Origin of the sequence: Agrobacterium sp. FDAARGOS_525, from assembly GCF_003938925.1 — a bacterium.
Taxonomy (GTDB): Bacteria; Pseudomonadota; Alphaproteobacteria; order Rhizobiales; family Rhizobiaceae; genus Agrobacterium; species Agrobacterium pusense.
This window is the reverse complement of sequence record NZ_RKIU01000004.1, coordinates 692,501-805,631: the sequence shown is the minus strand read 5'-3', so window position 1 is coordinate 805,631 and position 113,131 is coordinate 692,501. Positions and strand designations below refer to the sequence as shown.

General features: G+C 59.4%; 104 protein-coding genes and 1 tRNA gene (1 of these 105 only partly in view). 57 read left to right on the top strand and 48 right to left on the bottom strand.

The window, feature by feature from the left end; genetic code table 11:
- Positions 1–38 precede the first annotated feature (38 nt).
- Positions 39–809, bottom strand: coding sequence for a class II glutamine amidotransferase (locus EGT36_RS20085; RefSeq protein WP_125270898.1), 771 nt, complete (start codon positions 807–809; stop codon positions 39–41).
- Complete coding sequence (locus tag EGT36_RS20080) at positions 810–1,523, bottom strand: aspartate/glutamate racemase family protein (RefSeq protein ID WP_006698095.1); 714 nt, start codon at positions 1,521–1,523, stop codon at positions 810–812.
- Positions 1,524–1,689: 166 nt separating this feature from the next.
- On the opposite strand from EGT36_RS20080, the gene EGT36_RS20075 reads away from it, so the two are divergent.
- A complete protein-coding gene (locus EGT36_RS20075; RefSeq protein ID WP_003508584.1) occupies positions 1,690–2,151 on the top strand; it encodes an Lrp/AsnC family transcriptional regulator in 462 nt (153 codons plus the stop codon).
- Positions 2,152–2,168: 17 nt separating this feature from the next.
- On the opposite strand, the gene EGT36_RS20070 is transcribed toward EGT36_RS20075, so the two are convergent.
- The 3 genes from EGT36_RS20070 to EGT36_RS20060 form a co-directional block, all read right to left on the bottom strand.
- Positions 2,169–3,152, bottom strand: a complete 984-nt coding sequence (locus EGT36_RS20070; protein WP_111814156.1) for an aldose 1-epimerase — start codon at positions 3,150–3,152, stop codon at positions 2,169–2,171.
- A gap of 149 nt (positions 3,153–3,301) precedes the next feature.
- The gene (locus EGT36_RS20065; RefSeq protein WP_113730546.1) at positions 3,302–4,195 is read right to left on the bottom strand and encodes an NAD(P)-dependent oxidoreductase; all 894 of its coding nucleotides are present in this window, start codon (positions 4,193–4,195) and stop codon (positions 3,302–3,304) included.
- 85 nt (positions 4,196–4,280) lie between these two features.
- Complete coding sequence (locus EGT36_RS20060; protein WP_112637378.1) at positions 4,281–5,036, bottom strand: SDR family oxidoreductase; 756 nt, start codon at positions 5,034–5,036, stop codon at positions 4,281–4,283.
- A gap of 214 nt (positions 5,037–5,250) precedes the next feature.
- Here EGT36_RS20060 and EGT36_RS20055 point away from each other — a divergent pair, with 214 nt between their 5' ends.
- From EGT36_RS20055 to cydX, 7 genes are all read left to right on the top strand, one after another.
- Entirely contained in the window at positions 5,251–6,282 is a 1,032-nt protein-coding gene (locus tag EGT36_RS20055) for an L-idonate 5-dehydrogenase (RefSeq protein ID WP_022563448.1), read from the top strand.
- A gap of 376 nt (positions 6,283–6,658) precedes the next feature.
- Positions 6,659–7,237, top strand: a complete 579-nt coding sequence (locus EGT36_RS20050) for a GbsR/MarR family transcriptional regulator (RefSeq protein ID WP_022563449.1) — start codon at positions 6,659–6,661, stop codon at positions 7,235–7,237.
- Positions 7,238–7,250: 13 nt separating this feature from the next.
- The gene (gene cydD / locus EGT36_RS20045) at positions 7,251–9,038 is read left to right on the top strand and encodes a thiol reductant ABC exporter subunit CydD (protein ID WP_479829498.1); all 1,788 of its coding nucleotides are present in this window, start codon (positions 7,251–7,253) and stop codon (positions 9,036–9,038) included.
- The gene (locus EGT36_RS20040) at positions 9,035–10,720 is read left to right on the top strand and encodes an amino acid ABC transporter ATP-binding/permease protein (protein ID WP_037090620.1); all 1,686 of its coding nucleotides are present in this window, start codon (positions 9,035–9,037) and stop codon (positions 10,718–10,720) included. Before cydD ends, EGT36_RS20040 begins: the two co-directional genes overlap by 4 nt.
- Positions 10,721–10,788: 68 nt before the next feature.
- The gene (locus EGT36_RS20035) at positions 10,789–12,366 is read left to right on the top strand and encodes a cytochrome ubiquinol oxidase subunit I (RefSeq protein ID WP_006698090.1); all 1,578 of its coding nucleotides are present in this window, start codon (positions 10,789–10,791) and stop codon (positions 12,364–12,366) included.
- A 6-nt stretch (positions 12,367–12,372) separates the two neighbouring features.
- Entirely contained in the window at positions 12,373–13,530 is a 1,158-nt protein-coding gene (gene cydB / locus EGT36_RS20030; RefSeq protein WP_037090621.1) for a cytochrome d ubiquinol oxidase subunit II, read from the top strand.
- Between the two features lie 22 nt (positions 13,531–13,552).
- Positions 13,553–13,675 (top strand): cytochrome bd-I oxidase subunit CydX, encoded by a 123-nt coding sequence (gene cydX, locus EGT36_RS20025; protein ID WP_006698088.1) that lies wholly within the window; start codon positions 13,553–13,555, stop codon positions 13,673–13,675.
- Between the two features lie 86 nt (positions 13,676–13,761).
- Here cydX and EGT36_RS20020 read toward each other — a convergent pair whose 3' ends face one another.
- From EGT36_RS20020 to EGT36_RS19990, 7 genes are all read right to left on the bottom strand, one after another.
- Positions 13,762–13,950, bottom strand: coding sequence for a hypothetical protein (locus EGT36_RS20020; protein ID WP_004437805.1), 189 nt, complete (start codon positions 13,948–13,950; stop codon positions 13,762–13,764).
- Between the two features lie 20 nt (positions 13,951–13,970).
- A complete protein-coding gene (locus EGT36_RS20015; protein WP_004437809.1) occupies positions 13,971–14,396 on the bottom strand; it encodes a DUF3597 domain-containing protein in 426 nt (141 codons plus the stop codon).
- A gap of 12 nt (positions 14,397–14,408) precedes the next feature.
- Positions 14,409–14,660: a GlsB/YeaQ/YmgE family stress response membrane protein gene (locus EGT36_RS20010; RefSeq protein ID WP_004437812.1), complete on the bottom strand. Its 252-nt coding sequence runs from the start codon at positions 14,658–14,660 to the stop codon at positions 14,409–14,411.
- A gap of 135 nt (positions 14,661–14,795) precedes the next feature.
- Positions 14,796–15,653, bottom strand: a complete 858-nt coding sequence (gene nadC / locus EGT36_RS20005; RefSeq protein ID WP_125270897.1) for a carboxylating nicotinate-nucleotide diphosphorylase — start codon at positions 15,651–15,653, stop codon at positions 14,796–14,798.
- A 1-nt stretch (position 15,654) separates the two neighbouring features.
- Positions 15,655–17,220, bottom strand: coding sequence for an L-aspartate oxidase (locus EGT36_RS20000; RefSeq protein ID WP_125270896.1), 1,566 nt, complete (start codon positions 17,218–17,220; stop codon positions 15,655–15,657).
- Positions 17,217–18,188: a quinolinate synthase NadA gene (gene nadA, locus EGT36_RS19995; protein ID WP_172965678.1), complete on the bottom strand. Its 972-nt coding sequence runs from the start codon at positions 18,186–18,188 to the stop codon at positions 17,217–17,219. Before nadA ends, EGT36_RS20000 begins: the two co-directional genes overlap by 4 nt.
- 69 nt (positions 18,189–18,257) lie before the next feature.
- Positions 18,258–19,160, bottom strand: coding sequence for an NUDIX hydrolase (locus EGT36_RS19990; protein WP_037090691.1), 903 nt, complete (start codon positions 19,158–19,160; stop codon positions 18,258–18,260).
- Positions 19,161–19,367: 207 nt separating this feature from the next.
- Here EGT36_RS19990 and EGT36_RS19985 point away from each other — a divergent pair, with 207 nt between their 5' ends.
- The 4 genes from EGT36_RS19985 (at position 19,368) to EGT36_RS31090 (ending at position 23,099) form a co-directional block, all read left to right on the top strand.
- Positions 19,368–19,742 carry a PAS domain-containing protein gene (locus EGT36_RS19985; protein ID WP_006698082.1) on the top strand — a complete coding sequence of 125 codons (375 nt, stop codon included), beginning with the start codon at positions 19,368–19,370 and terminating at the stop codon, positions 19,740–19,742.
- A 75-nt stretch (positions 19,743–19,817) separates the two neighbouring features.
- The gene (locus tag EGT36_RS19980) at positions 19,818–20,318 is read left to right on the top strand and encodes a hypothetical protein (RefSeq protein ID WP_004437825.1); all 501 of its coding nucleotides are present in this window, start codon (positions 19,818–19,820) and stop codon (positions 20,316–20,318) included.
- 179 nt (positions 20,319–20,497) lie between these two features.
- Entirely contained in the window at positions 20,498–21,913 is a 1,416-nt protein-coding gene (locus EGT36_RS19975; protein WP_125270894.1) for a site-specific integrase, read from the top strand.
- A 91-nt stretch (positions 21,914–22,004) separates the two neighbouring features.
- Positions 22,005–23,099: a hypothetical protein gene (locus EGT36_RS31090; RefSeq protein ID WP_286084194.1), complete on the top strand. Its 1,095-nt coding sequence runs from the start codon at positions 22,005–22,007 to the stop codon at positions 23,097–23,099.
- A gap of 92 nt (positions 23,100–23,191) precedes the next feature.
- Here the strand turns inward: EGT36_RS31090 and EGT36_RS19960 are convergent, their stop codons facing one another.
- The 4 genes from EGT36_RS19960 to istA all read right to left on the bottom strand — a co-directional run bounded on the left by EGT36_RS19960 (position 23,192) and on the right by istA (position 27,622).
- Positions 23,192–23,812 carry a recombinase family protein gene (locus EGT36_RS19960; RefSeq protein ID WP_125270893.1) on the bottom strand — a complete coding sequence of 207 codons (621 nt, stop codon included), beginning with the start codon at positions 23,810–23,812 and terminating at the stop codon, positions 23,192–23,194.
- A gap of 765 nt (positions 23,813–24,577) precedes the next feature.
- Entirely contained in the window at positions 24,578–25,165 is a 588-nt protein-coding gene (locus EGT36_RS19955; RefSeq protein ID WP_125270892.1) for a hypothetical protein, read from the bottom strand.
- 61 nt (positions 25,166–25,226) lie between these two features.
- Positions 25,227–26,120, bottom strand: a complete 894-nt coding sequence (gene istB, locus EGT36_RS19950) for an IS21-like element ISRel5 family helper ATPase IstB (RefSeq protein WP_037095010.1) — start codon at positions 26,118–26,120, stop codon at positions 25,227–25,229.
- Positions 26,117–27,622 carry an IS21 family transposase gene (istA, locus tag EGT36_RS19945; RefSeq protein WP_125270226.1) on the bottom strand — a complete coding sequence of 502 codons (1,506 nt, stop codon included), beginning with the start codon at positions 27,620–27,622 and terminating at the stop codon, positions 26,117–26,119. The genes istB and istA overlap by 4 nt, the downstream gene beginning before the upstream one ends.
- 245 nt (positions 27,623–27,867) lie before the next feature.
- Between istA and EGT36_RS19940 the strand changes: the two genes are divergently transcribed.
- Positions 27,868–29,376, top strand: a complete 1,509-nt coding sequence (locus EGT36_RS19940) for an integrase catalytic domain-containing protein (protein WP_125269942.1) — start codon at positions 27,868–27,870, stop codon at positions 29,374–29,376.
- Between the two features lie 89 nt (positions 29,377–29,465).
- On the opposite strand, the gene EGT36_RS19935 is transcribed toward EGT36_RS19940, so the two are convergent.
- The 5 genes from EGT36_RS19935 to EGT36_RS19915 all read right to left on the bottom strand — a co-directional run bounded on the left by EGT36_RS19935 (position 29,466) and on the right by EGT36_RS19915 (position 31,947).
- A complete protein-coding gene (locus tag EGT36_RS19935) occupies positions 29,466–29,846 on the bottom strand; it encodes a hypothetical protein (protein ID WP_125270891.1) in 381 nt (126 codons plus the stop codon).
- A 698-nt stretch (positions 29,847–30,544) separates the two neighbouring features.
- Entirely contained in the window at positions 30,545–30,751 is a 207-nt protein-coding gene (locus EGT36_RS19930; protein ID WP_125270890.1) for a hypothetical protein, read from the bottom strand.
- A 135-nt stretch (positions 30,752–30,886) separates the two neighbouring features.
- Positions 30,887–31,183 (bottom strand): Rha family transcriptional regulator, encoded by a 297-nt coding sequence (locus EGT36_RS19925; RefSeq protein WP_286084191.1) that lies wholly within the window; start codon positions 31,181–31,183, stop codon positions 30,887–30,889.
- Positions 31,184–31,332: 149 nt separating this feature from the next.
- Positions 31,333–31,408, bottom strand: a tRNA-Ala gene (locus EGT36_RS19920).
- A 152-nt stretch (positions 31,409–31,560) separates the two neighbouring features.
- Positions 31,561–31,947: a TIGR02300 family protein gene (locus EGT36_RS19915; RefSeq protein WP_004437826.1), complete on the bottom strand. Its 387-nt coding sequence runs from the start codon at positions 31,945–31,947 to the stop codon at positions 31,561–31,563.
- Between the two features lie 226 nt (positions 31,948–32,173).
- On the opposite strand from EGT36_RS19915, the gene cmk reads away from it, so the two are divergent.
- Positions 32,174–32,806 carry a (d)CMP kinase gene (gene cmk / locus EGT36_RS19910; RefSeq protein WP_037090627.1) on the top strand — a complete coding sequence of 211 codons (633 nt, stop codon included), beginning with the start codon at positions 32,174–32,176 and terminating at the stop codon, positions 32,804–32,806.
- Between the two features lie 170 nt (positions 32,807–32,976).
- Positions 32,977–34,677, top strand: a complete 1,701-nt coding sequence (gene rpsA / locus EGT36_RS19905) for a 30S ribosomal protein S1 (protein ID WP_004437832.1) — start codon at positions 32,977–32,979, stop codon at positions 34,675–34,677.
- An 85-nt stretch (positions 34,678–34,762) separates the two neighbouring features.
- On the opposite strand, the gene EGT36_RS19900 is transcribed toward rpsA, so the two are convergent.
- The 4 genes from EGT36_RS19900 to EGT36_RS19885 all read right to left on the bottom strand — a co-directional run bounded on the left by EGT36_RS19900 (position 34,763) and on the right by EGT36_RS19885 (position 38,869).
- A complete protein-coding gene (locus EGT36_RS19900) occupies positions 34,763–36,307 on the bottom strand; it encodes a hypothetical protein (protein ID WP_037090629.1) in 1,545 nt (514 codons plus the stop codon).
- 266 nt (positions 36,308–36,573) lie between these two features.
- Positions 36,574–36,882, bottom strand: coding sequence for a hypothetical protein (locus EGT36_RS19895; RefSeq protein WP_037090631.1), 309 nt, complete (start codon positions 36,880–36,882; stop codon positions 36,574–36,576).
- A gap of 48 nt (positions 36,883–36,930) precedes the next feature.
- Positions 36,931–38,160 carry a hypothetical protein gene (locus EGT36_RS19890; protein WP_037090632.1) on the bottom strand — a complete coding sequence of 410 codons (1,230 nt, stop codon included), beginning with the start codon at positions 38,158–38,160 and terminating at the stop codon, positions 36,931–36,933.
- Positions 38,161–38,242: 82 nt separating this feature from the next.
- On the bottom strand, positions 38,243–38,869 hold the full coding sequence (locus tag EGT36_RS19885) for a ribonuclease D (RefSeq protein ID WP_006698074.1): 627 nt from the start codon (positions 38,867–38,869) through the stop codon (positions 38,243–38,245).
- Between the two features lie 175 nt (positions 38,870–39,044).
- Between EGT36_RS19885 and EGT36_RS19880 the strand changes: the two genes are divergently transcribed.
- The 8 genes from EGT36_RS19880 to EGT36_RS19840 all read left to right on the top strand — a co-directional run bounded on the left by EGT36_RS19880 (position 39,045) and on the right by EGT36_RS19840 (position 47,534).
- Positions 39,045–39,659 (top strand): nucleoside 2-deoxyribosyltransferase, encoded by a 615-nt coding sequence (locus tag EGT36_RS19880; RefSeq protein ID WP_125270888.1) that lies wholly within the window; start codon positions 39,045–39,047, stop codon positions 39,657–39,659.
- Positions 39,656–40,405, top strand: coding sequence for an SDR family oxidoreductase (locus EGT36_RS19875; protein ID WP_035210670.1), 750 nt, complete (start codon positions 39,656–39,658; stop codon positions 40,403–40,405). The genes EGT36_RS19880 and EGT36_RS19875 overlap by 4 nt, the downstream gene beginning before the upstream one ends.
- Positions 40,406–40,954: 549 nt before the next feature.
- Positions 40,955–42,142 (top strand): M24 family metallopeptidase, encoded by a 1,188-nt coding sequence (locus EGT36_RS19865; RefSeq protein ID WP_125270887.1) that lies wholly within the window; start codon positions 40,955–40,957, stop codon positions 42,140–42,142.
- 120 nt (positions 42,143–42,262) lie between these two features.
- The gene (locus EGT36_RS19860) at positions 42,263–43,867 is read left to right on the top strand and encodes an ABC transporter substrate-binding protein (RefSeq protein ID WP_037090635.1); all 1,605 of its coding nucleotides are present in this window, start codon (positions 42,263–42,265) and stop codon (positions 43,865–43,867) included.
- Between the two features lie 63 nt (positions 43,868–43,930).
- Positions 43,931–44,938, top strand: coding sequence for an ABC transporter permease subunit (locus EGT36_RS19855; RefSeq protein ID WP_004437854.1), 1,008 nt, complete (start codon positions 43,931–43,933; stop codon positions 44,936–44,938).
- Positions 44,935–45,849, top strand: a complete 915-nt coding sequence (locus tag EGT36_RS19850; protein ID WP_037090636.1) for an ABC transporter permease subunit — start codon at positions 44,935–44,937, stop codon at positions 45,847–45,849. The genes EGT36_RS19855 and EGT36_RS19850 overlap by 4 nt, the downstream gene beginning before the upstream one ends.
- A gap of 3 nt (positions 45,850–45,852) precedes the next feature.
- Positions 45,853–46,692, top strand: coding sequence for an ABC transporter ATP-binding protein (locus EGT36_RS19845; protein WP_022563464.1), 840 nt, complete (start codon positions 45,853–45,855; stop codon positions 46,690–46,692).
- Complete coding sequence (locus EGT36_RS19840) at positions 46,689–47,534, top strand: ATP-binding cassette domain-containing protein (protein WP_037090637.1); 846 nt, start codon at positions 46,689–46,691, stop codon at positions 47,532–47,534. The genes EGT36_RS19845 and EGT36_RS19840 overlap by 4 nt, the downstream gene beginning before the upstream one ends.
- A 51-nt stretch (positions 47,535–47,585) precedes the next feature.
- Here EGT36_RS19840 and EGT36_RS19835 read toward each other — a convergent pair whose 3' ends face one another.
- The gene (locus EGT36_RS19835; protein ID WP_125270886.1) at positions 47,586–49,055 is read right to left on the bottom strand and encodes a mannitol dehydrogenase family protein; all 1,470 of its coding nucleotides are present in this window, start codon (positions 49,053–49,055) and stop codon (positions 47,586–47,588) included.
- Positions 49,056–49,159: 104 nt separating this feature from the next.
- Entirely contained in the window at positions 49,160–49,834 is a 675-nt protein-coding gene (locus EGT36_RS19830) for a GntR family transcriptional regulator (protein WP_037090640.1), read from the bottom strand.
- A gap of 280 nt (positions 49,835–50,114) precedes the next feature.
- Between EGT36_RS19830 and EGT36_RS19825 the strand changes: the two genes are divergently transcribed.
- Positions 50,115–51,233, top strand: coding sequence for a mandelate racemase/muconate lactonizing enzyme family protein (locus tag EGT36_RS19825; RefSeq protein ID WP_037090642.1), 1,119 nt, complete (start codon positions 50,115–50,117; stop codon positions 51,231–51,233).
- A 188-nt stretch (positions 51,234–51,421) separates the two neighbouring features.
- Here the strand turns inward: EGT36_RS19825 and EGT36_RS19820 are convergent, their stop codons facing one another.
- Both EGT36_RS19820 and EGT36_RS19815 read right to left on the bottom strand, forming a co-directional pair.
- The gene (locus EGT36_RS19820) at positions 51,422–52,444 is read right to left on the bottom strand and encodes an LLM class flavin-dependent oxidoreductase (protein ID WP_112637376.1); all 1,023 of its coding nucleotides are present in this window, start codon (positions 52,442–52,444) and stop codon (positions 51,422–51,424) included.
- 133 nt (positions 52,445–52,577) lie between these two features.
- Positions 52,578–53,495: a LysR family transcriptional regulator gene (locus EGT36_RS19815; protein ID WP_004437871.1), complete on the bottom strand. Its 918-nt coding sequence runs from the start codon at positions 53,493–53,495 to the stop codon at positions 52,578–52,580.
- A gap of 212 nt (positions 53,496–53,707) precedes the next feature.
- Here EGT36_RS19815 and EGT36_RS19810 point away from each other — a divergent pair, with 212 nt between their 5' ends.
- The 11 genes from EGT36_RS19810 to EGT36_RS19760 all read left to right on the top strand — a co-directional run bounded on the left by EGT36_RS19810 (position 53,708) and on the right by EGT36_RS19760 (position 66,538).
- Entirely contained in the window at positions 53,708–54,916 is a 1,209-nt protein-coding gene (locus tag EGT36_RS19810) for an ABC transporter substrate-binding protein (RefSeq protein WP_006698064.1), read from the top strand.
- Between the two features lie 29 nt (positions 54,917–54,945).
- On the top strand, positions 54,946–55,731 hold the full coding sequence (locus tag EGT36_RS19805; protein ID WP_004437874.1) for an ABC transporter ATP-binding protein: 786 nt from the start codon (positions 54,946–54,948) through the stop codon (positions 55,729–55,731).
- 1 nt (position 55,732) lies between these two features.
- Entirely contained in the window at positions 55,733–56,434 is a 702-nt protein-coding gene (locus EGT36_RS19800) for an ABC transporter ATP-binding protein (RefSeq protein WP_004437876.1), read from the top strand.
- A gap of 2 nt (positions 56,435–56,436) precedes the next feature.
- Positions 56,437–57,324 (top strand): branched-chain amino acid ABC transporter permease, encoded by an 888-nt coding sequence (locus EGT36_RS19795; protein WP_004437878.1) that lies wholly within the window; start codon positions 56,437–56,439, stop codon positions 57,322–57,324.
- Position 57,325: 1 nt separating this feature from the next.
- On the top strand, positions 57,326–58,333 hold the full coding sequence (locus EGT36_RS19790) for a branched-chain amino acid ABC transporter permease (protein WP_037090644.1): 1,008 nt from the start codon (positions 57,326–57,328) through the stop codon (positions 58,331–58,333).
- 73 nt (positions 58,334–58,406) lie between these two features.
- On the top strand, positions 58,407–60,002 hold the full coding sequence (locus tag EGT36_RS19785; protein ID WP_006698061.1) for a GMC family oxidoreductase: 1,596 nt from the start codon (positions 58,407–58,409) through the stop codon (positions 60,000–60,002).
- A gap of 13 nt (positions 60,003–60,015) precedes the next feature.
- The gene (gene mmsB / locus EGT36_RS19780) at positions 60,016–60,900 is read left to right on the top strand and encodes a 3-hydroxyisobutyrate dehydrogenase (RefSeq protein ID WP_037090645.1); all 885 of its coding nucleotides are present in this window, start codon (positions 60,016–60,018) and stop codon (positions 60,898–60,900) included.
- A complete protein-coding gene (locus EGT36_RS19775; protein ID WP_037090646.1) occupies positions 60,897–62,852 on the top strand; it encodes an acetoacetate--CoA ligase in 1,956 nt (651 codons plus the stop codon). The genes mmsB and EGT36_RS19775 overlap by 4 nt, the downstream gene beginning before the upstream one ends.
- Before the next feature lie 4 nt (positions 62,853–62,856).
- Positions 62,857–63,642: a 3-hydroxybutyrate dehydrogenase gene (locus tag EGT36_RS19770; protein ID WP_125270885.1), complete on the top strand. Its 786-nt coding sequence runs from the start codon at positions 62,857–62,859 to the stop codon at positions 63,640–63,642.
- A 124-nt stretch (positions 63,643–63,766) separates the two neighbouring features.
- Positions 63,767–64,108, top strand: a complete 342-nt coding sequence (locus tag EGT36_RS19765; RefSeq protein WP_022563475.1) for a hypothetical protein — start codon at positions 63,767–63,769, stop codon at positions 64,106–64,108.
- Between the two features lie 93 nt (positions 64,109–64,201).
- On the top strand, positions 64,202–66,538 hold the full coding sequence (locus tag EGT36_RS19760) for a glucose/quinate/shikimate family membrane-bound PQQ-dependent dehydrogenase (protein ID WP_006698058.1): 2,337 nt from the start codon (positions 64,202–64,204) through the stop codon (positions 66,536–66,538).
- 76 nt (positions 66,539–66,614) lie between these two features.
- Here the strand turns inward: EGT36_RS19760 and EGT36_RS19755 are convergent, their stop codons facing one another.
- Positions 66,615–67,115 (bottom strand): YciE/YciF ferroxidase family protein, encoded by a 501-nt coding sequence (locus tag EGT36_RS19755; RefSeq protein ID WP_004437899.1) that lies wholly within the window; start codon positions 67,113–67,115, stop codon positions 66,615–66,617.
- Between the two features lie 174 nt (positions 67,116–67,289).
- On the opposite strand from EGT36_RS19755, the gene EGT36_RS19750 reads away from it, so the two are divergent.
- Positions 67,290–67,775: an MgtC/SapB family protein gene (locus EGT36_RS19750; protein WP_004437902.1), complete on the top strand. Its 486-nt coding sequence runs from the start codon at positions 67,290–67,292 to the stop codon at positions 67,773–67,775.
- Positions 67,776–67,781: 6 nt separating this feature from the next.
- Here the strand turns inward: EGT36_RS19750 and EGT36_RS19745 are convergent, their stop codons facing one another.
- From EGT36_RS19745 to EGT36_RS19720, 6 genes are read right to left on the bottom strand one after another with little or no spacing between them, the layout of a single operon-like run.
- Positions 67,782–69,008, bottom strand: a complete 1,227-nt coding sequence (locus EGT36_RS19745; protein ID WP_037090647.1) for an NAD(P)/FAD-dependent oxidoreductase — start codon at positions 69,006–69,008, stop codon at positions 67,782–67,784.
- Between the two features lie 19 nt (positions 69,009–69,027).
- On the bottom strand, positions 69,028–69,438 hold the full coding sequence (locus EGT36_RS19740) for a TIGR02588 family protein (protein WP_004437907.1): 411 nt from the start codon (positions 69,436–69,438) through the stop codon (positions 69,028–69,030).
- A 7-nt stretch (positions 69,439–69,445) separates the two neighbouring features.
- Positions 69,446–70,306, bottom strand: a complete 861-nt coding sequence (locus EGT36_RS19735) for a TIGR02587 family membrane protein (protein ID WP_108081678.1) — start codon at positions 70,304–70,306, stop codon at positions 69,446–69,448.
- Positions 70,307–70,359: 53 nt separating this feature from the next.
- Positions 70,360–70,800 (bottom strand): PPC domain-containing DNA-binding protein, encoded by a 441-nt coding sequence (locus EGT36_RS19730; RefSeq protein ID WP_037090650.1) that lies wholly within the window; start codon positions 70,798–70,800, stop codon positions 70,360–70,362.
- 60 nt (positions 70,801–70,860) lie between these two features.
- A complete protein-coding gene (locus EGT36_RS19725; protein WP_004437914.1) occupies positions 70,861–71,421 on the bottom strand; it encodes a DJ-1/PfpI/YhbO family deglycase/protease in 561 nt (186 codons plus the stop codon).
- A 17-nt stretch (positions 71,422–71,438) separates the two neighbouring features.
- Positions 71,439–71,660 (bottom strand): hypothetical protein, encoded by a 222-nt coding sequence (locus EGT36_RS19720; RefSeq protein WP_004437916.1) that lies wholly within the window; start codon positions 71,658–71,660, stop codon positions 71,439–71,441.
- A gap of 44 nt (positions 71,661–71,704) precedes the next feature.
- On the opposite strand from EGT36_RS19720, the gene EGT36_RS30575 reads away from it, so the two are divergent.
- The 4 genes from EGT36_RS30575 to EGT36_RS19700 are packed head-to-tail and all read left to right on the top strand — an operon-like array spanning position 71,705 to position 75,700.
- Complete coding sequence (locus EGT36_RS30575) at positions 71,705–71,935, top strand: hypothetical protein (RefSeq protein WP_004437918.1); 231 nt, start codon at positions 71,705–71,707, stop codon at positions 71,933–71,935.
- A 15-nt stretch (positions 71,936–71,950) separates the two neighbouring features.
- A complete protein-coding gene (locus EGT36_RS19710) occupies positions 71,951–72,769 on the top strand; it encodes an N-formylglutamate amidohydrolase (protein ID WP_022563483.1) in 819 nt (272 codons plus the stop codon).
- On the top strand, positions 72,766–74,643 hold the full coding sequence (locus EGT36_RS19705; RefSeq protein ID WP_072495045.1) for a flavohemoglobin expression-modulating QEGLA motif protein: 1,878 nt from the start codon (positions 72,766–72,768) through the stop codon (positions 74,641–74,643). Before EGT36_RS19710 ends, EGT36_RS19705 begins: the two co-directional genes overlap by 4 nt.
- 10 nt (positions 74,644–74,653) lie before the next feature.
- On the top strand, positions 74,654–75,700 hold the full coding sequence (locus tag EGT36_RS19700) for a glutathione synthase (RefSeq protein WP_004437928.1): 1,047 nt from the start codon (positions 74,654–74,656) through the stop codon (positions 75,698–75,700).
- Here EGT36_RS19700 and EGT36_RS19695 read toward each other — a convergent pair whose 3' ends face one another.
- Both EGT36_RS19695 and EGT36_RS19690 read right to left on the bottom strand, forming a co-directional pair.
- Positions 75,701–76,723 (bottom strand): NAD-dependent epimerase, encoded by a 1,023-nt coding sequence (locus EGT36_RS19695; protein ID WP_004437932.1) that lies wholly within the window; start codon positions 76,721–76,723, stop codon positions 75,701–75,703.
- Between the two features lie 83 nt (positions 76,724–76,806).
- A complete protein-coding gene (locus EGT36_RS19690) occupies positions 76,807–78,138 on the bottom strand; it encodes a UDP-glucose dehydrogenase family protein (RefSeq protein WP_037090656.1) in 1,332 nt (443 codons plus the stop codon).
- 386 nt (positions 78,139–78,524) lie between these two features.
- Between EGT36_RS19690 and EGT36_RS19685 the strand changes: the two genes are divergently transcribed.
- Positions 78,525–79,412 carry a DMT family transporter gene (locus EGT36_RS19685; protein WP_004437937.1) on the top strand — a complete coding sequence of 296 codons (888 nt, stop codon included), beginning with the start codon at positions 78,525–78,527 and terminating at the stop codon, positions 79,410–79,412.
- 9 nt (positions 79,413–79,421) lie between these two features.
- On the opposite strand, the gene EGT36_RS19680 is transcribed toward EGT36_RS19685, so the two are convergent.
- Complete coding sequence (locus tag EGT36_RS19680) at positions 79,422–80,324, bottom strand: LysR family transcriptional regulator (RefSeq protein WP_037090657.1); 903 nt, start codon at positions 80,322–80,324, stop codon at positions 79,422–79,424.
- Between the two features lie 213 nt (positions 80,325–80,537).
- Between EGT36_RS19680 and amaB the strand changes: the two genes are divergently transcribed.
- The 4 genes from amaB to EGT36_RS19660 all read left to right on the top strand — a co-directional run bounded on the left by amaB (position 80,538) and on the right by EGT36_RS19660 (position 84,907).
- Positions 80,538–82,067, top strand: coding sequence for an L-piperidine-6-carboxylate dehydrogenase (gene amaB, locus EGT36_RS19675; protein WP_037090658.1), 1,530 nt, complete (start codon positions 80,538–80,540; stop codon positions 82,065–82,067).
- A gap of 254 nt (positions 82,068–82,321) precedes the next feature.
- Complete coding sequence (locus EGT36_RS19670) at positions 82,322–83,275, top strand: aliphatic sulfonate ABC transporter substrate-binding protein (protein ID WP_125270884.1); 954 nt, start codon at positions 82,322–82,324, stop codon at positions 83,273–83,275.
- Positions 83,276–83,291: 16 nt separating this feature from the next.
- Positions 83,292–84,071 carry an ABC transporter permease subunit gene (locus EGT36_RS19665; protein ID WP_107341467.1) on the top strand — a complete coding sequence of 260 codons (780 nt, stop codon included), beginning with the start codon at positions 83,292–83,294 and terminating at the stop codon, positions 84,069–84,071.
- Positions 84,072–84,079: 8 nt separating this feature from the next.
- Complete coding sequence (locus EGT36_RS19660; RefSeq protein ID WP_125270883.1) at positions 84,080–84,907, top strand: ABC transporter ATP-binding protein; 828 nt, start codon at positions 84,080–84,082, stop codon at positions 84,905–84,907.
- A 43-nt stretch (positions 84,908–84,950) separates the two neighbouring features.
- Here the strand turns inward: EGT36_RS19660 and putA are convergent, their stop codons facing one another.
- Positions 84,951–88,625, bottom strand: coding sequence for a trifunctional transcriptional regulator/proline dehydrogenase/L-glutamate gamma-semialdehyde dehydrogenase (putA, locus tag EGT36_RS19655; RefSeq protein ID WP_072495053.1), 3,675 nt, complete (start codon positions 88,623–88,625; stop codon positions 84,951–84,953).
- Positions 88,626–88,800: 175 nt separating this feature from the next.
- Here putA and EGT36_RS19650 point away from each other — a divergent pair, with 175 nt between their 5' ends.
- Positions 88,801–89,271: an Lrp/AsnC family transcriptional regulator gene (locus EGT36_RS19650; protein WP_037090663.1), complete on the top strand. Its 471-nt coding sequence runs from the start codon at positions 88,801–88,803 to the stop codon at positions 89,269–89,271.
- A gap of 64 nt (positions 89,272–89,335) precedes the next feature.
- Here EGT36_RS19650 and EGT36_RS19645 read toward each other — a convergent pair whose 3' ends face one another.
- Complete coding sequence (locus tag EGT36_RS19645) at positions 89,336–89,902, bottom strand: sigma-70 family RNA polymerase sigma factor (protein WP_004437960.1); 567 nt, start codon at positions 89,900–89,902, stop codon at positions 89,336–89,338.
- Positions 89,902–90,108, bottom strand: coding sequence for a NepR family anti-sigma factor (locus tag EGT36_RS19640; protein ID WP_004437962.1), 207 nt, complete (start codon positions 90,106–90,108; stop codon positions 89,902–89,904). The genes EGT36_RS19645 and EGT36_RS19640 overlap by 1 nt, the downstream gene beginning before the upstream one ends.
- A 138-nt stretch (positions 90,109–90,246) precedes the next feature.
- On the opposite strand from EGT36_RS19640, the gene EGT36_RS19635 reads away from it, so the two are divergent.
- Complete coding sequence (locus EGT36_RS19635; RefSeq protein ID WP_004437964.1) at positions 90,247–91,041, top strand: response regulator; 795 nt, start codon at positions 90,247–90,249, stop codon at positions 91,039–91,041.
- A gap of 96 nt (positions 91,042–91,137) precedes the next feature.
- Positions 91,138–92,127, top strand: coding sequence for a sensor histidine kinase (locus tag EGT36_RS19630; RefSeq protein WP_034500236.1), 990 nt, complete (start codon positions 91,138–91,140; stop codon positions 92,125–92,127).
- A 257-nt stretch (positions 92,128–92,384) separates the two neighbouring features.
- Here EGT36_RS19630 and EGT36_RS19625 read toward each other — a convergent pair whose 3' ends face one another.
- Positions 92,385–94,109 (bottom strand): sensor histidine kinase, encoded by a 1,725-nt coding sequence (locus EGT36_RS19625; RefSeq protein ID WP_100911373.1) that lies wholly within the window; start codon positions 94,107–94,109, stop codon positions 92,385–92,387.
- A gap of 232 nt (positions 94,110–94,341) precedes the next feature.
- On the opposite strand from EGT36_RS19625, the gene EGT36_RS19620 reads away from it, so the two are divergent.
- Positions 94,342–94,917, top strand: coding sequence for a PRC-barrel domain-containing protein (locus EGT36_RS19620; protein ID WP_004437975.1), 576 nt, complete (start codon positions 94,342–94,344; stop codon positions 94,915–94,917).
- Between the two features lie 86 nt (positions 94,918–95,003).
- On the opposite strand, the gene galE is transcribed toward EGT36_RS19620, so the two are convergent.
- From galE to EGT36_RS19605, 3 genes are all read right to left on the bottom strand, one after another.
- Positions 95,004–95,987, bottom strand: a complete 984-nt coding sequence (gene galE / locus EGT36_RS19615) for a UDP-glucose 4-epimerase GalE (protein WP_100911374.1) — start codon at positions 95,985–95,987, stop codon at positions 95,004–95,006.
- Between the two features lie 171 nt (positions 95,988–96,158).
- Positions 96,159–96,596 (bottom strand): hypothetical protein, encoded by a 438-nt coding sequence (locus EGT36_RS19610; RefSeq protein ID WP_004437980.1) that lies wholly within the window; start codon positions 96,594–96,596, stop codon positions 96,159–96,161.
- A gap of 4 nt (positions 96,597–96,600) precedes the next feature.
- Entirely contained in the window at positions 96,601–96,945 is a 345-nt protein-coding gene (locus EGT36_RS19605) for an ElaB/YgaM/YqjD family protein (protein ID WP_004437983.1), read from the bottom strand.
- A 277-nt stretch (positions 96,946–97,222) separates the two neighbouring features.
- On the opposite strand from EGT36_RS19605, the gene nspC reads away from it, so the two are divergent.
- Both nspC and EGT36_RS19595 read left to right on the top strand, forming a co-directional pair.
- Positions 97,223–98,320 carry a carboxynorspermidine decarboxylase gene (gene nspC / locus EGT36_RS19600; RefSeq protein ID WP_100911375.1) on the top strand — a complete coding sequence of 366 codons (1,098 nt, stop codon included), beginning with the start codon at positions 97,223–97,225 and terminating at the stop codon, positions 98,318–98,320.
- A gap of 59 nt (positions 98,321–98,379) precedes the next feature.
- Positions 98,380–99,618 (top strand): saccharopine dehydrogenase family protein, encoded by a 1,239-nt coding sequence (locus EGT36_RS19595; protein WP_004437987.1) that lies wholly within the window; start codon positions 98,380–98,382, stop codon positions 99,616–99,618.
- 295 nt (positions 99,619–99,913) lie between these two features.
- On the opposite strand, the gene EGT36_RS19590 is transcribed toward EGT36_RS19595, so the two are convergent.
- Entirely contained in the window at positions 99,914–101,761 is a 1,848-nt protein-coding gene (locus tag EGT36_RS19590) for a DEAD/DEAH box helicase (RefSeq protein ID WP_037090670.1), read from the bottom strand.
- Between the two features lie 389 nt (positions 101,762–102,150).
- Between EGT36_RS19590 and EGT36_RS19580 the strand changes: the two genes are divergently transcribed.
- The 6 genes from EGT36_RS19580 to clpB all read left to right on the top strand — a co-directional run bounded on the left by EGT36_RS19580 (position 102,151) and on the right by clpB (position 112,012).
- Entirely contained in the window at positions 102,151–103,428 is a 1,278-nt protein-coding gene (locus tag EGT36_RS19580) for an aspartate kinase (protein WP_006698035.1), read from the top strand.
- 174 nt (positions 103,429–103,602) lie between these two features.
- Positions 103,603–105,870 (top strand): phosphoenolpyruvate--protein phosphotransferase, encoded by a 2,268-nt coding sequence (ptsP, locus tag EGT36_RS19575; protein ID WP_035210705.1) that lies wholly within the window; start codon positions 103,603–103,605, stop codon positions 105,868–105,870.
- A gap of 29 nt (positions 105,871–105,899) precedes the next feature.
- A complete protein-coding gene (gene prfA / locus EGT36_RS19570) occupies positions 105,900–106,979 on the top strand; it encodes a peptide chain release factor 1 (protein ID WP_035210707.1) in 1,080 nt (359 codons plus the stop codon).
- Complete coding sequence (prmC, locus tag EGT36_RS19565) at positions 106,976–107,845, top strand: peptide chain release factor N(5)-glutamine methyltransferase (protein WP_125270882.1); 870 nt, start codon at positions 106,976–106,978, stop codon at positions 107,843–107,845. Before prfA ends, prmC begins: the two co-directional genes overlap by 4 nt.
- Before the next feature lie 395 nt (positions 107,846–108,240).
- The gene (locus tag EGT36_RS19560; protein WP_125270881.1) at positions 108,241–109,023 is read left to right on the top strand and encodes a DUF4167 domain-containing protein; all 783 of its coding nucleotides are present in this window, start codon (positions 108,241–108,243) and stop codon (positions 109,021–109,023) included.
- 364 nt (positions 109,024–109,387) lie between these two features.
- The gene (gene clpB, locus EGT36_RS19555; RefSeq protein ID WP_125270880.1) at positions 109,388–112,012 is read left to right on the top strand and encodes an ATP-dependent chaperone ClpB; all 2,625 of its coding nucleotides are present in this window, start codon (positions 109,388–109,390) and stop codon (positions 112,010–112,012) included.
- Between the two features lie 68 nt (positions 112,013–112,080).
- Here clpB and EGT36_RS19550 read toward each other — a convergent pair whose 3' ends face one another.
- A protein-coding gene (locus EGT36_RS19550; RefSeq protein ID WP_125270879.1) for a M23 family metallopeptidase crosses the window boundary here: on the bottom strand, positions 112,081–113,131 show its 3' portion. Its footprint extends 896 nt past the window's final position; only the last 1,051 of its 1,947 coding nucleotides appear in the window; its start codon lies beyond the right edge, outside the window; the stop codon is at positions 112,081–112,083.

Below are 113,131 nucleotides of genomic sequence, written 5' to 3'. Positions count from 1 at the left end.
GCGGCGAAACCGGGAAAATGCGGCCAGCAAAACCGGGATTACGGAAGGAAAAAAGCCTGTGTCATCATTTTTCCGGCGCGGATCGTCACGCTGGTATTTGGTGGAACGGCGCACCAGGGAGCACAATCGAAGGAAAAGGGTTCCGAACTCAACGCAATGCCTTCGTCCAGACCGCGCCAGTAAAGTGTCGGCGGCTTGTCATCGCTTGACCAGCGGAAGGCGTGAACGCAGTCACCATCCATCAGAACGGCGCTGAATCTCAATGCGGAAGAGACACCCGCCGCCATCATCTTTTCCTGGCAAAGCCGCAGCGCGGTAGAGATGGCATTGACCGGGTCCACCTCAAGGCCATGGCCGGCGGCAATCAAGAAGATCGCTTCGCTGTCGCCCGTGCCGCGTCGGGATGCATAGATGTCATCGGGGATAAGGGAATCGATATCGCGCCTGATCTGCTCATAGCCACCGATCTGGCCATTATGCATGAAAAGGTATTTCCCATGCGCAAAGGGGTGGCAATTGGCGCGCGAGACTTCGCCCGACGTTGCAGATCGCACATGCGCCATGAACATGCCCGACCGAAGCTGGTGGCAAAGTGCCGCGAGGTTGGCGTCTGACCAGGCCGGCCGCGTGTCGCGAAAGACGCCGGGCGTTGCGCGTTCGCCATACCAGCCAAGGCCGCAACCATCACCATTAACGACGGTCTTGGCTTCCCTTGCTGCCATGGACTGGCTGACCAGCGAGGCTTCCGGCTCGATCAGCAGGCTGTCGAGCCAGACCGGTTTACCGGAATAGGCAAAGAGGCGGCACATTCATGCAGCTCTATCGAATGCCTTGTCTCCGAGCGCAAAGCCGACTGCGGCCTTCGCGTGAATGGCGGTCGAATCGTAACCCGGCAGCGGCAGGGCGTCGGGATCGATCAGCAGGGAAATTTCGGTGCAACCGAGAATGACGGAATCAACGCCGAGTGCGCGAGCCTTCTCGATGACCGCAAGATAGCGGTCACGCGAGCAGGACTTGATCTCGCCCTGGCACAATTCACCGAAGATGATGTCGTGGATGGCGGCCCTGTCTTCGGCATCCGGCACGACCACGTCGACGCCGTGGCGGCGCATCCGGTCCGTGTAGAAACCGTGTTCCATCGTGTAGCGGGTGGCGAGCAGCAGCGGCTTGCGGCGTCCATCCGTTTTCAGGGCGGCTGCGGTCTCGTCGATGATGTCAATCAGCGCCACGCCGGACATTTTCGCAACGGTGTCGGCAACGAGATGCATGGTATTGGTGCAGATCAGTACACAATCGGCGCCGGCATTGGCAAGGCGCGCGCCTGCTGCACCCAGAAGCGCGCCGGCCTCATCCCAGCGGTCTGCCTTCTGAAGGGCGACGACCTCGGAAAAATCGAGCGAATGCATGACGATATCGGCCGAGACCAGGCCGCCGCGGCTGTCGCGAACCGCCTCGTTGATCATGCGGTAATAGGTTGCGGTGGATTCCCAGCTCATGCCGCCGATCAGGCCGATCCGTTTCATAATAGTTCCCTTTTCAACTTTGATTGAAATAAGAATGCCATCGTCGCAACGAAAACGGCATGCGTTTTTGCGCAGTTTTCGTGGCCTAGATGCAAACTCGGCGCGCTTTCTGTCCTGATGTCGCAAATTTCTTGCGCGCTTGCATTAACCCGTGCATTGTTCACTGATGATTGATGACCGTGACCGCCGAATCCTTGCGATTCTCCAGGAAAATGCCGAAACCCCGCTCGCCGATATCGCAGAGGAAGTTTCCCTGTCGCTATCGGCCTGTTCGCGCCGCATCACGCGGCTACGAACGGAAGGTTATGTGACAGGCACCATGGCGCTGCTCGACCGGCGGAAGATCAATCTTCCGACCACGGTTTTCCTGCTGGTAAGAACGGGCCTTCATGCGGAGGACTGGCTGGACCGGTTCCATGCCGCAGTCAGCACCATCCCTGAAATCGTCGAGGTTCACCGGCTCACCGGCAATTTTGATTATATTCTGAAGCTCGTCCTGCCGAATGTCGAATATTACGACACGGTCTACAAACAGATTCTGCGCCGCGTGCAGCTTTACGACATGTCCGCCTATATCTCCATGGAGACGGTGAAACTGTCGTCTTCGCTGCCGACGACGCATATCTGAGGGCTATCGAACCGTGATCAGCGTGCTGCCTTGAAACGGACGCCAAAGCGGAAGCTTCGCGTCTCGCCCGGTTGCAGCGTAATTGCATCCGCGAGTTCCGCCTGGTTGAAGGCGTTGGTCGGCGTTTCCACGGGTTCGAGCGCGATGGAGCGCCGCCTGTCGCGTGCGAGCGTATCCCCGGTAAAGACATGCATGTGCCCACGCTCCTGCCAGACCGTCAGGCTTGAACCGTCATGCGGGTTTTCGAGCCTCGTCTCGTAAAGCCCGTTCGCGGAAGCAATCAGATCGGTGAAACAGGCATCGACCACATGCCCGGCCAGCGGGGTATGGAGAAAAAGGGTGTCGTTCCGTTTGACTAACCCGCCCTGTGGGTTTCGCAGGGGGATTAGATACTCGTTTGTTTCAATTGCTGTTCGCGAAGGCAGGGTGAGGAGAAGGTCGTCGATAGACGTGGTGCCGGGCAGGCGGAAATAGGGATGCCAGCCGGCGGCGAAGGGCAGGGGCCGGTCGTCGCGGTTGATGCCGCGTATGTCGATGGTAACGTCATGGCCGACGAAGCGATATTCCACTTCGATGGCGAGACGGTAAGGGTAACCGCTGAAATCCGCAGGCGATATTTCGGCACGGAAGATGAGAGTATGAGCGCCGTTTTCCTCCGATGACTGGGCGAGGACGAAGGGCAGGGCTCTGGCAAATCCGTGGAAGACTAGGGCTTCATGGGCAAGCACCGGCTCAATGCGGTGCGTCTGCCCGGCAAAACTAAACCGACCATCCGGGATGCGGTTGGAGAAGGGCGCGAGAATGCCGTTCCTCACGCCATTTTGGGACTGCATTTCGGCGGGCGTCGAATATCCGTCGACGAGATTTTCGCCTCCGCTGCCATCGGCAGAGACCGGCCGCCAGCTCAGAAGCGTCGCCCCTTGATAGGCGATTTCGGCAATGAAACCGGTTCCGGAAACGGTCAGACTGGCAATTCCCGTGCCTGTCGCGGAGGTGGTCATCGGGAAATTGTCCTTTGCATACATGCGTCTGCTGTCATCGCGGCCACTGCCGTGCCGATTCGCCTGATCATCTTCCCTGAAAGACAATTTCGCAATGGCTCGCAGGGACTGTATCAACAGGCTCCTGCCATCCCCTGTCTGCCGGTCAATCAGTCCGGAAAGCTTCGCTTTGCGCCGCTGAAAAACTCCATAAGCGCTGCCTGGTCCTCTCCACCGAGCCCTGCTGCCGTGAGCATCCGGTGCACCTCGGCGCAAACAGCCGTCAGCGGCATGGCCGTGTTGGTGCGTCGGGCGAGATCCTGCGCGCCGTTCAGGTCCTTCACCATATTGTCGATCCGGCCGGTGCGGCGGTAATCCCTTGCCACGTAACGCGGCATGTACTCCTGCAGGATGGCGCTGTCGGCGCGGCCGCCCCTCAGTGCCTGCGGAATTTTTGCGGCATCGACGCCGGCGTCCAGCGCCAGTTGCGTCGCTTCCGCTACAGCAAGGAAGTTCAGACCGCACAGAACCTGGTTGATGAGTTTTGTGGTCTGCCCTGCGCCGCAGGGTCCCATATGAGTGTAATTGCTGGCCACATGTCGCAGCACGCGATGCGCATCGGCCACATCCTTTTCGCTGCCCCCCGCCATAAGCGTCAGTTGGCCGACAAGCGCCTTGGGCGCGCCGCCCGAAAGCGGGCTGTCCACCCAGCGCAGGTCCTTTTCGGCGGCATCGGCTGCCAGTTCCTTTGTGGCTTCCGGATCGATGGAAGACATGTCGATGATGAGCGTGCCGGGCTTCGCCCCCGCCGCGACGCCATCCTTGCCGAAGACGGCGATGCGAACGATTTTGGGCGAATTGAGGCTGAGAATGACCACATCGGAAATCGACGCTGCTTCCGCCGCTGTGCTCGCGCTCTGCGCGCCGAGGCTCGTCAGTGCCGCCACCTTTTCCGCATCCAGATCGAAAACCGTCAGCTGATTGCCGGTCTCTATGAGCCGTGTCCCGATCGCCCCGCCCATGGCGCCTGCGCCGATCAGTGCAATTTTGTTCTTCTCGGTCATGGTGGTCACGGCCTCCTCCCAAAGCGTCGTGGTGTCGTCGTTCAAGCCCGGATGGCGGTGCAGCCGGCCATCCGGGCCTGGGGTGTCAAAGCGAAGCGGTAATGCCGCCGTCGACGTAGAGAATGTGGCCGTTCACGAAGGATGAGGCATCGGACGACAGGAAAATGCAGGCGCCGACGAGTTCTTCGACCTTGCCCCAGCGACCGGCCGGCGTGCGCTTTTCAAGCCATGCCGAAAAGGTCTCGTCCGAAACAAGGGCGGCGTTGAGCGGGGTGTCGAAATAACCGGGCGCAATGGCGTTACACTGCAGTCCATATTTGGCCCAGTCCGTTGCCATGCCTTTTGTCAGGTTGCCAACGGCACCCTTGGTGGCGGTGTAGGGGGCGATGCCGGGGCGGGCAAGGGCGGTCTGCACGCTGGCGATGTTGATGATCTTGCCACGGCCGCGGCCGATCATGTGGCGCGCGGCAGCCTGCCCGGCGTGAAACACCGAGGCGACGTTGGTTTGCAGCAGGCGCTCGAAGGCATCCGCCGGAAAATCCTCCAGCGGCGTTCGGTGTTGCATACCGGCATTGTTGACGAGGATATCGATGGCGCCGACCTCCGCTTCGAAACGGTCGATCGCCTCGCGCACCGCGCCGTGATCGGTAGCATCGAAGGCAAGCGTTCTGGCACCCTTGATGCCCGCTGCCGCCGCCTTCAGCTTCACCTCATCGCGCCCGTTCAGCACCACTTCCGCCCCTGCTTCCGCCAGCCCGTGCGCCAGCGCCAACCCGATGCCCTGGGACGAACCCGTGATCAGGGCGCGGCGGCCGGAAAGATCGAACAAATTAAGGCCCACTGTTTCCTCCAGTCTCTCGACATTGCATTCTTGAAAGAATATGTTACCGATAACATTCATCCGTTTGAGGGCGGATGTCAAGGCTGATGCGCCCGCTTTCGGTACGTATCGGGCGGGTGGCGAACTGACAAGGTGCATCGAGGCGCATCTTGCGGCAGCAATGGGATGAAGAATTTTATGCGCCATAATGGCGCGCGCTTGAACGGGAGTTGTCATGAAAGCGATTGTCGCCCACGGGGCAAAGGATGTGCGCATCGAAGACCGGCCGGAGGAAAAGCCGGGACCGGGTGAGGTGCGGCTCCGTCTGGCCAGGGGCGGAATCTGCGGCAGTGATCTGCACTATTACAATCATGGTGGTTTCGGCGCCGTGCGGTTGCGTGAACCCATGGTGCTGGGCCATGAGGTCTCCGCCGTCATTGAGGAACTGGGCGAAGGCGTCGATGGGCTGAAGATCGGCGGTCTGGTTGCGGTTTCGCCATCCCGGCCGTGCCGAACCTGCCGCTTCTGCCAGGAAGGCCTGCACAACCAGTGCCTGAACATGCGGTTTTATGGCAGCGCCATGCCTTTCCCGCATATTCAGGGCGCCTTCCGCGAGGTCCTGGTGGCCGACGCCCTGCAATGCGTGCCGGCCGATGGCCTGAGCGCCGGTGAGGCCGCCATGGCGGAACCGCTGGCGGTAACGCTGCACGCCACCCGCCGCGCCGGTGATATGCTGGGAAAACGTGTGCTTGTCACGGGCTGCGGCCCGATCGGTATCCTCTCCATTCTGGCCGCGCGCCGCGCCGGTGCAGCTGAGATCGTCGCCACCGATCTCTCCGATTTCACGCTTGGCAAGGCGCGTGAGGCGGGTGCGGATCGCGTCATCAATAGCAAGGACGAGCCCGACGCGCTTGCCGCCTACGGTGCGAACAAGGGAACCTTCGATATTCTCTATGAATGCTCAGGCGCCGCCGTGGCGCTTGCCGGCGGCATCGCGGCGCTTCGCCCGCGCGGCATCATCGTCCAGCTTGGCCTTGGCGGCGATATGAGCTTGCCGATGATGGCGATCACCGCCAAGGAACTCGATCTGCGCGGTTCCTTCCGCTTCCATGAGGAATTCGCAACCGGCGTTGAATTGATGCAAAAGGGCCTGATCGATGTCAAACCTTTCATCACCCAGACCGTTGATCTCGCCGATGCCATCTCGGCCTTCGAATTCGCTTCCGACCGCAGCCGCGCCATGAAGGTTCAGATCGCTTTCTCGTAAGCAAGGTTTCTACGTGCGAATACGCCGACGTTTCGATTGGCGGCGGGTTATCCCGCCGCCAATTTTTTTGGGCTGATTGTTGGTCGTAGCGACTCGCGTAGATGTTATCGATATCATCGACTGCTTCGGAGACTTCATTCCGGCTCAAGGCCGGAATAACGGAGGGAACGTGACGGACGCCAGCAAACGCTCCAGCCTGTCATACCCCCCAACACGACTGCCGCATATTTTGCCCGGACTGCACCCACAACCGTCTATACCAGCGTCGTCTCTGCCATTTGCACATTTTGACGCAGGCCAAAAAGGTGATTTGCCGCCAGTCGTTTTTTGCGTTATCGAAATTTCAGAAATTACTGAAAATTCAGAAGGAAGAGAAATGCCTTCCAATCTCTCCCCACTCGTCCAGTCCTTCGTGCTGCATTTTGGTGAGATGGGCAGCCGCTGGGGCATCAACCGCACTGTCGGCCAAGTCTATGCTCTGCTTTACATATCGCCACAGCCCCTCTGCGCGGACGATATTGTGGAGGCGCTCGGCATTTCGCGGTCCAACGTGTCGATGAGCCTCAAGGAACTGCAAGCCTGGAACCTGGCAATCCTCAAGCACTTCCCCGGAGACAGGCGTGATTTTTTCACGACGCCTGAGGATGTCTGGCACATCCTGCGAACGCTTGCTGAGGAGCGCAAGAAACGCGAAATCGATCCGACCCTCAGCGTGCTTCGGGAAATCCTGATGGAAACGCCGGAAAACGAAGATGAGCGTCATGCGCAGAGGCGTATCGATGAGATGAAGACGCTGATCGAGCAGCTGACGGGTTGGTATGACGATGTGAAAAGGCTGGAGACGGAACGGCTGGCTTCTCTTCTGGCGCTCGGTTCCAAAGTCACCAAGCTTCTGGAGGCCAAGGACAAGATCGTTTCCCTTGGTCGGCCCCGCGTCGCGAAAAAGGACGGCTGAGGCGATCATGACCATGTCAGCCCAGACCCCTCCCTTGGCCGACAGCCGCGATGACGGCTGTTCCGCGCCGGTTGCACTGTCACTCGGTACGCGGCGGGTCTTTTCCATTCCTGGCCGCAAGCCCCGCGCCGATAAAGCGCCCACCCCGCAAAAAATGCACGCACCGGCGGCGGCAAGATCGGCTTCCCTGCTGCATGTTCTCGTTTCGCTGTTCTGGTTGCCACAGGCGGGTCTGCTTGCCTTTTCCGTCGGAAAAATTGCTGATGGTGCGCCAATGATGGCGCTCATGCCGCCGGCTGCCGCCATTTTTCTTCTCGGTATCCTCAAGGCCCTTCTGGAAAAAACCGCAGCGCGCATGTCGTTCCGTATGGCGCGGGCGGCTCTTTCGCAGCGGCGGCTGGAAGCGCTCCACGCCCTGGCCAGGGTCTCCCCGCTCGACCTCTCGCGAACGGCTTCCGGTGAGGTGGCAGCTGTCGTCGCCGAAACGTCGGAAGCACTGGTGCCCTATCTTTCCCGTTTTCACCCGGCAAGGATGAAGGCAACGATCGTTCCCGTGGCATATGCCCTCGTCATCCTTCCGTTCAGCTGGATCGCGGCGCTGGTGCTTTTGCTTGCCATGCCGACCATTCCGCTGTTCATGGCTTTGATTGGCTGGCAGGCCAAGGCCGCCAGTGAAAAGCAGCTTGCCGAGGCCGGCAATATGAACGCTTTCCTGCTCGACCGGCTGCGCGGGCTGGAAACGATTCGCGCGCTGGAGGCGGTCGATCTAACGGCCACACGCCTGAGCGCCGATGCGCAGAATCTCAAGAAGAGAACGATGGCGGTGCTCAGGATCGCCTTTCTCTCATCGGCAGTGCTTGAGCTTTTCGCGGCGCTCGGCGTCGCCATGACGGCCGTTTACATCGGTTTCCATCTGCTCGGCTTTCTCGATTTCGGCGCGTGGGGTCAGAAACTGACGCTTGCCGAAGGTCTTTTCATCTTGCTTCTCGCGCCGGCATTTTTCGAGCCTCTGCGGGAATTGTCCGCCGTCTGGCACGACCGGGCGGCCGGCGAGGCTGCGCTCGGCGCGCTCGACGATCTGGCGAAGGGTGGGGCGGCTATTGCAGGCACGGGCAAGGACGCGCCGGACGTGACAGTTGCGACGCCGGCAACCGTGGATTTGCATGACCTGACCTTCGCCTATCCCGGTGCATCGCCCGTGCTTCGAAATTTCGATTTCAATGTCCGGGCGGGTCAAACAGTGGCACTTCTCGGACCCTCCGGTTGCGGCAAATCCACGGTGCTCTCCCTTATTGCCGGGCTCGCCAAGGCACAGGGCGGCACGATAAAAATCGGCGGCACCGTACTCGACGATGAGACGGCGGACATACTGCGCAAATCCATCGGGTGGATTGGCCAGAAGCCGTTTTTCACAGCCGGCTCGCTGGAGGCGAACATTCGCTTCGGCCGGGTCGGCGTCACGCGAAGCATGGTTGACATGGCGCTTGAAAGCACCGGCCTCGATCAATTGTCGTCTTCCCGCGGGCATCTGCCGGTGGGAGATGGCGGCCATGGCATTTCCGGCGGTGAAGCGGTGCGGCTCGCCATTGCCCGTGCCTTCGCCGACCCCGCCGCACGGCTCATTCTGGCCGATGAGCCAACGGCGCATCTCGACCGCGAGACGGCCGAACTCGTTACGGAAAACCTGCTGCAACTGGCGAAGGGAAGGACGTTGATCGTCGCGACCCATGATCCGGTGCTGGCCGCGCGCATGGACAGGGTCGTGGATATGGCGGCGGTGAGATCGGGAGATCCCTCATGATGTCACGCTTCGCCATATTGAAACCCGTTATCGCCCTCTTCTGGTCGGCACGGAGCGGCATGTTGCTGGCCGGTGCGGTTCTGGCGGCGACCACAGTGCTGGCAGGCATCGGTCTGCTTGGCATATCCGGCTGGTTTATCACGGCCACCGCCATTGCCGGCCTGCTTCCAGCGACAGCTTATGCTTTCGACGTTTTTGCACCTTCAGCCGCCATTCGCCTTCTTGCGCTGGCCCGCACCGCCGCGCGGTATGGTGAGCGCATGACGACCCACGAGGCCACGCTTTCCATCCTCGCGGCACTTCGGGAAAAGCTGTTTCGCGGTTTTGCCGCGCCGCAGGCGGCGAAAAATCTCCAGGCTAGGCCGGCGCGCCTTTTGAACCGGCTGACAGCGGATATCGATGCGCTGGATTCACTCTACCTGCGTGTGCTGCTTCCCGCGGCCGTCGCGGCCCTTGCGGCGATCGCAACCGGCATCGGGCTTGCTTTCATTGATCCGCTTGCCGGTCTTCTGGCTGCATTGTTTCTTGTCGCTTCCGGCCTCGGTATTGCGGTGCGTGCAGCTTTGCGGGCGGAGAAATTCTCGCGCCGCAGGGCGGTCGGTCTGGAGGCGCTACGCGCTCGCGCGGCGGATCTTGTCGGCGGGCAGGCGGAACTGCTCGTGGCCGGCCGGCTTGCCTCACAGGTCGAGGCGGTGAAACGTGCCGATGATTATCTGCTCGATTGTGATGAAGCTTTGAACCGCATTGAGACGAATGCCGGGTTTTCCTTCGGCGTTGCAACGGCGGTACTTTTGAGCGCGACGCTTCTCGGCGTGGCCTGGCTGGCGGAGCAGGAAAAGCTCGGTGCGCCCGCCGCGGCGCTTGGCCTGCTGGTCTGTCTGGCGGCGCTGGAGCCGTTCACGGCGCTGCGCCGTGGGGCGATGGAACTGGGACGAACGCTTTTTTCCGCACGCCGCATTGCACCACGGCTCGCGCCTGCAGCTGCGTTGCACTGTCCGCTCCTGCCGGCTGGCGGCATTGCGGCCAAGCTTCAGGGCGTGCGCCTCGAACGTGAAGGCAACGTAGTGCTGACGGGTATCGAGCTTGAGATCTGCGCCGGAGAAAGGCTTGCGATCGTCGGTCCAAGCGGCGCGGGCAAGACAAGCCTCATCCAGCTGCTGGCGGGCGAATTGCAGCCGTCGGCAGGCACGGTCAGCGCGCTGCCGTCCAGCCCTATGACACAGAGAAGCCAGCTCTTCCGCGACAGCATCGCCGACAATCTAAGGCTGGCAAATCCTGCCGCGACCGAGAGCCAGTTGTGGGAGGTCCTCACGGCGGCGGGCCTCGCCGAACACGTCAAGGCCATGCCGGGCCGACTGGAGGCGAGGCTTGGCGAAGCGGGACAGGGGCTTTCCGGCGGCCAGTCGCGCCGGCTTGCGCTGGCCCGCTTCCTGCTCACCGACAAGCCCCTCTGGCTTCTCGACGAGGTGACGGAAGGGCTGGACGGCGAGACCGCCCGCGACGTGCTTGCCCGCCTGTTTGCCTCGGCGGAGGGCAGGACCGTCGTGGTCATCACCCATAATCGCCGCGAGGCAGAATTCGCAGACCGCATCGTCGTGCTGAAAGAGGGGTGTCAATTTGATGAATGTCAAAGCGGCACTCCGGAATACGGCGTAGTGCTGAACACATTGCGCCCGGACTGAGATTTTTTTGAGAGCCGGCGTCGTCTTAGAAATGGAAGGCCGGCCTTCCGGAAAAGGTGGATAAGACCATGGAACTCGACATAGTGGCGCTGTCGCGCCTGCAATTTGCGGTGACGGCTCTCTATCACTTTCTGTTCGTTCCCCTGACGATCGGACTGTCGGTGGTGATCGCCATCATGGAAACGGTCTATGTCATGACCGGCCGCACAATCTGGCGGCAGATGACGAAATTCTGGGGCACCCTGTTCGGTATCAATTTCGTGCTGGGCGTCTCCACGGGCATCGTGATGGAATTCCAGTTCGGTATGAACTGGAGTTACTACAGCCATTATGTCGGCGATATCTTCGGTGCGCCGTTGGCGATCGAGGGCATGATGGCCTTCTTCCTGGAAGCCACCTTCGTCGGTCTGTTCTTTTTCGGCTGGGATAAACTGTCGAAGCTCGGCCATCTCGTCGCGACATGGTGTGTGGCGCTCGGCTCCAATTTCTCAGCGCTTTGGATATTGATCGCCAACGGCTGGATGCAGAACCCCACGGGCTCCGCCTTCAATCCCCAGACCATGCGCATGGAAGTAACTGACTTCTTTGAAGTCCTGTTCAACCCGGTGGCGCAGGCGAAATTCGTTCACACTGTTTCCGCCGGTTATGTCACGGCATCCATCTTCGTGCTCGGCGTTTCCGCCTGGTATGTGCTGAAAGGCCGCCATGTCGATCTTGCCAAACGCTCGATGACGGTTGCTGCCTCATTCGGCCTGGCGTCCGCGCTGTCCGTCGTCGTGCTGGGTGATGAAAGCGGTTATCTTTCGACCGAACACCAGAAGATGAAGCTCGCCTCCATCGAAGCCATGTGGGAGACGGAGCCTGCGCCGGCCCCGTTCACCGCCATCGGCTTTCCGGACCAGGAATCGCGCGAGACACATTTTGCCGTGAAGATCCCGTGGGTCATGGGCCTCATCGGCACACGCTCGCTCGATACGGAAATTCCCGGTATCAACGATCTCGTGGAGCAGGCCAAAACCCGCATCCGCGACGGCATCAAGGCCTATGATGCCCTGATGCAGATTCGCGCCACCGGCAAGGGCGCCGAATTGCCGGAAGAGGTGCGCGGCACCTTCGCGGAACTCGGCCATGAGCTCGGTTACGCCCTGCTGCTGAAACGCTACGTGGACGATCCTCGTCAGGCGAGCGAAGAGCAGATCGCCAAGGCGGCGGCGGATACCATCCCGCATGTGCCGACGCTCTTCTGGTCGTTCCGCATCATGGTTGGTCTCGGCATGTTCTTCATCCTTCTGACCGCGACCTTCTTCTATCTTTCGGCTCGCCGCCGGCTGGATCATTACCCGTTGCTGCTGAAGGTGGCGGTATTCGCCATTCCGCTGCCCTGGATCGCGGCGGAAATGGGCTGGGTCGTGGCCGAGTTCGGCCGCCAGCCATGGATCATCGAGGGCGTGTTGCCGACCGCAGCCGCCGTCTCCAGTCTCAGCGCGTCCACTGTCCTCATCACGCTCCTGTGCTTCATCGCCATCTACACGGTGCTGTTCATCGTCGAGATGGGCCTGATGTTGAAAGCGATCCGCAAGGGCCCCGATCCGGACCATCAGCCGGAAGCGCCGCTCGTTCCTGAAAAACTCGTCGCTGCGGAGTAAACGATCATGATATTGCACCAACTCATCGACTACGAAATCCTCCGCATCATCTGGTGGCTGCTGCTTGGCGTGGTGCTGATCGGTTTTGCCGTGACCGGCGGTTTCGATCTCGGCACCGGCGCGCTGTTGCCCTTCGTGGCGAAAACGGATGTGGAGCGGCGTGTCGTCATCAATTCCATCGGCCCGGTCTGGGAGGGTAATCAGGTCTGGCTCATCCTCGGTGGCGGAGCGATCTTCGCGGCCTGGCCGCCGCTTTATGCGGTGTCATTCTCGGGGTTCTATCTGGCGATGTTCGCCACCCTGTTTGCACTGATCCTGCGGCCGGTCGGTTTCAAGTATCGGTCCAAGCGCGAGAGTACCGCATGGCGCACCGGCTGGGACTGGGCGCTCTTCATCGGCGGCTTCGTCCCTTCGCTTATCTTCGGCGTGGCGATCGGCAACGTACTGCAGGGTGTTCCCTTTCACCTCAATGACGATCTCAGGATTTTCTATGACGGGACGACGCTGTTTGAACTTCTGAACCCCTACGCCATTCTCTGCGGGCTTGTATCCGTCGCCATGCTGGTCATGCATGGCGCCGCATGGCTGGTACTGAAAACGGATGGTCCGGTGGCGGCCCGCGCCCGCAGTTTCGGCTCCGTCGCCGCACTTGCCACCACCGTTCTCTTCGCGCTTGGCGGCGTTCTTCTGTGGCTTGGTATCGATGGTTATCGCTTCACCTCGGAAGTCGTGACCGATGGACCGTCCAATCCCTTGTCAAAGACGGTGGAGATTGCAACCGGGGTCTGGTTCTCCAATTATGCAGCGCATCCATGGATGATGCTGGCGCCGACCCTCGGCCTTGTTTTTCCGCTCGTCGCATTGCTGTTGTTGACGCTGCGCCGGGAGGTGATGGCGCTGCTTGCCAGTTCGCTCGCAATCTTCGGCATCATCTCGACAGTGGGCCTCACGATGTTTCCTTTCATCCTTCCGTCTTCGGTCGATCCGAAATCGAGCCTGACGGTGTGGGACGCGTCTTCCAGCCATATGACGCTGTTCATAATGCTGGTCGTCGCCCTCATCTTCATCCCGATCATCGTCGCTTACACCTCGTGGGTCTATCGGGTGCTGTGGGGCAAGGTGGATGAAAAGGCGATCCGCGATGACAGCGGTCATGCTTATTGATCAAGAAAGAAGGAGATCGAACATGTGGTACTTCGCCTGGCTGCTCGGCCTGCCTCTCGCCGCCATCTTCGCCGTCATGAATGCGATGTGGTATGAGTTGATGGAAGAAAACGCGAAAAAGGCCGAAGCCAAGCTGGATAGATAGCGGCTTGATGTGCGCGACACGAAAGGGGCGGCATCCAAACCGGATGCCGCCCCTTTTTTAATGCCGGTGCCTACCAGGGCGCTGCTTCAGTGGATAGCAATACCGCGCTTGTCCGCTTCTTCCTTGATAATGTCTTCGACGATGGTTCGCTTCAGACCCGGATCTCCCAAAAGGTAATCGTCGGCGATTTCGAAGATCGACTTCGGGTTCTCCGTTCCCTGCAGGGTGTCGAGATCGCGACCGATCTGCTCCCTCAAGCTGGAATAGTCGTCCATGGCGGCCTCCGTTTACCGGTTCAGTCCAGAAGTTCGGCCGGAACCTTGCCGCCGTTTTCGGAAAGTTTCTTGATGACGGCCTTGTGCAGCCAGATGTTCATGGTGGCCGAATCCGAGGTATCGCCGGTGTAACCGAGTTCGCTGGCGAGTTCCTTTCGGGCGGTCAGGCTGCTGTCGAGGTCGAGGGCCTTCAGAAGGTCGACGATGGAGTGCTTCCAGTCCAGCTTCTGGCCGTTTTTCTTGACCGCCGCATCCAGGATGGACGCTACATCGACGTTGCCGGTAGAAGCCGGTGCCGCCGTTGTCGGTGCAGGTGAAGCCGGTGCGGCAGGGGCCGCTGCAGTTGTGCTGGCAGTGCCCGTCGGCGTGCCGGCCGGAGCCGAAGTCTGTGGGGCGGCTTCTGCCTTGCCGAAAATCGCGTTCTTGATCTTGTCGAAAAAGCTCATTCTGTCCTCCCCTTAGCGGCGAAATGCACGCCCGACGGCAATAAGAATGCAGGCGCCGATGAAACCGGCAATGAGATAGCCAATCCAGCCGCCAAGCGAAACGCCCACCAGTCCCAGAAGGAAATTGGCGACGATGGCACCGACAATGCCAAGGATAATGTTCATGAAAACACCCATATTGCTTTTCATGAACTGTTCGGCGAGCCAACCAGCTACACCGCCAATGATGATTGCTGCAATCCAGCCAACTTGTGCGTCTTCCATAACAGGCCTTTCCTTTCTAAGAGAGGTCAAAAGGCATATGGACCCGCTTTGTGCGCACGTCCCCCCGCCTTGAATCGACCCCAGGCGGGATAATAACGATGGCGCGGAAAATTTGTTCCGTGCCGCGTGCAGGCTTCAATTTTTGCTCTCGAAATCCAGTCCGATATCCAGAACTGGCGCGCTGTGGGTCAGCCAGCCGATGGAGATGAGGTCGACGCCCGTGGCGGCGATGGCCGCAGCCGTCTGTGGAGTGATGCGCCCGGACGCTTCGGTAATGGCACGACCGGCGACAATTTTCACCGCTTCGCGCAGCTGTTCAGGCGTCATATTGTCGAGAAGAACCGCATCGACACCTTCATCCATTGCCTCGCGCAACTGTGAAAGCGTGTCCACCTCGACTTCTATCTTGACGAGATGGCCGACACCCTTTTTTGCACGGCGGATCGCGTCACGCACGCTGCCCGCCACGGCGATGTGGTTGTCCTTGATGAGAACAGCGTCATAGAGTGCAAAACGGTGGTTCATGCCGCCGCCGGCGCGCACGGCGTATTTTTCCAGTGCCCGGAGGCCTGGTGTGGTCTTGCGGGTGCAGGCGACCGAAGCATTGGTCCCGGCGATGGCCGCGACGATCTTAGCCGTGACGGAGGCGATACCCGACAGGTGGCCGAGGAAATTCAAAGCTGTACGCTCTGCCGTCAAAAGCCCGCGTGAAGGCCCCCTGATCGTTGCGACGGTGTCGCCCGGTGCGACGGAAGCTCCATCCTGCACGTTCCGCTCTATCGTGATGGCCGGGTCCACGAGCTGGAAGGCCAGTTCCGCAGCATCAAGCCCGGCGACGACACCCTCTTCGCGTGCCGCCATGACGACGACCGACCAGTGATCGGCGGGAATGACGGCGGTAGAAGTGACGTCGCCCGCAAGGCCCAGGTCTTCCAGAAGGGCGTTACGGACCAGCGGTTCGATGATGAGGCGGGGCAGGGGGGCAAGGGTCATGTCAGGCGGTCCGTGCGAAGCTGGAAGAGGAGGGGCTGGTCGAGGAAAGGGCATGGGCAAGGTCAATCACCTCTGCCATGCTCAGGCGACGCCTCGTCGCCGTCGCATCCTTCCCAGGAAAATCATCGCGGAAATGCGCTCCGCGCGATTCCGTCCGCAAGGCGGCAAAAACGGCGATCGCCAGACCCACGAGGGCGGGATCGGATGCCGGGCCCTTTGCCTCCACGAGCGGCAGTAAATCCCGGATCGCCTCGGTTAGACCCGCCGCATGTCTGACGATACCGAGATGTCGGGATATGATGGCGCGGACGGTGGCAGGATCGGCGGCAGGATGGTCCACCGTGCGGGTTGCAGAAGCGGTGGTACTCGGCCGTGCGAACGAGGGCTGGGTGGCGATATCCTGTGCCGCACGCATACCCATTGCGGCAGCTTCCAGCAGGGAATTGCTGGCCAGCCGGTTGGCGCCGTGAAGCCCCGTGCAGGCGGCCTCGCCGGCGACCCACAGGCCCGGCACCGAACTTCGCCCTCTGCCGTCCGTGGCAATGCCGCCCATATGATAGTGTACGGCAGGGCGGACGGGGACCAGTTCACGGGCCGGATCTATTCCAGCCTCCCGGCAGAGCAGGTCGATTGCAGGAAACCGGGCGGAAAAGCTGGAGCCAAGGGCCTTGCGGGCGTCAAGAAACACCCTGCCGCCGCGCAGGATTTCACGATCTATCGCGCGTGCGACGACGTCGCGGGAGGCGAGTTCCGCGCCGGGAACAGGGGCCATGAACCTTTCACCGCTTTCGTTGAGGAGAAGTGCGCCTTCGCCCCGCACTGCCTCGCTAACCAGCGCCAGCGGCCGCCGCGCTGAAGAAAGCGCCGTCGGATGGAACTGTACGAATTCCATGTCGGCAAGAATTGCGCCGGCGCGGGCGGCCAGCATGATGCCCTGTCCGAAATTGCCGGAAGGATTGGTCGTGGCCTCGTAGAGGCCACCGAGGCCGCCGGTGGCGAGAACCACCCGCGTTGCCGGCAGAACGAAGCCGCCTTTCGGTCCGGCGCAGGCGAGGCCAGCAATCGCGCCGTCCTGTGTCAGCAGCCGGCGCACTTCGGTGCCTTCAAGAACCGTGATCGACGGTGTGCGCAGAACGGCGGCGGCGAGAGCCCTGACGATGGCCGCGCCCGAACCGTCGCCCTCGGCGTGCAGGATGCGCCTTCGGCTGTGGGCGGCCTCCAGCCCGAAGATGGGCCTGCCATCGGCGTCCCGGTCGAAGCGCACCCCGGCCTGCTCCAGCGCCTCGATGACAGCAGGGGCGGCGGAAACGATATCGGCGGCCATTTCCGCATCGCAGAGACCGTCTCCAGCGGCGAGCGTATCGGCAAGATGCAGCGCGACGCTGTCATCGGGACCGAGGCTTGCGGCAATGCCGCCCTGCGCCCAGGCGCTCGACGTTTCGCCGCCAAGCGCACCACGTGTCAGAAGCAGCACGGGCTGCGGCGCAAGTGTCAGCGCCGCCATCAGGCCGGCAATGCCGCTGCCGACGATGGCCGTCCAGTCCTGCTGCGGCAAGCGCTCGCTCATACTTCCAGCATCCTTTCCACAGCGCGACGGGCGGCGGCGGCGATGGCCGGATCGACAGTCACTTCGTGGCGGTTTTCCTCAAGGGCTGTGCGGATATTGCCGAGCGTGATGCGTTTCATGTGCGGGCAGAGATTGCACGGCCGGATAAATTCGACGTCCGGGTGATGCACGGCGACATTGTCGCTCATCGAGCACTCCGTCAGAAGCACCACGCGGGCGGGGCGCTCACGACCGACATAGTCGGACATGACGGCGGTAGAGCCGGAAAAATCCGCGGCCTCGACAACCTCAGGCGGACATTCGGGATGCGCCAGTACGATCACGCCGGGATGGCTTTCCCGCAGCTCCCTGATGTCATCGGCGGTGAAACGCTCGTGCACTTCGCAATGGCCGCGCCAGGCGATCAGTTCGACATTGGTTTCCATGGCCACGTTCTTCGCCAGATATTCATCCGGCAGCATCAAGACGCGCGGCACGCCGAGCGATTCCACCACCTGGCGGGCATTACCCGACGTGCAGCAGATATCGGACGCCGCCTTCACTGCGGCGGACGTGTTCACATAGGTCACAACAGGCACGCTGGGATAGGCCTTTCGCAGGAGGGCGATATCCTCCGGCGTGATGGAATCGGCAAGCGAACAGCCGGCAGCCATATCCGGAATGAGCACGGTCTTTCTCGGATTGAGCAGCTTCGCCGTCTCGGCCATGAAATGCACGCCGGCGAGAACGATGACATCCGCCTCCACCTCCATCGCCTTGCGGGCAAGGGCAAGGCTGTCGCCGACGATATCGGCGACAGCATGGAATATTTCAGGTGTCTGGTAATTATGGGCGAGGATGACGGCATTACGCTTGCGCTTCAACTCAAGGATCGCCTCCACATCGTCCTGGAAACCCATCCATTCGGCCTTGGGAATGACGCGGGCAACGCGGTCGTAAAGGCTTGCGGCGGAAATCTGCTCGTTCACGGTGCGCTCCCATTTATGCTCGTTTTGAGTATATCTAGAACGAAGGAATATTCTCATTATGAGCATATGTCAATTGCGGGAGAGCGGTAGTTTCGTTCCGGAAAGGGCGCGTTCATCGAGGACGGTCTGGCGGAAGCGGAAAAGCTTTGCCGGTCGTCCGCCGGTTTCCGTAGCCATGTCGCCGGTTTCTTCCACCAGTTGCTGCTGTTCGATCAGCCGGCGAAAATTCTGCTTGTGCAGCGTCAGCCCGGCCAACGCCTCGACGGCGCGCTGCAATTGCAGTAGCGTGAAGGTATCGGCCATCAGTTCGAATACCACCGGCCGGTATTTGATTTTGGCCCTCAACCGGGCAATTCCGGTGGCGAGGATGCGGCGGTGATCGGCGAACATCGGCCTTCCGAAATTGATCCGGGGTTCCGCCTGCGCTTCCTCAACCAGCCCCGCCTCATACAGCAGCTCATAGCGCTGAAGGGTGAGTTCCTCGTTCCAGCCGCCGCCGTCGAGGCCGAAGGTAAAATCGGCCCGCAAGTGGCGCTGGTTTTTACAAGATGGGTCGGAATCCGCCCATGCCCGCAGCTTCTCGACGATGCTGGCGAGAACCGCGGGGCGTCCTTGGCGATGGTCTTCCCACGGGAAATAATCGTACCATCCGTGCCAGAAAGGACGTTTGCCGTCCATCGCCTCCTGTTCGCGGACAAGTCCCAGATAGCCGATGGAGATGGTTCTGCCGCCCGGAATATCGTTGTTTCGGTCGCGGTCGGCGAAGGTGTAGAGCTGCTCGAGATAACCGACGGGATGATGCGTCTGCTCGTGAATCCATTCCCGCAAGCCGCTTTGAAGCGTCCTGTGACCGAATTCGAAGGGTCCCGAAGGAAGCGCCGCCCCCGCCCGAACGGTCATCACGCGCGGTTCATCTCCGGTAATGGCGGTGACGACGGCAATGAGTTCGGCATGGGCAAGCCCGATGGTCACGGCGGCTCCTGTGATCTGTAGCGGCAAGGTCAATCTTCTTTGGCACAGGAAGATCGCTTCGCCAACATGGCTGCCGAAATGGCCTGTCGATAAGCGACCGGCCAAAAAAGATACTATATCAGACAAAAGAATGAATTCTTGTGGTTAGCCGTTTATCGTCCATTATGGTAGAGACCCGCCACAAGCATCTCAGACTGTTGAAGGCCGATGTTGAAGAACATATCTCTCGAAGAGACACTTGTGGGTTACTACACCTGGAATATCGGGCAAAATCTGGTTTATCTGGATGCCGTGGCCGCGCGCCTGCGGGAGGTTCGTCCGGAAAAGGCCGCCCGCGGTATCCCGGTAGAGGATTTTATTGCACAAATCGAAAGCGGCTCCCGGGCGCGTGTGGCTGAAGCCGTCTATAATTCGCTGACGAACGGCGTGTTTTACGATCAGGAATATCGTATCCAGCTCACCTCTGGTGGGTTTCGCTGGCTGCGGACAACAGGACGGGTGATCCTCGACAGCGATCGGCTTCCGATTATGGCCATGGGCACGGTCAGGGATATCAGCGCAGGCAAGCTTCTATTGATGTGATGGGCGGCCGTGGCCTCTCGCAAGGGAACGTCAGGCCGATTTTATTTTGTTCATTGTTTTTAATGTTGCGGTGACATGGTCCGGCAGGTCGCAATTTTGCTGTTTCAGATTGCCCTGGTCATAGGCGTTGCCATAGCCGGCATGCGGATTGCCTCGCTCGTCAATGGCGAGACTGCCTCCGCCCCGGCAGGACTTGCGGCCAACACCGAACAGCTGTGGACCACCTCGCCCGTACGGGTTGACCCCACCCGGCAGGAATACGAGCGCGTTCCGACCCCGCCGGATCCCTTCCCGCTGAAGATGCATGCCGACCAGCGCCTTCGCGTCATCTCCAGCAGCCGCTTCACCTTCAAAAACGAGGAGTTCCGCCTCGCAGGCGTGGAGGAGGTGGAGAGAAACCGTGTCTGCACCACCCCGGACGGCCGCCGTTATGCCTGCGGCCTCAATGCCTTCAAAGCGCTGGAGAACCGTTTGCGCGGCAGATATATTGAATGTCGCGTGGTGGAGGAGAGCGGTGCGCTCCGTTCTCTGGAATGCCGTATCAACGGACAGGATGTGCGGGCGTTATTGCGATAGATGGCCGCGTGAGGTGGGACTGAAGGTCGCACGATCCAGATTTTACTGACGTGATGAATTTTATCTTGGGAAATTTGGTGGAGCTAAGCGGGGGCTACACGACGATTGTCTATGCCATTGATCTCATTGATATCAAATGATAATCAGGCGGCAAACTTGGTCTGAAACATTGGTCTGAAATGTCGAAAAACTCCCGTCGTTACCTCGATTTGCGCGGTCTCACCTACTGGTTCAAGCGCGACATCCCCCAAGCCATCCGCCTCCATTTCGATGGCAAGACCGCGTATCTGGTGAACCTTGGAACCAGTGACCTGAAGCTTGCGATGTCGAGGCGTGATGACATTGAGCGAGAGACGGACAGGCTGTACCGTGAGGCGCGGGAAGGTCGCCCGCTCGCCACGAGGCAGGACAACGTCCGCATGCTCGGTGAGGCATGGGCCGCTGAACTCGCAGTGAGCGTGAAAGACCCATTCGAGTGGACCGCGAGAGTGACGGGCCGGGAAGCCGGTGACATCGAAGACGTGGACATCATCAGCCCGCATGACATGATCGAGGAAGAGGCTAAACGGATCGAACGCAAGCAAGGACGCGCTGCCAAGACGCGCTTCCTAAACATCGTCAGCGGTCAGGTTGCAATCGATCATCACTTGGAAACCTACCTGAAGGAAGCGAAGCTTGCGCCGAAGACCACGGCAGAACGCCGGAACCTCGTCGCCAAGTTTGCGAGGTGGGCGGATGAGACCGACCTGACAATTGGCGACATCGACAGGGCTGTGGCGGGTAAGTACGTCTCGTCGAAAATCAGCCCCCTCGACCCATCGACCGCAAAGAAGCATTTAGGCAGCGTCAAGCTGTACTGGGACTACCTGATCATGCGCGGCCATGTTCGTGGCAAGAACCCATGGGAAGGCCAGACGATGCCTAACAGGGGCCGCAGGGTCGAACGGGACGCTGACGTTGAAGAACGCCCGTTCACGTCTGGCGAGATGAAGACGCTGCTCTATTCGGCATACCCCAAACGAATGACGCCAGAGTTTGAGCAGCAGCTTCGGGACGCCATGCGCATCTCTGCGCTGTCGGGCATGAGGCAAGCCGAAGTCGTCACACTTTGGGTGGAGGAGTGCCCGCTGGATGAGCAAGGCATTGGCTGCTTCAACGTTCGTCAGGGCAAGACGAAAGCATCGGTAAGGCGGGTTCCAATTCATCCCGATCTGGTCGAGATGATCCGGCGCAGGAAGAAGGACAAGGGGCCGCAAGAGTGGCTGTTCCACGAGTTGGCGAACGAAAAGAACCCTTCCGACGTGTTCGGCAAACGCTTCGCTCAGTACCGCAAGAAGCTCAAGGTAGAGGATAAGGTCGAGGGCAAGCGCCGCAGTCTGGTCAACTTCCATTCATTCCGACGTTGGTTCATCACAGAGGCTGAACAGGCTGGACAGCAGGAGAGCATCATATCGGAAGTCGTCGGCCATGAGGAGGGCCGCAAGTCGATCACACTGAAGGTTTACTCAGCGGGGCCATCAGAGGACCAGAAGCGTAAATGCGTGGAAGCTGTTAGGCTGCCCTATCCAACCTCAATCGAGAGGGCGAACTCGTAGGTCGGATGCGGGGAATAACTGCCAGCACGGTTGAAGACCAGACACCGATCACCTAAACCATCAACCTAGGGCGTTGTTGTTTGGGGGCATCGTGAAGCGTTATATTTTCTTGAGGAGCGTTATCTTTGTATTTTTTCTGTCGTTGAGCGCTGGAGAATGGTGGGGATTGGCTGCTCATGCTGCCGATGTCGCTGTCGTTAACTGGCGTGGCCATCAGGTTTTAAAGCTCTCAGGCGAGATTGATGAGGGGACAGAGCGAAAGTTGGCAGCGTTGTTGAAGCAGGTATCGGCATTGCCGCACGGGCTACCTGTTCTGCTTCTCGACAGTCCGGGTGGATTTGTTGACGAAGCTTTGCTGATCTCATCGCTCCTTGATCAAGTGTCGGTTCACACGGTTATACCGAAAGGCGCGCGATGTGCTTCAGCCTGCGCGTCCATCATCTTTGTCGCAGGCAGGGCACGTACCGTCGAGGATGGTGGATTGCTGGGGCAGCACTCCTGCTCCCGGGGGGGTGTTCCTGACGATGCTTGCAACGAGGCTCTGAGCAAGCACGCCGTGGAGCATGGAGTTTCCCACGGCAGCATCGGAGCGTTCGTCACTTATGTCCCGCCCGAGAAAATCCTTTGGTTCTCCAGAGAGGACGCCGAGGGGTGGGGGCTGACCAAGTACCCGGGCGAAGACCTGAGTGGATTTGAGAAGAGCGAACCCCGCGTAATAAAACTGCTGACTGGCAAAACACCACAAGCGCAATCGGCATGGCGGATCAATTTTCGAGAGGATGGGTTCGAGGCATTCGTTAGAACCGCATCCGACTTCGAACGAGAGATGCAGTTGAACGTCTTCTGCTCAGAGAAGCTACCGGGGAAGCTCTTCCTTGGCATGGAGGTGAATGGTCCCGCTGAGGCAGTCCGAGATGCCGTGGTCGGGTTGGCTGTCGAGGCCGACAGAGCTTCGTGGGAAGACGTGAGCCCCCTCATCCACCAGAAGGATGAACAAATCTCGGAGGTCGTGACTGAGGTTCCTAGGGAGCATCTGAAGGCGTTCCTCACGAAGGCAGACAAACTCACTTTCGGGGTCGCATTGAAGCATCCATATCAGCCGATGATTGCGCAGACTTGGCTGGGCACTAGTCGGAAGGTTCTGCTATTTGCCGCAAACAACTGCATGGGTACCACTACTAAATGAGTTGGCACCTTAAGCGAGACTCAACGTGCACTACTGCTGTTTGAAAACGTATAATCACACTCTATCACACAGGCGCATAGCTAATTCCCCACTCATGCACCCTTCTCAACCCTCTTGGCCAACCGTGAAAGCGTCGAGCGCGAGCAGCGAGTTGCCCTAATGATGCTGTTCCAACTCTGACCGCTGGCTAACATCTGGGCGATGGCAGCGTTACGCTCGGCATCCTCAGGGCGTCCCTTGTAGACGCCATCGGCCTTAGCCTTCGCGATGCCCTGAGCCTGCCGCCTCCTGCGGTCCTCGTAGTCCTTGCGGGCTATGGCTGCGAGCATGTCGAGCATCATCCCGTTGATGGCGTCCAGCATACGGCTCTGGATGTCGTCCTTGTCAGCCGTGGCCATCATCCAAGACGTAGGGAGGTCCAAGGCCACCACCTTCACACGGCGCTGCTGTATCTCAGCCTTCAGCCTCTCCCAGTCGGCAGCGTTCAGGCGGCTCAAGCGGTCCACCTGCTCCACCAGCAGGATGTCTCCGGGATGACAGTCGGACAGCAGCCGGAACAATTCAGGACGAACCAAGGAAGCACCACTCTCGTTCTCCACGTAGGAGGCAGCAATCTTCAGGCCACGCTCCTCAGCGAAGCGGAACAAGTCCTCCTTCGCACGGCTGGCGTCTTGGTCTTTAGTGCTGGCACGGAGATAGGCACGGACATGCATGGGAAACCACCTGAGTTCGTTCTGGGTGGTTCTCTTATCATTGGTTCGCGTTGGGTTGTCAATCGGTATTTATCGAACCAGTTCGACAATGGTTCTCCTAAGGCACACCTAAAAAGAACCACCTTTAAGGCGCTCCTTCCCCATGGCGGCGGGCAAAACCCAGTCGTGGAACGGCGCACCGTTGCGTAGTGCTCCCGGTTTGCGGGTCAGGACCGACACGTAGTGCTAGGGATTATAGATCGTCTCGCCACGGCCCTAGGTCTCGATCATGCGGACGAGCTTGGAGGCGTTGAAGGCTGGGGCGGTTACAGCAGGGGTAAGAGTGCCTTCTAAAAAACAAAATAGGAGGGTGGCCCACCGGGGGGGCTGGTACCTCCCATAAATCTAAGCTGGGTTCTCAGATTTTTTCATCAAACATTCCGCCCCCTTCAGTCCGGTCAACGAGGGCTAGCAGAATATACGCCTGATGAGAAATCCCCCGAGGAACGCCGCGAGGCTTGTTCGGCAGGAAGGGCGAAATAATTGACCATTCGTGGTCCGTGAACCAGCTCAACAATGAGCTGAGTGGCGTCTACGCCAAGAGACTTTATGAGTTTGCGGCCTAAGACGTATCGACCTCGGAGAAGCCGTCCCCAAATTTGGGGGCAGCTACCGTGGAGAGGCGTTCGTAGCTGAATAGGTGATGACACCGGCCAGACGGTGAACGCCTCCCCACGGTCGGGGGCCGCAAGAGGGAACCGCTGTCAGTCAAGGGCGGGAGGGTGATTAGTCTGGTGAGGAAAGGAAATCACTCAGAAGTTCAGTGTGCCGAGCCTGAGCGATCCTACGCGCATCATCAGGGGAAATACTTAGACATGCTTCGATTTCCTCGACCAGATGGGCAACCACGTAAGGCGTTATGCAGCCATCCGGCAGAGTGGTCATGACCGCTGCGAGTGTCGCTGCTTCTCCCGGCTCATACCCATTCCACGTATCACCGGAACTGATTTCATACCAAGTGTATGGTCGGAGATATGGGGGCACTGCCTCCTGAACAGCCAGACTACTTCCCTCGCCGCGAAGATAGTCATCAAGCCGGTCGAGAATTTCAGCCGCGCACGGATCGTCTGCCAGAGTGGCAACAGGTCGGGCAAAGGAGAGAGCGAGCCTACGGCAGGCGGTCGAATGCTCCGCTTTCGTCGGCAACTGCCACAACGTGTCATAGAGACCACAGATTGACAGGCCGGTGAGGTAGTCTAGCGGCTCATTGTCAGGCTTGGTTTTGCCAAGCCCGATTAAGAGTGTTTCCCACCCTTCACCGCACATCCTTCCTGACCCTCTGAGTTCATGCAGCGTGGTAACGATCTTTGGCATTGCTCCTTACCTATAGCGCGGCGATTAGGATGAGACGCGGGCGACAATCTGGATGAGATTCTTAGGTCGCGGTCGGGGTCAGATTATCATGCTGATTGTCGCTGACAAGTTCTTCGTCATTTTCTGATTGCCGCTCCGCGACAGACAGCGTTGAGGTCCTGATTGTCGCAAACGAAGCGGGTCGGCCTCGCTGGCGCTTTTCCTCAAGTGCTGCTCTGCGGCGATAGCTTTCGACATTCATCTCGAAGATCGTGGCATGGTGCACGAGCCGGTCGACTGCGGCGAGTGTCATGGCAGGATCGGGAAAGACCCTGTTCCACTCTCCGAACGGCTGATTGGCGGTGATCAGGATCGACCTGTGCTCGTATCGGGCCGAGATCAGTTCGAAGAGCACACTTGTTTCCGCCTGGTCCTTGGTGACGTAGGCGAGGTCATCGAGGATGAGCAGGTCGTATTTGTTGAGTTTGTCGATGGCTGATTCAAGCTGGAGTTCTCGACGGGCAACCTGAAGCTTCTGCACAAGATCGGTGGTTCGGGTGAACAGGACCCGCCATCCGTTCTCAATCAGCGCGAGACCGATGGCAGCAGCAAGATGGCTCTTTCCTCCGCCGGGCGGACCGAACATGAGGATGTTCGCTCCCTTGGCGAGCCAACTGTCGCCGGCGGTAATTGCCATGACCTGGGCCTTCGAGATCATAGGTACAGCGTCAAAGGCGAAGCTGTCCAAGGTCTTTCCAGGCGGCAGGTGCGCTTCGGCGAGATGCCGTTCAATCCTGCGATTTGCACGTTCTGCCAGCTCGTGCTCGGCAATAGCCGACAGGAATCGAGCTGCTGGCCATCCTTCCCGGTCCGCCTGCTCGGCAAATTGCGGCCAAAGCGTTTTAATTGTCGGCAACCGAAGTTCGTTGAGCATGATACCGAGCCGTGCTTCATCGATGGCGTGTGCGTTCTTCATGCGGCTTCTCCCGTCCCGATCAGGGCCTCATAACCGTTAAGCGATGCGAGTTGCACATGAACGGTCGGCAGCTTGGCCGGGTCCGGACCGAAGAGCGCTCGCATGGCAGCCAGGTTGGGTAACTCACCAGCATCGAGTGTCCTGGCCAATTCTTCGGCAAGTTCGCGTTCGCAGCCGCGGTCATGCGCCAGTGCCAGAAGCTCAACGGTGATCTTGCAAGCCTGCTTATCGGGAAGATGTTCGGTCAGGGCCTCGAAGGCCTTGCGATATTCTTCTCGCGGGAAGAGCTTGTCGCGATAAACGAGGCCACGGAGCGCCATCGGCTTTTTACGCAGGGAATGGATGACGTGGTGGTAGTTGACGACCTGGTCGTGTCGCCCGTCAGCGTGGCCACGTCCCCGGCGCAACGTCATCAGATGCGTACCGCCAACGAAGACATCCAGCCGATCGTCGAACAGGCGAACTCGTAACCTGTGGCCGATCAGGCGGGACGGCACGGTGTAGAAGACCTTGCGCAGGGTGAAGCCGCCCGTCCGGGACACAGTGACAACAATCTCCTCGAAGTCCGTGGTCCGGCGCTCAGGCAGCGACTGCAGATGGGACCGCTCTGCATCGATACGCCTGCCATGGGCAGCGTTGCGACGGCTGACGATCTCGTCGACAAAAGCGCGGTAAGAACCGAGATCGTCGAATTCCTTGGTGCCCCGCATCAGCAGGGCATCGTGAACAGCGTTTTTGAGATGACCATGCGAGCTTTCGATCGAGCCGTTCTCATGCGCGACACCTTTGTTGTTGCGCGTCGGGGTCATCCGATAATGGGAGCAAAGCTGATCGTAACGGTGTGTGAGATCGACCCTGGCGTCGGCATCGAGGTTGCGGAATGCCGCCGACAGGCTGTCGCTGCGATGATAAAGCGGCGTACCACCCACGGACCACAGGGCATTTTGAAGTCCTTCGGCCAGCGCGACGAAGCTTTCCCCGCCGAGAATGACATGGGCGTGTTCGAAGCCCGACCAGACGAGCCGAAAGTGATAGAACAGATGATCAAGCGGCTGGCCGGCGATCGTTACACCAAGGCCGCTGGCGTCGGTAAAATCCGAAAGGCCCAGTCGGCCTGGCTCGTGCGTCTGGCGGAAGATGACCTCCTGCGCTTCGCCATTGACAGCACGCCACGACCGGATGCGTCGTTCAAGCGTACGGCGGATACCTTCAGATAGTTCTGGATGTCGGCGCAGCATCTCGTTGTAGACGGCGACGGCACGGATGCCAGGGGCGGCCTTCAGCAGCGGGACGACTTCAGTCTCGAAAATCGGCTCGAGGGGATCAGGGCGGCGACGTCCACGCGGCGCTTTGCTCTGAGATGGTAGGTGTACCTTCTTGTCGAGGCGGTATGCCGTGGCTCGGCTGATCGACGCTTTTGCCGCGGCGATCTCTACGGAATGCGTTTGTCGGTACTTCATAAAGAGTCTCATCTGATGATCGGTTAAATGGCGACCCGGCACAAACTGGTTCTCCAATCCAGAAAACCGCAAATGTACCGGACCGACCGCGATCTTGAGACGCCGAAAATCTGCGCCACGCCGGGGTATGACTACGATCGGGCTACGCCCTCACTTCGTCACACCCCGGCGCAAGTCTCATCCTGATTGACGCTGAATCCGCATTGCCTCACTAGAAATGTTCCCTGATTGTTGGCCGTTGCCTCATCTGATTTGCTCCCAGCATTTGTGGGTGCGGAGCAAATCAGATGAGGCTGATCAGCGTGACGACGAAGAAGGAATTGGTTGCTGCTCTGGCAAAGCGCTATGCGGCCGGAAAGCGGGAGGAAAAATCGCGGATCCTCGATCAGTTCGTTTCGATTAGTGGGATGCATCGCAAACACGCGATGCGTTTATTGCGGGGGGCGGATAAGCAACCGCAATCGCGAACGCGGGCGCAGATTTATGACGAGGCGACCCGACAGGCTCTTATTGTTTTGTGGGAAGCCTCCGACCGCATCTGTGGCAAGCGATTGAAGCCCTTGCTGCCAATTTTGATCTCATCGATGGAACAACATAGCCATTTGAGGTTAGACGATCAGGTCCGCACACTTCTGCTACAGATGAGTGCGGCTACCATCGACCGTGCATTGAAAAGCGTGCGAGAAACAGCAGGCGGCCGTCGACGCCGACGTTCCGTTGCTTCATCAGCATTGAAGCGGAGTATCCCAATTCGAAAATTCTCCGACTGGGGTGATCCCCCACCTGGCTTCATCGAGGCCGATCTGGTGTCGCACTCCGGTCCCAACGCACGCGGCAGCTTTATTCAAACTCTTGTCCTTACAGATATTGCGACCGGTTGGACCGAATGCGCCCCTCTGCTTGTTCGCGAACAGAAGCTTTTGACGGAAGTTTTGACCGAGCTTCGCCGCGTAATGCCCTTCCCGTTGCTTGGCTTTGATACGGACAATGATAGCGTATTCATCAACGAGACAATCAGGGACTACTGTATTGATTCAGATATAGAATTCACTCGCTGTAGGCCATATCGTAAAAATGATCAGGCTTATGTGGAGCAGAAAAACGGATCGGTCGTCCGCCGCATTGTTGGCTATCATCGGTATGAGGGAGTTGAAGCTGCGGCAACACTTGCAGAGCTTTATCGTTCGGTGCGCTTGTTCGTGAACTTCTTTCAGCCGTCGTTTAAGTTGCTCGAAAAGCAGCGAAACGGAGCGATGGTCAAGAAGCTCTACTCTTCTCCCGCGACGCCACATCAACGGATTTTGTCGGATGCAAGGACGGGACTGGAGGTACGCGACCGCTTGGTGCGCATGAGCGAACAACTCGATCCTGTAACGCTTCTCCGAAACATTCGTGCAGGACAACAGCGGCTTGCCGACATTGTGCATCAGGGAACACCCTTAAGCGAAGTTCCTGATATCGAGAGCTTTTTACGAAGCCTGCGTATCGCGTGGACGGAGGGCGAAGTTCGTCCGACCGCGAAAGCAAAGCCAAAACTAAAACGCGAGCGACGGCGGCCTGACCCGCTGGTTAACGTCACGAATGATCTTTACAGTTGGTTTGAAGCAGAGCCATGGAGAACCGGCCGCGAGCTACTAGAGCGACTTCAAAGCATCTATCCCGGCGAGTATCCTAATGGACTAATCCGTACGGTGCAACGACGGGTGAAAGGTTGGCGTCGCGATCGCGCGCATAGAATGATATTCGGAAACGAGCCTGGCGAAGATGAACAACAACCAGAGCTCAGCAGGGCATAGGGAGCATTCTGGTGAGGCAATATGCTATCCGTTCGGGAGCATTCTTCGATGAGGCAATACGAATCTCACCTTGATTGCCGCTATGCACCTTACCTCCACGCCGTTGTCGGGGCTGCTTCATCAGCGGTCGTGGTGGTGGGTGTTTTTAGCCATCGCCGCTTTTCATCGCTTATGGGCCGGTAACCGACGATGCGAGGACCGTGTCGCTCGTTCTCACTGACCGTCAGGCGTGCTGCTTTTTCGATGTCATGGAAGACCATCCGGGGATAGGGGCGCTCGTTGTCCCATATCTCCATCCGCCCCTGATGGCCTTGGGCGACCAGATGTCGGCAGGCGTCGGCAGCGGGATTGCGGGTGTTCGTGATGATGGTCTCCCCGTGGAAAGTGACGGAGTAGCCTTGCCCTCTGCTGGTGATCTTCACGGGGTCGATGAAGACACGCAGGGACGGTAGTGCATGGTTGTCGTGCATTAGATGGTTCTCATGTCGTTGTTGTCGTGAGGTTGAGGCTGGCATTGCCAGACGGGGTGAAGTGCTGCCTTCGTCGCTGCTGCTCTCGACCGACAAAAAAGCCCCCGCGTCAGTGAAGACGCAGGGGCCAAGTCGACAGGATCACAAACAACGGACGAAGAGAGCTGCCGGTTAGATCAACCAGCAGTACGCACGTCCCTGAAATCGGGTGTCGATGGTTCGACTGTGCGTATAGACGGCGGATGTAGATGACAGAGCAACGAAAGAACTCGCCACTCTACAGGTTTTCGTTAAGGTCACCTTTCGGGGTTGTTAACGCGACCTGTTGTTGAATTATGATTTCATCATCGACAACATCATTCATCATCAATCACATAAAGATAAATCGGAGAGTAACCTGATTTCATCAGTTCAGCCTCTCCTCCCCCTTTATCCCCCTTATCCATAAGGCAGGGGTATTCAATCTCGGTCTTTCCGAGTGCGGGCCGCTCCTTCATACCTTTATGTGTGGGGTAATGCCGTCCCGTTGTGCGGTAACGACCGTAGAAGCGCGTTCCCTTCCAAAGGGCGCTGATACCCCCCCACACTCCAAACGCCTCTCCACGGTCGACACCGCATAGCGGGAAATAGCCCTTAAACGAGAAAGCCCCCGTAGATCGCTCAACGGGGGCCGTGAAGGTAACGGGAGGTGGGACAAGTCAGATAACGGGCTGTGTCTCCGACATCGGCGGCTGATACTGCCGCTTCTTCTCCAGCAGCCAGTGACGGTATGCGCCAGACGGCAGCTTGAACCATTCATGCCGGTCGTAGGCGAACACATGTCCGTCCGTCTCGATGTAGAGATAGGACAGGCTAACAGTCTCGATGGTGAGGGGGCGGCGGAAGATGGTGACTGAAAAGCGCATGTATGAACTCCGTATGGATGGATGAATAGTGGGTCTTAGACTCCCTCTACCCATCTGATGTCAAATATAAAAAGCATTGATAATTCAAATAGTTATATGCACTAGTGGATAGGTATGGTCAAACTTCCAAGCCACTCAAGGAGTTAGCTGCCTCTCCTTGTGCGGGTTGTGAAGTGATTTTTTTCTACCCCGGAGCGCCTTGGCACCTGTGAAGCCCATCGCCAGAAGCGTGAAGCCATCGCGGGTCATGTCGAAGGCGCGATAGGTCTGTCCGTTCTGTTCGTTGGTGTAGGGGGCCTCCTCAAAATTGAGGACATCCTGTTCAAACAGGTTCTCGATGTCCCTGACCACGTTGTCGTGGCGCTTGCCGAAATAGGCCGCAACATCGAGGCTGTTGGCGACGACGGGAAGCTCAACACTTTTGTTGGCCAATATGGGGAGGAAAGCGGTGCCGCCGAGACAGGCACATTAGCAAAGCCTAACAATTGGTCTGAAACGCTGGTCTGACTTGGTCTGAGCCATCGTCCAGTCGACCGATCAACCGTTTGATTTCGTTTGTATATTCAGAAAGAGAAAAGTAATGGTGGAGCTAAGCGGGATCGAACCGCTGACCTCTTGCATGCCATGCAAGCGCTCTCCCAGCTGAGCTATAGCCCCATAAGGGTTCCGGCATTTCTTCCGGTTCCGGGAACCGAAGCGGTTGTTGTTCCGTTCGGTGGCGGCTTACTACTGCGGCTTTCCGACGAGTGCAAGCATAAAAAACGGCCCGGCGTCATTTTTTTGTCGTCGGGCCGAATTGTCGAATAAAATCAAGCTTCTTCGTCGTCGCCCGATACGCCGATGATACCGGACATGTCGTCGTCGTCATCTTCGTCGTCGGTTTCCAGGAAGGTGTCGTCGTCGTCGTCGATTTCGACGTCATCGTCGTCGCCGAGATCAGGGATATCGTCGCCGCTGTTGTCGCCGTCGGCATCTTCCAGCGACACGAGTTCGACTTCCGTGTTTTCGGTATCGACTTCCGCTACATCCTCTTCTTCAGCCTGCTCGAGCTTTGCCTGAGCTGTGCTTTCCTCGAAGAAGGAGAGCGGCCAGGACTTGCCGGTGTAAGGAGAAACGACCGGATCGCGGTTCAGATCGTAGAACTTCTTGCCGGTATCGGGGTCTGTGCGCTTGGTACCAAGTTCCGCTTTTGCCACTGTCTAAGCCTCAAATTGTCGAATGAGTTTCGGGGTGTACGCCGTAAAACCGGCATAGACGGTAAAATTTATAGCCGGTCCCCTTAATCGTTGCGCTCTTTCGTGTCAAAGACAAACTTCGGGTGCCTCCTGCCTTGGCGCAACCCCTGTGCGGGAATGCTGATATAAATCTTAAGGCGTGTCGCACTCTATTATATGAATAACAGATGCACAGGCGGAAAGCTTAATGACCTTCACGATCGCCATAGACGGGCCGGCTGCGGCGGGCAAGGGAACCCTGTCGCGAAAGATCGCGGAAGCCTACGGTTTTCATCATCTCGATACCGGGCTGACCTACAGGGCGACAGCGAAGGCGCTTCTGGACGCGGGCCTGCCGCTGGATGACGAGGCCGTGGCGGAGAAGGTCGCCCTGGAGGTCGATCTTGCGGGGCTCGACCGCTCCGTCCTGTCCCGGCACGATATTGGCGAAGCCGCGTCGAGGATTGCGGTGATGACGCCGGTGAGGCGGGCGCTCGTGATGGCGCAGCAGCGTTTTGCCTTGAGGGAGCCGGGTACGGTTCTCGATGGCCGCGATATCGGCACGGTAGTATGCCCGGATGCGCCAGTGAAGCTATATGTCACCGCCTCTGCCGACGTGCGGGCGCGCCGGCGCTACGATGAGATTCTGGCAAATGGCGGCACCGCGGATTATGATGTCATTTTCGCCGAGGTGAAAAAACGCGACGAGCGCGACATGGGCCGCGCCGACAGTCCGCTGAAGCCGGCGGAAGACGCACACTTGCTAGATACGTCGGAAATGAGTATAGAGGCGGCGTTTCAGGCCGCGCGCACGATCATCGACGCCGCTCTGAAGAGATAGGTTTTTCGCGGAACGGCTTCCTGCCGTCTGCGTTTAGTCAGGAATTGCCCGAAGACATGTCCTTGCGCCGGAAAGCCTTTTGAAAAGGCGGGCATGGGGTCGGGTATCAACAACACTAGCCCACCGGCGCTTTTGTATTCGCCATCGCGCGGATGCAATCAGGAGATTTCATGTCAGTATCTACCCCCACGCGCGAAGATTTCGCAGCGCTTCTCGAAGAATCCTTTGCCTCCAACGATCTTGCCGAAGGCTATGTTGCCAAGGGTATCGTAACGGCAATCGAGAAGGACGTTGCCATCGTCGACGTCGGCCTCAAGGTTGAAGGCCGCGTACCGTTGAAGGAATTCGGCGCGAAGTCCAAGGACGGCACGCTGAAGGTCGGCGACGAAGTCGAAGTTTACGTCGAGCGCATTGAAAACGCTCTCGGCGAAGCCGTTCTGTCGCGCGAGAAGGCTCGCCGCGAAGAAAGCTGGGTCAAGCTCGAAGCCAAGTTCGAAGCTGGCGAGCGCGTCGAAGGCGTCATCTTCAACCAGGTCAAGGGTGGTTTCACCGTCGATCTGGATGGCGCTGTTGCGTTCCTGCCGCGTTCGCAGGTCGACATTCGTCCGATCCGCGACGTTACCCCGCTGATGCACAACCCGCAGCCCTTCGAAATCCTCAAGATGGACAAGCGTCGCGGCAACATCGTTGTTTCGCGTCGTACGGTTCTCGAAGAGTCGCGTGCCGAGCAGCGTTCTGAAATCGTTCAGAACCTCGAAGAAGGTCAGGTTGTTGACGGCGTCGTCAAGAACATCACCGATTACGGTGCGTTCGTTGACCTCGGCGGCATCGACGGTCTGCTGCACGTCACCGACATGGCATGGCGCCGCGTCAACCATCCTTCGGAAATCCTCAACATTGGCCAGCAGGTCAAGGTTCAGATCATCCGCATCAACCAGGAAACCCACCGTATCTCGCTCGGCATGAAGCAGCTCGAGTCGGATCCGTGGGATGGCATCTCCGCCAAGTACCCGGTTGGCAAGAAGATCTCCGGTACGGTCACGAACATCACCGACTACGGTGCATTCGTTGAACTGGAGCCGGGCATCGAAGGCCTGATCCACATTTCCGAAATGTCCTGGACCAAGAAGAACGTACACCCCGGCAAGATCCTGTCCACGAGCCAGGAAGTTGACGTTGTCGTTCTCGAAGTCGATCCGTCCAAGCGCCGTATCTCGCTCGGTCTCAAGCAGACGCTTGAAAACCCGTGGCAGGCATTCGCTTACAGCCATCCGGCTGGCACGGAAGTCGAAGGCGAAGTCAAGAACAAGACCGAATTCGGCCTGTTCATTGGCCTCGAAGGCGATGTCGACGGCATGGTTCACCTGTCGGACCTCGACTGGAACCGTCCGGGCGAGCAGGTCATCGAAGAGTACAACAAGGGTGACGTCGTTAAGGCTGTCGTTCTCGACGTTGACGTTGAGAAGGAACGCATCTCGCTCGGCATCAAGCAGCTCGGCAAGGACGCTGTCGGCGAAGCCGCTTCTTCCGGCGACCTGCGCAAGAACGCAGTCGTTTCCGCTGAAGTCACCGCGGTCAACGATGGCGGTATCGAAGTGAAGCTCGTCAACCACGAAGACCTCACCTCGTTCATCCGTCGCGCTGATCTTTCCCGTGACCGTGACGAGCAGCGCCCTGAGCGCTTCTCCGTTGGCCAGGTTGTCGACGCCCGCGTCGTCAACTTCTCGAAGAAGGACCGCAAGGTCATGCTTTCGATCAAGGCTCTGGAAATCGCTGAAGAAAAGGAAGCCGTCGCACAGTTCGGTTCGTCCGACTCGGGCGCTTCGCTCGGCGACATCCTCGGCGCGGCTCTGAAGAACCGCGGCGAATAATCGTCTAGATCGTTGAAATGAAGAACCCGCCGGAATTTTCCGGCGGGTTTTTTCTTGGGCAATCGGCCGGCAGGCAATGTGGCGTTCAGAGGACGCCGCTCATCTTGAGGTAATAATTCTCCGCACTGTCGTCGGCGGCCGTCGCCGTCGGACGTTCCTGCGTGTCGATCCCGTCATTGGCGGCAACGCGCTCTTCCAGGCCGTCGTCATCGCCGGAATTTTCAGACTCCGCTCCGCTTTCGCTTTCCGCCTCATCGTCGGAAAAAGGCCCGCCGCCCCGGGGTGGCGCTTCTGATTCGTAATCATCATCGGCAGGGGGATAAGCGACGAGCGGCAGCGGCGTGCCGTCTTTTGCCAGAGCGGCGGCAACCAGCGATTGCGAGGCGGATTGCTCCATCATCGCCATTCTCGCTTCCGGGTCCAGCGGGAGTCGCGAAGAGTAGGGAGCTTCAGGCCGGTGAGCCACTGTTTCCGCTTCTTCCCCTGTTGGGTGGGCAGCGGACGTCATCAGCCCCGACTTTTCGGTTGGCTGATCCTCCGGCGATGGCGGCTCGATGCCCTGCGGCATGGCGGGGGGCTGCTGCGTCGTGCTTGCTCTCGCCGGCAGTTTGCCGGCCGTGGCGGCCAGCACAAGACTGGCCACGTTCTCTGCATCAGTTGCAGGCGGGCCGAAGATTGGTGGTGAGGCGGTGCGGACGTCTTTCTGCTCGGTCTTCATCATCTCCCGAGGCGGAAGGGCAGGGCGTGTTTCGCCGGTTTGCGCGCGAGGCGAATTGCCTGGACGGGTCTCTGCCAGCGCTTCTTTTGTCATGCTGCCCGTCTGGGGCGGAAGCGGACGCGTCGTGGTTTCCGTCCTGCCTTCCGGTTTTGCCGACTGGTCTGGCAGGTCGGGCGCATTTGCGGGCGCGGCGGAATGCCGGACGGCTCCTTCCGGTTGCGCGGTCAGCGCCGTGACCGTTGCCTTCATTGCCGCACCGCTGAGAGCGAGTGGGCCAGTGAGCAGCGGCAACAGACGGCCGGTTGTCGTGGAGCCCGGCAATTGCGCTGCCGCGGGCGGATTGGAACGGAACTCCGCATTGGGGCTCGCGGCGGTCGGCTGCTGCCTGGGCTGGGCGGGCGCCGGACTGGCGGAATTATTCTGCTGATAGGAGGAGACCACCGCCCTCGCAGCCAGATCGGCCCCCCTGTAACGCGAAAGCTCGATCAGCAGCGCAAGCCGCGCCGCATCCGGTCCCGTCGGCTGTTTCAGGATTTCCGCGAGCATCGAAAGGCTGAGACCCTGCAGGGCTTTGCCAATCTGCTGTTCCAGCGCAAGACGCTGCGCGGGCGGTAGGGCGCGTAAGGCTTCCGTCAGACGCCCGACATAGGTTTCGACGGCTTCGCCGTCCCGTCGCGGCAGGTTCATCAGCTTGCCGAGTGTTTCCGCCAAGACTGCGGTGCTCCGGGCCAGCTGGAACTCGCCCGCGAGGGAGGCCACGGCAGCCCGTGAAAAAAGGCTGGCGCTCTGTTCGGGAAAGGCAGCGCTTGGCTGCGGCTGCACGACGCTTTTCGGCTGCGCGCGCTGTGCCGACGCGAGCGAGGCTCCATAGGTGGCATCGGCTGCGGAAACTTTGGATACAGGCGGTAACATGCTGCGCTCCGTTTCTATCGGTGGCCGGCGCCGGCTGCGAAAGCGCCAATCCCCACTGGCTCTGTGATCCGCATCTGCCTCGAATGTTGAAAAATCGCCACGCCGCTGGCATACAGGTGTCATCTCGCCCGCTCATGCGGGAGCGCCATGTGCACCATAGGCTCGAAGGCCCGCTCTTTTCAGCGCACACAGAATCATCAAGCCGAATCCTCGCCTGCAGATATTAAGATTTAGCTAACCAAGTGATTGCGGCCGGCCGGACCGGCTCAGGGCGAAACGCCGATGAACATGCGATAAAGCCCGTTATCGTCCGAATTGACGGAGGAGATACGATCGGGTTCGCTCACCGTGACTTCCAGCGCCTCCGGCGGCATGGCATCCAGCCAGCTCGCTTTCGGAAAGCTCCGCTCCGGCTGGATTTCTGCGGGCGCGATAGTCGCTTCTTCGCCAGCCAGTGAAATGATGGCGGCATCCTCCGGCGCGAGGGGCGGAGCCGCCATGGAGAGAAGGGCCTGGGCCGCGTTCGGTTCGGCATCGTGAATGGCGCCGCCTGATACGCCTGAGATATCAACCATGTCTGAACTCACATCATGTTTCGCTCACGTGGCAGTTCCAGACGGCAATCATGCCGCCTTTTTCTTCAGCAATGCATAAAGGCCATTTTCATCGACCGAAATCGGCAAGATGTCGGTTCCGGCAGCTTCGACAGCTGCCTGTGCATCAAGCAGTTTTTCCGCCTCGTTTTCCGCATCGGCCGGCGTGGTGGCCGCATCCGCTCCCTCAGGCTCGTTATCGCCTTCAGCAGGTGGGGCCTCTTCCGCCGGCGTTGCTGCGAGCACGGAAATCAGGGCGATTTCTGATGAGATGTCGGCGGGGACCTGGCCGGCTGCGCCATCCGTCTTCTCATCGGCGGAGGCGTCAATGTGCTCCTTCACGACGTCCTGAAGTTCCTGCACGTCCTCAAGCTTGCCCTGTGCGTCACGGGTCTGGATATCTTCTTCCCGTTCGGCTGCCACTTCCGCATCGTTGATTTCTCCAATGCGCTTTTCGCCACGTTCGGCCTGCAATTCTTCCTTGGACTTGGGATCCGCCACGTCTTCCAGACGCTGGATGACCTTCAGGGTCTCCCTTGTCATGAAGAGAGTGCCTTGCGCCTCGTCATTGAGCGCATCTTTTACCGCTCGCGCCTGATCTCCGTAAGGATTGGCGATGGCGGCGATCATCGCGCTGGCTGAGATGCCGAGCTCCTCGAGACCGGTCGATTCCTCCAGTTCACTGACGTTCCTGGGCAAGGTCGCCCGCGCGGCCATGATGGCCTCCGACATCTGCGCGCCAAAATCCTCCTCCGTTCCGGTGAGGCCGGCACGCTCGGCGATGCGGGCGGCAAGCGCCGCCATGGGATCGGTTTTGGCGTTGACGCCGTTGTTCAGTACACCGACGACCTGCAACTGCGAAACACCGAAGGAGGCGAGGGAAATTGTGGTGGCTTTTCCCTGCGCATCGGTTTTTTCGAAATCCTGGGTCAGGGTCAGCGCATCCTGAAGCCTTTGTGCAAAGGAAAAATTGGATTCATCCGCGTCCTGCGTGATGCCGAGGGCGGCGGAAAAGCGGGAAACAAGCGAGGCGAAGGCATCCGGGTCCGGCTTCATGGCACCGAAGAGATAAGCGCTTATCTTCTCATTGGCGAAGCGCTGGCTTTCATCCGGCTGCGGGTCCGTTCTGAACGCATCATCCTTCTTGGTGCCGTTGGCCTTTTCCTGCTCCTCGCGCTGGCGTTCCTCGATGGTTTCGACCATCGAGCGCATGAGGTCGCTCACTGCAATGCCCGCCGTCTGTTGTAGCGGAGTAATCATCTGGAAAGTCCCCGGCCGCCCAAAGTTACGGCCGAGAATAGGCAAGTCTGGTAAATCAGTGTTTAAACGAAGGCGAAAACGCTCAGCTATGGGCGAAAATGTCGGTTTCGTCCCAGCCGAGCAGGTCTAGCTTCGCACGGGTCGGTAAAAACGCGAAACAGGCATCGGCATGATCAAGGCGGCCGTCGCGGATGAGACGCGCCGTCAGCTTGTCGCGCAGCGCATGCAGATAAAGAACGTCGGAAGCGGCATATTCGAGCTGCGCCGGGGAAAGCGTTTGCGCTGCCCAGTCAGAAGATTGCTGCGCCTTGGAAATATCGACCTCCAGCATTTCCTTGAGGTTGTCCTTCAGCCCGTGCCGGTCCGTATAGGTGCGGGTCAGCCGTGAAGCGATCTTGGTGCAGAAGACAGGCGTGGTCGTCACACCGAACGTATGGAAAAGCACGGCGATATCGAAACGGCCATAGTGAAAGATCTTCTGGTGGGCAGGATCGGCAAGCATGCGCACGAGGTTCGGCGCTTCTTTCTGCCCAGCGGCGATGCGGATGATGTCTGCCGTGCCGTCGCCCGGCGAAAGCTGGACGACGCAGAGGCGGTCGCGACGCGGCACCAGCCCCAGCGTTTCCGTATCGATGGCGATGGCGCCGGTATAGCGCGCGGCATCTTCGGCGGAAATATCGCCTTCGTGATAACGGATGGGTGCTGCCATGTCCTGCTCCAGAAATTCCAGTCTACTGCTCCGGCTATAACGGAAAGACTAGCGGGACGATACCGTTTTATCGGTCGGTCCGCCGCGCCACGCCGCACGCCCTTGGCACTTGCCTTTGCGAAAGTCCCCGGGTTAGGGTCGGAAATCTTTTCCTGACAAATCGCATGAATTCCCGATGACAAAGAAAATCTATCTCGCCGGACCGGAAGTGTTCCTCGCGAATGCGCGCGAAATGCTCGACCTCAAGGCAGCACTGGCGCGGGAGGCCGGCTTCATCCCGCTTTCGCCGGGCGATCTGCAGATCCCGCCGGCGGATACCAGGATCGGTCATGGCTGCAACATCAATGAAGTCGACGAAGGGATGATGCTTGAAGCGGATGCCGTGATTGCCAATCTCACACCGTTTCGCGGCATCGCCGCCGACACGGGAACGAGCTACGAGCTGGGTTTCATGTGCGCGCTGGGCAAGCCGGTGTTCGCCTACACCAATGTCGCGGCCAATCACTTCAGCCGCATCAAGGCGCATTACGGCAATGTTGTCACCGTGGATGAAACAGGCCGGTATCGCGGGCCGGACGGGTTGTCAATCGAGAATTTCGACATGGTCGACAATCTCATGCTGCACGGCGGGATTTTGCGGCGGGGCGGCAACGTTATTGTCGGCGACGTTTCCGATGAGGACTTATATACGGATCTCGCGGCCTACCGGCGTTGCCTTGCAGCGGCGGCGGAAAAACTACTGACACCGATTGACCCTGAAAAAACGAATAGAGTGGAGGCATCATCATGAGCGGAACCATCCTCATCACCGGCGCGACGTCGGGCTTCGGAGAGGCTACGGCCCGACGCTTCATCAGAGAAGGCTGGAAGGTCATCGGCACGGGCCGTCGGGCGGAACGACTGGAGGCACTGGCGGCCGAACTCGGATCGGCTTTCTACGGCGCCGCCTTCGACATCACCGATGAGGACGCGGCCGAAAAAGCGCTTGCCGCCTTGCCGGAGGGCTTCCGAGACATCGATGTCCTCGTCAACAATGCCGGTCTGGCACTGGGCACGGCCCCCGCGCCGCAGGTGCCGCTAAAGGACTGGCAGACCATGGTGAACACCAACATCACCGGTCTACTGAACATCACCCACCATCTCCTGCCGACACTGATCGACCGTAAAGGTATCGTCGTCAACCTTTCGTCTGTTGCCGCGCACTATCCCTATACGGGCGGCAATGTATACGGCGGCACCAAAGCCTTCCTGCGGCAGTTTTCGCTCGGTCTGCGCTCGGATCTGCACGGCAAGGGCGTCAGGGTAACCTCGATCGAACCGGGCATGTGCGAAACGGAATTTACGCTGGTGCGCACCGGGGGCAATCAGGAAGCTTCGGACAATCTCTACAAAGGCGTCAATCCGATCACGGCCGATGATATCGCCAACACCATCTATTGGGTCGCCTCGCAGCCCAAACATATCAACATCAACAGTCTTGAGCTCATGCCAGTCAACCAGTCCTTCGCCGGTTTCCAGGTCTACCGGGAGAGCTGACTTGTCGCGGTAGGGTAGGTTCTGCCGAAAAACCGGGCAGTCATTCCGGAGCTATGCAGAAATGCAATGCTGCATTGCGAGACTTGCTCTGTTAAAATTCACAGATACCGCTATATTCAAATCATCGAAGCGACGCACTCCTCCTCCCAGCGTCGCTCGATGTGGATCGGTGGTACTCCTCCTCCCAATCACCGATCAAGTTTGAAGCCTGCCGCACCTCCTCCCGCGGCAGGCTTTTTCCTTTTCTTGGCTCTTTTTTTGTAGTGGATTGGCGTCCGTTTCCCGGCTGCACGCGATGCGTGGATAAGGGGCTGGTTTCTCCCTTGGATTCCGGGGGATTTTCGATTTCCGCGTCAAGGCAACGACTGCTGAAATCAGGCTCGCATCGATCACGATTTCGTTATGTCTAGATAAATATGCACAGTTTTGTGGCGGTGCGTCCTCCCGCCCCATTGCTTAGCCTTCCCCCTGTGGTTAAGCATGGGCAAAAGAACGCTTGGGAGGTGCCGGCACGCCAGTGTCCGTGCGCCCGAAGGCGGCGGGGAGAGAATGGCAGACTTTCAAGAGGCGCTGAAGCAGTTTCAGCCGATCGCGGTTTCATCGATCGCTGAAGACGAGCTCAGGTTGCGGTTGCGTGGCCTGCAGGCGCGAATGACCCAGCAAAACATCAAGGCGGTCTGGCTCGACGCTTCGTCGTCGCTGACTTATTATACCGGTCTGTCGCTTGGCCTTTCCGAGCGTATTCACGGTGCTCTGGTGCCGGCCGAGGGCGAGCCGATCTATATAAGCCCGACCTTCGAGGAACCGAAACTCCAGACCCTGATCCGTATCCCCGGCGCAGTCGCCACCTGGGAAGAGGATGAAAGCCCGTTCGACCTGATGACAAGGCGTATCGGTGCGCTGGCCTGTGCAGGTCACTTCGTCGCCATTGATCCCGCCACGCCCTTTGTTTTCGCATCCGCGCTCATGCAGCGTCTGGAAGGCCGCATCATTTCCGCTCAGCCCTTGATTGTCGCCCAGCGGCAGGTCAAGTCTGCAGCGGAGATCGCCCTCATTCAGACCGCGATGGACGCGAGCTATAATGTGCAGAAGGCCGTGTTCGAAGGCCTGCGTCTTGGCATCTCCACCACGGAAGTCGCGGATTTCGTCAATGCCGCCCATATTGCCCTTGGCATGAAGCCGCTTTTTGTGGCGGTGCAGTTCGGCGAGGCGACCGCCTATCCGCATGGCGTGCCCCATGCGCAGACGCTGAACCAGGGCGACATGGTGCTGGTCGACCTCGGTGGTATTCTTCATGGCTATCGTTCCGATATCACCCGTACCTATGTCTTTGGCAAGCCAACGGAACGGCAGCGTTTTCTCTGGAATGCCGAACGTGACGCACAGGCCGCGGCCTTCGCTGCCGCCCGCGTTGGCGCCGCCTGTTTCGAGGTGGACAAGGCCGCCCGGGACAGTCTGAAGGCGGCCGGATTTGGTCCGGATTATCAGCTTCCCGGTCTGCCGCACCGCACGGGTCACGGGCTTGGGCTGGATATTCACGAAGAACCCTATATCGTTGCAGGAAATGCCACGGCGCTTGAGCCCGGCATGTGTTTTTCCATCGAGCCGATGCTGTGCGTTTATGGGGAATGCGGCGTTCGTCTCGAAGATATCGCTTACATGACGGAGGCAGGGCCGCGCTGGTTCTGCCCACCGGAAACGAACCTCGACCGGTTGTTTCAGCCGGTCGCCGGGTAATTGGTCGGGAGGCAAAGACCGAACGGCGAGACGGGCATCCCCGTGCCGCCGCTGACCAGAAGAAGGTAGGCCCCTGGAGGGGGCCGCAGGAACTCAGAAAAAGAGGGAAAGGACCATCAGATGAAAATGCTGACCCGCAGTTTGCTTATCGCTTCTGCACTTGCGATGACTTCCGCCATGCCAGCCATGGCGAAGACCTTCGTTTACTGCTCCGAGGCATCGCCGGAAGGCTTTGATCCGTCGCCTTACACCGCAGGCGGCACCTTCGACGCTTCCGCGCATCCGGTCTACAACCGTCTGACGGAGTTCAAGAAGGGCACGACAGAAGTAGAGCCGGGCCTTGCGGAAAAGTGGGACGTTTCCAAGGATGGTCTCGAGTACACTTTCCACCTGCGCAAGGGCGTCAAGTGGCACTCCAACGACAAGTTCACGCCGAGCCGCGAATTCAACGCTGACGACGTGATCTTCAGCTACAACCGCCAGGGCGACGCGAAGAACCCGTGGAACCAGTATATCGCAGGCATCACCTACGAATATTACAACTCCATGGAAATGCCGTCCCTGATCAAGGAAATCGTCAAGGTCGACGATTACACGGTCAAGTTCGTGCTGACCCGCCCGGAAGCGCCGTTCCTCGCCAACATCGCCATGCCTTTCGCATCCATCGTGTCGAAGGAATATGCCGATACGCTTGAGAAGGCCGGCACCAAGGAAGACTTCAACAACCTGCCGATCGGCACCGGTCCGTTCAAGTTCGTCGCCTATCAGAAGGACGCGGTCATCCGCTTCCAGAAGAACGCCGACTACTGGGGTGACGCCCCGAAGATCGACGACCTGATCTTCGCGATCACGCCTGACGCCGCCGTTCGCCTGCAGAAGCTGAAGGCTGGCGAATGCCACCTGATGCCATACCCTGCTCCGGCTGATCTCGCGACCATCCGCGCCGACAAGAACCTCAAGCTCGATGAACAGCCGGGCCTGAACGTCGCTTACTTCGCCTACAACACGACCGTTGCACCTTTCGACAAGCCGGAAGTCCGCAAGGCGCTGAACATGGCGATGAACAAGCAGGCGATCATCGACGCCGTGTTCCAGGGTGCAGGCCAGGTTGCCAAGAACCCGATCCCGCCGACAATGTGGTCCTACAACGACAGCATCAAGGACGATGCTTACGATCCGGAAGCTGCCAAGAAGGCTCTCGAAGCCGCTGGCGTCAAGGATCTGTCGATGAAGATCTGGGCGATGCCGGTGCAGCGTCCTTACATGCCGAACGCCCGTCGTACCGCCGAGCTGATCCAGTCGGATTTTGCTAAGGTCGGCGTCAAGGCCGAGATCGTCTCCTTCGAGTGGGGTGAATATCTCAAGAAGTCCACCGAAACGAAGCGCGACGGTGCCGTCATCCTCGGCTGGACCGGCGACAACGGCGACCCGGACAACTTCCTTAGCGTTCTCCTGTCCTGCGCCGCAACCGGTGAAGGCGGTGCGAACCGTGCACAGTGGTGCAACAAGGAGTTCTCGGACCTCTTGGCCAAGGCAAAGCAGACCACCGACGTTGCCGAGCGCACCAAGCTTTATGAGCAGGCACAGGTGATCTTCAAGGAACAGGCTCCGTGGGCGACGCTTGCGCACTCCACGCAGTTCGTTCCCATGTCCGCCAAGGTTTCCGGCTTCACCATGAGCCCGCTTGGCGACTTCACCTTCGAAAACGTCGACATCGCGGAGTAATCCCCGAACAACCGGACGCGCGGAAGAACCCTGTTCTTCCGCGCGTCTTTTCAGGAAAAAGCCATGATCCGGTTCATTCTCGGCAAACTTCTCTATCTCGTTCCGACCTTCCTCGGGATCACCATCGTTGCCTTCGCCTTCGTGCGCGTCCTGCCGGGCGATCCCGTGCTGCTGATGGCGGGCGAGCGTGGCATTTCGCCCGAACGGCATGCGCAGCTTGCCGAACAGCTCGGCTTTGCCCAGCCCGTGTGGCAGCAATATCTTCATTTCCTGGGACGGCTGCTTCAGGGCGATCTCGGTAATTCGCTGGTCACCAAGAAGCCGGTTCTCACCGAGTTCCTGTCGCTCTTTCCCGCGACGGTCGAGCTTGGTCTCGTCGCCATCATCATCGCAACGCTCATCGGCGTGCCGGTCGGTGTCATCGCCGCCATCAGACGTGGTTCCTGGTTCGACCAGATTTCCATGACGACGGCTCTGGTCGGTTTTTCCATGCCGATCTTCTGGTGGGGGCTGCTGCTCATCATCATGTTCTCCGGTATCCTGCAATGGACGCCGGTTTCGGGCCGCATCTCGCTGATGTATTTCTTCCCCTCCGTCACCGGTTTCATGCTGATCGACAGCCTGATTTCGGGACAGAAGGGCGCCTTCGCCTCGGCCTTTTCGCATCTCATCCTGCCCTCGGTGGTGCTTGCCACCATTCCGCTTGCCGTCATTGCGCGCCAGACGCGCTCGGCCATGCTGGAGGTTCTGGGCGAGGATTATGTGCGCACGGCCCGCGCCAAGGGCATGTCGCCTTCCCGTGTCGTCGGCATTCATGCGCTGCGCAACGCCATGATCCCCGTCATCACCACCATCGGTCTGCAGATCGGCGTGCTGATGGCTGGCGCCATCCTGACCGAAACCATCTTTTCCTGGCCGGGTATCGGCAAGTGGATGATCGATTCCATCTCGCGTCGCGACTATCCGGTCGTGCAGAGCGGCCTGCTGTTGATCGCGGGTCTGGTGATGATCGTCAACCTGCTCGTCGACCTGACCTACGGCCTCATCAATCCAAGGATCCGTCACAAATGAGCGATGTGACCACTGCTCCGGTCGTCAGGCTTTCTGACGCCGCCATCCGCCGCCGGATGATCGCCGATTTCTGGTTCTATTTCCGTCAGAACCGTGGTGCCGTCATCGGCCTTGCCGTGTTTATTCTCCTCGTGCTGGTCGCGGTTTTTGCGCCGCTGATCGCGCCGCATGATCCAACCCAGCAATATCGCGATGCGCTGCTGGTGCCGCCGGTCTGGCAGGAAGGTGGCCGTGCCGACTTCTTCTTCGGCACGGACGCCGTCGGGCGTGACATGTTGTCCCGTCTGATCTACGGCGCGCAATATTCGCTGTTCATCGGCATCGTTGTCGTTTCCATCGCGCTCATTGGCGGCATTGTCATCGGTCTCATCGCAGGCTTCTTCGGTGGCTGGGTCGATACCGTCATCATGCGTGTGATGGACGTCATCCTGGCGTTCCCGTCGTTGCTGCTCGCGCTGGTGCTGGTCGCAATCCTTGGGCCGGGGCTCACCAACGCGATGATCGCCATTGCCATCGTCTATCAGCCGCATTTTGCGCGTCTGACGCGTGCGGCGGTGATGAGCGAGCTTCGGCGTGAATATGTCACGGCCGCGCGCGTGGCCGGTGCCGGCAATCTCCGGCTGATGTTCAAGACCATCCTGCCGAACTGCCTTGCACCACTGATCGTACAGGCAACGCTTTCGTTCTCGTCTGCGGTTCTCGATGCGGCCGCACTTGGCTTCCTCGGCATGGGCGCTCAGCCGCCTGCCTCCGAATGGGGCACGATGCTGGCGGAAGCGCGTGAGTTCATTCTGCGCGCCTGGTGGGTTGTTACCCTTCCCGGCCTGACGATCCTGATCTCGGTGCTTGCCATCAACCTGATGGGTGACGGGCTGCGTGATGCGCTCGATCCCAAACTGAAGCGGAGCTGAGATATGAGCCTGCTGAAAATCAAGAACCTGACGGTGAAATTCGCCACCGCCACCGGTGCCTTCACCGCCGTCGACGGCATTGATGTGTCCGTGGACAAACACGAAGTGCTGGCCATCGTCGGTGAATCCGGTTCGGGCAAATCGGTATCGATGCTCGCCGTCATGGGCCTGCTGCCGGATACGGCGACGATTACCGCCGATGAGATGGTCTTTGACGGCATCAATCTGCTGGCCATGTCGCCGCAGGAGCGCCGCAAGCTGATCGGCCGTGAGATCACCATGATCTTCCAGGAGCCGGTCGCCTCGCTTAATCCGTCCTTCACGGTCGGCTTCCAGATCGAGGAAGTGCTTCGCCTCAATCTCGGCATGAGCGGCGCTGCCGCACGCGCCCGCGCGCTGGAGCTATTCCGTGCTGTCGGTATTCCCGATCCGGAATCCAAGCTCAAGGCCTATCCGCACCAGATGTCGGGCGGCCAGTGCCAACGCGTGATGATCGCCATTGCGATTGCCTCCAAGCCGCGTCTCCTGATCGCCGACGAGCCGACGACTGCGCTCGACGTGACGATACAGAAGCAGATTCTCGACCTGCTGATGAAGCTGCAGGAAGAATATGGCATGGCGCTGATCCTCATCACCCACGATATGGGCGTGGTTGCCGAGACCGCCGATCGTGTCGTCGTGCAATATAAGGGCCGCAAGATGGAGGAGGCGGATGTGCTGAGCCTCTTCGAAGCCCCGCAGCATCCCTACACCAAGGCATTGCTTTCGGCCCTGCCGGAAAATGCCACCGGCGACCGTCTGCCCACCGTCTCCGATTTCTTCGGCAAGGAGGGCGTTCGATGAGTATCGTGGTTAAAGGCAAGGGCATTACCCGCGACTATCACGTTCCCGGCGGCCTGTTTGGCGGTGCGAGGATGGTGCAGGCCCTGAAGGGCATCGATTTCGCCGTCGAGCGCGGCAAGACGCTCGCCATTGTCGGTGAATCCGGCTCGGGCAAGTCGACGCTGGCTCGCATCATTGCCCTCATCGATCCGGCTTCCGGCGGTGAATTGAAGATCGATGGCCAGCCGGTCGATATCGCCAGGCGCCGTCCCGGCACGGAAATGCGCTCCAAGGTGCAGATGGTGTTCCAGAACCCCTATGGCAGCCTCAATCCGCGCCAGAAGGTGGGTGACGTGCTGATGGAACCACTCATCATCAACACGAAAATTCCTGCTTCCGAGCGCCGCGAGCGGGCTGAAGCCATGCTGGTCAAGGTCGGCCTTGGTCCTGAGCATTTCAACCGTTATCCGCACATGTTCTCCGGGGGGCAGCGCCAGCGTATCGCCATTGCGCGTGCACTGATGCTGAACCCGGCGCTGCTGGTGCTGGACGAGCCGGTCTCGGCACTCGATCTTTCGGTGCAGGCACAGGTCTTGAACCTGCTGCGCGATCTGCAGGAGGAATTCGAACTAACCTATGTCTTCGTCAGCCACGATCTTTCCGTGGTGCGTTACATTGCTGATGACGTGATGGTCATCTCCAAGGGCGAGGCGGTGGAGCAGGGCACGCGCGAGGAACTTTTCGCCGATCCGAAGCACCCCTATACCCGTCAGCTCTTCGCCGCGACCCCGATCACGGACGTCGATGCCATTCGCGCCCGCGTGGAGCGCCGCAAGGCGGCGAGACAGGCGGCGACAGCCTGACGGTTGACGAAAGAGGTTGGGAGCAGGCCGGATTTCCGGCCTGTTCTTTTTTCAGGACTTCAGGAAACGCCCAATTGCCGCCAGGGCGCCCTGCTCGCGAATGTTGCGATAGGCGGCTTTCAGGGCCAGGACAAAGGTTTCGTTGGCGGGCAGGTCGCTGCCAAAGGTGCGTTCGAAAGCGAGGAAGCGGTCGACCACCGCATCCGGAGCCATCGCCAGTTGATCCGGCGAATCCCACTCTCTGAAGGCGGGGTCGAGAATGGTGATCGGGTGCCCCTTTTCATCCTCCTCTGCGCAGGACCTGATCCACAGCGCGACGGCAAAAATGACCGCTCCGCACTCAGCCTTTTCCGCCAGCAATTCTCGTAGTGGTGAAAGTATCCGCAGCGGCACTTTCTGCGACGCATCGGAGGCGATCTGCATGGTCTTGTGCTGCAATGAAGGATTGGCGAAACGCTGCCGCAGGCCGGCTGCGAATTCAGAACCATCGACGGCAGGATCCAGCGTCCGTCCGACCTCACGCCAATAGACGTCGATGAAGTCGCGCACGGTCTTTTCAGCCCAGGCATCGGCCACCGTCGCAAGGCTGACAATCTGGCCGATGGCGGCGATGGCGCTGTGGGAGCCGTTCAGCATCCTCAGCTTCATATGCTCGTAAGGTTCGACATCATCGACGAATTCCACGCCCGATTTCTCAAGCGCCGGCCTGCCATGGGGAAAACGGTCTTCGATGACGAAACGGAAATAAGGTTCCGCAACAACCGGCCATGCATCGCTGAGGCCGAGTGTGGCCGAAATCGCATCCCGGTCCGCATCCGTGGTGGCGGGAACGATGCGGTCCACCATCGAGCAGGGGCAGGCAATATTGGCTTCGATGAAGGAGGCCAGTTCCTGATCCGCAAGGCTCGCGAATTCCAGCAGCAGCTTTCGCAGCACGTGGCCGTTGGCGGACAGGTTGTCGCAGGACAGCAGCGTCAGCGGCAGGGAACCTTCGGCACGTCTGCGCCGGGTCGCTGCAAGGATGAAGCCGAAGATCGAGCGCGGCCGCTCCGGGTTTTCGAGATCGTGGACGATATCGGGATGGTCGCGCAGCAGGCTGCGGGAGGCGAGATTGGTCAGGTAACCCTTTTCCGTCACGGTCAGGGTCACGATGAGAACGCGGGGGTCGGCCATCCGCTCCACCAGTCGTTCCGGGTTTTCCGGGGCGACGACGGTCTCAAGAATCGAGCCGACGATGCGCAGGCGCTCGCTTTGGCCATCGCGAAGGCAGAAGGTGTAGAGATTATCCTGCGGTTCGATGGCGTCGCGGGTGTCCGGGCTGCGCAGCGATGCGGCGACGATGCCCCATCCTGTTTCGCCGCGATTGAGGCAGTCGTCGATGAAAACCGCCTGATGCGCCCGGTGAAAGGCGCCGACGCCGAGATGCACGATGCCGGGCGTGATTTTCATGCGCTCATAGGCAGGGGTCGTGACCGTGTGCGGCAGGCGGGGCAGGGTTCTAGCGGAAAGCCGGTCCATCATCAGCACAAAATCCCCCTGTGGAATGAGATGGTCTCGGCTCGCGCTGATGGAATTGCGACCCCGGGGTTTTCGCGCATGCAGTCCTCCACTTGTCTTTTAATTGATCAGGCGCCGGCCTCTTTGAGCAATCGGACCTGACGCAGCGTGTTCTGGCGGCTGCGCTCCAGGTGCCGCCACAGCGCATCGATGATCTGGGCCTTGCTGCCGGCGGCAATGGCATCGGCAATATTCTGGTGCTCCTCGACCGAGCGGGCGTAATCACCGAGGATCGAGACGAAGACCGTGTGGGTCTGGTCTAGAATGCGCTCATGCGAACCGGAAATGACCGGAATGCGCGCCGCTGCGACCAAGGTCGCGTGGAAACTGCGGTCGTAAAAAAGCGCTTTCGACAATTCATCCAGCGTCGAGCCTTTGGCGAAGGCGCGGTGTTTGCCAAGGCTTTCCAGCAGTGCCGCGTGCAGCGTTTCGTCCAGCTGCCCGGCATCGAAGGCCACTTCAACCGCACCTTTTTCAAGCAGCATCCTGGCCGCGTATAGTTCCTCCACATCCTCGACCGTGAAGTCGCGCACCACCATTCCGCGCCGGGACGAATTGACCACCAGCCCATCCGCCTCGAGTTTCAGGCAGGCTTCCTTGACCGGCGTCGGGCTGATGCCGAGATCGGCGGCAAGTTCATTTGGCAGCAGACGTTCGCCGCCGCGCAATTTGCCGCTGACGATGCGTGCGCGCAGTTCCCGGTGCGCCTGTTCGGCGAGCGTGACTTTGACGAGTGTGTTCATGCCCACATCATCGCCCAGCTTTGTGAAGCAGGCAATGATCGAATATTAAAAATAAAAAATTTTTTATTTTACAAAATCTGTTTTTCCGTTAGCTCTATCTGCCATCGGAAGCCGGCTGCCGGAGGAGGGCGGTCCGGCAATCCCCTGACGGTTTGACTCCTGCAACCATTGGACGCGGGAGATGACGCGATTTCACCCGCCCAGCCGGCAAAGCGTGTCTCAAAAAGGGACTTCCGCCTTTCCTCCCCAGAAGCGTTCAAGCATCGAGGAATGACCGATCATGAAAATTACCGCCGTCGAACCCTTCATCCTGCACCTGCCGCTGACATCGGACTCCATTTCCGATTCCACCCACAGCATCACCCATTGGGGTGTTGTCGGCGCAAAGATCACCACCTGTGACGGCCTCGAGGGCTACGGTTTCACCGGTACCCATGCGCATCTGGCGTCGGACAGGCTGATCACATCCTGCATCAGCGATTGTTACGCGCCCTTGCTCGTCGGCGAGGATGCGTCGGAGCATTCACGGCTTTGGATGAAGCTCGCCCGTTATCCCTCGCTCCAATGGGTCGGCAGGGCCGGCATCACCCATCTGGCGTTAGCTGCGATCGATGTGGCTCTCTGGGACCTGAAAGCGAAAAAGGCAGGCGTGCCGCTGTGGCACTATCTCGGCGGCGCACGCACGGAGGCAGTGGAAGCTTATAATACCGATATCGGCTGGCTTTCCTTCTCGCTGGACGATTTGCTTGCAGGCAGCTCAAGGGCGGTGGAGGAAGACGGTTTCACCCGGCTGAAGATCAAGGTCGGGCATGACGACCCGAATATCGATATCGCCCGGCTTGCTGCCGCCCGCAAACGCGTCGGCTCATCCATCCGCATCGCCATCGATGGCAACGGCAAATGGGATTTGCCCACATGCCAGCGCTTCTGTGCGGCAGCGAGGGATCTGGACATCTACTGGTTCGAGGAGCCGCTGTGGTATGACGATGTGACAAGCCATGCCCGACTGGCGCGCAATACCACTATCCCGATTGCGCTCGGCGAGCAGCTTTATACGGTGGATGCGTTCCGTTCCTTCATCGATGCCGGCGCCGTCGCTTATGTCCAGCCGGATGTAACACGGCTTGGCGGCGTCACCGAATATATCCAGGTTGCCGATCTGGCACTCGCCCATCGCCTACCTGTCGTGCCGCATGCCGGCGAGATGAGCCAGGTGCATGTGCATCTGAGCTACTGGCATCCGGCGTCGACCATTCTCGAATATATTCCGTGGATCAAGGATCATTTCGAAGAACCGATCCAGGTGCGGGATGGTGTCTACAAACGGCCTGAGCAGCCGGGTGCGAGCACCACGCCGCTGGCGGAGAGCTTCGCGCGTTACGGCAAGGCGCTGAACTAGAGCAGCGGTATACAGCCCGGATTTTAACGGAGGGAAAGCACGTCCTCCGTCATGCCGGACTAGATCCGGCATACAGCCACGGCGCGTCTACGCCGTGACAAGACTCTTTCGCGATCAAAGACTTGATCGCGCTGGACCCCGGATCAAGTCCGGGGTGAGGGCGTGTGGATGATACGATTTTTCCAGATTTAGCGCCAGCCAAGTGCCGGCGCTATCTGCTTCAGGATGGTCTCGATCACATGGGCGTTATAATCGACGCCCAACTGGTTCGGCACGGTCAGCAGCAGCGTGTCAGCTTCGGCGATGGCTTCGTCGGCCTTCAGCTGTTCGATCAGCTTTTCCGGTTCGGCGGCATAGCTGCGTCCGAAGATCGCACGCGTCTTATCGTCGATATAGCCGATCTTGTCGTCGCCTTCGTTACCGTAACCGAAATAGGCGCGGTCGCGATCATTGACGAGGGCGAAGATGCTGCGGCTGACGGAGACGCGTGGCTCACGCGCATGTCCGGCCTCCTTCCAGGCTTCCCGGAACGTGCGGATCTGCTGCGCCTGCTGGACGTGGAAAGGCTCACCGGTTTCGTCCGTCTTCAGCGTGGAGCTTTGCAGGTTCATACCAAGCTTTGCCGCCCACACTGCCGTTGCATTGGAGCTCGAGCCCCACCAGATGCGCTCGCGCAAGCCTTCGGAATGCGGCTCCAGCCGCAGAAGACCCGGCGGGTTGGGGAACATCGGCCGCGGGTTCGGCTCGGCAAAGCCTTCGCCTTTCAAAAGCTCGAGGAATACCTCGGTGTGCTGACGCGCCATGTCTTCTTCGCTCTGGCCCTCGGCCGGGCGATAACCGAAATAACGCCAGCCATCGATGACCTGCTCCGGCGAGCCGCGGCTGATGCCGAGCTGCAGGCGTCCACCGGCGATGAGGTCGGCCGAACCGGCGTCCTCCACCATGTAGAACGGGTTTTCGTAACGCATATCGATGACGCCGGTGCCGATCTCTATCTTTTTCGTGCGGGCGCCGACGGCGGCCAGAAGCGGGAAGGGCGAGGCCAGCTGACGGGCGAAATGGTGCACACGGAAATAGGCGCCGTCAGCCCCCAGTTCTTCTGCGGCCACGGCGAGGTCTATCGACTGCAGCAGCGTATCGGCTGCCGAGCGGGTCTGCGACTGGGGGGCGGGCGTCCAGTGGCCGAAGGATAGGAATCCGATCTTTTTCATAATGACCTTCCAGATTTGGAGGATGTCCGCTAGTGCAGCGACATCGTTGTTATCCCTCATATAAGCAACGGCGCAGATCCTCCAACCTGCGAGACGAAGACAGGGTGTCGCCGAAATGTGAACGATCGCGACTTCAGACCATGATGCCGCGCTTGAGAATAAAGAGCTTTTCGTGGGCGCGCGCGGTGGTGAGGATGAAATCCATCAAGGAGCGCACCCGCGGCACATTGGCAAAGTCCTGATGGCTGGTGAGCCAGTAACCTCGCCGCAGCTCGACCTCACCCGGAAGCACCATCTGCAAATCCGGAAAGCGCGCGGCGATGAAATTCGGCAGGATGCAAAGCCCTCGGCCACCAAGCGTGGCGGTCAGTTGCGCAAAAATGCTCGAAGACTGGAAATTTGGCCGCAGGCCCGGAAGCACATCGCGCATGTAATCGAGGCCGGGTGAAAAGATCAGATCCTGCACGTAGCCGATGAAGAAGTGGTCGAGCAGGTCTTCCCGCTTCGTGATTTTCGGCTGTCCGGCGAGATAGGACCGTGAGGCGTAAATATGCAGCGTGTAATCGATGATCTGTTCATTGATATAGGGACCGGCCTTCGGCGGATCGAGCGTGACAGCCACATCCGCCTCCTTTCGGGAAAGCGCCATGATCTGCTGGATCGTCACCATTTCCACCATGATGTGGGGATGGGTGGCGGCGAAGTCCTTCAGCCTCTCGACGAAGAAAAAATTGGAAAAACCTTCGGGAGCGCTCAGGCGCACAACGCCGCGCAGGAGGCTGCCGCTTTCGGAAATATCCGATTGCAGCCGTTCAGCCTCTGCCTCTATCCGCTCGACGGTATCGACCAGTCGCCGCCCCACCGTCGTCAGCTCATAACCGCGCGGGTTCCGCTCGAAGAGCTTGGTTTTAAGCGAAAATTCCAGCCGGTCGATATGGCGGGAGACGGTGGCGTGGCTGGTGCGCAGGCTTCTGGCGGCGGATGAGAGCTGTCCGGTGCGGGCCACGGCCAGGAAATATTGCAGGTCGTCCCAGGTGAAAGGGGTGGCCATAATTGTCTCCCATCAAGAGTTCTGTTCAAAAATGAACAGTTCCTGTTCGCAATTTGATGATGACACGCTCTTGTGTCAACGGCCGAATTCGAGAAGTCTACGCTCAGGATGCACCGCTTTGAGGAGGGCGGTGCGGCCATTCATGTGCAGGGTTTCGGTTCACCGCTGCACAGACAATCTGAGGCTCGCAATCATCTCTGGGAGGAGAAGTCATGCGCAAGAGTATCGTTTTATCCACGGCCATGGCACTGGCCGCCGGCACCGCCGCTTATGCCGCCGAGATTTCGGACGGCAAGGTCAAGATCGGTATCCTGAACGACCAGTCCGGCGTTTACGCCAATTTCGGCGGCAAATACTCCTATGAAGCCGCGAAGATGGCGGTTGAGGATTTTGGCGGCAAGGTGCTTGGCGCGCCCGTGGAAGTGGTAACGGCTGACCACCAGAACAAGGCGGATGTCGCCTCCAACATTGCCCGCCAATGGTACGACACCGAACAGGTCGATTCGATCATGGAACTGACCTCGTCGTCTGTCGGCCTTGCCGTGCAGGCACTTTCGAAGGACAAAAAGAAGATCACCGTCAACACCGGTGCTGCCACCACCGAGCTGACCGGCAAGCAGTGCAGCCCTTATGGTTTTCATTGGGCCTATGACACCTATTCGCTGGCTGTCGGCACCGGTGGCGCACTCGTCAAACAGGGCGGCGACAGCTGGTTCTTCCTGACAGCCGACTATGCCTTCGGTTATTCGCTGGAAGAAAATACGTCCAATTTCGTCAAGGCTAACGGCGGCAAGGTGCTTGGCTCCGTCCGCCATCCGCTCGCAACCACCGACTATTCGTCCTTCCTGCTGCAGGCGCAGTCTTCGGGCGCGAAGGTTATCGGTCTTGCCAATGCCGGTCTCGACACCTCCAACGCCATCAAACAGGCTGCGGAATTCGGTATCGTTGCAGGTGGCCAGCGCCTTGCAGCGCTTCTCTTCACGCTTGCAGAAGTCCATGGCCTCGGCCTTGAGGCAGCTCAAGGGCTGACACTGACGGAAGGTTTTTATTGGGATCGCGACGATGAATCGCGCAAGTTTGGTGAGCGCTTCAAGGAACGCACCGGGGCCATGCCGAACATGGTTCACACCGGCACCTATTCCGCTGTCTTGCATTATCTGAAGGCGATCGAGAAGGCCGGCACCGACGATGCAGACGCCGTCGCCAAGGCCATGAAGGAAATGCCTGTCAACGACGTCTTCGCCAAGGATGGCCATGTGGCCGCCAATGGTCGGATGATCCACGACATGTACCTCATGGAAGTGAAGAAGCCTGACGAAAGCAAGCAGCCCTGGGATTATTACAAGGTTCTCGCCACCATCCCCGGCAAGGAAGCCTTCATGGACCCCGCAAAGAGCGGTTGCCCGCTGGTGACGCAATAAAAGACTGACGCAATAAAGGGGAAAGTTTCATGACGATCGCTCCCGCCCCCGCCGGGCAGGCAGAACCTCGCGTCGTTCTTTCGGCGCGTGGTCTCACCAAGACCTTCGGCGCATTCGCAGCCGTGAAAAACGTCGATCTCGACGTGCATCACGCCCGCGTCCATGCGCTGATCGGCCCAAACGGCGCCGGTAAGACAACGGTTTTCAACCTGTTGACCAAGTTTCTCCAGCCGACAGGCGGGGCGATCACCTTCATGGGAACGGATATAACAAAGACGCCACCGGACAAGGTGGCGCGTCTCGGCCTCGTCAGGTCTTTCCAGATATCGGCGGTGTTTCCGCATCTGACGGTTCTGGAAAACGTGCGGGTGGCATTGCAGCGGCCCAACAGCCTTGCAACGCAGTTCTGGCTGCCGCTCTCTTCGCTGGACAGGCTGAATGCCCGCGCCGAGGAGCTGATCTCCATGGTGGGCCTCACGCGGGAAAAACACGCGCTTGCGGCCGATCTGTCTTACGGCCGCAAGCGGGTTCTCGAAATCGCGACTACGCTGGCGCTTGATCCCAAAGTTCTGCTGCTGGACGAGCCGATGGCGGGCATGGGTGGAGAAGATGTCTCGCATGTGGCCGAGCTTATTCGTGAGGTGGCAAAGACCCGCGCGGTGCTGATGGTCGAACATAATCTGAAGGTCGTGGCCGATATCTGCCATCACGTTACTGTTCTGCAGCGTGGAGAAATTCTGGCTGAGGGCGATTATGCCACGGTTTCTGCCGATCCGCGCGTGCGCACGGCCTATATGGGCACGGAGGAGGCTTGATATGGCGGCGATGCTCGAAGTCTCCAACCTGAAATCCTGGTATGGCGAAAGCCAGGCGCTGCACGGCGTCGATCTGACGGTCGGCGAGGGCGAAACCATCACCATTCTCGGCCGCAATGGCGTGGGCAAGACCACGACGTTGCGAACCATCATGGGCATCATCCGCAACCGCAAGGGCGTCATCAAGCTCGGCGGCAAGGATCTTATGCCGGTGCCGCTGCATCGTACGGCGAAATACGGCCTCGGTTTCGTACCGGAGGAGCGCGGCATCTTCGCGACCCTGAGTGTTGAGGAAAACCTGAAGCTGCCGCCCGTCGTCGCGTCCGGCGGCATGACGCTCGATGAAATCTACGAGCTGTTTCCCAATCTTTACGAACGCCGCACCAGCCCCGGCACGAAGCTCTCCGGTGGCGAGCAGCAGATGCTGGCCATGGCGCGCATCCTGCGCACCGGCGTCAAGGTGCTGCTGCTGGATGAGCCGACCGAAGGGCTTGCCCCCGTCATCGTACAGCGCATTGGAGAGGTTTTGCAGAAGCTGAAGAGCCGCGGCATGACCGTGGTTCTGGTGGAGCAGAATTTCCGGTTTGCGAGCCGTATCGCCGATCGCTTCTACCTCATGGACCACGGCCAGATGGTCGGCGATTTTCCGGTGGGGGAGCTTTCCGCCCGCATGGGCGAGCTTAACAAGGTGCTGGGGGTTTAACCATGACGATGATCTTCGGCGTTCCAATTCAGGCGCTCCTCGGGCAATTGCTGGTCGGCCTTATCAACGGCTCATTCTATGCGCTGTTGTCACTTGGGCTTGCTGTCATCTTCGGGCTGCTGCGCGTCATCAATTTTGCCCATGGCGCGCAATATATGCTCGGCGCTTTCGTCGCCTTTCTCGGCCTGCAATATTTCGGCATCAATTTCTGGGTGGCGCTCATCGTCACGCCGCTCGTCGTCGCGCTGTTCGGGGCGATCATCGAACGTTTCCTTCTGTCGCGGCTTTATGATCTCGATCCACTCTATGGTCTGCTCTTCACCTTCGGCCTGGCGCTGGTGGTGGAAGGCACGTTCCGGTGGCTTTACGGCGCGGCGGGCCAACCCTATTCGGTGCCGCGCGAACTCGCAGGCGGCACCAATCTCGGCTTCATGTTCCTGCCGAACTACCGCGCCTTCGTCGTCGTGATCTCGCTGATCGTGTGCATCGCCACCTGGGCCTTGATCGAAAAGACGCGTCTCGGCTCCTATCTGCGCGCCGCGACGGAAAACCCGACCCTTGTGCAGGCTTTCGGCATCAATGTGCCTGTTCTGTTGACGCTCACCTACGCGCTCGGCGCCGGCCTTGCGGGTTTCACCGGCGTTCTCGCCGCCCCCATCTATCAGGTCTCGCCGCTGATGGGCACAAACCTCATCATCGTCGTCTTTGCGGTGGTGGTCGTTGGCGGCATGGGCTCGATCATGGGCGCCATCGTCACCGGCTACATGCTCGGTATCGCCGAGGGCCTCACCAAGGTGTTCTACCCTGAGGCCTCCAATATCGTCATCTTCGTCATCATGGCCTTTGTGCTGCTCATCCGCCCCGCCGGACTTTTCGGAAAGGACGCCTGATATGTCCAAAGCCACCCATAGCCCGACAGCCGGCGCAATGCCGCGGACGGAAGTATCGACGACGGCAGCAACCATCAAGACGGTGCTCATTCTGGCCGGGCTTGCCATTCTCATCGCCGCGCCGATGTTCGTTTATCCGATCTTCCTGATGAAGCTTCTCTGCTTTGCGCTCTTTGCCTGCGCCTTCAATCTGCTGATCGGTTATACCGGGCTGCTTTCCTTCGGCCATGCGGCGTTCTTTGGCGGCGCCGCCTATTTCACCGCCTATTCCGTGAAGGAATGGGGTGTCACACCGGAAATTGGTCTGGTCATCGGCATGGCCGGTGCCGCTCTCCTCGGCCTTGTCATCGGCTTTTTCGCCATTCGCCGACAGGGCATCTATTTCGCCATGATCACGCTCGCCTTGTCGCAGATGTTCTATTTCTTCTGCCTGCAAGCACCGTTCACTCGTGGAGAGGACGGCCTGCAGGGCGTGCCGCGCGGCCATCTCTTCGGTATTCTCGATCTCAATGGTCCGCTCAATATCTATTACACGGTGCTTGCCGCCTTCGTGTTGGCGCTGCTGGTCATCTGGCGTTTCGTCAATTCGCCGTTCGGCATGATCCTGAAGTCGATCCGTGAAAACGAGCAACGCGCCATTTCACTCGGCTATAGCGTGCAGCGCTACAAGCTCGGCGCCTTCGTCATGTCGGCGGCGCTCGCCGGGCTTGCTGGCGGGCTGAAGGCGCTGGTATTCCAGTTCGCGACGCTGACCGACGTCACATGGCAGATGTCCGGTGAGGTGATCCTGATGACGCTGCTCGGCGGCATCGGCACCATGATCGGCCCGATTTTCGGCGCGGGCCTTGTCGTGACCCTGCAGAACTATCTCGCGACCTCGGACTTCCCGGTCACCATCATCACCGGCCTCGTCTTCATGGCCTGCGTTCTGGTGTTCCGTCGCGGTCTGATCGGTGAATTTTATGCTTCCCGGCTGGGGCGGAAACTCGGCTTTCAGCACCGCAGCTAGCCAATTTTGAAAACACCTGAAAAGCCTCCCCGCGTTCGAGACGACGCGGCAAGGATGGCGTGTGGAGAAGAGAATGGGCGAATATGACTATATCGTCATCGGAGCGGGGAGCGCCGGATGCGTTCTCGCCAACCGCCTTTCGAAAGACCCGAACAACCGCGTGCTGCTTCTGGAAGCGGGCGGCAACGATAACTACCACTGGATCCATATTCCGGTCGGTTATCTCTATTGCATCAACAATCCACGCACGGACTGGTGTTTCAAGACGGCGGAAGAGCCTGGCCTGAATGGACGCGCGCTGATCTATCCGCGCGGCAAGGTGCTGGGCGGCTGCTCCTCCATCAACGGCATGATCTATATGCGCGGGCAGGCGCGGGACTATGACGTCTGGCGGCAGCTTGGCTGCGAAGGCTGGGGCTGGAACGACATCCTGCCCTATTTCCTGAAGTCTGAAGATTTTTATCGCGGCAAGAGTGACCTGCATTCCAGCGGGGGCGAGTGGCGTGTGGAAAAGGCCCGCGTGCGCTGGGATGTGCTTGATGCCTTCCAGAAGGCGGCAGGAGAAGCGGGTATTCCCGCGACTGACGATTTCAACCGCGGAGACAATGAAGGGGCCGGTTATTTCGATGTCAACCAGCGGGCGGGCTGGCGCTGGAACACGGCGAAAGCATTCCTGAAACCGGTGCTTGGCCGCAAGAACCTCACCGTTTTGACCAAGGCCCATGTCAAAAGGCTCATCATCGAAGAAGACCGGGTGACGGGTGTCGAATTCCATCATGACGGCGTCCTGAAAAAAATGCGGGCGCGGCGCGAAACCGTGCTGTCCGCCGGCGCAATCGGCTCGCCGCATGTTCTGGAGCTTTCCGGGGTCGGCCGTGGGGATGTGTTGCAGGCTGCGGGTATCGATACGGTGGCGGAGGTTCAGGGTGTGGGCGAGAACCTGCAGGACCATCTGCAACTGCGCATGGTCTACAAGGTCTCCGGTGTTCTGACGCTCAATGAGCGGGCCTCGACGCTCTTCGGCAAGGCGCGGATCGGCCTGGAATATGCGCTGACGCGCTCCGGGCCGATGTCCATGGCGCCGAGCCAGCTCGGTGTCTTCACCCGCTCTTCGCCGGAAAAGGAAACCGCTGATCTGGAATATCATGTGCAGCCGGTTTCGCTCGACAAGTTCGGGGATCCGGTTCACACTTTTCCCGCCATAACGGCAAGCGTCTGCAATCTGCGGCCGGAAAGCCGTGGCTCAGTGCATGTGAAAGGACCGGATTTCGCCATGCAACCGGAAATCCGCCCGAACTATCTTTCCACCGAAGGCGACCGGAAGGTGGCCATAGATGCCATGCGGCTGACGCGCCGCATCGTCGCCCAGCCGGCCTTTTCCCGCTTCAGGCCGGAGGAATACCGGCCCGGCCCCTCCTTCGAAAACGACAATGATCTTGCCAAGGCGGCAGGTGATATCGGCACCACCATCTTCCACCCTGTCGGCACGCTGCGCATGGGGTCGGATATGGAAAGTGTCGTTGATGCGCGCCTGAAGTTCCGCCGCCTCGCCGGGCTGCGCGTCGCCGATGCCTCGGTGATGCCGCGCATTACATCCGGAAATACCAATTCGCCGACGATCATGATTGCCGAAAAGGCCGCCGACATGATCCTTGCGGATAATCGCTGAAAGGAACCTACCGATGAAGACCATCGCTTTTCTGGGGCTGGGACATATGGGCCTGCCGATGGCCGCCAATCTCGTCAAGGCGGGATATGCCGTCAGGGGATACGATCTTGCCGAAGCCTGCCGTGCAGCGGCAAAGGAGGCGGGCATTCCGGTTGCCGCGAATTCTGCCGAAGCAGTCAACGCGGCTGATGTGGTCATCACCATGCTGCCCAAGGGCGAACATGTCGTTTCGGCCTATGGCGATCTGATTGGTAAAATCTCTGCCGGAACGCTCCTTATCGACTGCTCGACCGTGGATATGGCAAGCGCATTGAAGGCGCATGAACTGGCCGCTTCCGCCGGCTGCCCTTCGGTCGACGCCCCCGTTTCCGGCGGCACGGGCGGTGCGGCCGCCGGCACCCTGACCTTCATGTGCGGTGGTGAGGCGGAGGCTTTTTCGGCGGCGAAGCCGCTGCTGGAAGCCATGGGCAAAAAGATCGTGCATTGCGGCAAGGGCGGCAACGGGCAGGCGGCCAAGATCTGCAACAACATGATCCTCGGCATTTCCATGATCGCGGTTTCCGAGGCTTTTGTGCTCGGCGAAAAACTCGGGCTTTCGCACCAGGCGCTGTTCGATGTCGCCTCCACCTCTTCCGGGCAATGCTGGTCGCTCACCACCTATTGCCCGGTGCCGGGTCCGGTGCCGACATCACCCGCCAACAAGGATTACCAGCCCGGATTCGCCGCAGCCTTGATGCTCAAGGACCTGAAGCTTTCTCAGGAGGCGGCCAATGGTGCTGACGCCTCCACGCCGCTCGGTGCTGCTGCGGCAGCGCTTTATGAGAGCTTCGTCGACGACGGGCAGGGCGGGCGTGATTTTTCCGCCATCGTTGAGATGCTGCGCGGGAGCAGAGCATGACAGCCGCCGCGCCATCTGACATTCTGTGGGTGCCGCCGGAAGAGAGGGTGAAGCGCTCGGCGCTTTTCGCCTTCGCGACAAGAACCGCAAAGATACACGGGCAGGCCGCCGATGATTATGCCGGCCTGCTGCGCTGGTCCATCGACGCGCCGGAAGAGTTTTACGATGCGCTGTGGGACGAGCTCGGCATTATCGGCACGCGCGGCGACGTTGCGTTCAAGCCGGGCGCGACGATCCGGGAGGCTGAGTTCTATCCGGGCGCGAGGTTGAATTACGCCGAAAACCTTCTGCGCGATGCCGATGAGCGGTTGGCCATCATCGCTCATCGTGACGATGGTACAAGGCGCGAGATAAGCCGCAAGGGGCTTTACAACGCAGTGTCCCGCATGGTGCAGGCGCTCGTGCATGCCGGGGTGCAGGAAGGTGATCGCGTCGGGGCGATCGTCACCCATGATATAGAGGCGATCGTGGGATATCTGGCCGTGAGCGCCATCGGTGCCATCTGGTCGTCCTGCTCTCCGGATTTCGGCCCGGCAGGCGCCTCTGACCGCCTGTCTCAGATCGGCCCGAAAATCATCATCGCCGTGCCGGAATATGGTTATGCCGGTAAACGGATCGACGTCGGCCCGACCATCCGCGCCGTGGCGGAAAGTGCGGCCCCTGAAAAGATCGTTCTGATCGGTGAAACCGTTCCCGAAAGCCTTACTGATCTCGGCTGCGTCACGCTTGCGGCGTTCGTTGCGCCTTATGCGGCGGGCGAGATTGTCTTCAACCGTCTGCCCGTCAAGGCGCCGCTGGTGATCCTTTATTCCTCCGGCACGACAGGCAAGCCGAAATGCATCACCCATTCCGGCGGCGGCCTGCTTCTTCAGCACATGAAGGAGCTGAAACTGCAATGCGATATCAAGGAGGGTGAGCGCTTTTTCTATTTCACCACCTGCGGCTGGATGATGTGGAACTGGCAGGTCTCCGGTCTCGCGCTCGGTACCACCCTCGTCACCTATGATGGCAATCCCGGCTATCCGACGCCCGGCCGGCTGATCGATCTCATCAACGCCGAAGGGATCGCCACGTTCGGCACGTCTGCGAAATTTATCGATGCATGCCTGAAGGCGGGACTGAAACCGCGGGAAAGCCATGATCTTTCATCGCTGCGAACAATTCTCTCCACTGGTTCACCGCTCATCCCGCAATCCTTCGATTATATCTATCGCGACTGGAAGGCGGATGTGCATCTCGCCTCCATTTCCGGCGGCACCGACATCTGCGCCTGTTTCCTCGGCGGCAATCCCCTACAGCCGGTTCATCGCGGTGAATTGCAGGGCGCGATGCTCGGCATGGATATCGATACGCTTGACGATGAGGGCCGTTCCGTTCGCGGCGTCCCCGGTGAACTCGTCTGCCGGAATGCGCATCTGTCCATGCCGGTGAAATTCTGGGGCGATGAGGATGGTTCGCGCTATCAGGCCGCCTACTTCGATCGTTTCCCCGGCATCTGGGCGCATGGCGATTTCGCCGAACTGCGGCCCTCCGGCGGTTATGTGATCCATGGACGCTCGGACACGACGCTTAATCCAGGTGGGGTGCGCATCGGGACTGCGGAAATCTACCGGCAGGTGGAAACCGTGCCCGAAGTAGAGGAGGCCATTGCCGTTGGGCAGGATATCGACGGGGACCAGCGGGTCATCCTCTTCCTGCGCATGAAGGGTGGTGCTGCCTTGACGGAAGAGCTGGAAAAGACCATCCGCAGCCGCATCCGTTCGGGGGCGACGCCGCGGCATGTGCCGGCAAGGATCATTGCTGTCAGCGCTATCCCACGCACACGCTCCGGCAAGATTTCCGAAATCGCGGTGCGCGACACCATCCATGGTCGGCCGGTGAAGAATGCCGATGCGCTCGCCAATCCCGAAGCGCTCGAACTTTTCCGCAACCTGCCGCAGCTGAAGGACTAGGCCCATGGAGGATCAACCGAAAACCGTGCTTGTCACCGGTTCCACCAGCGGCATCGGACTTGCCATCGCCAGGCGTTTCGCCGAGGCGGGCTATCTGGTCGCTGTGCATGGCATAGAAACGGTGGAGGAGGCGACGCAGGCGCTGGAGGCTGTAGAGAAAGTGGCGCGGCAAAGGCCGGCCTATTTCTCCGCCAACCTCGCGAACTATGAAGAAAGCGCGCATCTGCCTGAAAAGGTCATTGCGGAATTCGGCCATGTCGATGTCCTCGTCAACAATGCCGGCATTCAGAAGGTCGCGCCGATCGATGAGTTCGACTTCGCGGATTTTTCCCGCATCGTTGCCATTTCTCTCGACAGCGCCTTTCACACCATCCGCGCTGCTTTGCCGGGCATGAAGGAAAGAGGCTGGGGCCGCATCGTCAACATCGCTTCCGCGCATGGTTTGCGCGCGTCTCCCTTCAAGGCGCCCTATGTGGCAACCAAACATGCGGTGGTGGGACTGACGAAAAGCGTTGCGCTGGAGGTTGCCGAACTCGGCATCACCTGTAACGCCATCTGCCCCGGCTATGTCTGGACCCCGCTTGTGGCCGCGCAGGTCGCGGATCAGGCGAGGGTACACGGCATGAGTGAGGAAGATGTGGTGAAAAAGGTGATGCTTGCGCCGCAGCCGACAAGACGCTTCATCCAGCCGGAGGAAATCGCCGAAATGGCACTTTATCTCGCTGGCGATATGGCCCGTTCCATCACCGGCACCACCATTTCCATCGATGGCGGCTGGACCGCGAAATAACCGAGAGGCCCGGACGCCCTCTTCCGGTAAGGGCCAGATTGCGCCATGTCGAATGCGCCGGCCCCTCGCGGGAACAAAACCTCTCCCTGTGGATTAGATTGACAGAGTTTAGGGAGTGAAAGACATGGCCAGAGAAAATACCAGCTATCTCGACGGTCGGGATGCTCCGAAAAAGGAGACGGCCACACGGGCACGGCAAGGATCGACAGGACGTCCGGTTCTTGTCATTCTGATCGTCAGCGTGTTGTTAGCGCTGGTGGTCTGGGCTGTCGTGGAATACGCGGTTTTCGAACCGGACGAGAACCTGCCGCAAAATCCGCAGACGGAGAACGCCCCCGTCCCGCAGCAGCCGTCGGGATCGGAGAGCTTCGACAACAATCCCGCAAACGGCCGTGCTTCGCCGCCGGCTTCAACGGAGCGAAACCCTTCCCCGCAGGACTCCACGGGGGCGCCGCAGAACCCGTGACGCAGATGCCATGAATTTTCGTGGCGTTTGAATGGAACCATATTGCTCCCGATTTCATTTCACACAAAGTGACAGGAATCGGGGGTTTCATTCATGGCAGTCACCGTCACTGCAGTTTTTCTCACGCTCATCGGCCTTGCGCTGTTCGGTTTCGGCTCCCAGCTTGTGATGCTTGGGGGCAGTTTTTATTATGTGCTTTCCGGACTGGCCTTTCTGTTGACGGCCGTTCTGCTCTTCAAGCGCAATCGCGCAGCACTTCACGTCTATGCCGTCTTCATTGTCGCAACACTTGCGTGGGCCGTCTGGGAAGTCGGTTTTGACTGGTGGCAGCTTGGCCCGCGCGGCGGTTTTATCATTGTGATAGGCCTCTGGCTCCTGGTGCCCTGGGTGAGGAAGCCACTCGGTTTTGCAAGCCCGACGGGGCTGAGCTATGGGCCGAATGCCTGGCCGCTGGCGCTTTCCGTTCTCGCTTCCATCGCGGTTGCCGGATATTCGATGGCACAGGACCCGCATGATCAGCCAGGGTCCTTGCCGCAGGAAACGGCATCCGCGACGCCCGCCTATGGCGGCAATGTGCCTGACGGTGACTGGCATCAATATGGCCGCACGCCCTATGGGCAGCGTTATTCCCCACTGACCCAGGTCAATGTCGACAATGTTTCGCAATTGAAGGAAGCGTGGCGTTACCAGACCGGCGACGTGAAGCTGCCGGACGATGTGGGCGAAACCACCTATCAGGTGACGCCGCTCAAGATCGGCAATACGCTTTTCATCTGCACGCCGCATAATTGGGCCATCGCCATCGATGCCGCGACAGGCAAGGAAAAATGGAAATACGATCCGAATGTCGGCCTCAATCCGGATCGCCAGCACCAGACGTGCCGCGGCGTGTCCTATTATGCCGAACCGGGTGCCGCGCCGGGAACGGCCTGCGCCGAGCGGGTCTATCTGCCCACGTCGGATGCACGGTTGATCGCGCTCGATGCCGCCACCGGCCAGGTTTGCACCTCCTTTGCCGATCAGGGTGTGCTGCATCTCGAGCAGGGCATGAAATATAATCCCGCCGGCTATTATTATTCGACATCGCCGCCCGTGATTGCTGCGGGCAAGATCATCATCGGCGGCGCGGTGAATGACAATTACTCCACGCAGGAACAGTCCGGCGTGATCCGCGCTTTCGATGTGAACAGCGGTGCGCTCATCTGGAACTGGGATTCCGGGAACCCGCAAAAGACCGAGCCGATTGCGGCCGGTGAGACCTACACGACCAACTCGCCGAACAGCTGGTCCGTCTTCAGTTATGACGAAGGCCTCGGGCTCGTTTATGTCCCGCTCGGTAATCAGGTCCCGGACCAGCTCGGCATGGGCCGCAGCGAGAATGTGGAGAAATATTCTTCCTCCATCGTCGCGCTCGATATCAATACGGGCAAGGATCGCTGGGTGCGCCAGACGGTTCATCACGATCTCTGGGACATGGATGTGCCGGCCCAGCCGGTGTTGCTCGACATAACCAAGGATGGTCAGACCGTTCCTGCGCTCGTCGGGCCAACGAAGCAGGGGGATATCTACGTTCTCGACCGGCGCACCGGCGAGCCGCTTCTGCCGATCACGGAGGAGCCAGCCCCGGGCGGTGCGATCCCCGAGGACTTTACCTCGCCGACGCAGCCGACAACGGCCCTCTCGTTCAAGCCGGAGCCATTGCAGGAAAAGGACATGTGGGGCGTCTCCATGTTCGACCAGCTCGCCTGCCGCATCCGCTTCCATCAGCTGAACTACAAGGGCCGCTACACCCCGCCGTCACTGACCGGCTCGATCATCTATCCCGGCAATTTCGGCACTTTCAACTGGGGCAGTGTGGCTGTGGATCCTGAAAGGCAGGTCATGTTCGGTATGCCGACCTATCTCGCCTTCACCTCCCAGCTCGTCCCGCGCGATCAGATTCCGCCGAAGGGTCAGGACGAAAAGGGCAGCGAGCAGGGTCTGAACCGTAATGACGGTGCGCCCTATGGCGTTTTCATGGGACCGTTCCTCGGCCCGCTGCAGATTCCCTGCCAGGCGCCGCCGTGGGGTTATGTCGCCGGCGCGGACCTGCGCACCGGGGATGTGGCCTACAAGCACAAGAACGGTACGGTCTATGACATGACCCCGCTGCCGCTCCCCTTCAAGGTGGGCGTGCCGGGAATTGGCGGACCGATGATCACCAAGGGCGGCGTAGCCTTCCTGGGTGCCGCAGTGGATAATTATCTGCGGGCTTATGACCTCACCACCGGCAAGCAGCTCTGGGAAGCGCGCCTGCCCGCCGGCGGTCAGGCAACGCCGATGACCTATGCACTGGAAGACGGCAAGCAATATGTGGTGATGGTTGCGGGCGGTCACGGTTCCGTCGGGACCAAACCGGGCGACTACGTCATCGCCTACACCCTGCCGTAACCTTCAGGCTACGACGACAATAAAAAACCGGAATGGCTGACCATTCCGGTTTTTCTTTGAGCCGATGCGGATGGCGTCAGGCGGCCTTCTTCTCGGCCGCGGCGTTCACCGAAGTCTTGGCAAGCGCGGTCAGCGCGTCGTCTGTCTTCGACTCTTCCTTAAGAGTGGCATCGAGCAGCGACACCGCCTTGGTATGGCCGAGCTTTTCCGCCCAGGCCTTCAGCGTGCCGTAGCGGGCGATTTCATAGTGTTCGACCGCCTGGGCGGATGAGACGAGACCGGCGTCGAGGGCGGCGGTGCCCTTGAAATCCTCCATGATTTCCTCGCCCTCGGCGATGATGCCCTGGATGGCTTCGCAGGTCTTGCCCTGGGCGCGCTTGCCAATGATCTCGAATACTTCCTGCAGGCGCTCTACGTGGCCCTGCGTTTCTTCCTTGTGCTTTTCGAAAGCCTGCTTCAGCTTCGGGTCGGTCGCCGCCCGCGCCATTTTCGGCAGGGCTTTCAGGATCTGCCTTTCGGCGTAGTAGATGTCCTTCAGCGTGTCGTAAAACAGGTCGTCGAGTTTCTTCTCGGCCATTGGTCCTTCTCCCATGAAGTGGAAATGCACGATGTGCGCTCATGCGCACGGGAAACAAACTTTCAGCTGCTCCTATGGTTCCGGTTCGGTTGTACGCAACGTTTATATTGCTGTGCGGAACCATCGCGCCTTTTCGAACTTAGTGTGGAGAAATTTCCGGGAGGAGACGCGACAGTGCCCCAAAGCCTTGCAGAAGAATTTTCCATGAATATTTCCATTCCGTTCGAGGTGCTGCTGGTGCGCGTGTTCGGCGCGGTCATCCTGTGCGGCCTGATCGGTCTGGAGCGCGAATTTCACAAAAACACCGCTGGTCTGCGCACCAATATGCTCATCGGCCTTGCCGCCGTCACTTTCTGCGTCATCACCATCCATATGATGGAAACGATGGCGGAAGGGCATGAGGCAGCGCGGCTCGATCCCATCCGACTGGTGGAAGCCGTAACCGCCGGTATCGCCTTTCTCGCCGCAGGTGTGGTCGTTTACACCAAGGGCGACGTCAAGGGGCTGACGACGGGCGCAAGCATGTGGCTTTCGGCGGCGATCGGCCTCTCGGCCGGTCTTGGCATGTGGCCGCTCGCTCTGCTCGCCGCAGCAATGGGCATCGTCGTATTATGGACGCTTCGCCGTATCCAGGTGGTAACCGGTATCAAGGATGAATGACCGGCATCAGCGGAAGTGAAAAAGATCGGCGTCGGGGTCGGTACCGCCATTGATGGTGGCGGCCACGATTTCGGCGGCGATCTGGCTGAAAGTGATGCCGTTGCCGCCGAACCCCATCACCGCATAGACATTCTTCATGCCCGGAACGAGGCCGATCAGCGGCAGGCCCGTGGTGGTCGTACCAAAGGCTCCCGCCCAGCGATAATCGGGTTCGCCGATATCCACGCCCAGCAGTTTTTCAATCTTGCGGCGGATCGTTCGCGTCTTGCCTGCCAGCTTGCTCTTCGACTGATAGGAGACAGGATTTTCCTCGTCCTCGCCGCCGGCAATCACTCGTCCCTCACGGTCGGTTCGCAGATAGAGATAGGGGTCTGCCGCCTCCCATACGATGTGGCTTTGCAGCCAGTCCGGCAGATCCAGCCCTTTCCTGCTGGCCAGCGCCCAGGTGGAAATGATCCGGTGTGTCGGGCTTTCAAGCGCTTTCAAGAACTCATACCCGGTGCAAAATACGATGTTGCCGGCGGAGAGGATTTTCCCGTTGGCAGTGGCGACGATTACTTCGTCGCCAACGTTTCTGAGATCGGTGATTTCCAGAGAAGCGACGATTTCCGCTCCAGCGCTCGCGGTATGGCGCAGCAGACCCGCTGTCAACTGGGCGGGATTGGCGGAGGCCGATATGTCGCTGACGATGGCGGCGGTCCGCTCCAAGCCATAATGCTCTCTCAGTTGCGCGGCACCGAGAAACTCAGCCTCGATGCCGGCTTCTGCGCGGGCATCCGCCTCTGCCTTCAGAGCGCGCGAACCCATATCGTCACCGGCGAGGTACAGTGCCTGTTTTCGCCTCATGCCGCAGGAAATATTGAGCGAGGTGACGATTTCCTCCAGACGAAGAACCGCGCGCGCCGAGCGCTGCCAAGCCCTGTCTGCGGCCTTCCTGCCGATCATCGTCCGGAGTTTCGTCAGCGGCGTGTCGATCTCGTGCTGTATCATTGCGGTGCTCGCCATGCTGCTTCCTTTGACGGGTTCGCGTCGGTCAACGATCAGCATGGATCGTCCCGGGCGATGCAGCGAGTGGGCTACCAGCGCGCCGCTGATGCCGGTCCCGACAACGATTGTGTCGTAGTGGTTGTCTTTCGGCGTCTTGCCGCTTCTGACACTGATCCGCGGCGTATCGGCCCAGAGCGGGGTTGACTCCCTGAGGTCGCGTTCCTTCGTCAGGTCTGATGCGGTCATGAAATGGTCCTGAAAACTGTCACGGTTCGGTATAGCCGGCGACGTTGATGATAAGCCTCCCGCCTGCGGGATCGTTGCGGAAGAAAAGCGTTCCGCTGTCGCGCGATTCCGAGGCAACGTAATCGAATGTCACGTCCGCGCTTTCCTGCGTGCCGCCGTCCTGCTGCAGATCTCCGCGCACCTGCACCTGCGCCGCCGTCGTCATGGAGAGATTGCGGATATCGAATTTCACCCGATATTGCCCCGGCTCACCGTTAACGTCTGTCACGGCGATCTCGAAGCGGGCGTCGTCCGGTTCGTAGCGATAGATGTCGTAGAGGATCCAGCCGAGCATGGCGGCGACGAGCAGGGTGCAGATGGCGCCCGTGACCCATTCGATCCAGTGCGGATCGGAACTTTCCGTGTGTTTTCCATCCTTGGAGATTGTCATCATGTCCTCACAGGATCAACCGGGCCGAGGCGGCGCCGATCGAGGCGGGAACGCCGAGAATGACGGCGGCATTCAATATCTGCGACAGGGAGGTGTGGTCGAGGCGTTCGAAAGTCCAGAGCGTGTAGATGCTGATGCCGATGGCGATGACGTAGCCCGGCAGGGTGAAGCGGATGAAGGATTGCCACCATTTCTGTCCCTCGTGGAGCCGATGCGAGCCCTTGAAATGAAGCGCGTAGACGAAACCATGCATGATGGCGATCGACAGCAGGCACAGGGCGAGAATGTGATAGGGGGTCACCTTATAGGCGATGAGGATCATTTCTTCCGTCGGCGCGACGTTGAGGTTCAGAAAGAGCGCACCCACCACCATCATGAAAAGCTCGTGCAGATATCCGGTCTCGCCCGAATATTCGCCTTTCTCTTCATCCTGCTCATCGGAATGCTGTCCAAGCTGGCTGCGGCCAAGCAGGGCGCCTATGCTCGCGGGAACGGATTGTAACGCAACCTTTGTGACGATGTTGGAGGCGGTGATCTGGTCGTTGAGGACACCGAACAGCAGAAGTGCGGCCGCGCTCACCGCGACGCCCAGCCCGTAGGCGGTTATTGCGTCTCGCGCCGCCTGGCTCCAGGAGTGAATATTCTCGAACCCGATCCGACGGGCGAGAAGTAGGAGGAGCGGCAGGTTGAGGACGCAAAGCAGCAGGAGCCGCCATGGGCTGATGTAAAGGCCCAGAAACCACATCTCCATGGTCATCAGCATGGGCAGGGCAAACAGCAATGCGCCCGCCGTTCCTCGCGCCAGACCTGTCAGAAACTGTCTGACCTCGTCGTCGCCTTCACCGTCCCCATCGATTGTCGCCGCCATGCCATCCCCCGTGTGAAGAGATAACGCAATGGCGTTTTTCCGGTTCCGCGGGATTATTTCGCGGGGTCGATGAGGGCTATGCCGAAGTCACTGATATAGCTGCGTCGCAGTTCTGCGGGTGTTTCGCGGATAACCACCTCCAGTGTCGGTCGTACCACGCCTTTCAGAAAGTGCCCGCCCCTGGTCGAGCCATCGGCAAAGCCCAGAACGACATGCAGGTGCGGGTTCGGCGTATCGTTTTCGTCAAGGGTAATATCGCCGAGCAGGCTCAGGACCTCGCTCTGTTCCGTCACGGGTATTTCTTTGTATTCTCGCGATGAAAGGTCGAAAAACGCAAGCGTCGCGGTGGAGAAGGCACCGATCGCCGTCACCGACGCCGCGTTGATGTTTTCGGTCCGCGCAAAGCGGCGGATCGCGTCGAATGCCTCTTCTTCCGGCTCGATCACGAGAATGAAGGTACGTTCGGCGGCGCTCGCCAGCAATCTGCTTTTCATGACTTCCTCCCAAAAAAAGTGCCGCCGTAAGCCGGCGGCACAAAGGAATTGCGGAGTGTATCAGGCGGCACGGCGCTCGTGGCGACCTTCCTCCACCTCTTCGACGATCTTGGCCACAAAGGCATCAAGGTCATCGGGGCTGCGGGAGGTTATGATCCCCTTGTCGGTAACCACCTTTTCATCCTTCCAGTTGGCGCCGGCGTTTTTCAGGTCGGTCTTGATCGACCAATAGGATGTGGCGTCACGGCCGCGAAGGGCGTCGGCTTCGACCAGAAGCCAGGGCGCGTGGCAGATGGCCGCTACCACCTTGCCGGATTTCAGAAAATCGCGGACCACCCGCATGGCGTCTTCGTCATGGCGCAGCACGTCCGGATTGATCTGGCCGCCGGGAAGCACCAGCGCATCGAAATCATCCGGGCGAACGCTTTTCGCGAGGAGATCGACGGCAATACTGTCGCCCCAGTCCTTTTCATCCCAGCTTTTGATCTCTCCTTCCTTGATAGAGGCGATCTTTACATCCGCGCCTTTGGCCTTGAGCTGATCGTAGGGCACCCTGAGCTCCGAGCGTTCATAGCCGTCGGTTGCCAGGATAAGAATTTTTGCGGCGTTAATAGCAGTCATATCTGTCTCCTTTAGGTTCAATCTTCCTTGTCGGAATTCACGGAGGGGAGGAAAAATTCCACGTCCTTGCGGCGTTCCGCGTCGAGCGGTTCGATGTGCGTCTGCCAGAATGTCTCGGCTGCAGCTGGTTCGTGCTCCCATTGGCGCACAAATGTCTTGTTGTCGTCGATCATCACCTGACGCGTGCCGCCGAGCCGCAGATATTCTTCCGCAAGTTTGCGCGTTTCGGTTTTTTCCATGTCGCGGCTCCTAGTGTGTGGAATCGGGAACGGAGGGACGCCGGATGGGTAAGAAGCTCGACTGCCGTTTCGTTGGCCACCGGGAGAAAACGGAAAAACCCCGATGTTCTTCAGCGCCATCATGTCCGTTTGACACGGCGGCCCTCCTGCCAGAACAACGTGAGCTTTCCGGTATGGTTCCGCAGTTTTTTGACGGCGCATGCGTGCTGCGGCCCAATAAATCGCGCGCAATTTTTGCCGGAACAAACGGGCCGCTTGTGCTGTTTTACCCCTGATGCAGGGGAGGCAGCATGGTAGCCAGACACAGCGACGGCAAGGATGAAAATACGGGCTTCTGGACGATCGGGTTTGGCAATTCGCCGGTTATCGGCACGGCCATCCATGACGGTCACCGCATACGGCCAGATATAGCCGGGCTGATGGCCCTTTCGGGCGAACAACGCCTGAGAGAGGAAGATCCGTTCACCGGCGACATGATTGCGGGATTGACCAACCGCGTCATTGTGCACCACTCACGTTTCGAAATCGACCTCAACCGCGCCGCCGATCAAGCCATCTATCTGAAGCCGGAACAATCCTGGGGGCTTGAGGTATGGAAACAGGAGCCTGCGCCGGCAGCGGTCCGGCAATCTCTGGATTTCCACGCGGATTATTACGCGATGCTGGAAAATACGCTGGCCGCGCTCGAACGGCGGCACGGCGCTTTTGTCGTGCTAGACGTGCACACCTACAACCATCGCCGGCAGGGTCCGGCTGCGCCGCCGACCACGCCTGCGGAAGCACCCGATATCAATATCGGCACCTTTTCCATGGACCGCAGCCGCTGGAACGATATCGTCAGCGCCGTCGGTCATCATTTCGCGTCAGCGACCATTGCCGGACGCCGTCTTGATGTCCGCGAGAACGTGGCGTTTCAGGGCAAGGGGGAACAGACCCGTTTCATTCACGAGCGTTTCGCGGAAAACGGCTGTGCCATCGCCATCGAGTTCAAGAAATTCTTTATGGACGAATGGACAGGAAAGCCGGACAGGCGCGTAGTGTCGGAAATACGGGACATGATCACGGCACTTCAGCCCGTTGTCGAGGAATGTCTGAGGTCGCGGCGATGAATGTTTCTGCCGCCCGTGATGTCCCTTCTCCCACTGCCGAGCTGGTGGATGACGTGACATCCTGCCTCCAGGCAGGCAAGGCAATACGTCGCGATATCGGCAAAGACGGCCGGCTTCATATCGACCGGCCACTACCTTTCCTGTGCCTGCATCTGACCGGCGGCACGAAAGATCTTGCCGCGCGCGACATTGCCGCCGCTCACGCTTCCTATCTCATTGCTTCGACCGTTCAGGAGGCCGCGCCGTTGATCGAGGCCGTGGGTACGGCCATGCGGGAGCGTTTCGGCGCCTTCATCGTGCTCGATATCGGTGAGTTGGAGCACGACATCCTGCTTGCCGACGATTCACCCTTCTTACCGCATTATGAGGTCTCCGTTTCGGCAACAGCCGAACCGGAAACACAAAAGGCCCGTCGGGTATTCATCAAGGCTGTGTGTGACGCCGAGGTACGGTTTCGTACACCGCGCATCACCCGGCCCGAGCCGGAAGGCGACCCGATCCTCCGGTTTCAGAATGCAGGACTGGACTTTCCCTGTATCAGTGTCCGTTTCGCGCCGATCTATAGACAGCCGGAATCCGGTGCCGATTATCCGGGCCTGCGCGAGACGATGATCGCCGATCTTTTCGACGCGGGCCTGCAAGCCTTCTCGTCATTCTCTGCAGGGATGGACGCGCTCAAGGTGACCAGCCACAGGGCGCTCGGCCGCAAGGCCTTCGTCGATGCGGTCAGGCGCGCAGACAGGTCCATCGACGATATCGTATCGTCCTTCGATTTCCTTCTCTCCGTCACGCCAATCAATGCCCGCCGGGCCTTCGAGGAATTTCGGGACGGCAGCTTCCAGTTCGCGCCGCGTCTTCTCTACCGGCCGTTGGGCGTCGATGTCGAGGAGCAGAAGCGAAAGCTCTATTCGGTGGTTTTCGATCATCTGGAAGATCCGGTGCTTTACCATCTCTATCGGGAGAAACAGCAGGAGATCGATCTGCAACTGACGATGCTGGCCAATCTGCACCGGCGCACTTTCACGGATTTTTCCCGCGCCCTCTATGGCGCCGTCGAACCTGCGCTGCTGACGCTGGCGCTGCGGGTGCTGGAGGATTGTCCTCGCCGGGAGGAGGGCGGCGAAATCGCGATGGTAGATTGTTACGCCGTCGCACGGAAGTCGCGTGAGATGGTCGAGTCCTACTTGGCCGAGGAGCCGGGCTTCAAGGCACGGGTGGAAATCCGCGACGACCTGCCGCCGGGTCTGATGGTGACGGGCGAGAAACTTCTGATTTCCCGGCACACCGTTATGGAACAGCGCCGTGTCGAAGCGCTCCTGTCGCATGAGATCGGTGTGCATCTCCTCACCTATTTCAATGGGTCGTTTCAGGGGCTCAGGCTCTTTCGCACCGGCCTCTCCGGCTATGAGGGCGTGCAGGAAGGGCTGGCGGTGCTCGCGGAGCATCTGGCTGGCGGAATGACGCGCGAGCGCCTGCGGCTGATTGCGGCCCGCGTCGTCGGCTGTGCCGCCATGCTGGATGGCGCCAGCTTTGTGGAGACGTTCCGGCTCATGACCCGCGACCATGGTTTTGATGAGGCTGGCGCCTTCAACATGACGTTGCGCATCTATCGCGGCGGCGGCCTCTCGAAGGACGCGATCTATCTGCGCGGGCTGGCCGAGGTGCTGGACCATCTGCGCAAGGGCGGTGCGCTCGATCCGTTCTGGATGGGCAAGATAGCCGCCCAGCATTTCCCGGTCATGCAGGAGCTTGCCCTGCGCGGCCTTTTGCGCCCGCCAGGCGTCAGGCCCGCATTCCTGCTGCCGGCCAGGGCCAACGAGCGTCTGGAAAAAATCCGGGCGGGAATATCCATTGCCGAACTCGCGACATTATAGGAGGGGCTTCATGCGTATCGCATTTTTCGTCAATTCGATTGAAACCGAGGGGCCGAATTTTGCAACCGGCCTGCTGGCCATGGCGGCGCTCAATCGCGGCCATGAGGTTATCTATCTGACGCCGGGTGACTTTACCCTGCGTTCGGATGACAGCCTGACGATCCATGCCACGGTGCTGCCGAAGGCGAAATACAAGAAATCCGAAGCGTTTCATGCTGCTCTTCAGGACAAGACGCTGGAACGGCGGACCATGGATGTCGAGGAGGTCGATGCTCTGATGCTGCGCAACGATCCCTCGCTCGACCAGACCACACGGCCCTGGGCGGTCCATGCCGGCATCCTGTTCGGTCGGCTCGCCGAACAGCGCGGTGTCGTCGTACTGAACGATCCCGAAGGTCTGGCGCTGGCGCAGAACAAGCTCTATTTCCAGAGCTTTCCCGAAATCGTCCGGCCGACCACGATTATTTCGCGCAATGTGGATGAAATCCGAGCCTTCGCCGATGCCCATCCAAAAGGCGTCATCGTCAAGCCGCTGCAGGGCTCCGGCGGCAAGAACGTCTTCAAGATCGGCTCCAGCAAGGAAACCAATCTCAACCAGATTTTCGAAGCCGTCAGCCTCGAGGGTTATCTGATCGCGCAGGCCTATCTGCCGGCTGCTAAGGACGGCGATATCCGCTTCTTCATGATGAATGGCCGGCCGCTGATGCGCGACGGCAAATATGCCGCCCTTCGCCGTGTGCCTGCAAAAGGCGATCTGCGTTCCAACATCCACGCCCGCGGTACGGCGGAGGCCGTGAAGGTGACAGACGACATCGTGGCGCTTGCCGAAATGGTGCGGCCGAAGCTGGTGGAGGACGGCATGTTCCTTGTCGGACTTGATATCGTCGGTGACAAGATACTGGAGGTGAACGTGTTTTCGCCGGGCGGACTTTCCAATATCCGCGACCTCACGGATATGGATTTCAGCGACACGATCATAGAGGCAGTGGAAACCAAGATCGCCATGCAGAGCGCGTCCGGCGGCACCATCTCCAATCGCCTGCTGGCAACGCTGTAGTTATTCCTGCAGCGAGGAGGATTGCATCTGCCGATACCAGGCGACGAGGGCTTTGATGCCCTCTTCGACCGACGTCTGCGGCACGTAGCCGGTAAGGGCTCTCAAAAGATCGGGCGAGGCGAAAGTGCGGGGAACGTCACCCTGCTGCATCGGCAGCATGTTGCGGACCGCCGGTTTCCCAACCGCTTTTTCGACCGTCTCGACGAAATGCATCAATTCCACCGGCTGGCCGCCGCCAATATTGACCACGCGGAACGGTGCATGGTGGGAGAGCGTGTCGGTGACGCCTTCTTGTGTGACGCGGTTTTCCTCGGAAGGGATGACCGCGCTCAGTCGGACGATGCCCTCCACCAGGTCGTCGATATAGGTGAAGTCGCGGCTCATTTTGCCTTGACCGTAGATATCGATCGGGCGGCCGTTCGAGATGGCGTCGACGAATTTGATCGGCGCCATGTCCGGCCGCCCCCAAGGACCGTAGACTGTAAAGAAACGAAAGGCGGTGGTGGGCAGCTTGTGCAGATGGGCATAACTGTGCGCCATCAGTTCCATCGACTTCTTGGTGGCGGCGTAAAGCGTCATCGGCTCATCGGCCTTGTCGCTTTCCGCAAACGGGATTTTCTCATTGGCGCCGTAGATGGAGGAGGTCGATGCCAGCATCAGGTGCTTGACATCAAGGCTTCTGGCAAGCTCCAGCATGTTGAACGAGCCAAGGAGATTGGAATCGACATAGGCGCGGGGATTTTCAAGGCTGTAACGCACACCCGCCTGGGCGGCGAGATGAATGATGATTTCAGGCTCGGCGGCGTCGGCCGCGCGCTTCAGCGCATCCTTATCCTCGAGCATGCCGATCTCCGCCCGGAAGCCGTTGGAGCGGGAAAGAATGGCGTGACGCTTTTCCTTGAGGCTGACATCGTAATATTTCGTCATGCCGTCGAAGCCGGTGACGAAATGACCAGCATCGAGCAGACGCTTGGCGACGTAAAAGCCGATAAAGCCTGCTGTGCCGGTGACCAGATAACGCATGATGATTTCCCGAATCCATTGGTGCGTCTGCGGTTAAACCGAAACGCAGAAAACCTTTTGATGAAACTGCGATGGCGACGCCTTCAAGCGTCGTTATCCGAACCGCTTTCCTGCGGGCGACCGACGGCGGCATAGATGAAGCCATGGGCGGCGACTTCGTCGGTGCGGTAAATATTGCGTAAATCCACCAGCACCGGGCTTTTCATGATCGCCTTGAGGCGCGGCAGGTCGAGGGCGCGGAACTGGTTCCACTCCGTCACGATGACCACCGCGTCAGCGCCTTCCGCAGCCTCATAAGGCCCGGTTGCGTAATCGATGTCCTCGATCAGATGGCGGGCATTCGCCATGCCTTCCGGGTCGTAACCCACCACCTTCGCGCCCCCGTCCTGCAGGGTCTGGATGATGGCGATCGCCGGGCTGTCGCGCATGTCGTCGGTATTCGGCTTGAAGGTGAGGCCTAGCACGGCGATCTTCTTGCCGCGCACGTCGCCGCCCACCGCGTTGATGACCTTGCGGCCCATGGCGCGCTTGCGGTTGTCGTTGATGGCGATGGTGGTTTCGATCAGCCGCACCGGCGCATCATAATCCTGCGCGGTCTTGGCGAGCGCCAGCGTATCCTTCGGAAAACAGGAGCCGCCATAACCAGGGCCGGCATGCAGGAATTTCGGGCCGATACGGCCATCGAGGCCAATACCGCGCGAGACATCCTGCACATTGGCGCCAACCTTTTCGCACAGATCGGCCATTTCGTTGATGAAGGTGATCTTCATCGCCAGAAAGGCGTTGGCGGCGTATTTGATGAGTTCGGAAGCGCGTCTGGTGGTGAAGAGCAGCGGCGACTGGTTGAGATAAAGCGGGCGGTAAACCTCGGTCATGACCGGCCGGGCACGTTCATCCGACAGGCCGACGACGATACGGTCCGGCCGCTTGAAATCCTCTATCGCCGCACCTTCACGCAGAAATTCCGGGTTGGAAACCACGGCGAAATCGGCCGAGGGGTTTTCCTCATGGATAATTCGTTCCACTTCGTCGCCGGTGCCGACGGGAACGGTGGATTTGGTGACGATTACGGTAAAACCATCCAGCGCATGGGCAATTTCCTTTGCCGCTGCATAGACATAACCGAGATCGGCATGGCCGTCCCCGCGCCGCGAAGGCGTGCCGACCGCGATGAAGACCACGTCGGCCTTGGCAACGGCGGCGGAAAGATCGGTGGTGAAGCTCAACCGCCCGGCTTTGGCATTGTTGGCGACGATGGTCTCCAGACCCGGCTCGAAGATCGGGATATGGCCATTTTTCAAGGCTTCGATCTTTTCCGGCATCTTGTCGACGCAAACCACGTCATGGCCGAAATCTGCAAAACACGCGCCGGACACAAGGCCGACATAACCCGAACCGATCATCACAATCCGCATTCTTTTTCCTTTCGGTTAGCGAGGCCATGGTAACGCAGCAATATAAGCCAGGGAAATCATCGAGTGAAAATCGCAGGATAATATTTAGCCGCCTTCATGCCCGCCGCCAAGCGCCGCGATCAACACCGGCTAACGTCTTTCCATGACGGGGATGTGATGGCGGTGACGGGACAAATTTGCCGCACCTTGCAGCCATTTGCACCGGTCGCGTTCAATCGGACCATTTTACGATTTTTCCGGCTTGCACTCATAGGTAGCCGGGTCTAGCCATAGGGAGAGGATCAAAATCTGCCAGACTGTCTGTCCCCCGGAGTGGGGGCGTCCGGGTCGCGTTCCACGCGGCTGGGAGAAGTTTTGCGTTGCGGTCGATTTTCGGGGACGTTTAAATGCAAAAGGGTTTTCTGCTCGGTCTGTTCGCCTACGCGACCTTTTCCATGGGCGATGCCACCATCAAGTCGCTTGGATCGCAGATCAGCGTTTTCGAAATCGGCTTTTTCAGCATCCTGTTCTCCGGCATCTTCATCTTCTTCAGCAAACCGCGCGAGGAAAGGTGGCGTGAGTTCTGGCGCATGAGCCGGCCGTTCGCGGTGCACGGTCGCGCCATTTCCGGCCTGTTCGCGGGTATTTTCGGTATTTATGCCTTCACCACCATTCCGCTGGCGGAAGCCTATGCGCTGATCTTCCTGTCACCGCTCTTCGTAACCGTCCTTTCCGCCGTCGTGCTGAAGGAGAATATCGGCCCATGGCGCTGGGCTGCGGTTCTGGCGGGCATCGTGGGCGTCATCCTCGTCGTGCGGCCGGGTTTCAAGACGCTGGAACTTGGGCATATCGCCGCAATCGGCGTCGCCTTCCTGGCGGCCATGACCATCGTGCTTTTGCGCTCGCTTGCGGGCAAGGAAAAGCGCACCTCGATCATGGGTGTGCTGCTGGTCTACGGCCTCACCTTCAACGGCATTGCCTCCATTCCCGATTTTGTCATGCCCAACCTGCACCAGCTGCTGGCCTTTGCCTTTATCGGGCTTTGCACGGCGACAGGGCAGATCACGCTTCTGGTGGCAACCCGCATTGCACCGGCAAGCCAGATCGCCCCTTCGCATTATTCGCAAATCCTCTGGGCAGTCGCGATGGGCATGGCCTTCTTCCACGAATATCCTGACGCCATTGCGGTACTTGGGCTCGCCGTCATCGCCGCATCCGGGCTGCTGACAATGATCCGCGAAAAGGTCAGGCTCGGCACGGTGCGCTGGAACCCGTTTTTCCGCAATCGCCTCTAATGCGCACAGCTATAACGGCTTGCCAACCTGATCCAGCAGCCAGGCCTGAAAGGCACGGGCGAGCGCATTGTCCTGCCGCCCTTCCGGCAGGGCGACATAATAGCTCTTGTCGGTCTGCAACGGCATATCGAAAACGATTTCGAGGCGGCCGGAGGAAAGTTCGGCCTCGATGAGATATTTCGGCAGAAGGGCGAAACCGATACCGCTCGCGGCGGCTTCGATGATCATGGAGAACTGGTCGAAACGGCTGCCCTGATAGGCATTGTCGGCCATCACCCCGTTCATTTCCAGCCACTCCGTCCACAGTTTCGGGCGCGTGGTGACGTGCAGCAATGGCTGCCGCGTCAGGTCTTCAGGCCGCGTCACTGCCGCATGGCGCAGCAGGGCAGGGCTGGCGACGGGTACGATCACCTCATCGCACAGGAATGTGCAGGTGCCATGTGCCCAGACCGGTTGGCCGTAGTGAATGGCCAGATCGAAGCCCTCCTCGTCGAAATCGAAGGGATGGGAGCGCGAGCCGATTGTGATCGTCATATCCGGGTTGGCGTCGATGAAGCGGTGCAGGCGCGGCATCAGCCAGCGGCTGCCGAAGGTCGGCAGCGTCGCGACGGAGAGCGATGCATGTGAGGTCCCGGCAGAAACCGCACGCACCATCAGCTGCTCGGATTGCTGCAACAGGCGCCGCACATCGGGCAGGAATTTGCGCCCCGCCTCTGAAAGGACCACCCGTCTGCGGATACGCTCGAAAAGCTGCATCCCCGTCTGCGCTTCGAGTTCGCCGATCTGTCGGCTGACAGCGCTCTGCGTGAGGTTGAGTTCTTCGGCAGCGCGGGTAAAATTGCCATGCCGTGCGGCGCATTCGAACGCCTGCAGGGTGACGATGTCAGGGACCAGTCTTCTACGCGGATCCATTCCATTCTCGCATCAACTTACCCGCTTTCCTCATTGGAAAAGGGTCATAATGCCCATATATGATTACGGGAAAGAATGGAACGGGGTTTTGCCGAGTTCGACGGAGCGAGTTCCCAGAACATATAACGAATTCCGGGGAAAGAAGAGCGACGGGAGTTGAAGGCGCCGTATCAAGGCGGCCTTTCCTCCCTCTCAGCCAGAAGGACGATTGATATGGATGCAACCACGAAGCTCGACGTGAAACAGGAAGCCGCCGCCCTGCTCGAGAGGATGGGCGTTGCCCGCGATCTCTACACTGGCGGCGACATGGCCTCTTTCAGCCCGGTGACAGGCGAGCGGATTGCAAGTCTGAAGACCGTGTCGGTCGAGGGCGTAGCGGCCGTGATCGACAGGGCGGACGCTGCCTTCAAGACATGGCGTAATGTTCCCGCGCCGCGCCGGGGTGAGCTGATCCGGCTGCTTGGTGAAGAACTGCGCGCTTTCAAGGCCGATCTCGGCCGTCTCGTGTCGCTGGAAGCGGGCAAAATCCCGTCAGAAGGTCTGGGCGAAGTGCAGGAGATGATCGATATCTGCGATTTCGCGGTCGGTCTTTCCCGCCAGCTTTATGGCCTCACCATCGCCACCGAACGCCCCGGCCACCGGATGATGGAAACCTGGCATCCGCTCGGCGTCGTCGGCGTCATCTCCGCCTTCAACTTCCCCGTCGCCGTCTGGTCGTGGAATGCCGCACTTGCCCTCGTCTGCGGTAATTCGGTCGTCTGGAAGCCGTCCGAAAAGACGCCGCTGACGGCGCTTGCCGTTCAGGGCATTTTCGAACGCGCTGCCGCCCGCTTCGGCGACGCGCCGGAAGGTCTGTCCCAACTGCTGATCGGCGATCGCGCGGTCGGCGAGGCATTGGTGGATAATCCCAAGGTGCCGCTGGTTTCGGCCACCGGCTCCACGCGCATGGGCCGTGATGTCGGGCCGCGTCTGGCGAAACGCTTCGCCCGTGCCATTCTTGAACTCGGTGGCAACAATGCCGGCATCGTCTGCCCCTCCGCCGATCTCGATATGGCGTTGCGCGCCATCGCCTTCGGTGCGATGGGCACGGCCGGCCAGCGCTGCACCACGCTTCGCCGCCTTTTCGTGCATGACAGCGTTTATGATGAACTCGTGCCACGCCTGAAAAAGGCCTATGCTTCCGTCTCCGTCGGCAACCCGCTGGAAACCTCCGCACTCGTAGGCCCGCTGGTCGACAAGGCGGCATTCGAGGCCATGCAGAAAGCCCTCGAAGCGGCCAAGGCGGCTGGCGGCGTGGTGAATGGGGGCGGGCGCGTGGATACGGGTGCGGCAGATGCCTATTATGTGAAACCGGCGCTGGTCGAAATGCCGAAGCAGGTTGGCCCCGTTCTGGAAGAGACTTTCGCCCCGATCCTGTACGTCATGAAGTACAGCGATCTCGATCAGGCGATTGAAGCGCACAACGCCGTTGCCGCCGGTCTTTCGTCGTCCATTTTCACCCGCGACATACAGGAATCGGAACGTTTCCTGTCGTCGGAAGGCTCCGATTGCGGTATCGCCAACGTCAATATCGGCACGTCGGGTGCGGAAATCGGCGGTGCCTTCGGCGGTGAGAAGGAAACTGGCGGCGGCCGTGAATCCGGTTCGGATGCGTGGAAGGCGTATATGCGCCGCGCCACCAACACGATCAACTACTCCAAGGCGCTACCGCTGGCGCAGGGGGTTTCCTTCGATATCGAGTAATCGACTTTTCGATCGCGTTGTCGGAAGAGAAATTGATCCATCATGCCGGTGCGGCTTCCTCCGCGCCGGCATTTCTGTTCGATGGGTCTGACAAGGGCCTCCGCGATGATTTGCGGAAAACATGTGGTTGCGCGAAATTTTATTCCCGCAACATTGCCGATATTGAATTATCGTCTCTCTATCGTTTTAATGGAAAACCATAGCATTGCTCCATATCGTGATCCGGCCAGAGGGGCTGGTGATAAGGAGATGAAATGCCAGCCATCACCCGACGCGCGCTTTCCGCCAGCCTTTTTGCCGTCGCCGCATTCTCCGTCCTGCCGCTGCAGGCAGGGGCGGCGGAAGAGTTGAAGATCGGTTATCAGAAAACCGGACTGCCTGTTATCGCCCGCCAGCAGGGTGTCATCGAAAAGGCGCTCGAAGCCAAGGGCGTGAAGGTTTCATGGGTCGAATTCACCGCAGGCCCGCCGCTGGTGGAAGCCCTGAATGTCGGCTCCATCAATGTCGGCTGGACGGGTGATGCGCCGCCGATCTTCGGCCAGGCAGCGGGTTCGGCCATCGTTTATGTGGCGGCGCTTCCCTCGAACGGTAAGGGCGAGGCGATCTTCACCAAACCCGAAAGCGGCATCAAGTCGGTTGCCGATCTGAAGGGCAAGAAGGTTGGCGTTGGCAAAGGCACCAGTGCACATAACCTGCTCGTCGCGGCTCTGGAAAAGAACGGCCTGAAATTCAGCGATATCGAGGTGACCTATCTCAGTCCTGCCGATGCCGCGGCAGTTTTCGCTAGCGACAAGATCGACGCCTGGGCCGTCTGGGATCCTTTCTATGCGATTGCCGAAACCCGATACAAGCCGGTGACGCTGGCCCGCACCAGCGATGTGCTTGCTGTCAGCACCTATTTCCTCGCCAATCGCGACTACGCCAAATCGCATGGCGACACCATCAACACGACGATCGATGCGCTCGGTGAGGCCGCGAAATGGTCCGCCGCCAATCGCGACAAGGTCGCTGCGGCGCTGCATGAGGTGACGGGTGTTCCGCTGGAGGCGCAGACGCTTGCCGCGAACCGTTCGGAATTCGGCATTACCAGGATCGATGACAAGATCATCGCCAGCCAGCAGGAAACGGCGGATCGCTTTTATCGTCTCGGCCTGATCCCGAAACAGATCAGCATCAAGGATGCCGTCTGGTCGGGCGCCACCAACTGAGCCGGAGGGACATGCCGTGAGCAGCAGTAAGCGCATCGAGTTCGGCGGCATCATCGGCTGGCTGCTTCCCGCACTCATCCTTGCAGGATGGGAAGTGGCGGCGCGCGCGGGGGTGATTTCCGCCAATGTGCTGCCCGCCCCCTCCGCAGTCGCCGAAGCCTTCTGGCGGCTTCTGCTCTCGGGGGAACTCCTCGCCAATATCGGTGTCAGTTCGGCCCGTGCACTCGCCGGTTTCGCCATCGGCGGCTCCATCGGCTTCATCTTCGGGCTGGCGAACGGTCTGTCGAAGTTCTCCCGCAGTTTCACCGATACGACGCTGCAGATGATCCGCAACATTCCGCATCTGGCGCTCATTCCGCTCGTCATCCTGTGGTTCGGCATTGATGAAGAGGCGAAGCTCTTTCTGGTCGCGCTCGGCGTGTTTTTCCCGATCTACATCAACACGCTGCTCGGCATCCAGGGCGTCGATCCGCAACTGGTGGAAATGGGCCGTACCTACGGCATGTCGCCCTTCACGCTGTTCCGGCGGGTCATTTTACCCGGTGCACTGCCCGCCATTTTCACCGGATTGCGTTATGCGCTGGGCATTATGTGGCTGACACTGATCGTGGCGGAAACCATTTCCTCCTCGTCGGGCCTTGGCTACATGGCCATGCAGGCGCGCGAGTTCCTGCTGATCGACGTCGTCGTGCTGTCGATCCTTATCTATGCGCTTCTCGGCAAGCTGGCCGACAGTTTTGCCCGCTTCCTCGAAAGCATCTTCCTGCAATGGCATCCAGCCTTCAAGAAAGTCTGAGGTAACCCATGTCGACCGGTAATGTGACGACGTTGAGACGCCCCGATGCCCAGCCATCCCCGCCGGCAGGAGCGGAGGCAAAGATCGAACCCAGCCCGAAATCGACCGAAGGCAAGGTTGCGTTCAGCTTCCGCAACGTCACGAAGAGCTTCGGCGACAATCCGGTTCTGCGCGGCATTGATCTCGATGTGCGGCAAGGCGAGTTTCTGGCCATTATCGGCAAAAGCGGCTGTGGCAAGAGTACGCTTTTGCGTATTCTGGCCGGCCTCGACACGCCGACGACCGGAACCGTCTCTAAGGATGCCTCAAGCCGCACCCGCATGATGTTTCAGGAGCCGCGTCTTCTGCCGTGGGAGCGTATCGCAAATAACGTTTCAGTGGGATTGACCGGCATCGCCAAGGGCGAGGCGGCGCAGGAACAGGCGCTTGCCATTCTTGAAGAGGTGGGACTGAAAGACCGGGCAGGGGAATGGCCCTATGTGCTTTCCGGCGGCCAGAAGCAGCGTGTTGCGCTGGCGCGGGCGCTTGTCGCCCATCCGCAGATCCTGGCGCTGGATGAGCCGCTCGGCGCGCTCGACGCGCTCACCCGCATCGAAATGCAGCTTTTGCTGGAGCGCATCTGGCGCAAGCAGAAATTCACCGCCGTGCTCGTCACGCATGATGTTTCCGAGGCCGTGGCGCTCGCCGATCGCATTGTCGTCATCGATGAGGGCCGCATCGCACTCGACCTCGATGTGAAGCTGCCGCGTCCGCGCCGCCATGGCACGGCGGAGTTTGCGAGACTGGAAGAGCAGGTTCTGAACCAGCTCTTCGGTCGGGGAGAGGTTACAGGGTAATAATGGGTGTCGCGGCAGGGCCAAGACCCTGCCGCCCCATGTTTTAGCCAATGCTCATTAGGCTGGCATTGCCGCCAGCGGCGGTGGTGTTGACGCTGACGGAGACCTCTTCCACCAGCCAGTCCAGCGTATAGGGCTGGCTTTCCCCGGAAAGCGCTTCCGTGGTAGCGGCCTGAACGAGAACCAGCGGACCGGAAAGAGCCGAGATTTTCCTGTTGATCTCAATCACACGCTCCGCATCGCCTTCAACCAGCGCACCGGCAAAGGGGCCTGACTTTGCCCAGTCATCCGCCCAGACGATGCGTGAGGTGACGGTTGCCGGCAAGCCATAGATCGACTTTTCAAGCCCCGACGCGTTGTCAATGACAACCGCATTTCCAGTCGCAAGCGCTGCCGCGAGCTGGCGGTAAAGCCCCTGTTCGGTTGCCGGGACCAGCAAAACCTTTCCGCGCGGATGCAGCGCATAGACATTGCGCTCACCGACAGGACCCGCCAGCTCGGTTTCGAAACCGAGGCCGGAAAGCGCCGCGGTCTGCCGCGCGGCTTCGGCGGCGACTGTCTCGCCGTTTTCATCCAGCCAGCGGGCGAGATCGACTGCGGCCTGATCCTGCTGGCTGGCGATGCGGTCGATCTTCGGTGCCTTTTGCGTCATGCGCCCGAGATAGAGCGGGCCGCCCGCCTTGGGGCCCGTGCCGGAAAGACCGCGTCCGCCAAACGGCTGTACGCCAACCACCGCGCCGATGATGTTGCGGTTCACATAAAGATTGCCGGCCGCGACACGGGAGAGCACGTGCTGGATGGTATCATCGAGACGTGTGTGCAGACCGAAGGTCAGGCCATAGCCGGTAGCGTTGATCTCATCGATCAGCCGGTCGAGATTGTCGCGCTTGAAGCGGATGACATGCAGCACCGGACCGAAAACTTCGCGTTTCAGATCCGCAAGGGACTTCATCTCGATGATGGTCGGCGGCACGAACGTGCCCTTGCCGGTTTCGCCCGCAAGTGTGATCTGCTCGATGCGGTGACCGAGCGAACGCATGTCCTCGATGTGTTTTTCGATGATTCCCTTGGCCTCGGCGGTGATGACCGGGCCGACATCAACCGAGAGTCGATCGGTGCGGCCGATGCGCAGCTCATGCAGCGCGCCTTTCAGCATGGTCAGTGTGCGGTCCGCAACATCTTCCTGCAGGCAGAGAATGCGCAGCGCCGAGCAGCGCTGACCGGCACTGTCGAAGGCGGAAGCAATGACATCGGCGACGACCTGTTCGGCAAGAGCAGAGGAATCGACGATCATGGCATTCTGGCCGCCGGTTTCGGCAATCAGCGGCACCGGCTGGCCATTCGCCAGAACCCGGCCGGCAAGCTGCCCCTGAATGAGCCGCGCCACTTCCGTGGAGCCGGTGAACATGACGCCTGCCGTCAGCGGCGAGCCGACGAGTGCTGCACCCGTCTTGCCGTCGCCCGGCAGAAGCTGCACAGCGTCTTGCGGAACGCCCGCCTCATGCAGCAGGCGCACGCCCTGGGCGGCGATGAGCGGGGTCTCTTCAGCAGGCTTTGCCAGAACCGGATTACCGGCCACCAGCGCCGCCGTCACCTGACCGATGAAGATGGCGAGCGGGAAGTTCCATGGGCTGATGCAGACGACCGGGCCGAGCGGCTTTTCGCCGGCCGCGAAATTCCTGCGCGCTTCCGCTGCGTAATAACGCAGGAAGTCGATGGCCTCGCGCACCTCGGCAATGGCGTTCGGCATGGATTTTCCCGCCTCGCGCATGACAAGGCCGAGCAGATCGGGCATTTCGGCCTGCATGGCGTCGGCGGCGCGCTCCAGGCAGGCGGCGCGCTCTTCCACAGGGGTGGACGGCCAGTTCGAGGACGCCGCGCGCTGCATGGCCGCTTCCACATCAGCTTCAGTCGGTTCGGTGACGTACCCGACGATATCATTGTGGTCGCCCGGGTTGAGAACCAGCCGCGTTGCGCCGCCCGCTTGCGGTGCGGCCGCTTTCCACTCGGCCGATGCCCCCGCCTTCAGGACCTTGTCGAGGGCAGCGAGTGTCGTTTCGCTGGAGAGATCGAGGCCGGCGGAATTTTTACGTTGCGGCCCGAACAGGTCGGCAGGGGCGGCGATGCGGTCGTGACGTGCGCCGGGAACGTTATGGGCCTTGACGATGGCGACCGGGTCTTCCAGCAGGGAATCCACCGGCACCGCGGGGTCGGCAATGCGGTTGACGAAAGAGGAGTTGGCACCGTTCTCCAGCAAGCGGCGGACGAGGTAGGCCAGCAACGTTTCATGGGTGCCGACCGGGGCGTAGAAGCGGCACGGCCGGTCGAGCTTCCTCTTGCCGACGACCTCGCTGTAAAGCGGTTCGCCCATGCCATGCAGGCACTGGAACTCGTAGTCGCCAAGTTTGAAGTCTGGACCGGCAAGATGATAGATCGTCGCCATGGACTGCGCATTATGGGTCGCAAATTGCGGGAATATCACATCGCGCGCGGCGAGCAGCTTGCGGGCGCAGGCAATGTAGGAGACATCGGTGTGCACCTTGCGGGTAAAGACCGGGAAGTCTTCCAGCCCCTCCACCTGCGCGCGCTTGATTTCGGCGTCCCAGTAGGCGCCCTTGACAAGACGCACCATGATGCGGCGGTTCGAACGGCGGGCAAGGTCGATAATGTAATCCAGAACGAACGGGCAGCGGCGGCCATAGGCCTGCACCACGAAACCGAGGCCGTTCCATCCGGCAAGGTCCTTGTCCAGCGCCAGTTCTTCCAGAAGATCAAGCGACAATTCCAGCCGGTCCGCTTCTTCAGCGTCGATATTCAGGCCGATATCGTATTTTTTGCTAAGCAGCATCAGTGATCTCACGCGGGGCAGAAGCTCTGCCATGACGCGTTCGGCCTGCGCGCGCGCATAACGTGGGTGCAGCGCTGAAAGCTTGATGGAAATGCCCGGACCGCCATAGATACCGCGCCCGGCAGAGGCCTTGCCGATGGCGTGGATGGCGTTTTCATAATCCTTGTAATAACGCTCCGCATCCTTTGCAGTGGTCGCGGCTTCGCCCAGCATGTCGTAGGAGTACTGAAAGCCCTGTTCTTCCAGCGGCCTGGAACGCTTGATCGCTTCCCCAATCGTCTCGCCGGTCACGAACTGCTCGCCCATCATGCGCATCGCCATATCGACGCCGCGGCGGATGACGGGTTCGCCAGCCCGGGCGATCAACTTGGTCAGCGCCGCCGAAAGGCCGCTATCGTTCACCGTCGAGGTGAGCTTGCCGGTGATGACGAGACCCCAGGTGGCCGCATTGACGAAGAGCGAGCGGCCGCCGCCAATATGGGATTTCCAGTCGCCGCGAGCGATCTTGTCGCGGATCAGCGCATCGCGGGTGGCAGTGTCGGGGATGCGCAGCAGTGCCTCGGCGAGGCACATCAAGGCAACACCCTCGTGGCTGGAGAGCGAATATTCCTGGACCAGCCCTTCGACGCCGGTGCCCTTGGTCTTGGCGCGCAATGCTTCGATCAGTTTGCGAGCGGTCTCGCGAATGGCTTTCGCCTGTTCTGCCGTCACCGTCGCCGCCTCGATCAACGGCGCCATGCATTCTTCTTCGGTACGGCGATAGGCGGCAGTGATCGCCTTGCGCAGCAGGGTCTGCTCACGCACCGGCGGCGCAAAATTCTGGAAAATACCACTCGTCACTACACCGGCGTTGCTTGCACCATCGGCCATTCTGAAAATCCTGAAAACGCTGTTGAAGACAGACTGCCGGCGGCAGTGTGTCCTCAGCCCGCCGCTCGTCATCCTTACGCTCACAATATCATTGCCGCGAAAATTGCTATGGCCTTATTTTTAGTATAAAACAGGCAATACGAACTTTTATTGTGCGAATTTGGCGGGAAAATGAATGGCAAATAGTCAGAAAACAGAAGGTTTGGATGACTTCGACCTCAAGATTCTCGAGGCGCTCAGCGAGGATGGGCGCATGTCCGTGCTGCAGCTGTCGAAAAAGGTAGGTCTTTCCAAGACACCCTGCCAGACGCGGCTGAAGCGACTGGTGGATGAGGGCTATATTCTCGGCTTCCGCGCCATGCTCAATCCGCAGAAACTCGGCGTCGACCATATCGCCTTTGCCGAGGTCAAGCTGTCCGATACACGGGAAAAGGCACTGGAGGAGTTCAACACTGCGGTACGTAAGATCAAGGAAGTAGAAGAGTGCCACATGATCGCCGGCGCCTTCGATTATCTCCTGAAGGTCCGCACCAGCGACATACGCAAATACAGAAGAGTATTGGGCGAAAAAATCTCGAGCCTGCCGTCTGTCGCTAACACGTCGACCTTTGTGGTCATGCAGTCCGTCAAGGAAACCGGCATCTAAAAAGAAGACGAAAAAACGGGCAGACTCGCGTCTGCCCGTTCGTTACCTTCTGCGTCCAGTCCTCTCAGCGCGCCGTTGCAGCGGCGGTGACGGCTGTCATCTGCGCGTCGGGACCGAACTCGTTTTCATTCTCGATGCCCAGCAGTTCCTGCAGGCGCAACCTTGCACGGCTGACGCGGCTCTTAATCGTGCCCACAGGGCATCCGCAGATTTCCGCCGCCTCTTCATAGGCGAAGCCGGAAGCGCCGATCAGCAGTATGGCTTCACGCTGGTCGTCGGGCAATTTCGCGAGCGCTGCGCGGAAATCCTGAAGGTCCACCGAGCCATGCTGTTCCGGCGGGACCGACATGCGGGACGTATAGACACCATCCGTGTCCTGCACCTCGCGGCCGGATTTGCGGATCTGGCTGTAAAACTCGTTGCGCAGGATCGTTACCAGCCAGGCGCGCATATTGGTGCCGGGTTGATAACTGTCCTGTTTCGCCCAGGCCTTCATGATCGTGTCCTGCACGAGGTCGTCGGCCCGGTCCCTCGAACGGATCAGCGAAATTGCGAAGGCGCGAAGGTTGGGCAGTGCTGCCAGCATCTCGCGCTTGAAGTTGTATTCTGTCTGCTCCGGCTCTTTCGCCATCATTCCTCCAAAGCCTTGATTTTGGCTCTACTTTCCGCTTCATCGAGTTTTTCGAGAAGGTCGAGGAATTTGTCAGGGATGCCTTCGTCCTGAACGGCATCATAAAGCTCCCTGAGCTTACGGGAAATCACCGCCCGCCCTGAGTGCGGGACCTGGGGGGCGGCCGGATTATCCGGCTGATCTTGGTCCGATTGAAATATGCTCATAACGTCCGGTATTCCTTTTTTGTCATGGCAAAGAATGCACGGCGAAAAAAATAGTTCCGGTGGTTCGGAACTTTTTTTGCGATGTGCACGTTGCTATCTTGGGTTTGCGTTGCAGACCGCATGAAAGGGGAGAATTCCATGTCAGTTTCTACACGCATCGCACCGCACCTGCCATATCTGCGCAGGTTCGCGCGTGCCGTTTGCGGCTCACAATCAACGGGCGATGCCTATGTTGCGGCTACACTCGAAGCGCTGATCGCCGATATCAGCATCTTTCCGCAGACAAGCAGCGATCGTGTTTCGCTCTATCAATTGTTCGTATCGATCTTTAGTTCCGTCACGATCAATATTAAGGCCGACGAAAACCTGTCTGGATGGGAAAAACGCGCTTCCGCCAATTTGTCCGCCGTGCCGCCACTTGCCCGCCAGGCTTTCCTCCTGACAACCGTCGAGGAGTTCTCGCCGTCGGAGACGGCGGAGGTTCTGCGGGTATCCGAAGACCAGGTTGGTAAGCTCATCGACGAGGCAGCGTCTGAAATCGCCCGACAGGTGGCGACCGATATCATGATCATCGAGGATGAACCGCTGATCGCCATGGATATCGAACAGATGGTCACCGATCTCGGCCATCGTGTGACGGGCATCGCCCGCACGCACACGGAAGCGCTCGATCTCTTCCATCGTACCCAGCCGAAGATGATCCTGGCCGACATCCAGCTCGCCGACGGCAGCTCCGGCCTCGATGCGATGAAGGACATCCTTCAGATGACCACCCTCCCGGTAATCTTCATCACGGCTTTCCCGGAGCGTCTTTTGACGGGTGAACGGCCCGAGCCGACATTCCTCGTAACGAAGCCCTTCAACCCGGACATGGTGAAAGCGCTCATCAGCCAGGCCCTGTTTTTCAACGAAAGCTCGCGCGTCGCGGCGTGAGATTTTGCCGAAACCGCACGCTGACCGGGAACCTCTCTGGTGCCCGGGCGTTGGCGGTTACGGTCGTGGGGCTGCCCCGCGACTTTCTGCAAGGAGATGAATTTGCATCGGCTGGCGTGGCATAACGCGGAGAGGGACGAAAGCGAACTTCACGATTCGCTCGTCCTTGCCTTGCTCGATTCGGGTGAGACAGTCATGCTCCAGGACCGCAACCGTGACTACATATTCGTGGCCAATCTTCCGGATGTCTGGAAGCTGCCGGCTGAATCCCCTCCAACTGATGAAAATCTGTTCGGAAAGGATTTGTCCGGGCGGTTGGCCGAGCTCAAGAAAGACATGGGCGCGGCTGGCAGTCGCGGCATGCTGGAAGTGGGCGCGGGCAATGATCGAGTCTTCCAGTTCCACGTGCACTCAACTTTGAATCAGATGAACCAGATGGTGATGAAAACCACCATCCGGGAAGTGACGGCGGAACGGCGACGCGAGCAACTTCTGCGTTCGTTGCTGCGCGAAGTCAGTCACCGTTCCAAGAATTTGCTGGCGATCATCCAGAGCCTTGCGGGCCAGACGGCCCGTTTCAGTCTCACCAAGGATGATTTCCTGCGCAAATTCCGGGGGCGCCTGCATGCGCTTGCCCAAAGCCAGGATCTCATCACCGATTCCGACTGGCGGGGGGCACGTATATTCGAGCTGCTGCGCCAGCAATTCGATCTCTATGTGCCTGAATATCCGAACCTCATCCATATGGAAGGCGAGAACCTGCTGCTCAATCCGAACGGCGCGCTCTATATCGGGCTCGCCTTTCACGAACTTGTTGTCAACACTGTCAGCCACAGCGGCAATCTCGCCTATCACCCGCCAATATCCCTGCAATGCCGGCAGGAGGGGGAGTTCTATATAGTCGAATGGAACGAGCCGATGACGCCGTCGAAGGAACCCGTGGAGGCAAGGCGCGGCAGTTTCGGCAGCGTCGTGCTGGAAAAGGTGGTTCCCTCCGCCCTGGGAGGAAGTGCCGAATATGAGCTTACTCCAGAGCGCATTGTTTATCGGCTGAAATTCCCCTCGGGCGACGTCGCAGATATGTAAGCGACGCACGCGGCCGGACGGACGTCTCGGCCGCCTTTCACTACAGAAGACATTAAAAAAGCACGGCTCAGAGAGAGCCGTGCTATTTCAATGACGGGTTTTCAGGGGCGAAACCCGTTTATACTGGGCCAAGCTTCAGGCGGGGACGGGGGAATTGCTTGGCCTGCATTAAAAACACACTTGGCGAGATTCGGTTCCAGCAAAATGTATATTTTTTGCGGTTCACGAATTATCGTCACTTTTGCGGGTCCGATTAGTTAATGGGAGCCCGCCTGATCGGATCGTTTGGGCGTGAAGTAACGCATCGGCGCCTCCAGCGCCCATTCGAAACCGCTTTCACGATATTCCGTTGTCACATTCCCCCCGAAAGCGCCTTCCGCGTGCCTCTTGATGACCGTAGTCCCGAAACCCTTGCGGCTGGGCTCCTGCGCCGGGGGGCCACCCGTTTCGGTCCATACAAGATGAAGCATCTGCCGCCCGTCTTTTTCAACCGGTTTCCAACGGACAGTAATTTTGCCTGAGGGAGCGGACAAAGCGCCGTATTTTATGGAATTTGTGGTAAGCTCATGCACGACGAGGCCAAAATTCTGCGCGGCCTCGGGCGAGAGCATGAAATCGTCTCCCGCCAGAACAAAACGCTCTGCCACCGTGCCAAAAACATCGAGGTGGGTCTCGATCAGTTTCCGGATTGGCAAGCCCTGCCACTGAACTTCCGCCAAGGCCCGGATCGACATGCCGAGGCCGCGCAGGCGATGGTCCACCTCTTTCTGGAATTCCGGAATGCTTTTATTCTCGCGGCCCAGTTGCCGTATCATCGCCTGAACAAGCGTGAGAATGTTCTTGGAGCGGTGCACCAGCTCATGCAGCAGCAATTGCAGCCTTTCTTCTGACTGGCTTCTGTCGAAGGAGGCGTTTGAAAGCGCGATGGCCACCTGATTGGCCTCTTTTATCTTGGTGTCCACCGGCGCGACGATCTCACCTTCACCAATGCGCTCGGCCATGAGGGTCAGGTCGCGGATCGAGCTGCGCAATTGCCGCCCCACCAGATAGGCGCCTCCTATAGCAATCAAAACGAGTACCAGGCTGCCGATCATCATCTGCCGCCAGGTATCGACCAGCGCAGCCTGACTTGCGGCAAGCGGCCCCCACATGACGGTTTTCCACTGCCAGCCAGGCAATTGCGCATAGGCGTAAAGATTGCCCTTGCCGTCGAAAAAATTGCCGCTGAAGGCCTGCATTTCGGAGAGTATGGCCGGGGTGACGAACGGTTTGCCAATCGCCGCCTCGTCAGGAGCGGTGGATACAACGACACGATTGGTGCCGTCGATGATAGCGACCGCCCAGTTTCGCGGCAGGTTCTCGGTGGAGATGAGCCGGCTCAGGTCACTGGCATTCTGCGTCAGGATGAGGGCGTCTCCGGCAGACCCGAGTTCCGGATCGAGCGGCATGGTAACGTTGAACACCCATTCCTTGCTGGTTGAGCCGAAAAAAATGTTCGATACCGTTATACGGCGGGATTCTATCGCTTTGGCGAGATCGGCCTCGGCCGGCACCTTGCCGAGAGGCTTGCCGAAGGGCACACGGGTGTTGAGATGCTGCTGGCCATCCTTGGTGGCAAGAATGGCATAAAGACCCTCCCGTTTCAGGCTGTCTGCTACGCGTCCCTGAAAGGCGGCGAGATTGCCGCTCTCGAGTTCGGGAAATTGCGACAGCAGATTAAGCGAGGTGGCGATTTCCTGCAGACGGCGATCGATGTTGCGGCTGACGACCCGTACATCCTCGATCGTCTCGCGCTGCAGGTCGTCGCGTTTTTCCGCTTCCAGGCGGAGCATCAAGTAGCCGACGAAAAGGATCAGCGGCAAAGTGATAACGGTCGCCATCACCACCAGATAGGTGCCGATGGAGGCGGTCGGGAAAAAATTCGCGCTACGCCGACGCAAAGCCGAGATCATGTTCTTCAGTCTGTTGCCGGGTCGAGGCATATAAAAACTCCGGCATTTATCCCTTTGTTACGACATGGATAATACCGCGCCATACCCCATTGGCAATGGCTGATTTCTTACCTTTGGTTGTTGTGGTTCACGACATCTCCCAAAGCCGTGATTGAAAAAATCGGAACTATTTGGACAACCATGCCGTTTGCCAGTCGAACCGGTCGAAGAGCGGAAAAATGTTTCCGCCGGCCAGTTGAGAACGATGAAAGGAAGGTACGAAATGGCAAAGAAACTTACGATCCTCGTCACCGCCGCCCTCATGGGCACGACGGCTTTCGCGCCGCTTGCCATCGCTCAGGGCACGACGCAGCCCGCGCCGGCAAATCCCAGCGCACAGACTGAACCGGCGACGCCGCCAGCGACGCCCATGGCTCCTGCAGCACCCTCGGCCAATGACAGCGCAGCCACGACCACCGGCGGAGCCTATCTGACGGAGCAGGGCGAAACGCAAATCAGCGCCAACGACTATATCGGCAAGTCTGTCTATACAGCGGCCGATGAGAGCATCGGCAATGTGACGAACCTCATCATGGAACAGGACGGGGGTCTGGTTGCAGCGGTGATCGGTGTTGGCGGCTTCCTGGGTATCGGCGCCAAGGACGTGGCCGTTCCCATGGACAAGGTGACGATGACGCGCAACGCGCAAGACGGCACCATTCGCCTGACGACGACCGAAACCGCGGAAACGCTGAAGGCAGCGCCGGAATTCAAGACGCTGGAGCAGAAGACCAGCGAGCAGAACGCGGCAACCCCGGCGGCACCCGACAGCACCACCACTTCGGCGACAAAGCCGTAAATCCCATACCTGGGAGGCAGGAGCGGGAACAGGCGCCATCCGCCGTCCCGCGGGAGACACCGGCCATCGGCCGGTGTCTTTTTGGTTTATTCACCCGCGTTCCGCGACGAATGCCATGCCCAGGCGGATTTGATGATATCGGAAAGAGAATAGCGCGGTTCCCAGCCCAAAACCTCTTTCGCCTTTTCGTTATTTGCCACCAGTGTTGTCGAATCGCCATCCCGACGCCCGGCATATTCGACGGGGAAGGGTCGACCGGAGACTTCCGAAATCGCTGCCAGCAATTCTTTGACCGTGGTGCCCGTGCCGGTGCCGAGGTTGAGTTCCACGGTTTCCCCGCCCGCCAGCAGATAATCCACTGCACGCACATGGGCGTCGGCGAGATCGAGAATGTGGATGTAGTCGCGCACGCAGGTTCCATCGCGCGTGTCGTAATCCGTGCCGAATACCTTGAAACCCTGACGCCGGCCGAGTGCGGCCTCGATGGCCAGCGGGATCGCGTGGGTTTCCGGTTTGTGCCATTCGCCGATGCGGCCTTCGAAATCAGCTCCTGCGGCATTGAAGTAGCGCAGCATTACCGAGCGTAGCCCCTTATAGGCGCTGTAATCCTTCAGCGCCTGCTCGACCACCCATTTGGTGCGGCCATAGGGGTTGATCGGCGCCTGCCGGTGCGTTTCGTCGATCGGGACCTGTTCCGGCAGACCATAGGTGGCGCAGGTGGAGGAGAATACGAAGGCATTGACACCGGCATCGATGGCGGACGAAAGCAGGTTGAGCGAGCCGATGACGTTGTTGTCATAGAAAGCCACGGGCTGCTTGACCGATTCACCGACCTCGATCAGTGCCGCGAAATGCAGAACCGCCTCCGGCCGGTGTTTGGCGAAGACTTCGTCCAGCCGCGCCCGGTCGCGAATATCGCCCTGTTCGAAAGGCCCCCAGCGGACGAATTCCTCATGCCCGTTGGAGAGATTGTCAAAAACGACGGGTTCATACCCTCTTTCAGAGAGGAGAAGGCACGTGTGCGAACCGATATAGCCGGCACCACCGACGACAAGGACTTTCTTCTTCATCAATTGCCTTTCAAAAAATTACGGATACGCCGAGACTGTATGTTACTTTGTTTAAATAAGGGCGGCGTGACGCAGTGCGCCATCAACCAATCTATCCTTCGCGGGTAACATAAAAAAAACCGCGCATCCATGGGCCGGATGCGCGGTTGGTGTCGCTGGCGAGCCAAGAAGTTACTTGGTCTTTTTTGTACCTGCTCTCGTGGCGAGAAACCCGGCTGCGACGGCGACGGCAAGTGTCGCATAGGGGCGCGCCTGTATCGCGAGTGAAAGCAACGACTGAAGAGCAAGCGGCGCCGCCGTGAGCGGCGCTGCGGCAGCGAGCGGCGTGACCGGCCTTGTTGCATAGACCCTTGGACGCTTCAGGATGGCGAGTGCCACAAGCATGATAACTCCAAGCAGAAACGCGGATCCGGCGACGACCAGCGCTGCAGGGCCTGCGCCGACGTGCCGGGCGAGGTAAATCGATCCGGCTACAACCGCCGCCACGAAGGCTATCAGGAAAAATATTCCCGCCAGCACCGATAATATGATGACAGAGCGCAGTCGTCTCGTGACGACACGCCCTTCACGCTGGGTCTCCCCCAGATAGACCAGCAATGCCTCAAGCATGAGCTTATCGACGTGTCAGGAGGGCAAGAACGAAACCGACGCCGACCGCAATGCCGAGCGACTGGAGCGGGTTTCGCTGGACCTGGTCCGTCAGATTGTCATTCAGCGTTGAAATCTCGTTGCGCACGGTATCCGCCATGTCGCTCGATGCGGAGATGGCATCGTCCGCAACACGCGCGGCCTGAGCTTTCAGCTCATGCGAAGCACCGACGCCAAGCGCCTTCACGCTCTTGGCAAGATTTGCCAGATCTTCGCGAAGCTGGGCGAGCTGCGCGGCCACATCGGCTGCATCACCGCTTTCGAGGGATTGCTGGATCTTGTCATTAACGCTGCTACGCACGCTTGCCATGAGTGAAGTCCTTCTTGAACATCGTTGATGGAGATGGCGACATGTCCATGACTGACGCCGCTTGACTTTCATTACGGCGGCAGAAACTACCCGCCTGTCCGTGATTGAAACGCAGCGACACCGACTTGGTTCCGCAACGTCATGTCTTTTCTTCGTCCCGCTCGATGCGCCTCATTTTTAAGGAATTAGTCCCCGGACATTTGTTTTCCTGTAACAAGCATCATATAAGGCCCATCATCCAAGACCGACCTTGACTTCAATCAATATGTGAAACGAGATGCTGCAGACGCCATATTACCTCATCGACAAGACAAAACTTCTTCGCAACATGGAGAAGATTGCCTATGTGCGGGAAAAATCCGGTGCCAAGGCGCTGTTGGCGTTGAAATGCTTCGCCACCTGGTCGGTGTTCGACTTCATGTCGCAATATATGGATGGCACCACTTCCTCCTCGCTTTATGAAGTCCGTCTTGGCCGCGAGAAATTCGGCGGTGAAACCCATGCCTACTCCGTTGCCTATGCCGATTACGAGATCGACGAGGTGATTGCGAATGCCGACAAGATTATCTTCAATTCCATCGGCCAGCTGGAGCGCTTTGCCGACAAGGCATCCGGCATCACGCGCGGTCTGCGCCTCAATCCGCAGGTCAGTTCATCGAGCTTCGATCTTGCAGATCCCGCACGTCCGTTCAGCCGCCTTGGCGAATGGGATGTCGCCAAGGTCGACAAGGTCATGGATTGCATTTCCGGTTTCATGATCCACAATAACTGCGAAAACAGCGATTTTGCCCTGTTCGACCGCATGCTGACGCAGATCGAGGAAAAATTCGGATCGCTGCTGTCGCGTGCCGAATGGGTCAGCCTCGGCGGCGGCATTCATTTCACTGGCGACGATTACCCGCTCGACCAGTTCTGCGACCGTCTGCGTGCCTTCTCAGAAAAATACGGTGTGCAGGTGTATCTCGAGCCGGGCGAAGCCTCGATCACGAAGAGCACGACGCTCGAAGTGACGGTTCTCGACACGCTGTTCAACGGCAAGAACCTCGCTATCGTCGACAGCTCCATCGAAGCGCACATGCTCGATCTTCTGATCTATCGTGAGAGCGCCAAGGTATCGCCGAACGAGGGCGAACATCCCTATATGGTTTGCGGCAAGTCCTGCCTCGCCGGCGATATTTTCGGCGATTTCCGTTTCGACAACGAGCTGAAAGTGGGTGACCGCATCTCCTTCCAGGACGCAGCCGGTTACACCATGGTCAAGAAAAACTGGTTCAACGGCGTGAAGATGCCGACGATCGCCATCAAGGAACTCGACGGCTCGGTTCGCGCCGTCCGTGAATTCGACTTTGCCGATTTCGAGCAAAGCCTGTCTTAAACCCTGTTTCAACATCCAACGAAGCTCATCCCTGCGGGGAAAAGGAGGCATCACCTGAAATGAAGAAGAACGTTCTGATCATCGGCGCCGGTGGCGTAGCACAGGTCGTGGCGCATAAATGCGCCCAGAACAGCGATGTATTGGGAGACATTCATATTGCGTCACGGACTTTGGAAAAGTGCCGCAAGATTGTCGAGTCCGTACGCGAAAAGAAGAGCCTCAAGACAGATGTGAAACTTGAGGCCCATGCGCTTGACGCGATGGATATCGAGGCGACGAAAGCCTTGATCAACAAGACCGGCGTACAGATCGTCATCAATGTCGGTTCGGCTTTCGTCAACATGTCCGTTCTTCGTGCCTGCATGGACACGGGTGTTGCCTATATGGATACGGCGATCCACGAGGATCCCACCAAGATCTGCGAGACGCCGCCGTGGTATGGAAACTACGAGTGGAAGCGTGCTGAAGAATGCAAGGAGAAGGGCATTACTGCCATTCTCGGTGTCGGTTTTGACCCGGGTGTCGTCAACGCCTATGCGCGTCTTGCCAAGGATGAGTATTTCGACAAGGTCACCTCGGTCGATATCGTCGACATCAATGCCGGCAGCCATGGCCGCTGGTTCTCCACCAACTTCGATCCGGAAATCAACTTCCGTGAGTTCACCGGGGTCGTCTATTCCTGGCAGAATGGCCAGTGGCAGACCAACCAGATGTTCGAAGTCGGCCAGGAATTCGATCTGCCTGTCGTCGGCAAGCAGAAGGCCTATATGACCGGCCATGACGAAGTGCATTCGCTGTCCAAGAACATGGACGGCGCCGATGTCCGCTTCTGGATGGGGTTCGGCGATCACTATATCAATGTCTTCACCGTGCTGAAGAACCTCGGGCTGCTCTCCGAAAAGCCGGTCAAGACGGCTGAAGGTCTGGAAGTCGTGCCGCTGAAGGTGGTCAAGGCCGTGCTGCCCGATCCGTCTTCGCTGGCGCCCGATTATGTCGGCAAGACCTGCATTGGTGATATCGTCAAGGGTATCAAGGACGGCAAGGAACGCGAAGTCTTCATCTACAACGTGGCTGACCATAAGGAAGCCTATGAAGAAGTCGGCTCGCAGGGCATTTCCTACACAGCTGGCGTTCCGCCGGTTGCTGCCGCCATGTTGATAGCGACAGGCGAATGGGATGTGAAGCAGATGGCAAACGTTGAAGAACTGCCACCGAAGCCGTTCCTGAACCTTCTGAACAAGATCGGTCTTCCGAACCGCATCAAGGACGAAAACGGCGACCGCGCGCTGGAATTCTGAGCACAGGCGTTTTGAGAATTGAGACAAAATAAAAGCCCCGCGAGAGCGGGGCTTTTTGTTGAATCTGTCGACCTGAATCGATTGCAAAGTTTTCGCATCCCCACTCCGTCACCCCGGACTTGATCCGGGGTCTAGCGCGATCAAGTCTTTGATCGCAAAAGGGTCTTCTCACGACGCAGACGCGTCGTGGCTGGATGCCGGATCAGGTCCGGCATGACGGAGGAGGTCGTCGACCGGCTTGAGTCCCACAAAAAGGGACTCATTTTCTTGCAAGAGCTAAAAACGAAGGGCGTCCTCAGCCCTTTGTCGGCTTTGGCCCACGCTTTTCGAATGGCTTGTCCTTCTTGCCCTCATATTTCGGCTTGTCGCCAAAGGGCTTTTTCTTTTTCCAGGGCTTGTCTTCGCTCTTGCGATCATCGCGGGGGGCGCTCGCGTTGTCGGACTTGCTGAACTTCCGCTGGGCCTTGGCCGGCCGCGTGTCTTCGCGGAAGCCGCCGGTCATCTCGGGTTTGCCCTCAAGCGCCTTCAGGCGAATGCCCTTTTCGAGCGTCATGTCCTTGCCGATGGCGGAGGTGAAGCGGTCGACGGCGTCGGCTGCCAGTTCCACGAAGGTTTCGGTCTGTTGCATGCGGATCGCGCCGATATCCTGGCGGGTGATCTTGCCGAAACGGCAGAGCATCGGAATAAGCCAGCGCGGCTCGGCGCTCTGCTTGCGGCCAACGGACAGCGAGAACCAGGCGCTGTCGGAGAAGTCGGACCTGTCGCGGCGCGGAGCGTTGTTTTCGACCGTTTCGAAACTGTCGCGGCGCGGCTTGCGGGTGTTATCAAGCGCGACTTCAAAAATGTCTTCCGGTGCCGAACGTCCCGCATGATAAAGGCGCACGAAGGCCGCGGCGACTTTTTCCGCGCCATGCTGTTCCAGCAGCTTGGTCACGAAATCGCGTTCGTCATCCGCCACTGCTTCGCTGAGCGTAGGATCGGCCAGAAGCCGGGCGCCGTCGCGCTCGACGATCTCTTCAACGGAGGGTGGGTGTACCCATGCGGCACTGACCTTGGCGCCTTCGAGCAGGCGCTCGGCCTTGCGGCGCTGGCTGACCGGTACCACGATGGCGCTGACGCCCTTCTGACCGGCGCGGCCGGTGCGGCCCGAGCGGTGCAGAAGTGTTTCGGAATTGGTCGGCAGGTCGGCATGGATGACGAGTTCGAGGCCGGGCAGGTCGATGCCGCGGGCGGCAACGTCTGTCGCCACGCAAACGCGGGCGCGGCCGTCACGCATGGCCTGCAGGGCATGTGTACGCTCGTTCTGCGTCAGTTCGCCGGAGAGAGCCACGACGGAGAAGCCACGATTGTTCAGGCGGGCCGTCAGGTGGTTCACCGCGGCGCGGGTGGAGCAGAACACGATGGCGTTGCGGGCTTCGTAAAAGCGCAGCGCATTGATGATGGCGTTCTCGCGATCGGAAGGCGAAACCAGAAGCGCGCGATATTCGATATCCACATGCTGCTTCTGTTCGGAAGCGGTGGCGATGCGCACGGCGTTCTTCTGGTAGCTTTCGGCCAGCTTGGCGATGCTGCGCGGCACGGTGGCCGAGAACATCAGCGTGCGGCGATCTTCGGGCGATTCCTCCAGAATGAATTCCAGATCTTCACGGAAGCCGAGGTCGAGCATTTCGTCGGCTTCGTCGAGCACGACAGCGCGGATCGATGAGAGATCGAGTGCATTGCGCTTGATGTGGTCGCAGAGACGGCCGGGCGTGCCGACGACGATATGAGCACCGCGCTCCAGCGCCCGGCGCTCATTGCGGATATCCATGCCGCCGACGCAGGAGGCGATGGAGACACCGGCAAATTCGTAAAGCCATTCTAGCTCGCGCTTGACCTGCATGGCCAGTTCGCGTGTGGGGGCGATGGCAAGCGCCAGAGGGGCAGCGGCCTGGCCGAAACGGGTGTTGTCACGCAGCAGCGTGGTCGCAAGCGCGATGCCGAAGGCAACGGTCTTGCCGGAACCGGTCTGCGCGGAAACCAGCGCGTCCTTGTCGGCAAGTTCCGGCGCAAGCATGGCCTGCTGCACGGGGGTCAAATCTTTATAGCCGCGTTTTTCCAACGCCTGCGCGATCGCCGGGGCGATACCCTGGGTGTCTGTCATCTACCGTCTTTCGGATATGAAGCTGCCCGCATCCGCCCGAAACCAATAGATCCTAAAGTCTCCGGGGCAGCCGATACAGGCCATTTCGGCCATCTGGCCGGTTGCATTGCCGCGCTCATACTGCGAATGGGCCGATTTGTACAGTGCACCGCGGTACGCTCTTTTGCGGGTGCTTTATCCCGCCGGCGCGTCAGGGCGCCATTGTTGCATGTTCAGGCTCCCGAAAAGGCGTACCGCATGGTTCATAAACGGCATTGCGTGGCCCCCGCCTTTTCGCTAAGAGACCCGCAACTTGAGGCTCTTTGTCAGGAAGAGCCGACTGGGTTTGTTCTTGTCCGTCCGTCTTTTGAAAGAGCCGGCGGGAAAATGGGATGGTACTGGTCAAGGCTATGGCTCGCATTGTCATGAAATTCGGCGGCACGTCCGTCGCGAACCTCGAACGCATTCACAATGTCGCACGGCATGTGAAACGCGAAGTGGACGCCGGCCATGAAGTGGCCGTGGTCGTTTCCGCCATGTCCGGTAAAACCAACGAATTGGTTGACTGGGTGCAGAACGCAGCAAAGATTACGGGGAGCAATGCCGCCTCCTTTTATGATGCGCGCGAATATGACGCGGTTGTCGCATCCGGCGAGCAGGTGACGTCAGGTCTTCTGGCGATCACGCTGCAATCCATGGGCATCAATGCGCGCTCCTGGCAGGGCTGGCAGATCCCGATCCGCACCGATAATGCGCATGGCGCCGCCCGCATTCTCGAGATTGACGGCTCGGATATCGTGAAACGCATGGGCGAGGGCCAGGTTGCCGTTGTTGCCGGCTTCCAGGGCATCGGTCCCGATAACCGCATTGCAACGCTTGGCCGCGGCGGCTCCGACACCTCGGCCGTTGCCATTGCCGCTGCCGTGAAGGCGGATCGTTGCGACATCTATACGGATGTCGATGGCGTCTACACGACCGATCCGCGCATCGAGCCCAAGGCTCGCCGCATGAAAAAGATCGCCTTCGAGGAAATGCTCGAAATGGCGTCGCTCGGTGCCAAGGTCCTGCAGGTCCGCTCGGTCGAGCTTGCCATGGTACACAAGGTGCGCACCTTCGTTCGCTCCAGTTTCGAGGATCCCGATGCGCCGGGCATGGGCGACCTCATCAACCCGCCCGGTACTTTGATTTGTGACGAGGATGAAATCGTGGAACAGGAAGTCGTAACCGGCATCGCCTATGCCAAGGATGAAGCACAGATCTCGCTGCGCCGCGTGGCCGACCGTCCGGGCGTCTCCGCCGCGATCTTCGGGCCTCTGGCGGAAGCGCACATCAATGTCGACATGATCGTGCAGAACATTTCCGAAGACGGTTCGCGCACCGACATGACCTTTACCGTTCCTTCGGGCGACGTTGCCAAGGCGCTTAAGGTTCTCGATGACAACAAGGCCCAGATCGGCTTCGACGTTGCCCAGAACGAAACCGGCCTCGCCAAGGTTTCGGTTATCGGCATTGGCATGCGCAGCCACGCGGGCGTTGCCGCCAGCGCATTCAAGGCACTGGCCGAGAAGAACATCAACATCAAGGCGATCACCACGTCCGAGATCAAGATTTCGATCCTGATCGATGGCGCCTATGCCGAACTTGCGGTTCGCACTTTGCATTCTGCTTACGGCCTCGATAAGAGCTAAGCCGAGACATCGGTTCCCGATGCTCCGATTCTTCGGAGTTGCGTTCTTCCGATGTGGCGTTTCATGAAAGCGTGTCCCTTGCGGGACGCGCTTCTCGCGCTATAAATTTTTAAATGACGTTTTGATTCCCGAATATTATGACATTCGGATCGGAAGCGTCGGGGAGCAAACGCGATGAGAGACCTTTCCGCAGGTCCGCGCGTCCTGCTCAAGCGGCTGCGCGAAATGATGGCGGAGCACCTTGAACCGCAGGACCGCCTTGACCAGATCGTCCGTCAGATCGCCGGCAACATGGTGGCGGAGGTTTGCTCGGTCTATGTGCTGCGTTCCGACAGCGTGCTTGAGCTTTATGCGACGGAAGGTCTCAACAAGGATGCCGTGCATCTTGCCCAGCTGAAAATGGGGCAGGGTCTTGTCGGCACCATTGCCGCTTCCGCCCAGCCGCTCAATCTTTCCGATGCGCAGGCGCATCCCGCATTCCGCTATCTTCCTGAAACCGGTGAGGAAATTTATCATTCCTTCCTCGGCGTGCCAATTTTGCGCTCCGGTCGCACTCTTGGCGTTCTTGTGGTCCAGAACAAGGCCAGCCGAACGTACCGGGAGGATGAAATTGAAGCGCTCGAGACAACCGCGATGCTTATCGCTGAAATAGTGGCGAGCGGCGAGTTGAAGAAGATCACACGCCCCGGTGTCGAGCTGGACCTGACGCGTGCCGTCTCCATCGACGGCGACGCCTATGGCGAAGGCATCGGTCTTGGCCATGTGGTGCTGCACGATCCGCGCATTGTCGTTACCAACCTGCTGAACGAAGATGCGGATACGGAAATCCGTCGCCTTGCCGATGCTATAGGCTCGCTGCGGCTCTCCATCGATGACATGCTGCAGCGCCGTGACGTACCGACCGAAGGCGAGCACCGCGAGGTTCTCGAGACCTACCGCATGTTCGCCCACGATCAGGGCTGGGTGCGACGCATGGAAGAAGCGATCCGCAACGGCCTGACCGCGGAAGCGGCGGTCGAGAAGGTGCAGAGCGACACCAAGGCGCGCATGATGCGCCTGACCGATCCTTACCTTCGCGAACGCATGCATGATTTCGACGATCTCGCCAACCGGCTGCTTCGGCAGCTCATCGGTTTCGGCGGTCGTGGTCCGGAACAGGATTTCCCGCTCGATGCCATCGTGCTGGCCCGCGCCATGGGGGCGGCCGAACTCCTGGATTATCCGCGCGAAAAACTGCGTGGTCTGGTGTTGGAAGATGGCGCGGTGACCAGCCATGTCGTCATTGTGGCCCGCGCCATGGGCATTCCGGTTATCGGCCAGGCGACGGGCATTGTCGCGCTTGCCGAAAACAACGATCCCATCATCATCGATGGCGATGACGGCCAGGTGCATTTGCGTCCGATGTCGGATCTGCAACGCGCCTATGAGGAAAAAGTGCGTCTGCGTGCCCGCCGGCAGGAGCAGTTCCGCGCACTTCGCAATGTCGAACCGATCACCAAGGATGGCCAGAAGGTCAACCTCAAGATGAATGCTGGTCTTTTGGTGGATCTGCCGCAGCTGGATGAATCGGGTGCCGATGGCATTGGCCTGTTCCGTACCGAGCTGCAATTCATGATCGCTTCCAACATGCCGAAGGGTGAGGAACAGGAGGCCTTCTACCGCTCCGTCCTGCGGCAGGCGAAGGGCAAGAGCGTTACCTTCCGCACGCTGGATATTGGCGGCGACAAGGTCGTTTCATATATGCGCGGCCAGGAGGAGGAAAATCCGGCGCTTGGCTGGCGGGCGATCCGCCTGTCGCTCGACCGGCCGGGGCTGATGCGCACGCAGATGCGCGCGCTTCTGCGTGCCGCTTCCGGTGCAGAACTGCGCATGATGTTGCCGATGGTGACGGAAGTGTCCGAAATCCGCGCTGCACGCGACCTGCTGCAAAAGGAAGTACAGCATCTTTCGAAATTCAGCCATGCGCTGCCAAAAAAGCTGCAGTTCGGCGCCATGCTGGAGGTGCCGGCGCTGATGTGGCAGCTCGATGAGCTGATGCAGGAGGTGGATTTCGTCTCCGTGGGTTCGAATGATCTCTTCCAGTTCTCGATGGCTGTGGATCGCGGCAACGCCCGTGTTTCGGATCGCTTCGACAATCTCGGCAAGCCGTTCCTGCGCATGCTTCGCGATATCGTGCGGGCGGGCGAAAGGCATCAGACTTCGGTTACGCTGTGCGGTGAAATGGCGAGCAAGCCACTTTCGGCAATGGCTCTTATCGGGCTTGGATTCCGTTCGATTTCCATGTCGCCGACGGCGATCGGCCCCGTGAAGGCCATGCTGCTCGGGCTCGATGCCGCAAGTCTTGCCGAAGAGTTGAACGCGGCGCTGGATGATCATAATTCGCTGGAAAGCGCGCGCGAGGTGTTGTTACGCTTTGCGGCGACGCATTCCATTCCCGTTTAAAAAGAACTGTTTCATAATTGGAGTGACTGGTGGCGAAGCTTCCCGTCGAAAAAATGCGCGAGTTGGAAAGACGTTTCGGCGAGATCGAAGCGCGTATGTCGGCCGGGCCTGCTGCGGATGTCTATGTGAAGCTCGCTTCGGAATATTCCGAGCTCGAGCCGGTGGTGAAGAAAATTCGCGAATACGAGAAGGCGATCTCTGAGGCCGCCGATCTCGAAGCGCTGCTTGCCGACAAGTCGACCGACAAGGATATGCGCGAACTGGCGGAAATGGAGCTGCCGGAGATCGAGAGCCGTATCGAAGAGCTCGAAAAGGACATGCAGGTCCTGCTTCTGCCGAAGGATGCTGCGGACGAAAAAAGTGCGATCCTCGAAATACGCGCCGGGACCGGCGGTTCCGAGGCGGCACTGTTTGCCGGCGATCTGTTCCGCATGTATGAGCGTTTTGCTGCTTCCAAGGGCTGGAAGGTGGAAGTGCTCTCTGCAAGCGAGGGTGAAGCCGGCGGTTATAAGGAAATCATCGCCACGATCAGTGGGCGAGGGGTGTTCTCCAAACTGAAATTCGAGTCCGGTGTTCACCGGGTGCAGCGCGTGCCGGAAACGGAAGCAAGCGGCCGCATCCACACGTCTGCGGCCACCGTTGCGGTGCTGCCGGAAGCGGAAGAAATCGATATCGAAATCCGCCCGGAAGATATCCGCATCGATACGATGCGTGCGTCGGGCGCCGGCGGCCAGCACGTCAACACCACCGATTCCGCCGTTCGCATCACCCATTTGCCGACAGGGCTGATCGTGACGAGCTCGGAGAAATCGCAGCATCAGAACCGCGCCAAGGCCATGCAGGTTCTTCGTTCACGGCTTTACGATATCGAGCGCCAGAAGGTGGACAGTGAACGTTCGGCCGACCGCAAGAGCCAGGTGGGCTCCGGCGACCGCTCCGAGCGCATCCGCACCTATAATTTCCCTCAGGGCCGTGTCACCGATCACCGTATCAATCTCACGCTCTACAAGCTGGACCGGATGATCGAAGGCGAGATTGATGAGCTGGTGGATGCGCTGATCGCCGATTATCAGGCGGGGCAGCTGGCGCAACTCGGCGAGCAGCATTGAGCGCGCCGGCCGGGGCCACTGTCGCAAGTGAACTTGCCGCGGCCCGCAAGCGGCTGCAGGCGGCGGGGATCGCCGATCCACTTCTCGATGCGCGTCTCCTGATTGCCGAAGTCGTCGGTTTTTCGTTGACCGACTTCGTGATGAAGCCGGACCGGTCGCTCACGACTGAGGAGCAAGCCCGAATTGATGCGATGATCGAAAGACGTGCCGGCGGCGAGCCTGTTCACCGCATCCTGGGCCATCGGGAGTTTCATGGCCTGGATCTTCTTTTGTCGAGGGAAACGCTCGAGCCGCGCCCTGATACGGAGGTTCTGGTAGACACGCTGCTGCCTGCCTTGAAGGCTGCCGTTTCAGCCAGGGGCAGCGCGCGTATTCTCGATCTGGGCACAGGCACGGGGGCAATCTGTCTCGCGCTGTTGAAGGAATGCCCGGAGGCGACCGGTGTCGGCAGCGATATCTCCGCCGACGCGCTGGAGACATCCTCTAGAAACGCATTCCGAAATGATCTCGGCGGTCGTTTCGAACCCGTTCAAAGCGACTGGTTCGAAAAAATCTCTGGCCGCTTTGACATAATTGTGTCGAATCCGCCTTATATAAGAAGCGATATCGTCGCAACGCTTGACCGAGAGGTTCGTCATCATGATCCTCTGGCGGCGCTGGATGGAGGTCAGGACGGCCTTGCACCGTACCGCCTCATCGCTGCCGAAGCAGGCCGATTTCTTGTGGAAAACGGGATTGTCGGTGTGGAGATCGGTTTCGATCAAAGGCTTGATGTTTCCGCTATATTTTCTTCCCACGGCTTCTCTCTTCTGGACGCCGTGAAGGATTATGGCGGTAATGATAGAGTTTTGACCTTCCGGAGATAGTTGACGACGATATGTCTGCGGAATTTTTTGCAAGGATATTTTGCACAGCAAAAGAAAAGGCTTGGATTTCCGCGGGAAGCGGGATAGTTTGCGGCCACATGCCGGGTGGCTGAGGACGAACTGAGATTCGTCAGGGTATGGGTCAGTCCCGAAGCGGGTTCTTTAAAGAGCCCTGAAAGGCTGGGCGTTTCCGGCATGTGAATCAGTAAACTTTGTTCGCAGACGGCTCGGTGCAGCATTTGCGCGACCAGTCGTCTTACGCGAGGTCTTGTCCGGAGGTATCTCGGCAGGGCGCGTGATGGAGCAATTTCAGGAAAAATTTCCAGCGGTTTTCCGCCCGGAATTGCATGAAAACAACCAGATTATCAGCAAAACAGAATTCAGGTGAGCAATTGATGAGGCCAGGACAGCAAAACAAGCGCGGCCGGGGGCGTGGAAACAACAACAATAATAATGGTGGCGGTAACAACAACTTCAACCGCAAGGGCGGTAACCCGCTGACTAGGACTTATGACAGTTCCGGCCCCGATGTTAAAATCCGTGGCACAGCCCAGCACATAGCGGAAAAATACGCGGCTCTGGCGCGCGACGCACAGAGTTCCGGCGACCGCGTGATGGCTGAAAACTATCTGCAGCACGCTGAACATTATAACCGCATCATCGCGTCGGCTCAGGCGCAGATGCAGGAACGCTTCCAGCGCGACGACCGCGGCGAGTATAACGCCGCCGATGCCGACGAGATGGATGTGAACGATGGTGACGAAGGCGCCATTGCACCGCAGCATCAGGCCGAACAGGCCGAGCGCTCGCAGCAGCCCGAACGCCAGGAGCGCGCCGAACGGAACGAGCAGCGCCAGGAGCGCCGTGAACGTCCCGACCGCCGTGAGCGGCAGGAGCGTCAGCCACGCCAGCAGGTGAGCGCAGACCAGCAGCCTCCGGTTTATGACGCCAGTCAGGCGCCACAGCCCGTCATCGAGGGTACGCCGATGGAGGTGGCCGTCGAAGAGGAACAGCAGCAGGCGGAAGCTCCGGCCGAACGCGCACCGAAGACGCGCCGGGCGACTGGTCCGCGCCAGCGCCGTCCACGTCGCACTGCGGCTGCCGAAGGTGCCGAAGGTGAAGATGCAGGAGCCGGTGAAGAGGCCGCTCCCGCCACGCTTGAAAACGCCGCGGAATAAACAGCGCAGGCAGACATGCCCTAGGACTGAAAACTCCGGCTCGCCGGAGTTTTTTTATTTTGGCGCGCCAAAGTCTACGACTGCGCGCGTCAGCATGGCTAGCAGGGTGAAGCTGACACCCGTCAACTTCCTGGGAAAATTTCTCGACGGCCGGATTTCTTCCCCTTTAAACCGATGAAAATGCCTCCCATATTCGAGCAGGATGGAAGGTTGCCGATACTGCTGGCGACCGACCATCGAGAGGCGGCGATCGTGAAATCCTTAAACACGGCTGTCGTAGCGGGGCTTGCCTTTTGAGGGAGCCTCAACCCTAACACCCGGAGCCGTGCCGAAAGCGGGCGGGCCGGTCTATGGAGGTTCGACTATGAATATTGAAAAATACTCCGAGCGCGTTCGCGGTTTTCTGCAATCGGCGCAGACCTTTGCGCTGGCCGAAAACCATCAGCAGTTTTCGCCCGAACATGTTCTCAAGGTGCTGCTCGATGACGAGCAGGGCATGGCGGCATCGCTGATCGAGCGGGCTGGCGGCGACGCGAAAGAAGCGCGTCTTGCCAATGATGCCGCACTGGCAAAATTACCGAAGGTATCCGGTGGCAATGGCGGCCTTTCGCTGACGGCTCCCCTTGCAAAGGTGTTTTCCACCGCCGAAGACCTGGCCAAAAAGGCTGGCGATAGTTTCGTGACCGTCGAGCGTCTTCTGCAGGCGCTTGCGATTGAAAGCTCTGCTTCCACTTCGGCTTCCCTGAAGAAGGCCGGCGTGACGGCGCAGGCGCTCAATCAGGTCATCAATGATATCCGCAAGGGCCGCACGGCTGACAGCGCCAATGCCGAACAGGGCTTTGACGCGCTGAAGAAGTTCGCGCGCGACCTGACGGGAGAGGCCCGCGAAGGCAAGCTGGACCCTGTTATTGGCCGCGACGATGAAATTCGCCGTACCATTCAGGTGCTGTCTCGCCGTACCAAGAACAATCCCGTGCTGATCGGTGAACCCGGTGTCGGTAAGACGGCGATTGCCGAAGGCCTCGCCCTGCGCATCGTCAATGGCGATGTGCCCGAAAGCCTCAAAGACAAGAAGCTGATGGCGCTCGATATGGGCGCGCTGATCGCAGGTGCGAAATATCGCGGTGAGTTCGAAGAGCGCCTGAAGGCTGTCCTCAATGAGGTGCAGTCTGAAAATGGCGGCATCATCCTCTTCATCGACGAAATGCATACGCTGGTCGGCGCCGGTAAGGCGGATGGGGCGATGGATGCCTCCAATCTGCTTAAGCCCGCGCTTGCCCGCGGTGAGCTGCACTGCGTTGGCGCCACCACGCTCGACGAATATCGCAAGCATGTGGAGAAGGATCCGGCCCTTGCCCGCCGTTTCCAGCCCGTGCTGGTGGATGAACCGACCGTTGAGGACACGATCTCGATCCTGCGCGGGTTGAAGGAAAAATACGAACAGCACCACAAGGTCCGTATCTCGGATTCGGCCCTGGTTGCGGCTGCGACGCTTTCCAATCGCTATATCACCGACCGTTTCCTGCCGGATAAGGCAATCGACCTGATGGACGAAGCCGCGTCGCGTCTTCGCATGCAGGTGGATTCCAAGCCGGAAGAACTGGACGAACTGGATCGCCGCATCATCCAGCTCAAGATCGAGCGCGAAGCCCTGAAGCAGGAGACGGACCAGTCTTCTGTCGACCGGCTCAAGAAGCTCGAGGATGAACTGGCGGATACGGAAGAGAAGGCCGATGCGCTGACGGCCCGCTGGCAGGCGGAAAAGCAGAAGCTCGGCCACGCCGCCGATCTCAAGAAACGGCTGGACGAAGCCCGCAACGAACTGGCGATCGCACAGCGCAACGGTCAGTTCCAGCGCGCGGGTGAATTGACCTACGGCATCATTCCGGGGATCGAAAAGGAACTGGCTGCAGCGGAAGCGCGGGACAGCAGCGGTGCCGGTTCGATGGTTCAGGAAGTGGTGACGGCGGACAATATCGCGCATGTCGTTTCCCGCTGGACAGGTATTCCGGTTGACAAGATGCTCGAAGGCCAGCGCGAAAAGCTGTTGCGCATGGAAGACGAACTTGCCAAGTCCGTTGTCGGGCAGGGTGAGGCCGTTCAGGCTGTGTCCAAGGCGGTTCGCCGTTCGCGTGCCGGCCTGCAGGATCCCAACCGGCCGATCGGTTCGTTCATCTTCCTCGGCCCGACGGGCGTGGGCAAGACCGAGCTGACCAAGTCGCTGGCCCGCTTCCTGTTCGACGACGAAACCGCAATGGTTCGCCTCGACATGTCGGAATATATGGAGAAACACTCCGTTGCCCGGCTCATCGGTGCGCCTCCCGGCTATGTCGGTTACGAGGAGGGCGGCGCTCTGACGGAAGCGGTTCGCCGCCGGCCTTATCAGGTCGTGCTGTTCGACGAGATCGAAAAAGCGCATCCGGATGTCTTCAACGTCCTGCTGCAGGTGCTGGATGATGGCCGCCTGACGGATGGCCAGGGCCGCACCGTCGATTTCAAGAACACCATCATCATCATGACCTCGAACCTCGGTTCGGAATTCATGACGCAGATGGGTGACAATGACGACGTGGATTCGGTTCGGGAACTGGTGATGGAGCGTGTCCGGTCGCATTTCAGGCCGGAGTTCCTCAATCGTATCGATGATATCATCCTCTTCCATCGCCTGCGGCGGGACGAGATGGGTGCCATCGTGGAAATCCAGTTGAAGCGGCTCGTTTCGCTGCTGGGAGATCGCAAGATTTCGCTCGAACTGGATGAGGATGCCCGTAACTGGCTTGCCAACAAAGGCTACGATCCCGCCTATGGCGCGCGTCCGCTGAAGCGGGTGATCCAGAAGGCGGTTCAGGACAGGCTTGCGGAAATGATCCTTGGCGGGGAAATCCCCGATGGTTCGCGGGTCAAGGTGACCTCTGGAACCGACCGGCTGCTGTTCAAGGTCAAGCCGCCAAAAGCCGAGGCCGACACTGAGGCCGCCGACGCTGCATAAAAAAAGGGCTCCGGAAACGGGGCCCTTTTCCTATAAGCGGACTCTGTTGATCTGAAATCCCCTGCCGATCAGCGGCTTGCCACCTGATTGGACTTTTCTTCGATATTCAGCAGATTATCGATGCGTTTTCTCTCGTCGGAGAAACGCGCCAGCGCTTCGCCGGAAAGCGACTTGCCGCCCGGCAGACGCACCTTCATTGCGTCCACCTTGGTGCCGTTGACGATCAGCTCGTAGTGCAGATGCGCGCCGGTCGAAAGACCGGTCGACCCCACATAGCCGATGACCTGACCCTGCCGGACCTTTGCCCCCTCGGTGACCCCCTTGGCGATCGCGCTCTGGTGGTTATAGGACGAGACATAGCCATTGGCATGGCGGATCAGGGTCTGGTTGCCGTAACCGGAGGCCCATCCGGCCTTCTCGACAGTGCCGTTGCCCGTAGCGATAATCGGCGTGCCCCGGGCGGCGGCCCAGTCTGTTCCCGTATGCATGCGGCTGAATTTCAGCACGGGATGGCGGCGCATCCCGAAACCGGAGGTCATGCGGCCGTTTGGAACCGGGTTGCGCAACAGGAACTGCCGGATGCTTTTGCCGTTTTCATCGAAATAATCGATGCTGTTGTCTTCCGGATTCTGGAACCGGTAAAAGCGTGTCTCGTTGTCGCCGAACTTGGCATTGACATAGAGCAGCTCCGACTTGTCCGTCGCCTTGCCATCCGCATCTTCCACGGAGAAGAAGGCTTCGAGCGTATCCGCGGGCTTGAGCTGCGCCTGGAAATCGACGCTGCTGGCCAGAAGCTTGATCAACTGCGAGACCATGCCCTGGTTCATGCCGTAAGCAAGCGCGGCGCGGTACACCCCGTCATAGACGCTTGGCAGATCGCGCCCCGCCGCAGGTGCGGGTGTGCTGTCAAAGGCGGTCGCCACCGCGTCCAGTTTCGGTGGTTCGCTGGCCTTGATGAAGCGCTTGCGGTCATCGACGGCCATGGTGACCATGTGGCGGCCCTTGCGGTAAAGGCTCACGCGCACGATATCGCTTTTCTCGTCTTCCTGAAGGATGCCGACGCGCAGCACGTCGCCGCTTTCCACATTGTTCGACTGGATTTGCGGTGCCAGCAGGCCG

What these genes read in the sequence shown, in the direction of transcription:
- EGT36_RS20085 (WP_125270898.1), bottom strand. Translation starts at nt 809, where the DNA reads ATGTGCCGCCTCTTTGCCTATTCCGGTAAACCGGTCTGGCTCGACAGC.
- EGT36_RS20080 (WP_006698095.1), bottom strand. Translation starts at nt 1,523, where the DNA reads ATGAAACGGATCGGCCTGATCGGCGGCATGAGCTGGGAATCCACCGCA.
- EGT36_RS20075 (WP_003508584.1), top strand. Translation starts at nt 1,690, where the DNA reads ATGATTGATGACCGTGACCGCCGAATCCTTGCGATTCTCCAGGAAAAT.
- EGT36_RS20070 (WP_111814156.1), bottom strand. Translation starts at nt 3,152, where the DNA reads ATGACCACCTCCGCGACAGGCACGGGAATTGCCAGTCTGACCGTTTCC.
- EGT36_RS20065 (WP_113730546.1), bottom strand. Translation starts at nt 4,195, where the DNA reads ATGACCGAGAAGAACAAAATTGCACTGATCGGCGCAGGCGCCATGGGC.
- EGT36_RS20055 (WP_022563448.1), top strand. Translation starts at nt 5,251, where the DNA reads ATGAAAGCGATTGTCGCCCACGGGGCAAAGGATGTGCGCATCGAAGAC.
- EGT36_RS20050 (WP_022563449.1), top strand. Translation starts at nt 6,659, where the DNA reads ATGCCTTCCAATCTCTCCCCACTCGTCCAGTCCTTCGTGCTGCATTTT.
- cydD (WP_479829498.1), top strand. Translation starts at nt 7,251, where the DNA reads ATGTCAGCCCAGACCCCTCCCTTGGCCGACAGCCGCGATGACGGCTGT.
- EGT36_RS20040 (WP_037090620.1), top strand. Translation starts at nt 9,035, where the DNA reads ATGATGTCACGCTTCGCCATATTGAAACCCGTTATCGCCCTCTTCTGG.
- EGT36_RS20035 (WP_006698090.1), top strand. Translation starts at nt 10,789, where the DNA reads ATGGAACTCGACATAGTGGCGCTGTCGCGCCTGCAATTTGCGGTGACG.
- cydB (WP_037090621.1), top strand. Translation starts at nt 12,373, where the DNA reads ATGATATTGCACCAACTCATCGACTACGAAATCCTCCGCATCATCTGG.
- cydX (WP_006698088.1), top strand. Translation starts at nt 13,553, where the DNA reads ATGTGGTACTTCGCCTGGCTGCTCGGCCTGCCTCTCGCCGCCATCTTC.
- EGT36_RS20020 (WP_004437805.1), bottom strand. Translation starts at nt 13,950, where the DNA reads ATGGACGACTATTCCAGCTTGAGGGAGCAGATCGGTCGCGATCTCGAC.
- EGT36_RS20015 (WP_004437809.1), bottom strand. Translation starts at nt 14,396, where the DNA reads ATGAGCTTTTTCGACAAGATCAAGAACGCGATTTTCGGCAAGGCAGAA.
- EGT36_RS20010 (WP_004437812.1), bottom strand. Translation starts at nt 14,660, where the DNA reads ATGGAAGACGCACAAGTTGGCTGGATTGCAGCAATCATCATTGGCGGT.
- nadC (WP_125270897.1), bottom strand. Translation starts at nt 15,653, where the DNA reads ATGACCCTTGCCCCCCTGCCCCGCCTCATCATCGAACCGCTGGTCCGT.
- EGT36_RS20000 (WP_125270896.1), bottom strand. Translation starts at nt 17,220, where the DNA reads ATGAGCGAGCGCTTGCCGCAGCAGGACTGGACGGCCATCGTCGGCAGC.
- EGT36_RS19985 (WP_006698082.1), top strand. Translation starts at nt 19,368, where the DNA reads ATGTTGAAGAACATATCTCTCGAAGAGACACTTGTGGGTTACTACACC.
- EGT36_RS19980 (WP_004437825.1), top strand. Translation starts at nt 19,818, where the DNA reads ATGGTCCGGCAGGTCGCAATTTTGCTGTTTCAGATTGCCCTGGTCATA.
- EGT36_RS19975 (WP_125270894.1), top strand. Translation starts at nt 20,498, where the DNA reads ATGTCGAAAAACTCCCGTCGTTACCTCGATTTGCGCGGTCTCACCTAC.
- EGT36_RS19960 (WP_125270893.1), bottom strand. Translation starts at nt 23,812, where the DNA reads ATGCATGTCCGTGCCTATCTCCGTGCCAGCACTAAAGACCAAGACGCC.
- EGT36_RS19955 (WP_125270892.1), bottom strand. Translation starts at nt 25,165, where the DNA reads ATGCCAAAGATCGTTACCACGCTGCATGAACTCAGAGGGTCAGGAAGG.
- istB (WP_037095010.1), bottom strand. Translation starts at nt 26,120, where the DNA reads ATGAAGAACGCACACGCCATCGATGAAGCACGGCTCGGTATCATGCTC.
- EGT36_RS19940 (WP_125269942.1), top strand. Translation starts at nt 27,868, where the DNA reads ATGAGGCTGATCAGCGTGACGACGAAGAAGGAATTGGTTGCTGCTCTG.
- EGT36_RS19935 (WP_125270891.1), bottom strand. Translation starts at nt 29,846, where the DNA reads ATGCACGACAACCATGCACTACCGTCCCTGCGTGTCTTCATCGACCCC.
- EGT36_RS19930 (WP_125270890.1), bottom strand. Translation starts at nt 30,751, where the DNA reads ATGCGCTTTTCAGTCACCATCTTCCGCCGCCCCCTCACCATCGAGACT.
- cmk (WP_037090627.1), top strand. Translation starts at nt 32,174, where the DNA reads ATGACCTTCACGATCGCCATAGACGGGCCGGCTGCGGCGGGCAAGGGA.
- rpsA (WP_004437832.1), top strand. Translation starts at nt 32,977, where the DNA reads ATGTCAGTATCTACCCCCACGCGCGAAGATTTCGCAGCGCTTCTCGAA.
- EGT36_RS19900 (WP_037090629.1), bottom strand. Translation starts at nt 36,307, where the DNA reads ATGTTACCGCCTGTATCCAAAGTTTCCGCAGCCGATGCCACCTATGGA.
- EGT36_RS19895 (WP_037090631.1), bottom strand. Translation starts at nt 36,882, where the DNA reads ATGGTTGATATCTCAGGCGTATCAGGCGGCGCCATTCACGATGCCGAA.
- EGT36_RS19890 (WP_037090632.1), bottom strand. Translation starts at nt 38,160, where the DNA reads ATGATTACTCCGCTACAACAGACGGCGGGCATTGCAGTGAGCGACCTC.
- EGT36_RS19885 (WP_006698074.1), bottom strand. Translation starts at nt 38,869, where the DNA reads ATGGCAGCACCCATCCGTTATCACGAAGGCGATATTTCCGCCGAAGAT.
- EGT36_RS19880 (WP_125270888.1), top strand. Translation starts at nt 39,045, where the DNA reads ATGACAAAGAAAATCTATCTCGCCGGACCGGAAGTGTTCCTCGCGAAT.
- EGT36_RS19875 (WP_035210670.1), top strand. Translation starts at nt 39,656, where the DNA reads ATGAGCGGAACCATCCTCATCACCGGCGCGACGTCGGGCTTCGGAGAG.
- EGT36_RS19865 (WP_125270887.1), top strand. Translation starts at nt 40,955, where the DNA reads ATGGCAGACTTTCAAGAGGCGCTGAAGCAGTTTCAGCCGATCGCGGTT.
- EGT36_RS19860 (WP_037090635.1), top strand. Translation starts at nt 42,263, where the DNA reads ATGAAAATGCTGACCCGCAGTTTGCTTATCGCTTCTGCACTTGCGATG.
- EGT36_RS19855 (WP_004437854.1), top strand. Translation starts at nt 43,931, where the DNA reads ATGATCCGGTTCATTCTCGGCAAACTTCTCTATCTCGTTCCGACCTTC.
- EGT36_RS19850 (WP_037090636.1), top strand. Translation starts at nt 44,935, where the DNA reads ATGAGCGATGTGACCACTGCTCCGGTCGTCAGGCTTTCTGACGCCGCC.
- EGT36_RS19845 (WP_022563464.1), top strand. Translation starts at nt 45,853, where the DNA reads ATGAGCCTGCTGAAAATCAAGAACCTGACGGTGAAATTCGCCACCGCC.
- EGT36_RS19840 (WP_037090637.1), top strand. Translation starts at nt 46,689, where the DNA reads ATGAGTATCGTGGTTAAAGGCAAGGGCATTACCCGCGACTATCACGTT.
- EGT36_RS19835 (WP_125270886.1), bottom strand. Translation starts at nt 49,055, where the DNA reads ATGATGGACCGGCTTTCCGCTAGAACCCTGCCCCGCCTGCCGCACACG.
- EGT36_RS19830 (WP_037090640.1), bottom strand. Translation starts at nt 49,834, where the DNA reads ATGAACACACTCGTCAAAGTCACGCTCGCCGAACAGGCGCACCGGGAA.
- EGT36_RS19825 (WP_037090642.1), top strand. Translation starts at nt 50,115, where the DNA reads ATGAAAATTACCGCCGTCGAACCCTTCATCCTGCACCTGCCGCTGACA.
- EGT36_RS19820 (WP_112637376.1), bottom strand. Translation starts at nt 52,444, where the DNA reads ATGAAAAAGATCGGATTCCTATCCTTCGGCCACTGGACGCCCGCCCCC.
- EGT36_RS19815 (WP_004437871.1), bottom strand. Translation starts at nt 53,495, where the DNA reads ATGGCCACCCCTTTCACCTGGGACGACCTGCAATATTTCCTGGCCGTG.
- EGT36_RS19810 (WP_006698064.1), top strand. Translation starts at nt 53,708, where the DNA reads ATGCGCAAGAGTATCGTTTTATCCACGGCCATGGCACTGGCCGCCGGC.
- EGT36_RS19805 (WP_004437874.1), top strand. Translation starts at nt 54,946, where the DNA reads ATGACGATCGCTCCCGCCCCCGCCGGGCAGGCAGAACCTCGCGTCGTT.
- EGT36_RS19800 (WP_004437876.1), top strand. Translation starts at nt 55,733, where the DNA reads ATGGCGGCGATGCTCGAAGTCTCCAACCTGAAATCCTGGTATGGCGAA.
- EGT36_RS19795 (WP_004437878.1), top strand. Translation starts at nt 56,437, where the DNA reads ATGACGATGATCTTCGGCGTTCCAATTCAGGCGCTCCTCGGGCAATTG.
- EGT36_RS19790 (WP_037090644.1), top strand. Translation starts at nt 57,326, where the DNA reads ATGTCCAAAGCCACCCATAGCCCGACAGCCGGCGCAATGCCGCGGACG.
- EGT36_RS19785 (WP_006698061.1), top strand. Translation starts at nt 58,407, where the DNA reads ATGGGCGAATATGACTATATCGTCATCGGAGCGGGGAGCGCCGGATGC.
- mmsB (WP_037090645.1), top strand. Translation starts at nt 60,016, where the DNA reads ATGAAGACCATCGCTTTTCTGGGGCTGGGACATATGGGCCTGCCGATG.
- EGT36_RS19775 (WP_037090646.1), top strand. Translation starts at nt 60,897, where the DNA reads ATGACAGCCGCCGCGCCATCTGACATTCTGTGGGTGCCGCCGGAAGAG.
- EGT36_RS19770 (WP_125270885.1), top strand. Translation starts at nt 62,857, where the DNA reads ATGGAGGATCAACCGAAAACCGTGCTTGTCACCGGTTCCACCAGCGGC.
- EGT36_RS19765 (WP_022563475.1), top strand. Translation starts at nt 63,767, where the DNA reads ATGGCCAGAGAAAATACCAGCTATCTCGACGGTCGGGATGCTCCGAAA.
- EGT36_RS19760 (WP_006698058.1), top strand. Translation starts at nt 64,202, where the DNA reads ATGGCAGTCACCGTCACTGCAGTTTTTCTCACGCTCATCGGCCTTGCG.
- EGT36_RS19755 (WP_004437899.1), bottom strand. Translation starts at nt 67,115, where the DNA reads ATGGCCGAGAAGAAACTCGACGACCTGTTTTACGACACGCTGAAGGAC.
- EGT36_RS19745 (WP_037090647.1), bottom strand. Translation starts at nt 69,008, where the DNA reads ATGACCGCATCAGACCTGACGAAGGAACGCGACCTCAGGGAGTCAACC.
- EGT36_RS19740 (WP_004437907.1), bottom strand. Translation starts at nt 69,438, where the DNA reads ATGACAATCTCCAAGGATGGAAAACACACGGAAAGTTCCGATCCGCAC.
- EGT36_RS19735 (WP_108081678.1), bottom strand. Translation starts at nt 70,306, where the DNA reads ATGGCGGCGACAATCGATGGGGACGGTGAAGGCGACGACGAGGTCAGA.
- EGT36_RS19730 (WP_037090650.1), bottom strand. Translation starts at nt 70,800, where the DNA reads ATGAAAAGCAGATTGCTGGCGAGCGCCGCCGAACGTACCTTCATTCTC.
- EGT36_RS19725 (WP_004437914.1), bottom strand. Translation starts at nt 71,421, where the DNA reads ATGACTGCTATTAACGCCGCAAAAATTCTTATCCTGGCAACCGACGGC.
- EGT36_RS19720 (WP_004437916.1), bottom strand. Translation starts at nt 71,660, where the DNA reads ATGGAAAAAACCGAAACGCGCAAACTTGCGGAAGAATATCTGCGGCTC.
- EGT36_RS30575 (WP_004437918.1), top strand. Translation starts at nt 71,705, where the DNA reads ATGGGTAAGAAGCTCGACTGCCGTTTCGTTGGCCACCGGGAGAAAACG.
- EGT36_RS19710 (WP_022563483.1), top strand. Translation starts at nt 71,951, where the DNA reads ATGGTAGCCAGACACAGCGACGGCAAGGATGAAAATACGGGCTTCTGG.
- EGT36_RS19705 (WP_072495045.1), top strand. Translation starts at nt 72,766, where the DNA reads ATGAATGTTTCTGCCGCCCGTGATGTCCCTTCTCCCACTGCCGAGCTG.
- EGT36_RS19700 (WP_004437928.1), top strand. Translation starts at nt 74,654, where the DNA reads ATGCGTATCGCATTTTTCGTCAATTCGATTGAAACCGAGGGGCCGAAT.
- EGT36_RS19695 (WP_004437932.1), bottom strand. Translation starts at nt 76,723, where the DNA reads ATGCGTTATCTGGTCACCGGCACAGCAGGCTTTATCGGCTTTTACGTC.
- EGT36_RS19690 (WP_037090656.1), bottom strand. Translation starts at nt 78,138, where the DNA reads ATGCGGATTGTGATGATCGGTTCGGGTTATGTCGGCCTTGTGTCCGGC.
- EGT36_RS19685 (WP_004437937.1), top strand. Translation starts at nt 78,525, where the DNA reads ATGCAAAAGGGTTTTCTGCTCGGTCTGTTCGCCTACGCGACCTTTTCC.
- EGT36_RS19680 (WP_037090657.1), bottom strand. Translation starts at nt 80,324, where the DNA reads ATGGATCCGCGTAGAAGACTGGTCCCTGACATCGTCACCCTGCAGGCG.
- amaB (WP_037090658.1), top strand. Translation starts at nt 80,538, where the DNA reads ATGGATGCAACCACGAAGCTCGACGTGAAACAGGAAGCCGCCGCCCTG.
- EGT36_RS19670 (WP_125270884.1), top strand. Translation starts at nt 82,322, where the DNA reads ATGCCAGCCATCACCCGACGCGCGCTTTCCGCCAGCCTTTTTGCCGTC.
- EGT36_RS19660 (WP_125270883.1), top strand. Translation starts at nt 84,080, where the DNA reads ATGTCGACCGGTAATGTGACGACGTTGAGACGCCCCGATGCCCAGCCA.
- putA (WP_072495053.1), bottom strand. Translation starts at nt 88,625, where the DNA reads ATGGCCGATGGTGCAAGCAACGCCGGTGTAGTGACGAGTGGTATTTTC.
- EGT36_RS19650 (WP_037090663.1), top strand. Translation starts at nt 88,801, where the DNA reads ATGGCAAATAGTCAGAAAACAGAAGGTTTGGATGACTTCGACCTCAAG.
- EGT36_RS19645 (WP_004437960.1), bottom strand. Translation starts at nt 89,902, where the DNA reads ATGGCGAAAGAGCCGGAGCAGACAGAATACAACTTCAAGCGCGAGATG.
- EGT36_RS19640 (WP_004437962.1), bottom strand. Translation starts at nt 90,108, where the DNA reads ATGAGCATATTTCAATCGGACCAAGATCAGCCGGATAATCCGGCCGCC.
- EGT36_RS19635 (WP_004437964.1), top strand. Translation starts at nt 90,247, where the DNA reads ATGTCAGTTTCTACACGCATCGCACCGCACCTGCCATATCTGCGCAGG.
- EGT36_RS19630 (WP_034500236.1), top strand. Translation starts at nt 91,138, where the DNA reads ATGAATTTGCATCGGCTGGCGTGGCATAACGCGGAGAGGGACGAAAGC.
- EGT36_RS19625 (WP_100911373.1), bottom strand. Translation starts at nt 94,109, where the DNA reads ATGCCTCGACCCGGCAACAGACTGAAGAACATGATCTCGGCTTTGCGT.
- EGT36_RS19620 (WP_004437975.1), top strand. Translation starts at nt 94,342, where the DNA reads ATGGCAAAGAAACTTACGATCCTCGTCACCGCCGCCCTCATGGGCACG.
- galE (WP_100911374.1), bottom strand. Translation starts at nt 95,987, where the DNA reads ATGAAGAAGAAAGTCCTTGTCGTCGGTGGTGCCGGCTATATCGGTTCG.
- EGT36_RS19610 (WP_004437980.1), bottom strand. Translation starts at nt 96,596, where the DNA reads ATGCTTGAGGCATTGCTGGTCTATCTGGGGGAGACCCAGCGTGAAGGG.
- EGT36_RS19605 (WP_004437983.1), bottom strand. Translation starts at nt 96,945, where the DNA reads ATGGCAAGCGTGCGTAGCAGCGTTAATGACAAGATCCAGCAATCCCTC.
- nspC (WP_100911375.1), top strand. Translation starts at nt 97,223, where the DNA reads ATGCTGCAGACGCCATATTACCTCATCGACAAGACAAAACTTCTTCGC.
- EGT36_RS19595 (WP_004437987.1), top strand. Translation starts at nt 98,380, where the DNA reads ATGAAGAAGAACGTTCTGATCATCGGCGCCGGTGGCGTAGCACAGGTC.
- EGT36_RS19590 (WP_037090670.1), bottom strand. Translation starts at nt 101,761, where the DNA reads ATGACAGACACCCAGGGTATCGCCCCGGCGATCGCGCAGGCGTTGGAA.
- EGT36_RS19580 (WP_006698035.1), top strand. Translation starts at nt 102,151, where the DNA reads ATGGCTCGCATTGTCATGAAATTCGGCGGCACGTCCGTCGCGAACCTC.
- ptsP (WP_035210705.1), top strand. Translation starts at nt 103,603, where the DNA reads ATGAGAGACCTTTCCGCAGGTCCGCGCGTCCTGCTCAAGCGGCTGCGC.
- EGT36_RS19560 (WP_125270881.1), top strand. Translation starts at nt 108,241, where the DNA reads ATGAGGCCAGGACAGCAAAACAAGCGCGGCCGGGGGCGTGGAAACAAC.
- clpB (WP_125270880.1), top strand. Translation starts at nt 109,388, where the DNA reads ATGAATATTGAAAAATACTCCGAGCGCGTTCGCGGTTTTCTGCAATCG.